The 112,659-nt window shown below is 70.2% G+C and carries 101 protein-coding genes (2 of these 101 cut by a window edge); 37 read left to right on the top strand and 64 right to left on the bottom strand.

Annotated elements, in window-relative coordinates:
• The 4 genes from WAE60_RS09645 to WAE60_RS09660 form a co-directional block, all read left to right on the top strand.
• On the top strand, positions 1-435 hold the 3' portion of the coding sequence (locus tag WAE60_RS09645; RefSeq protein WP_029907584.1) for an RcnB family protein. The gene continues 168 nt to the left of window position 1, outside the view; only the last 435 of its 603 coding nucleotides appear in the window; its start codon lies beyond the left edge, outside the window; its stop codon occupies positions 433-435.
• A gap of 216 nt (positions 436-651) precedes the next feature.
• Positions 652-1,884, top strand: a complete 1,233-nt coding sequence (locus tag WAE60_RS09650) for a dipeptidase (RefSeq protein ID WP_337685971.1) — start codon at positions 652-654, stop codon at positions 1,882-1,884.
• A gap of 66 nt (positions 1,885-1,950) precedes the next feature.
• On the top strand, positions 1,951-2,607 hold the full coding sequence (locus WAE60_RS09655) for a hypothetical protein (protein WP_337685973.1): 657 nt from the start codon (positions 1,951-1,953) through the stop codon (positions 2,605-2,607).
• Positions 2,608-2,613: 6 nt separating this feature from the next.
• On the top strand, positions 2,614-3,297 hold the full coding sequence (locus WAE60_RS09660; RefSeq protein WP_337685974.1) for a hypothetical protein: 684 nt from the start codon (positions 2,614-2,616) through the stop codon (positions 3,295-3,297).
• Between the two features lie 133 nt (positions 3,298-3,430).
• Here the strand turns inward: WAE60_RS09660 and msrQ are convergent, their stop codons facing one another.
• The 3 genes from msrQ to WAE60_RS09675 form a co-directional block, all read right to left on the bottom strand.
• Positions 3,431-4,069 carry a protein-methionine-sulfoxide reductase heme-binding subunit MsrQ gene (gene msrQ, locus WAE60_RS09665; RefSeq protein WP_337685976.1) on the bottom strand — a complete coding sequence of 213 codons (639 nt, stop codon included), beginning with the start codon at positions 4,067-4,069 and terminating at the stop codon, positions 3,431-3,433.
• Positions 4,069-4,989, bottom strand: a complete 921-nt coding sequence (gene msrP, locus WAE60_RS09670; protein WP_337685977.1) for a protein-methionine-sulfoxide reductase catalytic subunit MsrP — start codon at positions 4,987-4,989, stop codon at positions 4,069-4,071. Before msrP ends, msrQ begins: the two co-directional genes overlap by 1 nt.
• Positions 4,990-5,193: 204 nt before the next feature.
• Positions 5,194-8,079, bottom strand: a complete 2,886-nt coding sequence (locus WAE60_RS09675; RefSeq protein ID WP_337685978.1) for a bifunctional [glutamine synthetase] adenylyltransferase/[glutamine synthetase]-adenylyl-L-tyrosine phosphorylase — start codon at positions 8,077-8,079, stop codon at positions 5,194-5,196.
• Positions 8,080-8,206: 127 nt separating this feature from the next.
• On the opposite strand from WAE60_RS09675, the gene WAE60_RS09680 reads away from it, so the two are divergent.
• From WAE60_RS09680 to WAE60_RS09690, 3 genes are all read left to right on the top strand, one after another.
• Positions 8,207-8,575: a BlaI/MecI/CopY family transcriptional regulator gene (locus WAE60_RS09680; RefSeq protein WP_029907597.1), complete on the top strand. Its 369-nt coding sequence runs from the start codon at positions 8,207-8,209 to the stop codon at positions 8,573-8,575.
• Positions 8,565-9,464 (top strand): M56 family metallopeptidase, encoded by a 900-nt coding sequence (locus WAE60_RS09685; protein WP_029907599.1) that lies wholly within the window; start codon positions 8,565-8,567, stop codon positions 9,462-9,464. The genes WAE60_RS09680 and WAE60_RS09685 overlap by 11 nt, the downstream gene beginning before the upstream one ends.
• A gap of 113 nt (positions 9,465-9,577) precedes the next feature.
• On the top strand, positions 9,578-10,126 hold the full coding sequence (locus WAE60_RS09690) for a hypothetical protein (RefSeq protein ID WP_029907601.1): 549 nt from the start codon (positions 9,578-9,580) through the stop codon (positions 10,124-10,126).
• Positions 10,127-10,267: 141 nt separating this feature from the next.
• On the opposite strand, the gene WAE60_RS09695 is transcribed toward WAE60_RS09690, so the two are convergent.
• The 13 genes from WAE60_RS09695 to WAE60_RS09755 form a co-directional block, all read right to left on the bottom strand.
• A complete protein-coding gene (locus WAE60_RS09695; protein ID WP_029907603.1) occupies positions 10,268-11,674 on the bottom strand; it encodes a HAMP domain-containing sensor histidine kinase in 1,407 nt (468 codons plus the stop codon).
• 3 nt (positions 11,675-11,677) lie between these two features.
• A complete protein-coding gene (locus WAE60_RS09700) occupies positions 11,678-11,899 on the bottom strand; it encodes a type II toxin-antitoxin system RelE/ParE family toxin (RefSeq protein WP_337685983.1) in 222 nt (73 codons plus the stop codon).
• Positions 11,900-11,934: 35 nt separating this feature from the next.
• A complete protein-coding gene (locus tag WAE60_RS09705; protein ID WP_337685985.1) occupies positions 11,935-12,147 on the bottom strand; it encodes a hypothetical protein in 213 nt (70 codons plus the stop codon).
• 32 nt (positions 12,148-12,179) lie between these two features.
• The gene (locus WAE60_RS09710; RefSeq protein WP_029907609.1) at positions 12,180-12,851 is read right to left on the bottom strand and encodes a response regulator transcription factor; all 672 of its coding nucleotides are present in this window, start codon (positions 12,849-12,851) and stop codon (positions 12,180-12,182) included.
• Between the two features lie 139 nt (positions 12,852-12,990).
• The gene (locus WAE60_RS09715) at positions 12,991-14,559 is read right to left on the bottom strand and encodes a trypsin-like peptidase domain-containing protein (protein ID WP_029907611.1); all 1,569 of its coding nucleotides are present in this window, start codon (positions 14,557-14,559) and stop codon (positions 12,991-12,993) included.
• A 146-nt stretch (positions 14,560-14,705) separates the two neighbouring features.
• Positions 14,706-15,170: a cytochrome c-type biogenesis protein gene (locus WAE60_RS09720; protein ID WP_337685990.1), complete on the bottom strand. Its 465-nt coding sequence runs from the start codon at positions 15,168-15,170 to the stop codon at positions 14,706-14,708.
• Positions 15,167-17,158, bottom strand: a complete 1,992-nt coding sequence (locus tag WAE60_RS09725) for a heme lyase CcmF/NrfE family subunit (protein ID WP_337685991.1) — start codon at positions 17,156-17,158, stop codon at positions 15,167-15,169. The genes WAE60_RS09720 and WAE60_RS09725 overlap by 4 nt, the downstream gene beginning before the upstream one ends.
• The gene (ccmE, locus tag WAE60_RS09730) at positions 17,155-17,658 is read right to left on the bottom strand and encodes a cytochrome c maturation protein CcmE (protein WP_029907616.1); all 504 of its coding nucleotides are present in this window, start codon (positions 17,656-17,658) and stop codon (positions 17,155-17,157) included. Before ccmE ends, WAE60_RS09725 begins: the two co-directional genes overlap by 4 nt.
• The gene (gene ccmI / locus WAE60_RS09735) at positions 17,655-18,791 is read right to left on the bottom strand and encodes a c-type cytochrome biogenesis protein CcmI (protein WP_337685993.1); all 1,137 of its coding nucleotides are present in this window, start codon (positions 18,789-18,791) and stop codon (positions 17,655-17,657) included. The genes ccmE and ccmI overlap by 4 nt, the downstream gene beginning before the upstream one ends.
• 208 nt (positions 18,792-18,999) lie before the next feature.
• Positions 19,000-20,340, bottom strand: a complete 1,341-nt coding sequence (locus WAE60_RS09740; RefSeq protein WP_029907626.1) for a hypothetical protein — start codon at positions 20,338-20,340, stop codon at positions 19,000-19,002.
• Positions 20,341-20,513: 173 nt separating this feature from the next.
• Complete coding sequence (locus WAE60_RS09745; protein ID WP_156035566.1) at positions 20,514-21,914, bottom strand: ATP-binding protein; 1,401 nt, start codon at positions 21,912-21,914, stop codon at positions 20,514-20,516.
• Between the two features lie 19 nt (positions 21,915-21,933).
• Positions 21,934-22,611 carry a response regulator transcription factor gene (locus tag WAE60_RS09750; protein WP_029907629.1) on the bottom strand — a complete coding sequence of 226 codons (678 nt, stop codon included), beginning with the start codon at positions 22,609-22,611 and terminating at the stop codon, positions 21,934-21,936.
• Between the two features lie 33 nt (positions 22,612-22,644).
• Complete coding sequence (locus WAE60_RS09755) at positions 22,645-22,962, bottom strand: PepSY domain-containing protein (RefSeq protein ID WP_029907631.1); 318 nt, start codon at positions 22,960-22,962, stop codon at positions 22,645-22,647.
• A gap of 292 nt (positions 22,963-23,254) precedes the next feature.
• Between WAE60_RS09755 and WAE60_RS09760 the strand changes: the two genes are divergently transcribed.
• Positions 23,255-24,268: a hypothetical protein gene (locus WAE60_RS09760; protein ID WP_337685996.1), complete on the top strand. Its 1,014-nt coding sequence runs from the start codon at positions 23,255-23,257 to the stop codon at positions 24,266-24,268.
• Between the two features lie 13 nt (positions 24,269-24,281).
• Here WAE60_RS09760 and WAE60_RS09765 read toward each other — a convergent pair whose 3' ends face one another.
• The 6 genes from WAE60_RS09765 to WAE60_RS09790 form a co-directional block, all read right to left on the bottom strand.
• On the bottom strand, positions 24,282-27,011 hold the full coding sequence (locus WAE60_RS09765; RefSeq protein WP_337685997.1) for an ankyrin repeat domain-containing protein: 2,730 nt from the start codon (positions 27,009-27,011) through the stop codon (positions 24,282-24,284).
• A gap of 59 nt (positions 27,012-27,070) precedes the next feature.
• On the bottom strand, positions 27,071-27,997 hold the full coding sequence (locus tag WAE60_RS09770; protein WP_029907634.1) for a DnaJ C-terminal domain-containing protein: 927 nt from the start codon (positions 27,995-27,997) through the stop codon (positions 27,071-27,073).
• Between the two features lie 85 nt (positions 27,998-28,082).
• Entirely contained in the window at positions 28,083-31,856 is a 3,774-nt protein-coding gene (locus tag WAE60_RS09775) for a glycoside hydrolase/phage tail family protein (protein WP_337686001.1), read from the bottom strand.
• 11 nt (positions 31,857-31,867) lie between these two features.
• Positions 31,868-32,443: an NlpC/P60 family protein gene (locus tag WAE60_RS09780; RefSeq protein ID WP_337686004.1), complete on the bottom strand. Its 576-nt coding sequence runs from the start codon at positions 32,441-32,443 to the stop codon at positions 31,868-31,870.
• Positions 32,424-33,074 (bottom strand): DUF2163 domain-containing protein, encoded by a 651-nt coding sequence (locus tag WAE60_RS09785; protein WP_337686006.1) that lies wholly within the window; start codon positions 33,072-33,074, stop codon positions 32,424-32,426. The genes WAE60_RS09780 and WAE60_RS09785 overlap by 20 nt, the downstream gene beginning before the upstream one ends.
• Positions 33,074-33,706: a DUF2460 domain-containing protein gene (locus WAE60_RS09790; protein WP_029907640.1), complete on the bottom strand. Its 633-nt coding sequence runs from the start codon at positions 33,704-33,706 to the stop codon at positions 33,074-33,076. Before WAE60_RS09790 ends, WAE60_RS09785 begins: the two co-directional genes overlap by 1 nt.
• Before the next feature lie 62 nt (positions 33,707-33,768).
• Here WAE60_RS09790 and WAE60_RS09795 point away from each other — a divergent pair, with 62 nt between their 5' ends.
• The 4 genes from WAE60_RS09795 (at position 33,769) to WAE60_RS09810 (ending at position 35,806) form a co-directional block, all read left to right on the top strand.
• Positions 33,769-34,287, top strand: a complete 519-nt coding sequence (locus WAE60_RS09795; protein WP_337686008.1) for a hypothetical protein — start codon at positions 33,769-33,771, stop codon at positions 34,285-34,287.
• A gap of 90 nt (positions 34,288-34,377) precedes the next feature.
• Positions 34,378-34,923, top strand: coding sequence for a hypothetical protein (locus WAE60_RS09800; protein WP_337686009.1), 546 nt, complete (start codon positions 34,378-34,380; stop codon positions 34,921-34,923).
• 65 nt (positions 34,924-34,988) lie between these two features.
• Positions 34,989-35,447 (top strand): DUF805 domain-containing protein, encoded by a 459-nt coding sequence (locus WAE60_RS09805; RefSeq protein WP_029907643.1) that lies wholly within the window; start codon positions 34,989-34,991, stop codon positions 35,445-35,447.
• A 65-nt stretch (positions 35,448-35,512) separates the two neighbouring features.
• Entirely contained in the window at positions 35,513-35,806 is a 294-nt protein-coding gene (locus WAE60_RS09810) for a GIY-YIG nuclease family protein (RefSeq protein WP_337686011.1), read from the top strand.
• 150 nt (positions 35,807-35,956) lie between these two features.
• On the opposite strand, the gene WAE60_RS09815 is transcribed toward WAE60_RS09810, so the two are convergent.
• The 4 genes from WAE60_RS09815 to WAE60_RS09830 form a co-directional block, all read right to left on the bottom strand.
• The gene (locus tag WAE60_RS09815) at positions 35,957-36,499 is read right to left on the bottom strand and encodes a phage tail tape measure protein (RefSeq protein WP_337686012.1); all 543 of its coding nucleotides are present in this window, start codon (positions 36,497-36,499) and stop codon (positions 35,957-35,959) included.
• Positions 36,496-36,681: a phage tail assembly chaperone gene (locus tag WAE60_RS09820; RefSeq protein ID WP_337686014.1), complete on the bottom strand. Its 186-nt coding sequence runs from the start codon at positions 36,679-36,681 to the stop codon at positions 36,496-36,498. Before WAE60_RS09820 ends, WAE60_RS09815 begins: the two co-directional genes overlap by 4 nt.
• The gene (locus tag WAE60_RS09825) at positions 36,678-36,965 is read right to left on the bottom strand and encodes a GTA-gp10 family protein (protein ID WP_337686017.1); all 288 of its coding nucleotides are present in this window, start codon (positions 36,963-36,965) and stop codon (positions 36,678-36,680) included. The genes WAE60_RS09820 and WAE60_RS09825 overlap by 4 nt, the downstream gene beginning before the upstream one ends.
• Before the next feature lie 198 nt (positions 36,966-37,163).
• Entirely contained in the window at positions 37,164-37,556 is a 393-nt protein-coding gene (locus WAE60_RS09830; protein ID WP_337686189.1) for a phage major tail protein, TP901-1 family, read from the bottom strand.
• 321 nt (positions 37,557-37,877) lie between these two features.
• On the opposite strand from WAE60_RS09830, the gene WAE60_RS09835 reads away from it, so the two are divergent.
• From WAE60_RS09835 to WAE60_RS09845, 3 genes are all read left to right on the top strand, one after another.
• Positions 37,878-38,621 (top strand): hypothetical protein, encoded by a 744-nt coding sequence (locus tag WAE60_RS09835; protein WP_337686019.1) that lies wholly within the window; start codon positions 37,878-37,880, stop codon positions 38,619-38,621.
• Between the two features lie 111 nt (positions 38,622-38,732).
• Positions 38,733-38,816 carry a hypothetical protein gene (locus tag WAE60_RS09840; RefSeq protein WP_156035634.1) on the top strand — a complete coding sequence of 28 codons (84 nt, stop codon included), beginning with the start codon at positions 38,733-38,735 and terminating at the stop codon, positions 38,814-38,816.
• Positions 38,817-38,915: 99 nt separating this feature from the next.
• Positions 38,916-40,028, top strand: a complete 1,113-nt coding sequence (locus tag WAE60_RS09845; RefSeq protein ID WP_029907690.1) for a 3-deoxy-7-phosphoheptulonate synthase — start codon at positions 38,916-38,918, stop codon at positions 40,026-40,028.
• On the opposite strand, the gene WAE60_RS09850 is transcribed toward WAE60_RS09845, so the two are convergent.
• Positions 40,025-40,639: a hypothetical protein gene (locus WAE60_RS09850; RefSeq protein WP_029907702.1), complete on the bottom strand. Its 615-nt coding sequence runs from the start codon at positions 40,637-40,639 to the stop codon at positions 40,025-40,027. The genes WAE60_RS09845 and WAE60_RS09850 overlap by 4 nt on opposite strands.
• 293 nt (positions 40,640-40,932) lie before the next feature.
• On the opposite strand from WAE60_RS09850, the gene WAE60_RS09855 reads away from it, so the two are divergent.
• Positions 40,933-41,163, top strand: coding sequence for a DUF4287 domain-containing protein (locus tag WAE60_RS09855; protein ID WP_029907709.1), 231 nt, complete (start codon positions 40,933-40,935; stop codon positions 41,161-41,163).
• Positions 41,164-41,182: 19 nt separating this feature from the next.
• On the opposite strand, the gene WAE60_RS09860 is transcribed toward WAE60_RS09855, so the two are convergent.
• Positions 41,183-41,866, bottom strand: a complete 684-nt coding sequence (locus WAE60_RS09860; RefSeq protein WP_029907711.1) for a DUF3313 family protein — start codon at positions 41,864-41,866, stop codon at positions 41,183-41,185.
• Between the two features lie 170 nt (positions 41,867-42,036).
• Here WAE60_RS09860 and WAE60_RS09865 point away from each other — a divergent pair, with 170 nt between their 5' ends.
• Positions 42,037-42,243: a hypothetical protein gene (locus WAE60_RS09865; protein ID WP_156035569.1), complete on the top strand. Its 207-nt coding sequence runs from the start codon at positions 42,037-42,039 to the stop codon at positions 42,241-42,243.
• Positions 42,244-42,261: 18 nt separating this feature from the next.
• Here WAE60_RS09865 and WAE60_RS09870 read toward each other — a convergent pair whose 3' ends face one another.
• On the bottom strand, positions 42,262-42,747 hold the full coding sequence (locus WAE60_RS09870; RefSeq protein WP_029907716.1) for a YcgN family cysteine cluster protein: 486 nt from the start codon (positions 42,745-42,747) through the stop codon (positions 42,262-42,264).
• A 54-nt stretch (positions 42,748-42,801) separates the two neighbouring features.
• Here WAE60_RS09870 and WAE60_RS09875 point away from each other — a divergent pair, with 54 nt between their 5' ends.
• The 3 genes from WAE60_RS09875 (at position 42,802) to WAE60_RS09885 (ending at position 49,410) form a co-directional block, all read left to right on the top strand.
• Complete coding sequence (locus tag WAE60_RS09875) at positions 42,802-44,940, top strand: PBP1A family penicillin-binding protein (RefSeq protein ID WP_029907719.1); 2,139 nt, start codon at positions 42,802-42,804, stop codon at positions 44,938-44,940.
• Positions 44,941-45,664: 724 nt separating this feature from the next.
• A complete protein-coding gene (locus tag WAE60_RS09880; RefSeq protein ID WP_337686029.1) occupies positions 45,665-48,520 on the top strand; it encodes a TonB-dependent receptor in 2,856 nt (951 codons plus the stop codon).
• Positions 48,521-48,750: 230 nt separating this feature from the next.
• The gene (locus tag WAE60_RS09885; RefSeq protein ID WP_051695140.1) at positions 48,751-49,410 is read left to right on the top strand and encodes a transposase; all 660 of its coding nucleotides are present in this window, start codon (positions 48,751-48,753) and stop codon (positions 49,408-49,410) included.
• Positions 49,411-49,423: 13 nt separating this feature from the next.
• Here WAE60_RS09885 and WAE60_RS09890 read toward each other — a convergent pair whose 3' ends face one another.
• Positions 49,424-50,173 carry a hypothetical protein gene (locus tag WAE60_RS09890; protein WP_337686034.1) on the bottom strand — a complete coding sequence of 250 codons (750 nt, stop codon included), beginning with the start codon at positions 50,171-50,173 and terminating at the stop codon, positions 49,424-49,426.
• 127 nt (positions 50,174-50,300) lie between these two features.
• On the opposite strand from WAE60_RS09890, the gene WAE60_RS09895 reads away from it, so the two are divergent.
• On the top strand, positions 50,301-52,133 hold the full coding sequence (locus WAE60_RS09895) for an ABC-F family ATP-binding cassette domain-containing protein (protein ID WP_337686037.1): 1,833 nt from the start codon (positions 50,301-50,303) through the stop codon (positions 52,131-52,133).
• Here the strand turns inward: WAE60_RS09895 and WAE60_RS09900 are convergent.
• From WAE60_RS09900 to WAE60_RS09910, 3 genes are all read right to left on the bottom strand, one after another.
• Positions 52,130-54,268, bottom strand: a complete 2,139-nt coding sequence (locus WAE60_RS09900) for a tetratricopeptide repeat protein (RefSeq protein WP_337686039.1) — start codon at positions 54,266-54,268, stop codon at positions 52,130-52,132. The genes WAE60_RS09895 and WAE60_RS09900 overlap by 4 nt on opposite strands.
• An 8-nt stretch (positions 54,269-54,276) precedes the next feature.
• Positions 54,277-57,093 (bottom strand): insulinase family protein, encoded by a 2,817-nt coding sequence (locus tag WAE60_RS09905; RefSeq protein WP_337686041.1) that lies wholly within the window; start codon positions 57,091-57,093, stop codon positions 54,277-54,279.
• Positions 57,094-57,192: 99 nt separating this feature from the next.
• The gene (locus tag WAE60_RS09910) at positions 57,193-59,091 is read right to left on the bottom strand and encodes a potassium transporter Kup (protein ID WP_337686043.1); all 1,899 of its coding nucleotides are present in this window, start codon (positions 59,089-59,091) and stop codon (positions 57,193-57,195) included.
• A 224-nt stretch (positions 59,092-59,315) separates the two neighbouring features.
• Here WAE60_RS09910 and WAE60_RS09915 point away from each other — a divergent pair, with 224 nt between their 5' ends.
• Positions 59,316-59,597 carry a hypothetical protein gene (locus tag WAE60_RS09915; protein WP_029907736.1) on the top strand — a complete coding sequence of 94 codons (282 nt, stop codon included), beginning with the start codon at positions 59,316-59,318 and terminating at the stop codon, positions 59,595-59,597.
• Positions 59,598-59,685: 88 nt separating this feature from the next.
• Positions 59,686-60,618, top strand: a complete 933-nt coding sequence (locus tag WAE60_RS09920; protein WP_337686046.1) for an iron-containing redox enzyme family protein — start codon at positions 59,686-59,688, stop codon at positions 60,616-60,618.
• A 90-nt stretch (positions 60,619-60,708) separates the two neighbouring features.
• Here WAE60_RS09920 and WAE60_RS09925 read toward each other — a convergent pair whose 3' ends face one another.
• Positions 60,709-61,602: a DMT family transporter gene (locus tag WAE60_RS09925; RefSeq protein ID WP_337686047.1), complete on the bottom strand. Its 894-nt coding sequence runs from the start codon at positions 61,600-61,602 to the stop codon at positions 60,709-60,711.
• A gap of 180 nt (positions 61,603-61,782) precedes the next feature.
• Here WAE60_RS09925 and WAE60_RS09930 point away from each other — a divergent pair, with 180 nt between their 5' ends.
• Positions 61,783-62,826, top strand: coding sequence for an alpha/beta hydrolase (locus WAE60_RS09930; protein WP_337686048.1), 1,044 nt, complete (start codon positions 61,783-61,785; stop codon positions 62,824-62,826).
• Between the two features lie 157 nt (positions 62,827-62,983).
• Here WAE60_RS09930 and WAE60_RS09935 read toward each other — a convergent pair whose 3' ends face one another.
• Complete coding sequence (locus tag WAE60_RS09935; protein WP_029907746.1) at positions 62,984-63,181, bottom strand: hypothetical protein; 198 nt, start codon at positions 63,179-63,181, stop codon at positions 62,984-62,986.
• Between the two features lie 59 nt (positions 63,182-63,240).
• Positions 63,241-63,876, bottom strand: a complete 636-nt coding sequence (locus tag WAE60_RS09940) for a TetR/AcrR family transcriptional regulator (RefSeq protein ID WP_337686050.1) — start codon at positions 63,874-63,876, stop codon at positions 63,241-63,243.
• A 282-nt stretch (positions 63,877-64,158) separates the two neighbouring features.
• Between WAE60_RS09940 and WAE60_RS09945 the strand changes: the two genes are divergently transcribed.
• A complete protein-coding gene (locus WAE60_RS09945; protein ID WP_337686053.1) occupies positions 64,159-65,241 on the top strand; it encodes an efflux RND transporter periplasmic adaptor subunit in 1,083 nt (360 codons plus the stop codon).
• A 229-nt stretch (positions 65,242-65,470) separates the two neighbouring features.
• A complete protein-coding gene (locus WAE60_RS09950; RefSeq protein ID WP_337686057.1) occupies positions 65,471-68,545 on the top strand; it encodes an efflux RND transporter permease subunit in 3,075 nt (1,024 codons plus the stop codon).
• Positions 68,546-68,575: 30 nt separating this feature from the next.
• Here WAE60_RS09950 and WAE60_RS09955 read toward each other — a convergent pair whose 3' ends face one another.
• Genes WAE60_RS09955 through WAE60_RS09965 form a run of 3 tightly spaced genes read right to left on the bottom strand, consistent with a single transcriptional unit; the run spans position 68,576 to position 70,997 of the window.
• The gene (locus WAE60_RS09955; protein ID WP_156035570.1) at positions 68,576-69,463 is read right to left on the bottom strand and encodes a hypothetical protein; all 888 of its coding nucleotides are present in this window, start codon (positions 69,461-69,463) and stop codon (positions 68,576-68,578) included.
• A gap of 1 nt (position 69,464) precedes the next feature.
• A complete protein-coding gene (locus WAE60_RS09960) occupies positions 69,465-70,487 on the bottom strand; it encodes an AAA family ATPase (protein ID WP_029907754.1) in 1,023 nt (340 codons plus the stop codon).
• Between the two features lie 3 nt (positions 70,488-70,490).
• Positions 70,491-70,997, bottom strand: a complete 507-nt coding sequence (locus WAE60_RS09965; RefSeq protein ID WP_029907755.1) for a hypothetical protein — start codon at positions 70,995-70,997, stop codon at positions 70,491-70,493.
• A 192-nt stretch (positions 70,998-71,189) separates the two neighbouring features.
• On the opposite strand from WAE60_RS09965, the gene WAE60_RS09970 reads away from it, so the two are divergent.
• The 3 genes from WAE60_RS09970 (at position 71,190) to WAE60_RS09980 (ending at position 74,926) form a co-directional block, all read left to right on the top strand.
• Positions 71,190-72,836, top strand: coding sequence for an NAD(P)/FAD-dependent oxidoreductase (locus WAE60_RS09970; protein ID WP_337686061.1), 1,647 nt, complete (start codon positions 71,190-71,192; stop codon positions 72,834-72,836).
• 157 nt (positions 72,837-72,993) lie between these two features.
• Positions 72,994-74,139, top strand: a complete 1,146-nt coding sequence (locus WAE60_RS09975) for an aromatic ring-hydroxylating dioxygenase subunit alpha (protein WP_337686062.1) — start codon at positions 72,994-72,996, stop codon at positions 74,137-74,139.
• Positions 74,140-74,305: 166 nt separating this feature from the next.
• Complete coding sequence (locus WAE60_RS09980; RefSeq protein ID WP_337686064.1) at positions 74,306-74,926, top strand: TetR family transcriptional regulator C-terminal domain-containing protein; 621 nt, start codon at positions 74,306-74,308, stop codon at positions 74,924-74,926.
• On the opposite strand, the gene WAE60_RS09985 is transcribed toward WAE60_RS09980, so the two are convergent.
• Together WAE60_RS09985 and WAE60_RS09990 are read right to left on the bottom strand one after the other, a co-directional pair.
• The gene (locus tag WAE60_RS09985) at positions 74,923-75,162 is read right to left on the bottom strand and encodes a hypothetical protein (RefSeq protein WP_029907761.1); all 240 of its coding nucleotides are present in this window, start codon (positions 75,160-75,162) and stop codon (positions 74,923-74,925) included. The two genes, WAE60_RS09980 and WAE60_RS09985, sit on opposite strands and share 4 nt — an antisense overlap.
• Positions 75,163-75,427: 265 nt before the next feature.
• Entirely contained in the window at positions 75,428-75,613 is a 186-nt protein-coding gene (locus WAE60_RS09990) for a hypothetical protein (RefSeq protein WP_029907763.1), read from the bottom strand.
• A 160-nt stretch (positions 75,614-75,773) separates the two neighbouring features.
• Here WAE60_RS09990 and WAE60_RS09995 point away from each other — a divergent pair, with 160 nt between their 5' ends.
• Positions 75,774-76,085, top strand: a complete 312-nt coding sequence (locus WAE60_RS09995; RefSeq protein ID WP_337686067.1) for a hypothetical protein — start codon at positions 75,774-75,776, stop codon at positions 76,083-76,085.
• Between the two features lie 4 nt (positions 76,086-76,089).
• Here the strand turns inward: WAE60_RS09995 and WAE60_RS10000 are convergent, their stop codons facing one another.
• The 17 genes from WAE60_RS10000 to WAE60_RS10080 form a co-directional block, all read right to left on the bottom strand.
• Positions 76,090-77,376 (bottom strand): amidohydrolase family protein, encoded by a 1,287-nt coding sequence (locus WAE60_RS10000; RefSeq protein ID WP_337686069.1) that lies wholly within the window; start codon positions 77,374-77,376, stop codon positions 76,090-76,092.
• A gap of 70 nt (positions 77,377-77,446) precedes the next feature.
• Complete coding sequence (locus tag WAE60_RS10005) at positions 77,447-78,826, bottom strand: amino acid permease (protein ID WP_337686071.1); 1,380 nt, start codon at positions 78,824-78,826, stop codon at positions 77,447-77,449.
• 228 nt (positions 78,827-79,054) lie between these two features.
• Entirely contained in the window at positions 79,055-81,382 is a 2,328-nt protein-coding gene (locus WAE60_RS10010) for a TonB-dependent receptor (protein WP_035018138.1), read from the bottom strand.
• A 167-nt stretch (positions 81,383-81,549) separates the two neighbouring features.
• Positions 81,550-83,583 carry a sulfotransferase gene (locus WAE60_RS10015; protein WP_337686073.1) on the bottom strand — a complete coding sequence of 678 codons (2,034 nt, stop codon included), beginning with the start codon at positions 83,581-83,583 and terminating at the stop codon, positions 81,550-81,552.
• A 180-nt stretch (positions 83,584-83,763) separates the two neighbouring features.
• Entirely contained in the window at positions 83,764-85,062 is a 1,299-nt protein-coding gene (locus WAE60_RS10020; RefSeq protein ID WP_337686075.1) for an FAD-binding oxidoreductase, read from the bottom strand.
• A gap of 171 nt (positions 85,063-85,233) precedes the next feature.
• On the bottom strand, positions 85,234-86,634 hold the full coding sequence (locus WAE60_RS10025) for a glutamine synthetase family protein (RefSeq protein ID WP_029907778.1): 1,401 nt from the start codon (positions 86,632-86,634) through the stop codon (positions 85,234-85,236).
• Between the two features lie 222 nt (positions 86,635-86,856).
• The gene (locus WAE60_RS10030; protein WP_337686077.1) at positions 86,857-88,260 is read right to left on the bottom strand and encodes an aspartate aminotransferase family protein; all 1,404 of its coding nucleotides are present in this window, start codon (positions 88,258-88,260) and stop codon (positions 86,857-86,859) included.
• Between the two features lie 120 nt (positions 88,261-88,380).
• Positions 88,381-89,166 carry a gamma-glutamyl-gamma-aminobutyrate hydrolase family protein gene (locus WAE60_RS10035; RefSeq protein ID WP_337686080.1) on the bottom strand — a complete coding sequence of 262 codons (786 nt, stop codon included), beginning with the start codon at positions 89,164-89,166 and terminating at the stop codon, positions 88,381-88,383.
• A gap of 154 nt (positions 89,167-89,320) precedes the next feature.
• Positions 89,321-90,445, bottom strand: coding sequence for an ABC transporter ATP-binding protein (locus WAE60_RS10040; RefSeq protein ID WP_029907784.1), 1,125 nt, complete (start codon positions 90,443-90,445; stop codon positions 89,321-89,323).
• 136 nt (positions 90,446-90,581) lie between these two features.
• The gene (locus tag WAE60_RS10045) at positions 90,582-91,436 is read right to left on the bottom strand and encodes an ABC transporter permease (protein ID WP_029907786.1); all 855 of its coding nucleotides are present in this window, start codon (positions 91,434-91,436) and stop codon (positions 90,582-90,584) included.
• Between the two features lie 151 nt (positions 91,437-91,587).
• Entirely contained in the window at positions 91,588-92,481 is an 894-nt protein-coding gene (locus WAE60_RS10050; RefSeq protein ID WP_337686082.1) for an ABC transporter permease, read from the bottom strand.
• A gap of 156 nt (positions 92,482-92,637) precedes the next feature.
• Positions 92,638-93,738, bottom strand: coding sequence for a spermidine/putrescine ABC transporter substrate-binding protein (locus WAE60_RS10055; protein WP_337686084.1), 1,101 nt, complete (start codon positions 93,736-93,738; stop codon positions 92,638-92,640).
• A gap of 95 nt (positions 93,739-93,833) precedes the next feature.
• Entirely contained in the window at positions 93,834-95,219 is a 1,386-nt protein-coding gene (locus WAE60_RS10060; RefSeq protein WP_337686085.1) for a glutamine synthetase family protein, read from the bottom strand.
• Positions 95,220-95,418: 199 nt separating this feature from the next.
• On the bottom strand, positions 95,419-96,807 hold the full coding sequence (locus WAE60_RS10065; RefSeq protein ID WP_337686087.1) for an aspartate aminotransferase family protein: 1,389 nt from the start codon (positions 96,805-96,807) through the stop codon (positions 95,419-95,421).
• Positions 96,808-97,003: 196 nt separating this feature from the next.
• Positions 97,004-98,455 (bottom strand): NAD-dependent succinate-semialdehyde dehydrogenase, encoded by a 1,452-nt coding sequence (locus WAE60_RS10070; RefSeq protein ID WP_337686089.1) that lies wholly within the window; start codon positions 98,453-98,455, stop codon positions 97,004-97,006.
• A gap of 7 nt (positions 98,456-98,462) precedes the next feature.
• Positions 98,463-99,965: an aldehyde dehydrogenase gene (locus WAE60_RS10075; RefSeq protein WP_337686192.1), complete on the bottom strand. Its 1,503-nt coding sequence runs from the start codon at positions 99,963-99,965 to the stop codon at positions 98,463-98,465.
• A 268-nt stretch (positions 99,966-100,233) separates the two neighbouring features.
• Positions 100,234-100,929 carry a GntR family transcriptional regulator gene (locus tag WAE60_RS10080; RefSeq protein WP_337686090.1) on the bottom strand — a complete coding sequence of 232 codons (696 nt, stop codon included), beginning with the start codon at positions 100,927-100,929 and terminating at the stop codon, positions 100,234-100,236.
• Positions 100,930-101,046: 117 nt separating this feature from the next.
• On the opposite strand from WAE60_RS10080, the gene WAE60_RS10085 reads away from it, so the two are divergent.
• Both WAE60_RS10085 and WAE60_RS10090 read left to right on the top strand, forming a co-directional pair.
• Positions 101,047-102,390, top strand: coding sequence for an aspartate aminotransferase family protein (locus WAE60_RS10085; protein ID WP_337686092.1), 1,344 nt, complete (start codon positions 101,047-101,049; stop codon positions 102,388-102,390).
• 149 nt (positions 102,391-102,539) lie between these two features.
• Entirely contained in the window at positions 102,540-103,319 is a 780-nt protein-coding gene (locus WAE60_RS10090; protein WP_337686094.1) for a site-2 protease family protein, read from the top strand.
• Position 103,320: 1 nt separating this feature from the next.
• On the opposite strand, the gene WAE60_RS10095 is transcribed toward WAE60_RS10090, so the two are convergent.
• The gene (locus tag WAE60_RS10095; protein ID WP_337686096.1) at positions 103,321-104,433 is read right to left on the bottom strand and encodes a methyl-accepting chemotaxis protein; all 1,113 of its coding nucleotides are present in this window, start codon (positions 104,431-104,433) and stop codon (positions 103,321-103,323) included.
• Positions 104,434-104,872: 439 nt separating this feature from the next.
• Here WAE60_RS10095 and WAE60_RS10100 point away from each other — a divergent pair, with 439 nt between their 5' ends.
• The 4 genes from WAE60_RS10100 (at position 104,873) to WAE60_RS10115 (ending at position 109,027) form a co-directional block, all read left to right on the top strand.
• Positions 104,873-106,213 (top strand): pectate lyase, encoded by a 1,341-nt coding sequence (locus tag WAE60_RS10100; RefSeq protein WP_337686097.1) that lies wholly within the window; start codon positions 104,873-104,875, stop codon positions 106,211-106,213.
• Positions 106,214-106,397: 184 nt separating this feature from the next.
• On the top strand, positions 106,398-107,522 hold the full coding sequence (gene aroC, locus WAE60_RS10105; RefSeq protein WP_337686098.1) for a chorismate synthase: 1,125 nt from the start codon (positions 106,398-106,400) through the stop codon (positions 107,520-107,522).
• Between the two features lie 520 nt (positions 107,523-108,042).
• Positions 108,043-108,549, top strand: a complete 507-nt coding sequence (locus tag WAE60_RS10110; protein ID WP_029907815.1) for a response regulator — start codon at positions 108,043-108,045, stop codon at positions 108,547-108,549.
• 232 nt (positions 108,550-108,781) lie between these two features.
• The gene (locus tag WAE60_RS10115; RefSeq protein ID WP_337686100.1) at positions 108,782-109,027 is read left to right on the top strand and encodes a hypothetical protein; all 246 of its coding nucleotides are present in this window, start codon (positions 108,782-108,784) and stop codon (positions 109,025-109,027) included.
• A 3-nt stretch (positions 109,028-109,030) separates the two neighbouring features.
• Here WAE60_RS10115 and WAE60_RS10120 read toward each other — a convergent pair whose 3' ends face one another.
• The gene (locus WAE60_RS10120; protein ID WP_337686101.1) at positions 109,031-109,495 is read right to left on the bottom strand and encodes a MarR family transcriptional regulator; all 465 of its coding nucleotides are present in this window, start codon (positions 109,493-109,495) and stop codon (positions 109,031-109,033) included.
• Positions 109,496-109,642: 147 nt separating this feature from the next.
• Between WAE60_RS10120 and WAE60_RS10125 the strand changes: the two genes are divergently transcribed.
• On the top strand, positions 109,643-110,434 hold the full coding sequence (locus WAE60_RS10125; protein WP_029907822.1) for an alpha/beta hydrolase: 792 nt from the start codon (positions 109,643-109,645) through the stop codon (positions 110,432-110,434).
• Between the two features lie 138 nt (positions 110,435-110,572).
• Here WAE60_RS10125 and WAE60_RS10130 read toward each other — a convergent pair whose 3' ends face one another.
• The 4 genes from WAE60_RS10130 to queE form a co-directional block, all read right to left on the bottom strand.
• The gene (locus WAE60_RS10130; protein ID WP_029907824.1) at positions 110,573-110,944 is read right to left on the bottom strand and encodes a YciI family protein; all 372 of its coding nucleotides are present in this window, start codon (positions 110,942-110,944) and stop codon (positions 110,573-110,575) included.
• A 106-nt stretch (positions 110,945-111,050) separates the two neighbouring features.
• Positions 111,051-111,674 carry a hypothetical protein gene (locus WAE60_RS10135; RefSeq protein ID WP_029907827.1) on the bottom strand — a complete coding sequence of 208 codons (624 nt, stop codon included), beginning with the start codon at positions 111,672-111,674 and terminating at the stop codon, positions 111,051-111,053.
• Positions 111,675-111,774: 100 nt separating this feature from the next.
• Positions 111,775-112,140, bottom strand: coding sequence for a 6-carboxytetrahydropterin synthase (locus WAE60_RS10140; RefSeq protein ID WP_029907829.1), 366 nt, complete (start codon positions 112,138-112,140; stop codon positions 111,775-111,777).
• A gap of 71 nt (positions 112,141-112,211) precedes the next feature.
• Positions 112,212-112,659, bottom strand: the 3' portion of a protein-coding gene (gene queE / locus WAE60_RS10145; protein WP_337686106.1) for a 7-carboxy-7-deazaguanine synthase. It continues 185 nt past the right edge of the window; only the last 448 of its 633 coding nucleotides appear in the window; the start codon falls outside the window, past its right edge; the stop codon is at positions 112,212-112,214.

The raw sequence follows: 112,659 nt of genomic DNA on the forward strand, positions 1-112,659 counted from the left end.
CGCCCGCCCGGCGGCGGGAACGGCGGAGGACGACCGCCCGGCCAGGGTCAGGGACCGGGCCCGAGACCGCCCGCGCCCAAGCCCCCGCCCCGCCCGCCGTCGGGCGGTCACCGCCCTCCCCATCCCGGCCCCGGGCCGCGTCCGCCGGGCCCCGTGGGTCCGCACCGCCCCGGCGCGGGCCGTCCGCCCGGCTTCCGTCCGGTCCATGGTCCGCGCTGGCGCTATCCGTCGGGCTATCGCTACCGCCGCTGGAGCATCGGCGTGGTGCTGCCGTCGCTGTTCCTGACCCCGACCTACTATTACGACGACTACTGGCGCATGGGCCTGGAAGGGCCGCCGTGGGGCTATCAATGGGTGCGCTACGGACCCGACCTGCTGCTGGTCGAGACCCGCACCGGCCGGATCGCGGACGTCATCTACGGCGCGTTCTACTAGGGTTAGAGTCCGGCGCGACGAACACTTGCCCCCTACGGACCGCTTCGCGGTCGTCTTCCCCCGCTGGGGGAAGAGCCTCGCGGCGGCGGCTCCGCCCCCTACGGGGGCGGACAGACCGCTTAGCGGTCAGGTGGGGGCAAGTGTTCGCCGCCCCGCCTTGACCGACCGCCCGCAATCCCCGAGCGTGGCCTTAGCAAACGCCATGTCGGAGCCAAGATGTCCCGCCTGCTGACGATCCTCCTCGGCTCCGCCGCCCTCGCCGCCGCCGCCCCCATCACGACCTGGGCGGCCGACGCGCCCATCTCGAAGGCCGATCGCGCGCTGCACGAGAAGGTCCTGACCCTCGACACCCACCTGGACACGCCCGAGCACTTCGCCCGCAAAGGCTGGAGCATGGCCGACCGGCACGACGTGAAGGCCGACGGCACCCAGGTGGACCTGCCGCGCATGGACGCCGGCGGCCTGGATGGCGGGTTCTTCGTGATCTACACCGAGCAGGGAGCCCTGACCGCCGAGGGCTATCGCGCGGCCCGCGACGCGGCCCTGGAGCGCGCCGCCGAAATCCGCGAGATGGTCGCGGCCCATTCCGACAAGTTCGAGCTGGCCTACACCGCCGACGACGCCGAGCGGATCAACAAGGCCGGCAAGAAGTTCGTCTTCCAGAGCATGGAGAACAGCTGGCCGCTGGGTGAGGACCTCACCCTGATGCAGACCTTCTACGCCACCGGCGTGCGGATGGCCGGTCCGGCGCACTTCAAGGCCAACCAGCTGGCCGACAGCTCGACCGACAAGCCGCTCTGGCACGGCTTCTCGCCGCTGGGCCTCCGCTGGCTGGCCGAGGCCAACCGGCTGGGCATCCTGATCGACGTCAGCCACTCGTCCGACGACGTGGTCGACCAGGCCGTGCAGCTGTCGAAGGTCCCGATCATCGCCTCGCACTCGGGCGCCAAGGCCATCTACGACCACCCGCGCAATCTGGACGACGGCCGGCTGAAGAAGATCGCCGACGCCGGCGGGGTGATCTGCATCAACTCGGTCTATCTGAAGAACACCAACGCCAGCCCCGAACGCCTGGCCGCCTTGAAGGCCCTGGGCCCGGCGCCCGACAGCGAGACGGCGAGCGAGGCCGACATCATCGCCTATCTGAAGAAGAAGGCCGAGGTGGACGCCAAGCTGCCGCCGATCCGCGCCAGCTTCGAGGACTTCATGGCCAGCCTGACCCACACCCTGAAGGTCGTGGGTCCCGAGCACGTGGGGATCGGCGCCGACTGGGACGGCGGCGGCGGGGTGGTCGGCTTCGAGGACGTCGCCGACCTGCCCAAGGTCACCGCCCGCCTGAAGGCCGCCGGCTACACCGACGCCGACGTCGCCGCGATCTGGGGCGGCAACGTGCTGCGCGTGGTGCGCCAAGTGCAGGACTACGCAGCCAAGCAGGCCGCCGCGAAGTAGACGCCCGCTTTCGGGTAACGCCGTTCTCGGTTAGCCTCTCCCGGCGTCGCTGGGAGGGGTTTCCGCATGAACCGTGTCGCGTCCTGGGTCGGCTTGGCCGCCCTGCTGTGCCTTGCCGGCCTTCCCGCCGGGGCGCGGGCCGCCAGTTTCGACTGCGCCAAGGCCGGCACGCCCACCGAGAGGGCGATCTGCAAGGACCCGGCGGTGTCGAAGCTGGACGAGCAGGTCGCCGCCGCCTTCAAGGCCGCCCAGGGCCTGTGGCCGGCCGGGAACTGGTCGAGCTACATCCGCACCGAACAGCGCAACTGGCTGGGCGACCGCAACACCATCTGCAAGGCCGACGCCGCCTGCCTGAAGCAGGACTACGAGCGCCGCCTCAGCTTCCTGACCCATCCCAGCCTGAAATGGATGGGCCGCTACGTCGGCGGCAAATGCCCTGCGGACGGGGTCTATCTGGACGTGTCGCAGAGCTATCCCGACGCCGGGATCGGGGTTGAGCTCTACATCTGCCCAAACTCGGCGGGGAACATGCTGATGCAGGCCGAGGGCGCCGTCGACGCCTCGGGCAAGCTGCGCTTCGAGGATGCGGGCTGCCCGCGCACCCTGACCTTCACCCAGGACACCGCCACCCTGTCGTTCCCGAAGACCGAACGCTGCGCCCTGGGGACCGACCAGCGGGTCTTCCGCCGCGATCCGGCCAAGTCGCCCTATCTGAACGAGTAGGCCCTCATGACCCGTCTCCTCGCCATCCTCGCCGGCCTGCTGCTTGTCGCGACCGCCGCGCCGGCCGCCGCCGCCAGCTTCGACTGCGCCAAGGCCCGCACCAAGGTCGAGAAGCTGATCTGCAAGGACCCGCAGCTGTCGCGCCAGGACGAGGACCTGGCCAAGGCCTATGGCGAGGCGCTCAAGCTCTGGGACGGCCAGATCGCCGCCTATGTGAAGCTGAGCCAGCGCGGCTGGGTGGGCTCGCGCGCCCTGGAGCCGCCGGAAGTGAGCGGGGGCGGGATCCTGTGCACCGACGACGAGACCGCCCTGCCCTGCCTGCGGACCATCCACGCCGACCGCATCGCGGTGCTGCGGAACCCGGGCTTCCGGCTGAGCGGCATCTACACGCGCGGCCCGGACATGATCAGCCTCAAGGCCGTGCCAGCCGGCCTGAACCTCGGCTACATGCTGGGCGATCCGAGCGCGACCCAGGGCTTCACCGACGACACCCGGCCCGTGAAGATCGCCGTCGGCCAGACCGTGGTCAGCTTCCCCCTGACCGGGACCGGTCCCGACGCCTGCATCCTGGACGCGGCCTTCGTTGTCGACACCGTGACGATCACCCAGAAGGGCCCGTGCGGCGGCGCGAAGCTGGGCGGCTGGTGGAAGCGGGACCAGACGCGCGATCCCGAGGCGGAGATGTTCTAGGATTCTCACCGGTGTCATCCCGGAAGCCTCGCAGAGGCTGTCCGGGACCCAGGTGACTGGGCACATGCGGTGCGGCTCACCTGGGTCCCGGACAAGCGCTGCGCGCTTTCCGGGATGACAACCGTTTTTGAGTTCAGGAGCGCCGAACTCGCCGCCACGCCTCCCAGACCCGCCACCCCATCAGCACCGCCAAAATCCCCGCATAGACCAGGGGCGGCCGGTGGTCGGCCTTCACCAGCAGGTAGTAGTGGGCCACGCCCAGCGGGACGATCACGTAGATCAGCCAGTGCAGTTTCTGCCAGGTCGCCCGGCCCAGGCGCACGACCCAGCCGTTGGTCGAGGTCACGGCCAGGGGGATCAGCAGGGCGAAGCCCAGCATGCCCAGGGTGATGAAGGGCCGCTTGAGGATGTCCTTCACCAGCTGGCCCCAGTCGAAGAACAGGTCGACGCCGATATAGGTCAGCAGGTGCAGGCAGATATAGGCGAAGGCGAACAGGCCGACCGTGCGGCGGAAACGGACCAGGCGCGGCTTCTTCAGGAGGCGGGCGGCGGGGGTGATCGCCAGGCCGACCAGCAGCAGGCGCAGGCCCCAGACGCCGATCTGGCGGATCAGGGCCTCGATCGGATTGGCCCCCAGGTCGTCGCTGAACACCCGCCAGGCCAGCCAGACCAGCGGCGCGAAACAGGCCAGCCAGACGGCGGCGTAGACCAGGTTGTCCTGGGTTTTCGAAGGGCGCTTGCTCTTGGCCGCCCGCTTCACCGAGGCGTCCATCAGAAGTTCCGCTTCAGGTCCATGCCGCGATAGAGGTCGGCCACCCACTCGCCGTAGCCGTTGAACGGCAGGGTCTCGCGGCGGCGGAACTCGCCGATCCGGCGCTCGGTGGCCTGCGACCAGCGCGGATGGTCCACGGCCGGATTGACGTTGGAATAGAAGCCGTACTCGCGCGGGGCCAGGTCGTTCCAGGCGGTGCGCGGCATCTTCTCGACCAGGCTGATCCGCACGATCGACTTGGCGCCCTTGAAGCCGTACTTCCAGGGCACGACCAGCCGGACCGGCGCGCCGTTCTGGTTGGGCAGGACGTCGCCGTAGAGGCCCACGGCCAGGATGGTCAGCGGATGCACGGCCTCGTCGATCCGCAGGCCTTCGCGATAGGGCCACTGCAGGGTGTCCCAGCGCTGGCCGGGCATTTCGGACGGCCGCATCAGGCTCTCGAAGGCGACGAACTTGGCCTTGGAGGTCGGCTTGACCTTGGCCAGCAGGTCCTTGAGGGGGAAGCCGACCCAGGGGATCACCATCGACCAGCCCTCGACGCAGCGCATGCGGTAGATGCGCTCCTCCAGCTTGTTCCCCTTGATCAGGTCGTCGATGGCGAAGCTGGCCGGGGCCTCGCATTCGCCGTCGACGCGGACCGTCCACGGGCGGGTCTTGAGCGACCCCGCGTTCTCGGACGGGTCCTCCTTGTTGACCCCGAATTCGTAGAAGTTGTTGTAGCCGGTGATGTCCTTCTTCGGCGTCTTGGCCTCGGTCGTCGAGAAGCCGGGACCGTAGGCCAGGTCCCGCGCCTGGGCCACGCCGACCGCCGCCATCAGGCCCAGCCCGGCCGCCCCGCCGATGAACTCACGCCGACGCAGGTAGAGCGCCCGGTCGATGACGTCGTTGTCGGTCAGGTCGGGGGCGTGGCGGATCAGCATGGGCGGGCTCCGGGGAGGCTACCTTGTAGGATACGTGCCGGGAGCCAGAATGGTTACAGGGCGTGTGTTGAATGTGACCACTTGCCCCCTACGGGTCGCTTCGCGACCGTCTTCCCCCCGAGGGGGAAGAGCGCTGAGGCTCCGCCCCCTACGGGGGCGGACAGACCGCGAAGCGGTCAGGTGGGGGCAAGTGGGTGAGCCACCCTACCCCTTCACCACCGCCTCGAACGCGCCCCGCGCCTCGGTCTTCGCCTTGGCCAGCTTGGTCTTCAGCGAGCGGAACTCGCGCACGCCGCCGGCCCGGGCCAGCAAGGCGCGGAAGGCCTTGGGCTCGGTGTCCGGGTCGTGGCCGTCCTCCAGGGCCACCTTCAGCAGCTGGGACAGGTCCTGCTCCAACCGCCAGGCGCTCTCCAGCGCCGTCAGCGCCGCCGGGTCGCCCAGCTTGGCCCGGCCCAGGGCCGCCAGGGCCTCGCCGGTGTTCTGGGCCAACGGACCGCCGCCCGCCGCGTGGACCAGCTGCAGGAACTGGGCGGCGAACTCGATGTCGACCAGGCCGCCCGGCGTCAGCTTCAGGTCCCAGTCGCCCTTGCCCGGCCGCTCGTCCTCCATCAGCTGGCGCATCTCCAGCACGTCGACGGCGGTCTTCCTCGGATCGCGCGCCCGGCGCAGGGCCGCGGCGATCGCGGCCTCGGCCCGCGCCTTGAACGCCGGCGAGCTGGCCCAGATCACCCGCGCGCGGGTCAGGGCCTGCAGCTCCCAGGTCTCGGCCTCGCGCTCGTAATAGTCCTCGAACGCCGCGTAGCTGACCGCCACCGGCCCCTTGGTGCCCGAGGGCCGCAGCTTCAGGTCCACCTCGTACAGCGTGCCCTCGCCGGTCGGGGCCGACAGGGCCGAGGTCAGGCGCTGGGTGAAGCGGGCGTAGAAGCTGTCGGCGCTCCAGCCCTTGATGCCCGACATGCCCGACATGCCCGCCGGATCGTCGGACGCGTACAGCGTCATCAGGTCCAGGTCCGACTTGGCGGTCATCTCGCGCGAGCCGGCCTTGCCCAGGGCCACGACGGCCACCTGCCCCGGGAACTCGCCGCCCAGCCGCTCGACCTCGGCCAGGGCCGCCGGGGCCAGGCCGCCGACGATCAGGTCGGCCAGGTCGGCGAAGGCCGCGCCCGCGTCGCGGGCCCCGGCCGTACCGCTGATCACCCGCACCCCGATCCGGAAGCTCTGGTCACGGAACAGCCGCCGCGCCGCGTCCATCGCCCCCTCGAAATCGGCCGGGTCCCAGGGCGCGTCCTTGGGCATCTCGATGGGCCCGAAGAAGGCCGGGTCCAGCAAGGCGTCCAGGGCGGTGGGGCGCCGCGCCAAGGTGCTGGCCAGGCGCGGCGCGAAGGCCATGACCTCGACGATCAGTTCGAACAGGCGCGGCTGGGCCAGGAAAAGCGACTGGATCTGCACCCCGCTGCTCAAGGACGAGAAGAAGTCGCCGAACCGGTTGAAGGCGTCGTCGGGCGCGCCGGTGGCGTTGGCCGCGTCCAGCAGGCGCGGGGCCAGGCGGGTGAACAGTTCGCGGCCCCGCTCGGTGCGGGTGGCGGCGATGTGGCCGTGGTGCCAGCCGCGGATCGTGGCGGCCACCCGCTCGGGATGGCTGAAACCCATCCGCTTGAGCGTGGCCAGGGTCTCGGGATCGTCCTCGACGCCCGTGAAGACCAGGCTGCCGAACCGCGACGACAGCTCCTCCTCGCCCTTGAACAGCGCGCCGTAGCGGCGGTTCACCCCCTTGAGGATGTTGCCGACCACCGCGTCGAAGCTGCGCAGGGCGGCGTGGCCCCACAGGGCCGCCACCTTCTTGCGGTCGGCGTCGGACTCCGGGAGCTTGTGGGTCTGGTCGTCGGCGATCATCTGGGCCCGGTGCTCCAGGGCGCGCAGGTCGCGATAGGCCTTGATCAGATAGTCGCGGTCCTCGGGCGTGACGTGGCCGGCCTCCGACAGGGCCGCCAGGGCCTCCAGGGTGCGCGGGCTGCGCAGGTCGGGATGGCGGCCGCCCAGGATCAGCTGCTGGGTCTGGACGAAGAACTCGATCTCGCGGATGCCGCCGCGCCCCAGCTTCAGGTCCGCCCCCTTGGCGGTCAGGCGGTCGTCCACCTTGTAGGCGTGGATCTGGCGCTTGATCGAATGGATGTCGGCGATGGCGGCGAAGTCGAGGTTCTTGCGCCAGATGAACGGCTGCAGCTCGGCCAGGAACGCCTGGCCCCGCGCGAAGTCGCCGGCGCAGATGCGCGCCTTGATGTGCGCCGCCCGCTCCCAGTTCTGGCCGACGCTCTCGTAGTAGTCCAAGGCCGCGTCGATCGGCATGGCCGGCGGGGTCGACGAGGGGTCGGGGCGCAGGCGCAGGTCGATGCGGAAGACGTAGCCGTCGGCCGTGCGCTCGGCCAGCAGCCGGCCCAGATGGTTGGCGATGCGCACCGCCACGCCCTGCGGCTCGACGCCGTCGGCCACCGGCAGGGCCTCGGGCGCGTAGAAGATCGAGAAGTCGATGTCGCTGGAATAGTTGAGCTCGAACGCCCCGTGCTTGCCCATGGCGATGCAGAACAGGCCCGGGGCCGGACCTTCCGGACCCTCGCCCACGTGGGTCAGGGCGCCGCGCGCCACCTCCAGCCGCACGGCCTGGGCCAGCGAAGCGTGCAGGACCGCGTCGGCGAAGCGGGTCAGGGCGCCGGTCACCGCGTCCAGGTCCCAGACCCCGCCCAGGTCGCACAGGGCGGTCAGCAGGTGCAGGTCGGCCTTCAGCTCGCGCAGCGCCCGCCGGGCGGTCTCGAAGTCGGGTTCGGCGGCCACGGCCTCGGCCTGGGCCAGGATCTGGGCCAGCCGCGCCTCGGGATCGCCCTCCAGGATCAGCGGCAGCCGCTTGCCGTCGCGCCGCGCCAGGCCGGTCAGATACGGCGAGGCGGCGAACACCGGCGCCAGGGCCGGCCAGGCGGCCTCGACCGACGGCGCGGCCTCGCCGACGCGCCGTGTGATCGTCTCGTGCGCCCGCTCGGCGGCCTTGGGATCGACGACGGGGCCGCAGGGGGTGAGGCGTTCGAGCAGACGAGTCATGGCGGGCACTGTGGCGCGGGAGGGCGGCGAGGTCATCCCGTCTCGTGACGGATCACGCGAGCGCATCGACGTCCGCTTGACACTCGATGTTACAGGCGTAATCGTTCGAGTCTGGAGACCGAACGCCATGAACATCACCCAGGCCGAAAGCCGCATCATGGACGCGCTGTGGATGCGCAATCCGCTGACGGTGGACGAGATCATGGCCGAGGTGGCCGAACCCCAGGGCTGGGGCGAGGCGACGGTCAAGACGCTGATCAATCGCCTGCTGAAGCGCAAGGCGATCCGGTCGGACCGCATCGACGGCCGGGCGCGCTACGCCCCGATCATCCAGCGGGCCGACTACGTGCAGGCCGAGAGCCAGAGCCTCCTGAACCGACTTTTCGACGGCCAGCTGACGCCGCTGGTGGCGCACTTCGCCCAGCATCGCGCCCTGTCGACCGACGAGATCAAGCAGCTGAAGTCCCTGATCGAGGGCCTCGAAAATGATGGCTGAACTGCTGGCCCTGACCCTGTTGCGCACCCAGGCGGCGGCCGCCGCGGCGGTGCTGCTGGTCCTGTTGCTGCGGAGCCCGACACGGGCCGTGTTCGGCCCCGGCCTGGCCTATCGCCTGTGGGCGCTGGTGCCGGTCGCGGCGATCGCCACGGTCTTCCCCAGCCTGTCCGAGACCCTGGGCTCGGGCGCCCCCGCCTCGCTGATGGGCGAGGAGCGCGCCGTGCTGCTGCTGGCCGTCTGGCTGGCCGGCGGCGTCGCCCTGGCCACGGTGATCCTGCTGCAGGAGCGCGCCTTCCGCGCCCGGGCCGAAGCCGGCCGCGCCGGCCCGGCGGTCATGGGGGTCTTCTGGCCCCGCGTCGTCCTGCCCGCCGACTTCGCGACCCGCTTCGACGAGCAGGCGCGCAAGATCGTCGACCTGCACGAGCGCGCCCACATCAAGCGCGGCGACCCGATCGCCAACCTGGCCATCGCCGGCATCCAGGTCCTGGGCTGGTGCAACCCGCTGATCCATGTCGGCGCCCTGTGCGCGCGGCTGGACCAGGAGATGGCCTGCGACGCCACGGTCCTGAGCCTGCGCCCCAACCTGCGCCGCACCTACGCCGAGGCCCTGGTCGAGGCGCACACCCGCCGGACCGGCTCGCCCCTGGCCTGCTTCTTCGCGGCCCATCCGCTGCTGCTGCGGGTCAAGCTGCTGGCCAAGCCCGAGCCCAGCTATCGCCGCCAGACCGCCGGCGCGGCCGCCGTCGCCCTGATGGCCGTGGCCACCGCCCTGGTCGTCTGGACCGTCACGCCGCGCGGCCCCCTGCCCAACCAGGAGATCTCCTGGCCCGGCCGGTTCGTCGGCGACACGCCGGTCGACAGCATCACCCTGCCCAAGCTCAACCACTGATCCCGAAGCCCGCCGCGGTCCCGCGCTCATGGCTTGACGACTCGGATTACGTTTGTAAGTTTTACAAACTACGGACGTAATCCACGCCTCGCGTGGAAGCAGGCGGGGCGGCCATGACCTTCGTTCTCAGGATGCCGGAAACGCGCGGCCCCAAGAGCCGCCGCAAGAGCCTGGCGGTGAAGGCCTTCGACCTGGGCGTCATGGCCCTGGTCGCCTTCGCCGTCGGCCTGATGGTCATGTACACCGTGCAGTACGAGCTGAAGGTCGAGCCCAAGGCGCCGGCCCGGGAGGGCGCCCAGCTGATCAAGGCCAGGTCGATGGCCCGTGTCCGCTGGGCCAGCGTCAAACCGCGGCTGATCGCCCGCCTGGCCCAGCCCCATTCGCTGGAACTGGGCCAGGTGTGGGCGCGGCGCGACGGCCGGGTCTGCGGCCTGGTCAACGGCTGGGGCAGCTTCGGCGGCCTGACCGGCATGACCCGCTTCTACGCCCAGGGCGACGAGCCGGTGTTCAAGCAGGACGGCGGCGGCCAGGCCTTCGAGGAGGAGTGGTGGGCCTGCAAGCGCGACCGCTACGTCGTCATCCGCGAGGGCTCGGACGAACCCGGCTTCTGCGCGACGAAGCTGGGGCAGCAGCGGTGCTACACGGTGGTGTACGGGCGGTGAGTTGAACACTTGCCCCCTACGGACCGCTTCGCGGTCGTTCCGCCCGGAGGGGGAAGAGCCGCGCCAGAAGGCTCCGCCCCCTATGGGGGCGGACAGACCGCGAAGCGGTCAGGTGGGGGCAAGTGCGTGCGCTTCTGACCCCTACTCCACCCGTGGCAAAAGCAGCGCCACTCGCAGGCCCGGCCCGAAGCCGCCGTATTCGCCGGGCCCCTCGGCCAGCTCCAGCCGTCCGCCGTGCGAGGCGGCCACCGCCTGGACCAGCGACAGACCCAGGCCCGCGCCCGGCTCGCTGCGGCTGTTCTCCAGGCGGACGAAGCGCTGGATCACCCGGACGCGGTCGGCCTCGGGCACGCCGGGGCCGGTGTCGGTGACCGAGAACTCCAGCTCGCCGGACGAGGTGCGTCGGGCCCGCAGCATCACCGCCCCGCCCTCCGGCGTGTACTTGATGGCGTTGTCCAGGATGTTGGCCAGGGCCTGGGCGATGAACTCGCGGTTGCCCCGGATGTTGAGCGCCGGGACGATCTCGGCCTTGAAGTCCAGGCCCTTGTCCTCGCAGCTGGCCTCGTAGAGCTCGGCCATGTCCGAGGCCAGCTCGCTGGCGTCGAACACCGTCTGGTTGGGCGCCTCGCCGGCCGCCTGCAGGCGGGCGATGGCCAGCACGGCGTTGAAGGTCTTGAGCACGCCGTCGGCGTCGATCAGGGCGGTCTCCAGGGCGGCCACGGGGTCGCCCTTGCCGTTCTCGACGTCGATCAGGGCCACCTCCATGCGCGCTCTCAGCCGCGTGAGCGGCGAGCGCAGGTCGTGGGCGATGGCGTCGCCGGCGTGGCGCAGGCCGCCCATCAGCCGCTCGATGCGGTCGAGCATGTCGTTCAGCCCCTCGGCCAGCTCGTCGTACTCGTCGCGGGTGCCGCGCACCCGGGCCCGGGCGTGCAGGTCGCCGGCCCGCACCGCGTTCACGACATCGACCAGCCCCTGCATGCTGCGCGAGACGTTGCGGCTGATCAGCACTCCGCCGGCCAGGCCCAGGATGATGACCAGCGCCCCGGCCCCGCGCAGGGCCCGGACGATCTTCATCACATAGCCTTCGGACTCCTGGACGTCGGCGCCGACGAACAGGGCCTCGCCGCCCGACAGGCGCTCCTGCACCCCGCGCGCCGCGCGCTTGACCTCGGCGCCGTCAATGTCGGTCTCGGTGAGCTTGAAGGTCTCCCAGGTGGGGCCCGGGCCCGTGAAGTCGTCGATCGGCGACTCCTCGATCGAGCCGGAGATCCGCTTCCCGTCCTTGTCGAGCAGCAGGTACAGGAACGGCCGCTCGCCGGTGGCGCGCTCGACGATGGTCTGGTTCAGGGCGTTGACCCCGCCCACCCGATAAGCGGCCTCCAGGCTCTCCATCTCGCGGGTGATGTCGGCGTCGGCGCGGCGGTTCACCTCGCCGGCCGTGGCGATGTAGATGTAGCCCAGGAACGCGCTGGCGGCCGCCGCGAACAGGGCCAGGAACAGCAGCGTCAGCCGGAACGGCGTGGATCGGATCAGGCGCGGCAGGCGCATGGTTCAGCGGGGCTCGTCTAGAAGAGCGGACAGGTCGCGGCGGCCATCGACGATACGCAACACTTCGACGTCTCCCTCCACGAGGTCGTAGATGATCACCCACGGCCGAACCGGCAAAGTGAATGTATTTTCACCCAGGTCACGCCGCGCGCGCCCCAGTTGAGGAAACGCCGCGAGCCGGTCCAGGGATTTCCAGGCGTTCGAGCTGCGCGACCGCGACGCCAAGCCCGTTGTCCCCCGCGACCCTCGCCATTCCGACCTTATCGCTTGGCGAGATGCCGGCGCGTTCCTTCGGCGATGATCTCGGCGACCGTGCGCTTGTCCGATCGCCCCTCGGCGAGCTGCCGGCGCGCGACGTCCAGCGACTCCTTCAGCGCGTCCCGATTGCGCTCGAACCAGGCTTCGAGTTCGGCCTCGGACGGTTCAGCGCTGAAGTCCTCGCGCTCGGGAACGGGCTGGGTCAGCTTGTTCATGGCTCCAGCCTATCACGCCCAGGACCAACCGCCTACGGATCGAGCCGGTAGCCGGCCCCGCGCACGGTCTGCAGCATGGGGCGGTCGAAGCCCTTGTCGATCTTGGACCGCAGCCGGGAGATGTGCACGTCGATGACATTGGTCTGGGGATCGAAGTGGTATTCCCACACCTTCTCCAGCAGCATGGTGCGCGTCACCGACTGGCCGGCGTGGCGCATCATGAATTCCAGCAGCTGGAACTCGCGGGGCTGGAGGTCGATCTCCTTGCCCTGGCGATGGACCGTGCGGTTGATCAGGTTCATCTCGAGCTCGCCCACCTTCAGGGTGGTGGCCACCGCGCCCGTCTCGCGGCGGCGCGACAGGGCGTCGACCCGGGCGATCAGCTCGGCGAAGGCGTAGGGCTTGACCAGGTAGTCGTCGGCCCCGGCCCGCAGGCCGGTGACGCGGTCGTTGATCTCGCCCAGGGCCGACAGGAACAGCACCGGCGTCTGGTCGCCCTCGCGGCGCAGGGTCTCGACCACCTCGACGCCGTTCTTCTTGGGCATCATGCGATCGACGATCATCACGTCGAACCCGCCCTTGCCCGCCTCGGTCAGGCCGGCCTCGCCGTCGGGCGCGTGGACGCACTCGTAGCCCGCCTCGGTCAGGCCGTGGCTCATGGCGCCGGCGGCTTCGAGATCGTCCTCGATAATCAGGATACGCATGCAGGTCCCCAGATGCACGAAAGGGCGTCACCGTGCGAATCGATGACGCCCTCTGTCGTGTCGTCGTCACGTCCCCGCAATGGTGACGTGATCCGGGCGCGGGCGAAAGCCCCCGCGTACCGGCGTTAGCCTATGCCGCCTACGGCGCGATCTTCAGCGGCACGATCGTGGGACGACCGGCGCGGATGATCCGCAGGTTGACGCTGGGGCGCTGCAGCTTCTTGGCCGCCTCGACCGCCGCGTTGACCTGCGAGGCCGAGGTGACCGGATCGCCGTTGACGCTGGTCAGCACGTCGCCCTTGCGCAGGCCCTTCTCGCCGGCGTCGGAATTGACCTTCACGCCGTCGATCAGCACGCCGCGGACGGTGGGATCGATGCTGTAGGTGCGGCGGGCCGCATCGTCGATCGGCGCCAGGCTCATGCCCAGGGCTTCCGACTTCTGGACCTGCGGCTTGGTCGGCGCCTCGGCGCCGCCCTCGTCGCTGTCGTCGTCGCTCAGCGCCAGTTCCTTCTCGGTCGGACGCACGCCCGACTTGATGTCGATGGTGCGGGGCTTGCCGCCGCGCAGGATCGACAGCTTCAGGGTGTCGCCGGGACGGCCCTTGGCCACTTCGCGGGTCAGTTCCGAACCGTTCTTGATCGCCACGCCGTTGACGGCGGTGATCACGTCCTCGGGCATCAGGCCGCCCTTCTGGGCGGGACCGCCGGCCACCAGGTCGGCGACGATGGCGCCCTTGACGTCGCCCAGGCCCTGGGCGTCGGCCATTTCCTTGGTGAAGGGCTGGATCTGCGCGCCGATATAGCCGCGCACCACCTTGCCGCCGCTGATCAGCTGCTTGGCGGTGGCTTCGGCCACGTCGGCGGGGATGGCGAAGCCGATGCCCACCGAGCCGCCGGTCGGCGAGAAGATCGCGGTGTTGACCCCGATCACCCGGCCGTAGATGTCGAACGACGGACCGCCCGAGTTGCCCCGGTTGATCGGCGCGTCGATCTGGATGTAGTCGACGAAGGTCGACGAGCTGTCGCCCAGGTCGCGGTTGTAGGCCGAGATGATGCCGGCCGTGGCGGTGCCGCCCAGGCCGAACGGGTTGCCGATGGTGATCACCCAGTCGCCGACCCGCGGCTTGGCCTGGTTCTCGAAGTTCACATACGGGAACGCCGCGCCCTTGGCCTTGGGGTCGACCACCTTCAGCACGGCCAGGTCGGTGCCTTCGTCCCGACCGACGATGGTGGCCTTCAGCTCACGGCCGTCCTTCAGAACCACGTTGATGCCGTCGTCGTCGGCGTCGGCGACCACATGGTTGTTGGTCACCAGATAGCCGTCGGCCGAGATGAAGAAGCCCGAACCCGAGGACTGCTGCTTGGGACCGGGGGCTTCCTCGCCCTCCTCGCCCGGCTTCTGGCCGCGCGGCACGATGTCGAAGCCTTCCAGGCCCGGGATGCGCAGACGCGGGGCCGCGGCGGCCTTGGAGGTCACGTCGATCTGCACCACGGCGGGCGAGACCTGTTCGAAGATGTCGGCGAACGACATCGGCGCGCCGGGCGGCGGGGCGAACATCGGGGCTGGAGCGCCCGAGGTGCGGACCACCTGGGCCGGCTCGGCCGCCCCCGCGGGCGCCATGCGCATGCCGACCCCGGCCAGAGCCGCGCAGGCCACGCCCGCGCCGGCGACCGCACCGACAAAGAAACCAGACTTCCTAGCAGCCATCTTACGTCTTTCCTCACCCACGGCGCGCGGCGCCGGGTCCTTGGCTTGAGAACCTAGTTGCGCTGGCGAAAGGCGCAATGGTCTTCGAAAGAGATCATGCGTCCACGCTCAAGATGGTCTTGGGGCGTCTTCGCGGCGCAATCGTGTCATTCGTCCTTCAACAACACCTGAAGACGCGCTTCTTCCTCCTGGGAAAGTCGCTGCGCGTCTTCACCGTCGACCGCCGAAGCCGACCGCCGACGCAGAAGCAAAATCATCAACACGCCGCCCAAGATCAGCGCAATCCCAGGCGTGGCCCAGAGCAGCGCGTTGCCCAGCGAGAACGGCGGCTTGAGCAGCACGAACTCGCCGTAGCGCTCCACCAGGAACGCGCGGATCTCCTTGTCGCTGCGTCCCTGCTTCACTTGGTCACGGACCACCTGGCGCAGGTCGCCCGCCAGGGACGCCTCGGAGTCGTCGATGGACTCGTTCTGGCAGACCAGGCAGCGCACCTCGCGGAAGATCTCGCGGGCCCGGGCTTCCTGGACCGGATCGGGCAGGCGCTCGGCCGGATCGGCCGCGGCGCCGGCCATGCAGGCGACGGCCGCCAGGGCGATCAGGAGGCGCTTCACGCCGCCTTCTCCGCTTTGCGCGCGCTCGCCTTGTTCCCAATGCCGAACCGCAGACGGCGGTCCGACAGCGAGACCAGGCCGCCGATGGCCATGATCAGCGGGCCCAGGAAGATCAGCCGCACCCACGGATTGACGAAGGCCCGCACCAGCCAGGCCGGCTGGCCGTTGTCGCCCGCGCGGCGCTCGCCCAGCACCACGTAGAGGTCGTCCAGCACCTTGGGGCAGATCGCCACTTCCGAGGTGGTCTGCTTGCCGGTCGGATAGAAGCGGCGCTCGGGTTTGGCCTCGCAGACCGGCGCCCCGGCCTTGGTGATCGTCACGATGCCGCGCTCGGCGATGTAGTTGCCGCCCTCGGCCGTGCCGACGTCGGTCAGGGTCAGTTCGTAGGCGCCCAGCTTCAGCTGGCCGCCGACGCTCAGGGCCTGGGCCGCCTCGACCCGCCAGGTGGTCTCGAACGACGCGCCCAGCACGAAGACGCCGAGGCCCGCATGGGCCAGGGTCGTGCCCCAGGCGCCGCGCGGCAGGCCGGTGGCCCGGCGGCGCACCTCGGCCCAGGGGGCGCGGAAGGCCTTGACCCGCTCGACGAGCTCCAGCACGGCCCCGCCGATCAGCCAGAAGCCCACCACCAGGCCGGCGCTGGCCAGGGCGCTGCGGGGCGAGACCAAGGCGAAGGCGACCAGGCCCAGGATGGCGGCGACCGCCAGGGCCAGCCACAGGCGGCGGACCACCAGGCGCGCGTCGCCGCGCTTCCAGGCCAGCAGCGGTCCGGCCGGCAGCACGGCCATGGCCAGCACCATCAGCGGCACGAAGGTCATGTTGAAGAACGGCGCGCCCACCGACACGGCCTCGCCGTCGGTCGCCTCGCGGATCAGCGGGAACAGGGTGCCGACCAGCACCACCGCCGTCGCCGTCGACAGGATGATGTTGTTCAGGACGATGGCGCTCTCGCGGCTGACCGGGGCGAACAGGCCTCCGCTGTTCAGGCTGGGGGCGCGCAGGGCGAACATCGCGAAGCCGGCGCCGGCCGCTATGCCCATGATGGTCAGCAGCAGGACGCCGCGCGTCGGATCGACGGCGAAGGCGTGGACGCTGGTCAGCACGCCCGAGCGCACCAGGAAGGCGCCCAGCATCGAGAAGGTGAAGGCCGCCAGCCCCAGGAACACGGTCCAGCCCGGCAGGGCCCCGCGCTTCTCCAGCACCAAGGCCGAGTGCAGCAGGGCCGAGCCGATCAGCCAGGGCATGAAGCTGGCGTTCTCGACCGGGTCCCAGAACCACCAGCCGCCCCAGCCCAGCTCGTAATAGGCCCAGAAGGCGCCCAGGGTGATGCCGACGGTCAGGAAGCTCCAGGCCGCCAGGGTCCAGGGCCGCACCCAGCGGGCCCAGGCCGCGTCGACCCGGCCCTCGATCAGGGCGGCCATGGCGAACGAGAACACCACCGAGAAACCGACATAGCCGCAGTAGAGGAACGGCGGGTGGAAGGCCAGCGCCGGGTCCTGCAGCAGCGGGTTCAGCGACGCGCCCTCGACCGGGACGTCGTAGAGCCGCGCCATCGGGTTGGAGGCGAAGACCGTATAGGCCAGGAACAGCACGCCCAGCGCCCCCTGGGTGGCGACCGCATAGGCCCGCAGGCGCGGCGGCAGGGCCTCGCCGAAGCTGGCCACGGCCGCGCCGTAGCCGGTCAGCACCAGGCACCACAGCAGCATCGAGCCCTCGTGGCTGCCCCAGGCGCCGGCCACCTTGTAGAGCATCGGCTTGGCGGTGTGGGAGTTGGCCGCGACGTTGGCCACCGAGAAGTCCGACATCACGAAGGCGTGGATCAGGGCCAGGAAGGTCAGGGCCGTGCAGAGGAAGGCGCCCAGCGCCGCCCCCCGTCCGGCCCCGGCCAGCAGCGCCGACCGCCGCGCGCCGCCGACCGCCGACAGGATCAGCTGCAGCGCCGACAGGATCAGGGCCAGGACGAGGGCGTAGGCGCCGAATTCGGTGATCATGATTTCGGCTTCTGACCGTAGGGGGTCGCGTCATAGGCGGGCTTGGCGCCGTCGCCGCGCCACTCGCCCTGTTCCTTCAGGGCCTTGGAGACCTCGCGCGGCATGTAGCGCTCGTCGTGCTTGGCCAGCACCTGCTTGGCGACGAAAGTCCCGGACTCATCGAAGGCGCCCGAGGCGACGATGCCCTGGCCCTCGCGGAACAGGTCCGGCAGGTCGCCCTTGAAGCGGACCAGGGCGGTGGAGCGCTGGTCGGCCACGACGAACTCGACCAGGCCGTCCGGGTGCTTGACCACGCTGCCGGCCTTGACCAGCCCGCCCAGTTGCACCTTGCGGCCGGCCGGCACGTGGGCGGCGGCGGCCTGGGCCGGGGTGTAGAACAGCGAGATGGCGTCGCGCATGCCCCACAGGGCCAGGCCCACGGCCAGGGCCACGACGGGGGCGGCCACGGCCAGGACGGTCAGGCGGCGGCGCGCCTTGCGGGATTTGGGCAGGAAGCTCATGGCTGGCCGGTATTCTGGGGCGTCTTCTGGGAAGGGGTTTGGGCCGCCTGGTTGAGGGCGGCCAGCACCTTGGGCTGATCCTTGTAGCGCGCCTGGGCCGAGGCCAGGGCGGCGTCGCGGCGGGCGGTGTCGCCCAGAACCGAATAGGCGCGCACCAGCTTGACCCAGCCGTCGGGATCGTCGGGATTGGCTTCCAGCCGGGCGGCGAGGCCCGCGACCATGCCCTGGATCATGCCCTGGACGTCGCCGTCGCGCGCGCTCTCGGCCGGCTGGCCGGTCGGGGCGGCCGAGGGGCGCAGGCCGCCGTCGGCCTGGACCTGGGCGATCTGGTGGCCGAAGCCCATGCGGCGCGGATCGTCCGCCGGCAGGTCGGCCAACAGGGCCTTCCAGTCGGCCAGGCCGCCCTGGACGTCGCCGTCGCTGATCCGGGCCAGGCCCAGGTGGTAGCGGGCGCTGGTGTTCTTGGGGGCGCGCTTCAGGGCTTCGGCGAAGGCCTTGCGGGCGTCGGCCCCGATCTCGCCCTGGGCCTCGGCCACGAAGGTCTCGCCCAGTCCGGCCCACAGGTCGGCGCGGGCGGGGGCGATGATCACCGCGCGGCGCAGGGCCTGGGCCGCGCCCGTGGCGTCGCCGGCGGCCATCCGGGCCAGCGCCAGGTTCTTCAGCGGCTCGGGGTCCTTGGGACGCTGGACGGCGATCTGCTCCAGCACGGCGGCGATCTTCTCGGGCTCCAGCCGGCTGGGGTCGCTGTTGCGCCACTCGGCCACGCGCTTGATGTAGGGCTGGTCGGGCACGCCCATCCCGCCGATCATGCCGTAGACGCCCAGCGCCACCAGCGGCGCGGCGGCGGCCAGGACCAGCACCAGCGGCCGCAGCCGCGGATTGGCCGGCGGCCACGGCGCCTGGCCGTCGGCGGCGGCGATCAGCCGGCGACCGGCCTCGGCCCGCGCGCCCTTCAGCTCGGCGTCGGCCAGCAGGCCGCGCTCGGCCAGGTCGTCGATCTCGGACAGTTGGCGGCGATGCACGGCCAGGCTGGCGTCGTCGCCCACGCCCGCGGACGCCTGCGCGGCTCCGCGCAGCATCAGGGCGGCGACGACGGCCGACAATCCCGCCGCGGCGATCCAGAAAGCGATCATGAGGGCGTGTTAGCCGGGAAAATGGCGGCGCCGTTAGCGAAAAAATTCCGTAAGGGGAGGCCATACACCCTGATCCGCTCATCCCGGCGAATGCCGGGACCCAGATGGAATAGCGGCGTGGTGGGGTCCATGAGCTCAGCGCTCATCCAGCCAGCCCAAACGACATGGGATCTGGGTCCCGGCATTCGCCGGGATGAGCGGGATGGAGTTAGGCCGCCGCCGCCATCGCCGCGGCCGCGCGGCGGCGGACGATCTCGGCGGTCTTCTCGTCGCGGCTGTAGGCGATGTAGCCGGCGGCCAGGTCCAGGTACTGGCGGGCCAGGCCCTGGTCGCCGCCGTCGCCGGTGCGGACGATGTGCAGGATGTCCTCGATGTACTGGTCCAGGCGGCCGTTCAGCTTCTCCAGCACCTTGGTCCGGCTGGAGCCGTAGCCGCTCTGCTGGGCGCAGCCGCGGATCTCGGCGATGAACACCAGCACCGCGGTCAGGCGGCGGCCCAGCGTCTCGTCGGGCTCGGACGTGAGCAGGGGCACGCCCTTGCCGTTCTTGCCGCTCAGGAACGAGATCGGCCGCAGCGGCAGGGCCGCCAGCAGCTCGCGCTCGGCCGCGCCCATCCGCGCCTCGACCGCCTCGGCGACGGCCGTCTTGTGCTTGGCGATCCGCCGGCCCCAGGGGCCGTCCTTGGCCAGGTTCACCGACCGCTCGACCTCGGTGATCTCGGCCGCGGCCTTCTGGGCGGCCAGGGCGGCCTTGCGGCCCTCGGCCTCGCCCTTGGCGGGATCGAAGCCCTCGATGAATTCGATGTTGCGGGCGATGTCGGCCAGCACCCGCTCGCCGAACACGCTGACCTCCGACGAGGCCCAGAACTTGTCGCCCGGCCGGTCCATGACCGCCGAGATCACCCGCAGGATCCGCCAGTCGTCGGGCAGGTGGGCGGCCAGGATCTCGAACAGCAGCGGCCCGGCGTCGGCGCGGATGTCGCAGGCGTCCTTGTAGGCCAGGCGGGCGGCCGAGGCGCGCTCGTCGCTCATCTTGCTGACCCATTCCGACAGCCTGGGCAGGGCGGCGCGGACGATGTGCGACAGCTCCAGGCACGAGGCCAGCTCGTCGATGTCGCAGATCGGGTCCAGGGCCTGGAAGCCCGGCTCGGCCTGGGCGCGCAGTCCCTTGGCGGCCAGCTTGCACAGGTCGTTGAAGACTTCCGGCGGCCCCTCGTCCAGGTCCCACGGATTGCAGCGCGCCGCGGCCTCCTCGACCTGCTTGGGCGCGACGTCCTTCAGGGCGCTCCACAACAGGGCCAGGGTGCGGGGCGGGAAAGAGGTCTGCTCGGTGTCGCGGTTGGCGCACAGCGGCGCGATCGGGGCCAGCACGCTGTTGCGGACGTAGCGGGCGGCGGTCTCGTCCTCGACCAGGCCGCGCACGGCCGCCAGCGCGCCCTGCCCGCCGGCCGGTCCGGCCAGGGCGAGCTCCAGGCTGCGCAGGGCGGCGTCGGGCGCGGCTTCCACCAGCTTCCGAACCATCAGCAACTTGTTGGCGGCGATGCCTGCCATAATCCCCCACCGGACGAGCCCGAACCAGGCCGCGTCAACCATGTCTCCAACGAGGTTAAGACTTTCCGAAACCATAAGTTTTCGCGACGCGAAGACCGGCGTCGAAACGTCGCTGCCGCAAGCCGCCGGCGTCTGTCGAAAACCGACGAAATTTCAGGTTGCAGGCGCCCGCCTCACCCCTCCGAGCGCGGCAGCACCAGGGTCACCCTCAGACCGCCCAGCGGCGAGGCGCCCAGGGTCACCGAACCGCCGTAGGCGCGGGCCAGTTCGTCGACGATCGACAGGCCCAGGCCCGAGCCCGGCGTGTGCTCGTCCATCCGCTGGCCGCGCTTGAGGGCGTCGCTCCAGCGGTCGGGCGGCAGGCCGGGGCCGTCGTCGTCGACCGTCAGGGTCATCTGCTCGGGCGAGCTGGCCACGGCCTCGGCGCGGACCTTGCCCTTGCACCACTTGCCGGCGTTCTCCATCACGTTGCCGGCCAGTTCCATGAAGTCCTGGCGCTCGCCCTGGAAGCACAGGTCCTCGGGGCAGCGCCAGTCGATCTCGATGCCCCGCCCTTCCGACTTGTCCTGGAAGATCCGCTCCAGGGTGACGGCCAGCTCGTCCAGGATCGGCTCGACCGGCGTGCGCTCGCCCGAGGTCTGGGAGCGTGCGGCCGCGCGGGCCCGGCGCAGGTGGTGGTCGACCTGCTCGCGCATGGTCTGGGCCTGGCGCTCGACGACGTCGGCCAGCCCGCCCGGCTGCTGGCTGGCCTCGGTCAGCATCACCGACAGCGGGGTCTTCAGGGCGTGGGCCAGGTTGCCGACGTGGGTGCGCTGGCGCTCGACCACCTCCTGGTTATGGCTGAGCAGGGCGTTCAGCTCGACGGCCAGGGGCTCCAGCTCCTCCGGATAGGCGCCCTCCAGCTTCTCGGCCTTGCCGCGCCGCACCGAGGCCACCTCGCGGCGCAGGCGGAACAGCGGCAGCAGGCCCACCCGCACCTGCACCACGACGGCGGCGATCAGGCCTGCGCCCAGGATCACCAGGGCCACGGTGGTGATGCGCCCGAAGCGGTCGGCGTCGGCGTCGATGGGCGAGCGGTCCTCGGCGGCGATGAACACCACCGGCCGCGGATAGCCGGGCAGGCGCGCCAGCAGGGCCGCCGCGCGCAGCGGCCGGTTCTGCGGCCCCTTGAGGTCGAAATAGAGGGTCTTGCCCGACTCCGACATCAGCCGCTCGGACTGCTCCATCGGGATCATCAGGTCGCTGTCGAACAGCGAGCGCGACCGCTCGATGACGTTCAGCCCCCCGCCGCCGGCCGGCTGGTCGAAGATCGTCCAGTAGCGGCCCGAATAGGCCCGGGTGGCGCGGATGTCGGTCAGCACCGGGGCCTTCAGCACCCCGTCCTCGACCGTGGAGCCGGCGTAGAGGTCGTCGGTCAGCACGGCCAGCGACTGGTCGAACCGCCGGATCGCCGCGTCGCGGAACTGGGCGGTCAGGAACACGCCCGCCACCAGCAGCACCACCAGGTTCCAGATCCCGGCCAGCAGCACCAGCCGACGGACCAGCGAGCGCTTGCTGAGGTCCCACATGGTCAGCTGGCCTGGCGGGAAGGCGTCACTCGGTCGTCTCGCCTTCCAGCGGCGTCAGGCGGTAGCCCAGGCCGCGCACGGTCTCGATGCGGTCGCTGCCCAGCTTCTTGCGCAGACGGCCGATGAACACCTCGATGGTGTTGGAGTCACGGTCGAAGTCCTGGTCGTACAGGTGCTCGACCAGCTCGGTGCGGCCGATCACCCGGCCCTGGTGCATCATCATGTAGTGCAGCAGGCGGTATTCCAGCGAGGTCAGGCGCAGGGGCTCGCCGTTGACGCTGGCCCGGGCGGCGCGCGGGTCCAGGCGCAGGCCGCCGCACGACAGCGTCGGCGACGCGTGGCCGGACGAGCGGCGCAGCAGGGCGCGCAGGCGGGCCAGCAGCTCCTCGGTGTGGAACGGCTTGGTCAGGTAGTCGTCGGCCCCGGCGTCGAAGCCGGCGACCTTCTCGTTCCACGAGCCGCGCGCGGTCAGGATCAGCACGGGCGTGGCGACGTTGCCGCGCCGCCAGCGCTCCAGCACCGACACCCCGTCCACCTTGGGCAGGCCCAGGTCCAGGACGACGGCGTCGTAGGGTTCGGTCTCGCCCAGGAACTGGGCTTCCTCGCCGTCGGCGGCGTGGTCGACGGCGTAGCCGGCGTCGCCCAGGGCCAGCTTCAGCTGGCGCGACAGGTCCGGATCGTCTTCGACAAGCAGGATACGCATGAAAAGCCTCTGTCTCGTGACGCGGTTGGCGGCTTAGTTGGCGCTGAGGATCTGGCCGGTCCGGGCGTCGACGATGAAGTCGATGCGGCGGCCGTCGGTGGTGGCCCAGCGGACCCGGTAGTTGGGACCTTCCAGGCCGGCGTCAAGCACGCGGCCGGGCGTGCGCCGGCCGATCTGTTCGATCACCCGGCCCAGCGGCACCAGTTGGCCCGATTGCACGCCGCCCCGCGCCTGGTCCTGCCGGGCGCGCCAGTCGGCGCCCAGCGAGTCCGGGCCGCGCTGCGCCGACGCCACGCCCGGGAGGGTCGAGGCGGCCAGGACGGCGGCGAAGAGGAAGTGAATAGGCTTCATGGGCTAGGGTTTAGAGCGCTGCGGCTGAATAGAGGCTGAACACGGCCGTTATGGACGGGTAGCGACGTTCTGTCACGGATTCGGCGTGGGAAAAGCCGGCGCCCGCCCGGCGGCCCGTTCCTTGGCCGGAAAAGGTCGTGGTCGGAGCATCGGGCGCGCTCGTGCGGGCTCGTCGCGCGTCGGCCGACAGCCTTGCCAGTCGGATAACGCGGTTCTAGCGTGCAATCTTCGCGTGCAGGGCGGCGGATCGCATCCTTCTAGCCCTGCATCACCGTCCTTGGGGGGACCAGGCATGCGACCGTTCGGAAATCCGCGGGGATGGGCCCTGGCCCTCGTGTTGGCCCTTGGCCTGGTCGCCGCCGGCGGGGCGGTCTCGACGGCCCGGGCCGACGGGCAGCCGCCCAGCGCCACGCCCGCCACCGACGACGGCGTGATCCAGTCCGTCGGGCTGCCGGGCTCCAGGCTGGGCGCCAATTCCGACCAGATCACCTTCCTGCCCACCGGCGCGGCCCAGCCGGTGACCCTGACCGTGGACCGCATGGCCGACAAGCTGACCCTGGACCAGGGCGCGCGGCCGGGCGACCGCATCTGGCTGACGGTCGACGACCCGCTGAACCCGCGGCACGTGGTGCAGATCACCCGCCTGGCCCGGCCCGCGCCGGTCCTGCAGCGGCTGATCGCCCTGGGCGCGGCCTTTGCGATCATCGCCGCCCTCGCCGCCCTGGCCACCGCAGGCCGGCCCTGGAAGTTCCTGGTCGGCGACGACAACCGGATGAGCAATTCCCAGGTGCAGCTGGTGCTGTGGTTCGGCGTCGTGGCCGTGGTCTACGGCGCGGACCTGATCCTGCGCGCCTGGTTCCTGGGCTGGGACTTCATCGGCGGCATCTCGATGACCACCAACGTCCTGGCCATGACCGGCCTGTCGGGCCTGTCGTTCGGCGCCGCCAAGGTGGTGGCCGTGCAGAAGAGCGCCGGCGCCTCGGCCCTCGCCGTAACGCCCCCGGCGCCCGGCGCGTCCGCGACGCCCGCCGCCCCGGCCCCGCCCGCCGTCGCCGCGAAGCCGAAGTTCACCGACCTGGTGCTGAACGACTACGGCGACGCCGACCTGGGCGACTTCCAGATGATCCTGATCAGCAGCGCCGCCACCGTGATCTTCGCCTGCGCCAGCTGGGAATTCCTGACCCTGATCGACATCGCCAAGACCACCACCCTCCCCGACGTCGACACCGCCCTGCTGGGCAGCTTCGGCATCGGGCAAGGAGCCTATCTGATCAAGAAGGCGGCGCTGCCGAACGGGGTGGGCTGAGGGCGACCTCGCTTCAGTCCTCCACGGCCTGCGACAGGTCCATGTCCGTCACCGCCGCCGTCTCGGCCTTGCGCCGTTGCACGCGCGCCGGATCAAGTTCCTTGCTCGACTTCCCGCCCCGGGCGCGCAAGGCCGCCTCCAGGTAGGACCGCCGGTAGAGCCTGGCCTGGTCCACCGCCGTGCGCCCGTTCTCGTCCACGGCGTTGACGTCGATCCTGGCGTTGTCGAGCAGCGCGGCCACGCTGTCGGCGTTGAAGCAGCCCGCCGCCAGGGTGTGCAGCGCCGGCCAGCGGCTGAACTCGCTGGGCGGATAGACCACCGGCAGACCCGATCGCGCCAGCAGACGGCCGGTCGACGGCTTGCACGGATTGCCCAGTCCCGACCAGTTGAACCAGATCACCTCCGGCTCCTTGGCCTTGGACGGATCGAAGCCCTTGGCCAGGAACAGCGCCAGCACGTCGTCGTAGCCGCTGTAGGTCGCCGAGGCGAACGACGGCTCCAGCGCTTGCGGCCCTTGGGTGCGCGCCAGCTCGGTCGCCACCAGGTCCATGGCCTTCAGCTTGTCGGCCCCCGGACCCGATGGCAGGCCGGAGGTGTCGGTGCTGGTCTGGCCCAGCGAGAACGACGGCAAGCCCGGCGGGGGATTGCCCAGATTGCCCAGGTTCTGCAGCGCCGACGGCAGGCCTTTGGCCCCCGCATCGACCAGCATCCGCAGGCCGCGGGCGTCGCCGCGCATCGCCACGGCGACGACGGGCATGAGGTTGGAGGGCTCGGACAGATAGCCGGAACCCGGCGCGCCCAGCGCCGGATCGGGCTTCAACGCGCCCTTGTAGACCGGCGTCGCCGAGCGTTCGTACCCGCCCTCGACCCCGGCGCCCCGGGCGATCAGCGCCTCCAGCATCTCGGGCGAGCCCTTGATCGCCGTCGCCGACAGCAGGGTCGCCTTGCCTCGTTCGCGCAGGTCGGCCGCCTCGGCGACCAAGCCGTTGAAGGCGGCGGTGTCGCCGGCTTCGAGGGCCGCGCGGATCCGCAGGCGGCGTTGGCCGGCCTCCTGCACGCAGGCCAGCAGGGCGGCCTCGTCGCCCTGGCGGGCCGAGGCCTCGCACTGGGTCAGGCGCGCGGCCGGCAGCAGGTTCAGGTCGGCGCCGTAGTCCTGCAGGAAGTCCAGCGCCGCGTCGCGCCGCGCCTCGGCCGCCGCCCGCCAGATCCGCGCCTCGGCGGGCGAGCGGGCCGCTTCCGCGCCGGGCCCGGCGACGTACAGGCGGACGAGGTCTTCGCGCCCCAGGCCCCGCAGCCAGGCCAGCGCCGAGGCCGCGCCGTCGGGCGTGGCGCCCAGATAGGCCAGCAGGCGCCGGCTTCTGGCCTTGTCGTTCGCCTGGATCGCCGCCAGCAGCGACGCCCGGATCTCGTTCCCGGCGTCGAAGCCGCCCTTGTCCACCCCGGCCGCGAGCGGGGCGTCCAGCACGTCGAAGCGGTCGCGGTCCACCAGCAGACCCGGCCAACTGCAGTGGCGATTCTCAGGCGGCGCGTCCGGCCCCTGGAAGAACAAGCGGCCGCGGAAATCGCACAGTCCGGTCATGCCGGACGGCCGCGCGCCCTTGGCCAGCATCAGGTCGGCCAGGGCGGTCTGCCTGTTCTCCAGCGCCAGGGCCAGGGGACCGGCGTCGCCCGGGTCATGGAGATTGGGATCGGCGCCCCGCATCAGCAGGGCCTTGGTCATGGGCTCGTCCTGGCGCTCCGTCGCCCAGTTCAGCGCCGTCTTGCCCAGGGGATCGACGGCGTTGACGTCGACGGCCGGGTCCAGCGCCGCCAGCTTGGCCAGGTCGCCCGACCGCGCCGCCTCGCCCGCCGTGCGCACCGGCCCCTCGTAGCGCGCGGCCCGGGGCAGACCGATGGGCGTGCAGACGTCGCGATAGGGAAAGGCCGGATCGGCGACCAGGGCGCCGTTGTAGATCCTCATGAAGGCCAGCGACGCGGCCGTGTGCTCGCCGTCGCCGCCGCGGATCACGTCCTGGTTCACGTGCCACTTGCCGATCAGGTCCAGCTTCCAGGCCGTGCAGGACACGCCCGGCAGGCTCCAGCCGCTGGGCTCGGGGCCGATGAAGTTGGTCGCGGCCAGCCTGAAGTCGCCCCTGGCCGCGGCGGCCAGGGCCTCGGCGCGCGGACTGCGGGCGTTCAGATTGGCCACCCGCTGGCGCAGGACCCGGCAGCGCGGGTCGTCGCTGTCGCAGCTGGGCAAGGGTTGGGGCTTCCAGGGCTGGGCCTGCGCCCAGAGCGCCGCCAGGGTCTCGAAGCGTTCGCCGCCGCAGCCGGCCGCGTTGCTGGCCCCGTCGGGCGCGCCGCGCTCCAGCGCCGCCACGCAGGCGTCCGTCTGCCGCGCCACGAACGCCGGCAGCCCGCCCTGCGGGATGATCATCGGCACGACGCGGCCGGGCGCGCCGTTCAGGCCGGCCATGTAGGTGGTGATGTGCAGCGGCGCGCGCGCCGCCAGGGCCTGGGCCTTCAGCGTCCTGGCCTCGGCCTCGTCGCGCGGCGTGTCGCGCAGGCCGTGGGCCCTGACGATCGCCAGGGCGTACTGGGCGTCGTCCTTGCCCTGGGCGGCCTCGGCCGCCAGGACGTCGACGGGCGTCGTCAGCACCTTGATCAGCGGCCCGGGCGGAGGCGGGGGCTTCTTGTCCGCGGCCTGGGCCGCGCCCGCGACCGAAAGGACGGCGACCGCCGTCGCGAACACTGCTGCGCGCATACCCGAGCCCCCACGGATGACGGATGTAATCTGTCAGGCCGCGACTAGGACGGCAAGACCTACCGCCGCTTCGGCGCGTACGGCCGCTTCTCGCGCCACGTCTCCGCGAACTTCTCCAGCTCGGCGTCCGGCGCGTCCGGCAGGGTCACCACCAGGCGGGCGAACAGGTCGCCCCGATGGCCCTTGGCGTCGGCCAGGCCCCGGCCCTTCAGCCGCAGCTTGGCGCCGCTGTTGGAGCCCTTGGGGACGGTCAGGGTCACCGGGCCGTCGGGCGTGGGGGCCTCGACCTTGCCGCCCAGCACCGCGTCGGGGACGGTGATCGGCAGGTCCATGACCAGGGCGCCGTTCTCGGGCCGGTAGATCGGGTGCGGCTTGATGGCCAGCTCGATCAGGGCGTCGCCCTGCCCGCCCCGGCCCGGGCTGCCCTGCCCCTTCAGGCGCAGGGTCTGACCTTCCTGGGCGCCGGCCGGGATGGTGACGTCGATGGTGCGGCCGTCCGAGAAGGCCACGCGCTTCTTGCCGCCCTTGATCGCCTCTTCCAGGTCGATGTCGAGGCGGGCGCGCACGTCGGCGCCCTTGGGCGAGAAGCCGCCGCGCTCGCCGCCGCCGAAACCGCCGCGGTTGCGGCCCAGGATGTCGCCGAACAGGTCGTTGAGGTCGATCTCCGGCCCCTCGCCGCCGCCCATGCCGCCCCGGCGTCCGCCGAAGCCGGCGCCGAACGGATTGCCGCCGCCCCCGCCGAAGCCGCCGCGCATGGTCTCGCGGCCGTCGGCGTCGATCTCGCCGGCGTCGAACTTCTTGCGCTTGTCGGCGTCGCCCAGGATGTCGAAGGCGGCGCTGACCTGCTTGAACTTCTCCTCCGACTTCTTGTCGCCCTTGTTGGCGTCGGGGTGATGCTGCTTGGCGAGCTTGTGGAACGCCTTGCGGATTTCCGCCGCGCTCGCGGTGCGGGAAACGCCAAGCTCCAGATAGGGGTCGCGCGCCAAGGAGGCTCCTCACGTCAGTTCGAAAAGGCGGAACGTCTCAATTAGGCCGTTCGGCGCGGCGCGCAAGCATTATGTTGCATTAATATCACAGCAAGGTTCGCGATCGAGCGCCCCAGCCGAACAGCGCCGAGCCCTGGGCGATCCTGACAGCCAGGGTCCCGGCCGGTCCAGAGGGGAAATCGGCGGCGCGCTGGGCGGCGGTGTAGGTGAAGGCCGGCGTCGTGGTTTCGACCGCCCGGACCACGGTCTCGCCGTCCAGGACCTCGACGCGATAGACCTCGCGCTCCTCGCCCAGCGGGACCTCGGCGTCCCAGCCGTCGCCGGCCAGGCGGGCGCGGCGGATCCAGGTGACCACGGCGTCGCCGCCCTGGGCGCGGACCTTCAGGCGGGCCGGCGACCAGGGACGGGCCGACAGGCCGCGCCAGGTCTCGACAGCCTCGCTCATCGACGGCCCCGAGGCCGGACCGCCGGCCGGAGCGGCGCGCCAGGTCAGGGGCAGGCCGCGCTCGGCGGGCGTCAGCTCGGCGCGGACCAGGGCCTCGTCCAGCATCACCACGCCCGCGCCCGCCGGGGTCAGGGCGGCCATGGCCGGATCGCTGCCGGCCTGGCCGCGCAGCAGGCCCGACAGGGTCCAGACGTCCTCGGCGACCGGTTCGGCGGTCAGGAACTGGACGACCTCCCATTCGCCGTTCGCGCTGCGCACGGCCACGGCGTTGGCGCCGGCCAGCACGGCCGAGCGGTCGCGGCTGATCGGGGCCGCGCCCTCCAGCCGCACGGTCAGGCGCGTGGCGCGGTCGAAGCGATGCAGCGGTCCGGCCGGCAGGTCCGACAGGGTGACGCCCACCGTGGCCGGAACGGCGGCGGTGGCCCGGACGCCCAGGGCCTCGAGCCCGACGCCGGCGTGGACGTCGAACGACCGCCAGGGCGAGGCGGCCACGGCGACCAGCGGCCGCTCGTCCGCCTGGCCCGGCAGGTCCAGGACATGCAGCACCGGTGGTCCGGCGATCTCGCGCGGCGCGGCGGGCGACCAGTCGAGGTCGCCGCCCACGCGGACGGGCTCGACCACCGGCGCCAGCCGGGCGCGAGGATGTTCGTCCAGGTCGATCCGCGTCACCCGCCAGGTCGCGCCGTCCAGATCGAGGCGGTCGCCGGGCTCCAGGCGCAGGGCGGCCAGAGGCGACAGATGGGCCGTGACCTCGCGCGGATCGGCGGCGGCCAGCAGGCGCTCGGCCACGGCGCGGGCGTCGGCGGCGGCCAGGACCAGCGGGGCGTCGAGATCGGCGCTCCCCTCGCCGTCGTCGCGGCGGACCAAGACCGAACCGGTCTGGTAGTCGCGGGCGGCGTCGACGAAGCGCAGGCGCAGGGCCTGGACCGGGGCGGTCATGGTCCGGACGGCCTGCACCGGCGCCTCGCGGTCCTCGGGCCAGGCCAGGTCGTCGTCGCCGAAATCCAGGGCCGCGACGCCCGAGCGTCCCGCCAGCACGACGCTGTCGCCGCGCTCGACCGGATCGAGGGCGAAGGCCTCCAGCAGCGGCGCCAGGGCGTCGCGCAGCCGCATCGGCCGGTCCACCACATAGCCGACGATCGACCCGCCGGCCTCGCCGGGATCGACCGCCACGCCGGCCCGGTCGGCCAGGGCCGCGATCAGCTCCGGCAGCGGCGCGATCCCCGAACGGCCGTTCAGCCAGTGGCCTAGGGTCCAGTTCGGCCCGTCGGCCCAGACGGCGGCGCGGGCCGGGAAGTCGGGGAACGGCCGGGCGTCCCAGCACCAGGCGGCCGCGTCCTGGATCATCGGCCCGCCATAGACCGGCGAGAGCGGATTGGCGGCGGGGTCGGCCAGCCAGGCCAGCACCGCCTCCAAGGCCCGCCGCTGGCCCAGTTCGTCGCGGGTCCCGTCCGAGAACGGCGGCAGGGCGCTCTCGGCGCTCTTCGCATCGACGAACAGGTTCGGGGCGTTGGCGCCCTTGTCGACCGCGCCGCAGCCGAATTCGACCAGCCGCAGCGGCTTGGACTTCGGGACCCAGGCCGTCGGCGTCGTAGAACGCACGCCGCCCGGGCGGTTGAAGTGCTGGCGGCTCCACCACGAGGCCAGGTCCTTGGGCCGGAACACCCAGGGCTCGGCATGGGCGCCGTCGGTGATCGGCGTGCGGACCTGGGCCGTCCGCGCGGCGTCCGAGACGTAGAACCAGTCGAAGCCCTCGCCGCCCGCGAGGTTGGCGCGCAGGTAGGCCTGGTCGTGCGGCCCGCCCTGCCCCGCGTCCAGATGCGTGTCGCCGTCGCGCCAGTCGGCCATCGGCGGATAGAAGTCGACGCCGACGAAATCGATGTCGGCGTCGGCCCACAGCGGGTCGAGATGAAAGTGGACGTCGCCCGTCCCATCGCCGGGCTGGTGCCCGAAATACTCGCTCCAGTCGGCGGCGTAGCCCAGCTGCGTCGCCGGCCCGAGCAAGCCGCGGACCTCGGCCGCCAGGCTCCTGAGCGCCGTCACGGCCGGATAGGACGAGGCCCCGTCGCGCACCGTGGTCAGGCCGCGCAGCTCCGAGCCCAGGATGAAGCCGTCCACCCCGCCCGCCAGCTGGGCCAGCTTGGCGTAGTGCAGCAGCATGCGGCGCAGGCCCCAGTCGCCGGCCGGACCGCCATAGGTCGGCAGGCCGTCGGCGGCCCCGAACTGCGCCGCCGTGGCCGCGCCGAAGAAGGCGGCGACCTGGGCGCCGGCGGCGGCGGTCTTGTCCGGCGATCCCGCACGGCCGGCGGCCGGGTGGCAGGTGATCCGGCCGCGCCACGGATAGGCCCCCTGGGCCGCGCCGCCGTAGGGGTCGGGCAGCGCATTGCCGGCCGGCACGTCCATCAGCACGAACGGATACAGCGTCACCCGCAGCCCGCGCCGCTTCAGCTCGGCGATGGCCTGCAGCACCGCCCGGTCGGCCGGCGTGCCGCCATAGGCCGGGCCGCCGCCACTGAACGAGACCACGGCGGCGGAGGCGCGGTCGACGCCGTTCACCCGCCACTCGAACGGGATCGTCGCCTTGGCGGCCGTCTCGACCTTGGGCCGGATCGCGCACGAGCCGCAGCGCAGGTCGTCGCCGAACCAAGCGACCACCAAGGTCACCTCCTCGACGTCCGGCAGCTGGGCCTGCAACTGGTCCAGCGACACCATCAGGTCCGGCCGGCCCTCGCCGTTGTTCACGGTCTCGGCCGTGGTCCGGGTCAGGCCGTCGCGGCGCAGGACCGTGTCGGTGGCGTAGACGAACTCGCCCGCGCCGGGGATCAGGCACACGCCCTTCAGGCGCTCTTCAAGGCCCGGTGTCGCGCCGCTGGCGCGTGGCCGGTGGAAGACCTCGAACGACAGCTGCGGCGGGCGATTGCCGTAGGGGCCCAGGGCCAAGTCCTCGAACACCACATAGGCCGTGCCGCGATAGGCCGGGGCCTCGCCCTCGACGGCGGCGATCAGGGGGTCGGGCAGCTGATCCTCGCCGCCCGTGTGGACGCGCAGGACCACGCCGGCCATATCCATCGGCTTGCCGTCGGCCCAGACCCGGCCGATCCCGTCGATCGGGCCTTCGCAGACGGCGACGGCGAACGACAGGCTGTAGGCGGCGCTGGTGGTCCGGGCGCCCTTGCCGCCGCCGACCCGGCCCTCGACCCAGCGCTCCTTGAAGCGCGCCGCCCAGATCACCTGGCCGGCCACGCGGGCCCGGCCGAACACCGCCGCCATCGGCGCCCCCTCGGCGGCGCCCGACAGCCGCAGCTCCGGGATGCGCGGCCCGACCTGGCGGGCGGGCGCCAGGCCGTTGAGCGCCGCGCCGGCGACCAGTCCGACGGCGGCCTGGCCGGCGGCGGTGAGGATGACCTGGGCCATGGGGTTCTCCTTCAGGATTCGGGATAGCGGAACGCCGCGACCAGCCGCTCGCGCCACCAGCGGCCCAGCCAGCTCTCGACGCAGGCGCGGCCCCAATAGGCGTGAATCATGCGGTCGTCGGCCGAGCGGATCGCGCAGTGCTTGGCGGGGGCGCCGGGGGCCATGCGGAACAGCAGCACGTCGCCGGGGCGGGCGGCGGCGGGGTCCAGCGGGATCAGGCGGCGCTCCAGGGCCTCGCGCAGCAGCTCGCGCCCGCCCAGCTCGGCCCAGTCCGGGCGGTAGGGCGGCGGGACCTCGGGCTCGGCCCCGTGCAGGGCCCGCCAGACGCCGCGCACCAGGCCCAGGCAGTCGCAGCCGACGCCGCGCAGCGAGGCCTGGTGCTGGTAGGGGGTGCCGAGCCATCGGCGGGCTTCTTGGAGGGCGCGCTGACTTACCGAGTCAGGAACGGCGAACGCTTGCCCCCTACGGACCGCTTCGCGGTCGTCTTCCCCCGGAGGGGGAAGAGCGCTCCGCCCCCGTAGGGGGCGGACAGGCGGCGAAGCCGCCAGGTGGGGGCAAGTGATCATCTCACCGCCGCCCGCCGTCATTCCGCTCCCCCTCGTTGGGATACAGCGTCAGGAAGTCCTCGCCCGGCGCCGTCGGGAATCCGCGGAAGTTCGGGCCGTTGCCGAACACGCCCCGGCACGTCGCCCAGCGCTTGTCGCAGGTCGCGCCCGGGAAGGCCGAGACATCCACCCCGCAGCGCGCGTCGCCGAACGCCGCGTCGCAGGAGCGGCCGAAGGTGCGCCCGGCCACGCGGTCCAGGGCCGCCAGCGGTCCTTCCAGGCTCAGGGTGAAGGCTCCGCCCTCGGCCTTGGCCGCCGCCACGCGGGCCGACCACAGCGAAACCGACAGGGCCGGGGCGGACCAGTCCACGACCCGGCAGTCCACCCGCGCCCCGTCATAGAGCCCGGCCAGCAGGTCGGCCTCGGTCAGAACCGCGTCGTCGAAGCCGCCGACCGCCGCGGCCTGGCCGGGCGCGAAGCCGGCCGCCGTCTCGGACGCCCCGGCGGTCCAGCCGCTGGCCGCGCGGCACGTCACACCGTCGACCACGAGATCGCGGTCGTGGTCGGTGAAGCCCAGCGTCGCGCCGTCGGCCCGGGTCAGGATCCAGGCATGGCAGAGCGACGCCGCGCCGCCCTCCAGGCGCGCGGCCAGGTCGGAAGGGACCGCCCGCATCAGACCCGCACCTCGACCAAGGCCACGGCGCCCACCCGGGCGGCGTTGAAGCTTTCCAGGGTCACGTCGATGCGGTCGCCGTCGAAGCGCACGGGCACGTCGAACTCGAAGCCGGCGGTGACCGTCGCCCCCGCCGCCGGGGCGGTCGTCAGGGTCACCAGGCCCGTGGTCGCGTCGACCGCGAAGGCCCCGGCCCCCAGGGCCACGCCCGCCACCGCGACCTTGACCGTGCCGGCCACGGGCTTGGCGATCATGCGGACCGCCGCCGTCTCGCCGGTCCCGTAGGTCTTGCACAGCGGGAAGGTCCTGCGCGTCCCGTCGCCGATCCCGATCGCCTGGTCGGTCGCCGCCGGCGTCGCCGAGGGCGCGCACGACTTGCCGTCGGCCGGGTCGCGGAAGCGGAAGCCGTGCAGCCGCCCGCGCCGCGCCTCGAAGAAGGCGACCAGCTCGGCCGCATCGTCCAGCGGCCGCGTCGCCGTGCCGATCAGGTAGCGCCGCCGCCCCTGGGCCCAGGGGCTGGAGCGCCGCTCGAAGCCCGAGGCCAGGGTCGTCACCTGGGTGCGCCGCTCGACGCCGCCGGTGCAGCCGAAAGCCAGGCGCGCGGGCAGGCGCGCCTCGTGGAACGCGGTCATGGCGCCGCCTCCTTGCATGTGAGTGAACATTCACTTATGGTCACCGCATCGGAGGCGCGACCATGAATTTCGCGAAGCTGTTGCTGGACCCGCGTGGCGTGATCGGACGACAGGCGTTCGCCGACGGGCTGCTGGCCCTGGCGGCGATCATCGCCCTCGCCCTTGTCACTCTCGGGGTGCTGGCGCAGGCCCTGTCCTGGTCGGTCGGCGACCTGGCGATGGCCCTGACGCCGCTGCTCGGCACGTCGTTGCTGGTGACCAAGATCGTCGCGGCGAACATCGAGAATAGAGCCGCGCCCGACCTGATCGCGCCCGCCCTGCTGATGGGCGCCCGCCTGTACGTTCTAGCGTGCCTGTGCCTGAAGCGCCTGAGGGACGCCGGGCGGGGCCCGAGCGGGCTGATCATCGCCGGCGCCATGAGCCTGGGCTTCCACGTGCTGATGGGCCAGTGGGCCCAAACGCTGCTGACCTCGGAGATGGGCGAGCTCTTCCCGCCCCTGATCGACGTCACGTTCAACCTGCTGCTCTGGGGCGTCTTCCTGCTCTCGCTCCTCGTCAACCGCTCGCGACGCAACGCCTGAAGAAAGGTCCGCCCGACGCTGCGGCCTTAGCGCCCCTGCATGTGAGTGAATATTCACCTATTGAGCCGAAAACCTTGGAGGAACTCGTCGATGCGTGCGTTGTCCCTGCTGTTCGATCCCCGCGGCGCGATTGACCGCCGCACGTTCTGGAGCGGCCTGCTGCAGCTGGCGGTGCTGGGCCTGGCGATCGATCTGGGCCTGGCGCGTCTGGGCGTGGACCCGGCCCTGGCCGCCCTGCCGGTGGTCGGCGACGCCTTCGTGATCGGCGGACTGGCCGGCCAGGTCTACGGAGGAACCGCGCCCGACGTCGCCCTGACCTCGGCGCTGCTGATCGTCGCCGCCCGCTACTACGTCGTGGCGTGCCTGATGTTGAAGCGCTCGCGCCACGCCGGCCAGGGCCTTCGCCCGACGATCGCCTTCGGCCTGGTCAACCTGGCGGTCCACGGACTGATGGGCCTGTGGGCCTGGGGCCTGTACGGCGAGGACATGGCGGTGCTGGTCCCGATGTTCGCCGACATGGCGGCGGGCGCGCTGGTCTGGGCGATCTTCCTGGGCTGGCTCGGCTCGCGCCGCGCGTGGAACCCGCTGCCCGGGACGCGGGTGTTCAGGTCCGCCCAGGTTAAACCCGCGTCATGACTTGCAATTCACTTAAACCGCGAGCCTGCCGCCCCTAATCTCGCTTCAGGATTTGGGAGCTGGAAATGGACTGGAAATCGCTGTTCTTCTCCGCCGAGGGCCGCATCGGCCGGCAGGCGTTCTGGATCGGCTGGCTGGTGCTGCTGGGGGTTCAGATGTTGGCCGGGTGGATCCCGGTGGTCGGTCACGCGCTGGGCCTGATCGCCCTGTTCGCCTGGGTGTGCCTGTGCACCAAGCGCCTGCACGACATGGGCCGCAGCGGCTGGTGGCAGGCGCCGGCCCTGGCCCTGGGCCCGGTGCTGGTCGTCGGCTCGGCCCTGTGGATCGGCTTCGGCGCGGCCGTCGCCGCCCTCACCGGCGGCGAGCCCGAGCTGGCCGCCCTGGCCGGGGTTGGCGTCCTGCTCGTCAGCATCGCCGTCGCCTTCATCTCGATGATCGCCTTCACCCTGTGGGTGGGCGTCGTCGAGGGCGAACCGGGCGACAACCGCTACGGCCACCCGCCGCTGACGGCGGTGGTGGTCTAGGACGAAAAACCGAAACCCCGATTTTTCAAGCTTTCCCCATCGTTTCGGCGGTGGGGAAATGCCGTATGGCCTTCTACTGCTACATCGTCGCCAGCCAACGGAACGGTACGCTCTACGTCGGCTCCACCGACGATCTGCCGCGCCGGATCGAAGAGCATCGCGAACACATTCGCGACGGCTTCACGGCGAAATATCACTGCACGATCCTGGTCTGGTACGAGGTCTTCGAGACCCGTGACGGCGCGTTTCAGCGCGAGCGGCGGATCAAGGAATGGCGCCGCTCCTGGAAGCTGATGCTGATCGAAGCCGACAATCCGACCTGGCGGGACTTGTCCCCCGATCTGAACCCCAACGCCTGAATAAGATCCCCATGATCCGCTCATCCCGGCGAATGCCGGGACCCAGATCCTAAAGCTGAGAGGCTGATTGGAAGGGCTCAGCGCTCTTGGCGTCAGCCACACCGCCATTCCATCTGGGTCCCGGCGTTCGCCGGGATGAGCGGACCATAATTACAGCCGCCTCGCCCCAAGGCTGACCGCCCGGGCCAGGGCCTGGGCCAGCTGGGCGTCGGAGCGGGCCAGGGACGCGACGTCGCCGCCCTGGACGTTGACGGTGACATTCACGCCGCCGGTCCCGGCCGGCGCGATCGTCCCGCCGCTGGTCGGCCGGAACAGCTCGGGCCCGCGCTCGCCCACCAGATAGGCCCCGCCGGCCGCCACAGGGCCGCCGTCGGCCCTCGCTCCGGAGAATGGGGCGCCGGAAAACGCCGAGCCCAAGGCGCCGGCCAAAGCCTGGACCAGGCCGCCGCCGCCGCCCGAGGTCCCGGCCGACATCGCGTCGATCACCGCCCGCGCCAGCTCGGCCAGGCTGACCTTGCCGTCGGCGGCCGCGTGGGCCAGCGAGCGGACCAGGCCGGCGCCGGCCTTGGCGAAGGCCTCGTCGATGCTGCGCGCCGCCTGCTCGGCCGGGGCGCGCAGGGCGGCCAGGGCCGCGGCGGCCTCGGCGGCGCGGGCGGGGACGGCGTCCAGGCCATCCGGATCGAAGTCGCTCATGGGGTCTCCTCGTCGGGGAAGCGGGCGATCAGGGCGTCCAGGGCCGCGCGGTCCAGGACCGGGGCGGCGGGGGCCTCGGTCAGGGCGCGCCACTCGGCCAGGGACAGCCGCCAGAACGCCTCGGGCGGGATGGCCAGCCGCAGCGCGGCCAGGCGCAGGGCGTCTCTCCAACGCGGCGTCATGCGCAGGCCGCCAGGGCGGCGGCCACGGCCGCGACCGCTTCGGGGATCGAAACCCCGGCCGGCACGGCCGGATCCTCGCCGCCGCCTTCCAGCAGCGCCGCCAGCACGGCCAGCAGTTCGCCCGCCGACAGCCGCGCGAACCGTTCGGGCAAGGCGCTCCAGTCCTGCAGGCCCAGGGCCGCCTCGATGCGGGCCAGGGCGCCCAGGGTCAGGCACAGCCGGCGCGGCGTCCCGGCCAGGGGGACGACGACCTCGCCCCGGGCGGGGTTGGGGGTGTGGGGCATGGACTGTTCTTCTTCGAAGCCATCCCCTCTTGCACCGTCATCCCGGGCCTCGTGCCCGGGACCCCTGGTTCAGCTCGCACGTGAAGCGCAAGCGGTTCGCCAGCGAACCGCCCCTCCGCACCTGCGGCGGACAGAGGGGTCCCGGGCACAAGGCCCGGGATGACGGTGGTTTGTAGGGATGGATGTTGTGATCGGACGCTAGATCGCCGTGAACGTCACCGCCCCGGCCGAGGCCAGGGACAGGGCGAAGGCCGCCTCGCCGTCGTGGTCGCCGGCGTATTCCAGGGCCGCCACCAGGAACGGCCCCTCCAGCTGGACGAAGTCGGGGATCACCAGCCGCCACGTCCGCGCCGTCTGGGCGAAGAAGCTGTCGCGGACCAGGGCGTCGGACGCCGTGTCGCGGAACACGCCGGCGCCCGAGACGGCGACCGAGCGCACGCCGGCCCCGGCCAGCAGCTCGCGCCAGCGGCCGGCGCTGTCGCCGTCGGTGGCGTCGATGGTCTGGGCGTTGAGGCTGATCGTCCGGGCCCGCAGGCCGGCCACGGTGGTGAAGGCCGGCGTCGGGGCGCCGTCGCTGATCTTCAGCAGGATGCGCCTCGTCGCTGCGCTGGTCGGCGCTGGCGTCGATCTTCAGGACCAGATCGGTATAGCGTTCGGCGATCAGGTGGGCGGTCTTCGCCAACACCGCTTCGAGCTTCATCTCGCTTCTCCCGGCCATGACACAAAGGTACGGGAGCAGCGAGCGCCGCTGATAACTTAGGTTGAAAAAGTTCAAGGCCTTGATTTCGCTTAAGATCGATCGCTATCCGCCGAGCATCGACGACGCTCCATCCCCGTCAGGCCGGCCCCGGAACGCCATCCGCCGCGGTCGGCGCGCTTTCCCGGCCGTCCGCGAGGCGGTAGCTAGGCCGTATGACCGAACCCCAAGTCGATGAAGGCGACCTGATCTTCCAGAAGATCGCGGGCGTCGTCCTGGCCGCGATCCTGACCGTCGGCGGCATCGCCGCGATCGGGTGGGCCGACGCCTCCGTCGAGCCGCGCATGGAAGCCTTCGCCCGGGCGGCGCCCGGGATGATCTTCTGGTGGCGGGAAGACGTGGGCTGGCCCCTGGTGCTGGGCATGGCGCTGCTGCTCACGCCCCTCGTCGTGGTGCCCGGCGCCTTCGGCGTCCGGTTCCGCCAGTTCCTGCCGACCTTGCGCCCCCGCTGGCGCGTCGCCCTGGTGCTGGGGCTCGCCGTCCTGATCGGCGGCGACGCCGCGGTCTATCGCTGGCTCGGCGGGCGCGACGTCGGCGTGGCGACGATCGACGGCGTCCAGTGGCTTCGCGACGGCGCGCCCCGCGATCAATGGCGCTGGGAGCAGGCGGTCGAGATCACCGGCGGGTGCTCGACCTCCCGCCGCAACGCCGGATCCGAGCCCCACTACGGCGTGGCGTATCTCGTCGCCTTTCCGGGAAAGCGGGAAGCCCGGCTGTCGTTCAGGATGGCGGACCCCGCGACCTGGACCGCGGCCCTGCGGCCCATCGACGACAAGCTGACCGCCGCCGGCGTGAAGCGGTCAATGGACGGCGACGCCGAATGCCTCGCGCACTACCAGGCGGGGATGCTCGAGGACGATGGGCGGGCCTTCCAGCATGTCCTGAGGCCGGCCGACTGACGGCCCGACCGCCGGTCCTGGGCCGCGCACGACGGGACTTTGGAAGCCCCCGCAGAATTTCAATCACCGCCCGGGGGTGACATCCGCCGAACTTGCCCCTACCTTGGCCCCATGATCCTCGCCGCCCAGCAACAGCTGTTTTGGTATTTTAGCTATCCGACGCCTCTGGCGCCGGGAGGGGATCGTTCGGCCTGAGATCAGGCTCTTTAGAACACCTTTCACCAGCCGCCAGGGGTTCCCCGGGCGGCTTTTTTGATGGCCGCCGGACCTCCCAGACTTCCAGGAGTTACCGCCGTGCCTTCCTCGACCGCCGCCGCCAATATCGCCCAAAATCTCGCAGCACTCCCCGTCCCCACCGACGACCTGCGGATCAAACAGCTCCAGACCCTCAGTCCGCCCGCCCAGGTGATCGGCGAGGCCCCCGCCAGCTCGTCGGTGGCCGAGGTGGTGGGCGACGCCCGCGCCGCCGTCCACCGCATCCTGCACGGCCAGGACGACCGGCTGGTGGTGGTGATCGGGCCGTGCTCGATCCACGACCCCAAGGCCGCCCTCGACTATGCCCAGCGCCTGGCGGCCGAGCGCGAGCGCCACGCCGGCGAGCTGGAGGTGATCATGCGGGTCTATTTCGAGAAGCCCCGCACCACGGTCGGCTGGAAGGGCCTGATCAACGACCCGGGCCTGGACGGCGGCTTCCGGATCAACGAGGGCCTGCGGCTGGCGCGGCGGGTGCTGCTGGACGTCAGCGCCCAGGGCCTGCCGGCGGCCTGCGAATTCCTGGACGTGACCACCCCGCAGTACATCGCCGACCTGGTGGCCTGGGGCGCGATCGGGGCCCGCACCACCGAGAGCCAGATCCACCGCGAGATGGCCTCGGGCCTGTCGTGCCCGGTGGGCTTCAAGAACGGCACCAACGGCGACGTGAAGGTGGCCGTGGACGCGGTGACGGCGGCGGCCCAGCCGCACCATTTCCTGGCCGTGACCAAGGAGGGCCGCGCGGCCATCGCCACCACCACCGGCAACGAGGACGGCCACGTGGTGCTGCGCGGCGGCAAGGCCCCCAACTACGACGCCGCCAGCGTCGCGGCGGCGGCTGAAGCGCTGACCAAGGCGGGCCTGCCGGCGCGTCTGATGGTCGACGCCAGCCACGCCAACAGCGGCAAGAACCACGAGAACCAGCCGGCCGTGGTGGCCGACATCGCCGCCCAGGTGGCGACCGGCGCCGCGCCGATCATGGGCGTGATGATCGAGAGCAACCTGGTCGCCGGCCGCCAGGACATCGTCCCCGGCCAGCCGCTGGTCTACGGCCAGTCGGTCACCGACGCCTGCGTCGATTGGGAGACCTCGGTGCGGATGCTGGACGCCCTGGCCGCGGCGGTGAAGGCGGGCCGGGCGGGGCGGGCCGGCTAGAACGGCTTCACGCAGGTGATCCCGGCGCGGGCGTTCATGTCGTTGCCCATGCCGTCCACGTCGCCGGCCAGGCGGGCCCGGCAGCCCTTGCTGGGCCGGCGCGACAGGAACGGCTCAGGGTTCTTGGCGTAGCGGCCGGTCAGGTCCAGGTTCAGGCGCGGGTTGGCCGGGGCGGCGTCCGCCCAGCGCCGGGCCTCGCAGTCCTCGCGCTCGCGGCGGGTCAGGTCGGCCCGCGCGCAGCCGCCCAGGCCTCGCAGGACCGGCGCCGGCCCCTGCGCTGGCGCGGGCTCCGGCCGGGAGTCGCCCATCGTGAAGGGCGCCACGTCGCCGGGCGGCGGGGACGCCGCCGCCTGGACCTCCGGCTCGGGCCTGGTCCGGGCCCGGGCGGCGCGATCCTCCGGCGCCGACGGACGGGCCCGGTCGCGGCGGGGCGTGCCCGGAGAGGCGGGCGGGACCAGCGAGGCCTGGATGACGGGGGGTTCGACAAGCGCCGGCTCGGTTCGCGACGCGTAGCGCACCAGCAGGACGAGCAGGACCCCATGGAAGACGGCCGACACGGCGATCGCGGCCGTGCGCACGCCGCCGGCCCGTGTCTTCCCCCGTCCGGCCATGCCGCCCCGTCCTCCCAAGACGGCGGGTACTGCGCCCTGGATTGCGGACTGAAGTGTGGCCGAGCTTGGACCTCTTCGAGGCCTCGAACGCCGTCGTCATCCCGGAAAGCGCGCAGCGCTTGTCCGGGACCCAGGTGAACCGCACCGCGCCAGCCCAGTCCCCTGGGTCCCGGACAGCCCCTGCGGGGCTTCCGGGATGACAACGTGAGGGGAGGCGGCGGAAAATCCGCTCCCTCTGTCGGCTCCGACCGACCTGCCCCGTCCTAGCTCCGAACACCGAAACGGAGCCCGCCATGTCGTTCCAAGGCTATCTCGACACCATCCAGGCCAAGACCGGCCTCGACGCCGACGGGCTGAAGACGGCGGCCGACGCCGCGGGGCTGTCGACCGACGGGGCGCTGAAGCCGGGGGTCAAGGCCGGCCAGGTCGTGGCCTGGGGCAAGGGTGAACTGGACCTGGGCCACGGCCATGCGATGGCGATCTACGCCCTGCTGTCGGGCAAGCGGGCGGAGGGGGACGCCTAGCGCCCTTCCCCCCGCGCCCCTACCCCGCGATCGGCGACAGCGACTTCAGCTCGTTCAGGCCCTTGACGCTGTTCTTGGCCCAGGTCTCGACCTGGCGGCCGAAGTCCTGGCGGTTGCTGACGCGGTTGCGCCATTCCATCGAGAAGTCGTCGATCGTCCGGCTGTCGACCGCCCGGCCCAGCAGCGAGCCGGTCAGGGAATCCCGGGCTTCCACCACCAGGGTGGCCCCGCCCGCGTCGCGGCTGTAGCTGCGGACGATCCCGGGGGTGTCGATGTCCGGCGCGGTGACGGTGATGTCGATCAGGGCGGTGCGCACCCGCAGGACGTCGGACGCCGCCTCGGTGACCACCGGATAGCCGCCGTCCGTATAGGCCTTCTCGAGGATCTTGGTGGCGCCCTTGCGGCCCTCCTCGGCGATGCGCGCGATGTCCCGGTCGGTGATCTCCATCGAGGGCGACCGCTGGTCCCTGTTGAAGTCGCGCTGCCAGTTCTTCTCGAACGCGATCTCCGTGGGGTCGATGATCACCTTGGCGTAGCCGCGGAAGTCGGCGCCGGGCCGCAGATAGACCAGCTCGAACCGCTTGGCCTTGACCTTGACCAGCCCGTCCCACTCGGCCGGCGGCTTGGCCGCCAGGGCGGGTCGGGCGACGGCGGTGAAGACGAGACCGCCCAGGGCGAGGGTGGTGAAACGGCGTCTGTCCATGATGGCGCTCCGGATGCCTGATCCGTGGCGACGATCCGGCGGAGGCCCCAGGGTGTCTATCGGTGCAAACCCTTGCCGGGCCCGGGAACATACCGATGCGAGGGGTTGCGGGCGTCTCCCGAAACGTCGCAAGCTCGACCATTGCTTTTGGGGAGCCCGCGATGGGAAGCATGTCCTGGATACACTGGCTGGTCTTTCTGGGCGCCACGGCCGTGTTGTGCGCCGCCCTGTATCCCGGCGCGCGAATTCTCCAGCGGGCCGGCTTCTCGCCCTGGTGGGTGGCGCTATGCCTGATCCCGGGCGGCGTCTTCGTCTGCTATCTGCTGCTGGCCTTTGTCCCGTGGCCGGCGCTGGACGAGCGGCGGACGGAGGCCTGAGGCCCCCGTTCAGAACCCTCAGTCCTCGGGGTCGTAGATCACGTCGCTCTTGTCGTACATCAGGTCGGTCGCCACGAAGTCCAGGGCGTCCTCCGGGTCCTCGAAGCACAGCTCGCTGACCGTCTGGTCGCGCACCGAGATGCCCGCCTTGTGGGTGCTTTCCGGGTCGCCGGTGATCAGCGGGTGCCACAGCGGCAGGCTCTTGCCCTCGTGCAGCCGGCGGTAGGCGCAGGACGGCGGCATCCACTCCAGCCCCTCGATGTTGTGGGGCGTCAGCTTGATGCAGTCGGGCACGGTCTTCCTGCGGTTGGGATAGTCCTTGCAGGTGCAGCGGTGCTCGTCGAACAGCTGGCAGTGCACCCGCGTGGGGATGATCTCGCCGGTGTCTTCGTCTTCGAAGCGAACCAGGCAGCAAAGGCCGCAGCCGTCGCATAGACTCTCCCACTCGGGGACGGTCATCTGGTTTAGGGACTTCGTCTCCCAGAAAGGTTTGCGCGCCATCATCGCGGCGTCCTAAACCCAAATGACGCTGAGACCAAACGGGACCGTGGGGCCGACTTGAACGACTGGACGCTGCCGCCCTATCGCTTCGACGACAAGCCGGCGGGCCAGGAGCCCGCGCGGCCGCCGGAATTCGGCGCTTCCCCGCCCCCGCCGCCGCCTCCCGAGCCGCCGCCGGAAGAGCCCTACCGCGCGGATTTGAAGCACGCCAAGGCCAAGGCGAAGGCCCGCAAGGCGCGGTGGATCTGGATCCCGCTGCTGGTCGTGCTGGTCCTGGGCCTGCTGGCCGCCGGGGCCGGCGGGACCTATGTCTGGCTCAAGTACCTGAAGGACGCCCCGCCCCTGCCCTCGCGCGAGGCCCTGTTCGCCGTGAACCGGGCGCCGGGCATCCGCTTCGAGGACCGCAACGGCCAGGTGATCGCCACCCGCGGCCCGCGGTACGGCCAGCGCATCACCCTGGCGGGCGTGCCCAACTACGTGCCCCTGGCCTTCCTGGCCGCCGAGGACCGCCGGTTCTACAAGCACGGGGCCATCGACCTCTACGGCATCGCCCGCGCCGCCTGGGCCAACCACAAGGCGGGCCGCACCGTGCAGGGCGGCTCGACCCTCAGCCAGCAGCTGGCCAAGGGCCTGTTCCTGACCCCCGACCGCATCACCAGGCGCAAGGTCCAGGAGATGTACCTGGCCTGGAAGCTGGAGCGGGTGCTGACCAAGGACGAGATCCTCGAGCTCTATCTGAACCGGGTCTATTTCGGGGCCGGCACCTACGGCGTCGACGGCGCGGCCCAGACCTATTTCAACAAGCCCGCCAGCCAGCTGACCCTGTCGGAATCGGCCCTGCTGGCCAGCCTGATGAAGGCCCCCTCGCGCCTGGCCCTGACCCGCGACATGTCCGGCGCCCTGGCCCGCTCGCGCCTGATCCTGGCCAATATGCGCAAGGAGGGCTGGATCACCGCCGAGCAGGAGAGCCGGGCCCTGGACGACACCCCGCGCCTCTCGCCCCTGGCCGCCCAGGACGAGGGCGACTTCGGCTGGGTGCTGGACTACGCCACCTCGGAAGCCGTCCGCATCGCCGGCCAGAACGCCCCCGACCTGGTGGTGCGCCTGACCATCGACCCGCGCCTGCAGCACGCCGGGGCCCAGACGGTCCGCGAGGCCATCCGCGTGGCCGGCGAGGGCGCCGGAGCCCGCCAGGCGGCCCTGCTGTCGCTGTCGGGCGACGGCGCCATCCGCGCCATGGTCGGCGGGACCGACTATAGCGAAAGCCCGTTCAACCGCGCCGTCCAGGCCCGCCGCCAGCCGGGCTCGACCTTCAAGCCGTTCGTCTACGCCGCCGCCCTGGAGAAGGGGGTGCTGCCCACCGACATCCGCGTGGACGGCCCCGTCCAGTTCGGCGACTGGAAGCCCGAGAACTACGCCGGCGGCTATCGCGGCCCGATGACCGTGCAGGACGCCCTGGTCAATTCGATCAACACCATCGCCGTCAAGCTGGCCCAGGAGGCCGGGGGTCCCGCGATCGGCGACCTGGCCCGGCGGTTCGGGATCACCAGCCTGCCCTCCAACCCCGACCTGTCGGTGGCGCTGGGGGCCTACGAGGTCAACCTGCTGCAGCTGACCTCGGGCTTCCAGGTGTTCCAGCAGGGGGGCCTGCGCGTACAGCCCTACGTGATCGAGAGCATCGCCACCCAGGGCGGCGAGCCGATCTTCAACCACACCGCCCCCGCGACGCCCTCCAGCGTCTACGACATCAGCAAGGCCAGCATGATGGTCAAGATGATGAAGAAGGTGGTCGAGGTGGGCACAGCAAAGCGGGCCGCGTTCGGCTGGCCGGCGGCGGGCAAGACCGGCACCAGCCAGAACTGGCGCGACGCCTGGTTCGTGGGCTTCACCCCCGACTACGTCACCGGCGTCTGGGTGGGCAACGACGACGACCGGCCGATGAACAAGGTGGTCGGCGGCGACATCCCGGCCAGCATCTGGCGGCGCTACATGCTGGTGGCCCACGAGGGCGTGGCGGTGCGCGACTTCCCGTGGCTGCTGCCCGATCCCGAGCCCCAGTCCTCGCCCGATCCCCGCAACGGCTTCTACGAGACCCTGTCGGCCGAATTCGCCCGCTCGGCCTCGGAGCTGGAGCCCCCGGCCACGCCGGACAGCGCGCCGACGCCGGGCCAGGCGCCGGAGCAGCTGCCTTACTAGGCAACCTGAATCCCTCTCTCTTTGAGAGAGGGAGGGGCCCGCCGCGAAGCGGTGGGAGGGTGAGTGGTTTCACCGCCGACCGGAAACCTCCATCCGTTCCGCCACGCTTGTACCGTGGGAAGAAGAGCAAGACGGCCGGCCGAACGGCCGACGCCCCTTTCGGTGAGGGTGTAACCACTCACCCTCCCATGGCTTCGCCATGGGCCCCTCCCTCTCTCCAAGAGAGAGGGTGTCGCGCGCCCTCCATCCCCGTTCCATCCCCCAAATGCCTGCCGCCCCGCAACCTCTTACGGCGCGCATCAAACCGTCTGAAATCAACCATTTGTGCGGTTACACATATCGATAATCGATCTGAAGATATCGACCGTCGATGAGCAACGTTACAGTACTTACAACCTCGCAAGGATACACACTCAGATCACAGAGCTATTTGAGGACTCATCTGAATAGTGAGGCTTAGATATCGGCGTTTTCTCTACGCCCCATTGCACCGCTGACACCCAAAAGTCCCATTCCCGCCGCAATTGGGTATCAGCCGTTGCTTGGATGTGACAGGTCCTAGACATATTCATTACATAACGGCGTCCACGATTGACGGTCGTCTCGGGCCGCTCCTATCCCAACGTCAACCGGGGACGGAGGTCCTCCGGGAAACCTGAAACTGACAGGGCGACGGGACGAGCGGGTCGATAGGGCCAGGCTCCGAGCGCCCGGAGGGACCGACATGAAATTGCAGACCAACCGCGGGCGCCTGCTCGCGACGACGATGATCGCGGGGGTCGCCACCTTCGCCGCCTTCGCCGCGAACGCCCAGGACGCCGCCCCCACGGCCGCCCCCACGGCCGCCCAGGCCGCCGCGCCGGCCGACAACGAAGTCGAAGCCGTCGTCGTCACCGGCTCGCTGCTGCGCCGCACCGACACCGCGACCCCGTCGCCGGTCACCGTGCAGACCACCGAGCAGCTGAAGGCCCAGGGCATCACCACGATCTCCGACGCCATCCGCAGCCTGTCGGCCGACAACTCCGGTTCGATCCCCGCCGCCTTCGGCAGCGGCTTCGCCGCCGGCTCGACCGGCGTGTCGCTGCGCGGCCTGTCGGTCAACTCGACCCTGGTCATGATCGACGGCCTGCGGAACGCCAACTACCCGCTGGCCGACGACGGCCAAAAGGCGTTCGTCGACCTGAACTCGATCCCGTTCAACGCCGTTGAGCGCATCGAGACCCTGAAGGACGGCGCCTCGTCGCTGTACGGCGCCGACGCCATCGGCGGCGTCGTCAACATCATCATGAAGTCCAACTACCAGGGCATGAGCGCCGACGCCTCGTACGGCACCAGCCAGCACGGCGGCGGCGACCAGTTCCGCTTCACCGGCGACGTCGGCTACGGCGACCTGGATACCGACAAGTACAACGTCTACCTCGACGTCGAGTACCAGCTGGACAAGCGCATCAAGGGCGACCAGCGCGGCTTCCCGTACAACACCAACGACCTGACCTCGATCCCCGGCGGCCAGAACAACAACCCGCAGACCGGCGGCAGCACCTTCTACGGCAACGTCAAGCCGGCCACGATCACCGGCAACGACCTGACCACCGGCCTGGCCGTCGACGGCTCGGTGTGGCAACCGCTGCGCACCTGCGCCAGCAACGCCCCGCTGACCGAGCAGTTCGACGAGGACGGCGTCTCGATGGGCACCTACTGCGCCCAGAACGTCGCCAACTTCGCCGACATCCAGCCCAAGCAGGAACGCGCCGCGATCTACGGCCGCTTCACGATCAAGCCGACCGACAACCTCGAAGCCTACATGTCGGGCAGCTTCGTCCAGTCGAAGACCTCGGTGAACGGCACCCCGACGACGCTCACCTCGAGCACGCCGAACAACCTGTCGAACCTGGTCCTGCCGGTGTGGATCTGCTCGGCCGGCGCCGACTGCGCCACCGCCGCCGACCGTCAGCTGAACCCGAACAACCCGTTCGCGGCCAGCGGCCAGTACGCCCTGACCAAGTACCGCTGGAGCGACATCCCGGCCACGTCGGACTACACCAACCGCATGCTGCGCCTGGTGGGCGGCGTGAAGGGCGCCGCCGCGGACTGGAACTACCAGGCCAACCTGGTGATCGCGCATGACTCGCTGGAAAGCACCCTGACCGGCTTCATCAGCTACAAGCAGCTGATGAGCGACATCCAGACGGGCGCTTACAACTTCATCGACCCGACCAAGAACAGCCAAGCCGTGCGCAGCGCGCTGTCGCCCGACCTGGCCAAGACCTCGACCACGGACCTGGACTCGATCAACTTCCAGGCCTCGCGTCCGGTCTTCAGCCTGCCGGGCGGCGACGCCCAGCTGGGCCTGGGCGGCGAGTTCCGCTACGAAGCCACCAACGACCCGGCCCTGAACCCGGTGAACGACGCTCAAGGCCTGGGCAACGCCCGCACCGAGGGCAACCGCACCGTGGCCTCGGCCTTCGCCGAACTGGGCATGCCGATCACCGACAAGATCGAAGTGAACGCCTCGGGCCGCTACGACCACTATTCGGACTTCGGCGGCAACTTCTCGCCGAAGATCGGCGTGAAGTTCACCCCCATCAAGACGGTCGCCCTGCGCGGCACGATCTCGAAGGGCTTCCGCGCGCCGTCGTTCTCGGAAGCCGGCAACTCGGCCAGCCAGGGCTTCACGACGTTCTCGTTCAAGGCGGACAAGTACGCGGCCTTCCGCGACTCGCACGGCAACAACGAGTACATCAAGGACTACTCGCTCTCGTCGATCACCACGGCCAACCCGGACTTGGATCCGGAAAAGTCGACCAGCTACACCCTGGGCGCCGTGTGGGCTCCGACCCGCAGCTTCAGCATCTCGCTGGACTACTACCACATCAAGAAGACCGACGTGATCGCCCAGGCCAGCGCCGGCGTCGCCCTGGCCGCGTACTACGCGGGCGAGGCCATCCCGGCCGGCTACATCGTCACGCCGGACGCGATCGACCCGGAACACCCGACGGCCCTGCCGCGCGTGCTGTCGGTCAGCTCGCCCTACATCAACGCCGACTCGCTGGTGACCAGCGGCCTGGACCTGAACGTCCAAGCCACGTTCTACCTGCCGGCCGACGTGAAGTGGACCAGCAACCTCGATGCCACGACCATCTTCGACTACAAGTACACGCAGGACGGCACGACGTATAACTACGTCGGCAAGGAAGCGCCGTACGTGCTGTCGTCGGGCGCCGGCACCCCCAAGAACCGCCTGTCGTGGACCAACACCTTCGAGCGTGGCCCGATCCACGTGACGGGCGTGATGAGCTACGTCAGCGGCATGCGCGAGGAAGACGACAGCTACACCGAGGGCTGCCTCTACGGCGACGCCGCCTTCAACTGCCGCGTCAAGTCGTTCACGACCGTCGACCTGACGGGCGCCTACGACGTGAACGAGAAGGCCACCGTCTACGCCGACGTGATGAACCTGTTCGACACCGGCCCGATGTTCAACCCGGCCAACTACGCCGGCGTGAACTGGAACCCGACCTACTCGCAGTCGGGCATCGTGGGCCGCTACTTCCGGGTGGGCGTCCGCCTGAAGTACTAGGATCTCGCGTACGGGGGCATCAGTTCGCCCCCGATGAGAGGAGGGGCCGCCCGCGAGGGCGGCCCCTTTTTCGTTGGGGACGACACAGGGGACACACACTCACTCTCAAGTCTCTGCCGGACTGGCTGAGGCCGTGCCGTGAGTGTGTGTCCCCACCTTCGCCCACCGCCTCACTTGACAATAGAACAAATAGAGAACATAATTTATCATCTTCGGGGGAGATCGCATCGATGCCCAGAACGGCGCGCGTGGTGTTCCCGGGCGTTCCGCATCATGTGACCCAGCGCGGCAATCGACGGCAGTCGACCTTCTTCAGCGTAGACGACTACGCGACCTATCTACGCATCGCAGCCGGCGTCTTCGCCGAGGCCGGGGTCCAGGTCTGGGCCTATTGCCTGATGCCCAACCACGTCCACCTGATCGCGACGCCTCCCGACGAGGCGAGCCTGGCGCGCGCGATCGGCGCGGCTCACGTCCGCTACGCGCGTCATATCAATCGCCGCGAAGGTTGGTCGGGCTACCTCTGGCAAGGCCGGTTCGCCTCGTTTCCGATGGACGAGCCATACCTTCGGCTTTGCGCTCGCTATGTAGGCCTCAACCCCGTGCGCGCGGGCTTGACCAAACGGGCCGCCGACTGGCCCTGGTCCAGCGTGCGGGCGCACCTGACCGGCGAGGCCGATCCCCTGCTGACGCCCGAACCGCTGGCCGAACTCCTGGGCGCGGAGATGGCGACCTTCTTCGATCTCGACGCTCCCGAAGAAGGATACGATCTGGTGCGCGGCGCCACGCGGACAGGCCGCCCCTTGGGATCAGCGGCCTGGCAGCGGGCGACACAGGGGACACACACTCACTCCACGGCCCCAGCCAGACCGGCCAAGGCCTTGCCGTGAGTGTGCGTCCCCGTCAGACCCTGTAGGCCCTGTTGATCCGGTAGTAGGCCAGCAGCACCGCGCCGACGATCAGGGGCGGGAGGAGCGCGAACAGCCAGCCGCCGAGGTCGATCCCGGACGGGGCGGCGCCCGCGGCCAGGCCGGTCATGATCCCGATCCAGGCCAGGGAAACCACCGTCCAGCAGGCGAAGGTGCGGGCCCAGCCCTCCAGCCGCCAGAGGGCCAGGACCAGGCCGCCGGCCATGGCCAGGAACAGGGTGGTCAGGCCGATCCGCGCGCCCGCGCCGACGCCTGGGTCGACCGCGCCGATCACGGTCCAGACCAGGCCGCCGCCCAGGACCAGCAGCACGCAGGAGCCGACGCCGTAGGTGATCCGCGAGGCCGCCATCCGGGCGCGCCAGGCCCGCGGCGCCCGGTCCCAGATCGCGTTGGCGGCGATCACCGCCAGGATGCAGCCCCCGCCCAGCAGGATCAGGTTGCGCGCCCCGCTGCTCTCGGCGGCCCGCGCGCTGAGCCCTTCGCCGACGATCCAGAAGAACGCGCCGTAGAGCAGCACGGCCACGACCCGCCCCAGCCGCGACTTCGAGAGCCAGGCGTTCGGCACGAGCTGCAGCAGGAGGAACAGCCAGAAGAAGCCGCCCAGGCGGTCCACGACCGAGGGCCACAACCGTCCGTCGGCGAGCCAGAGCAGACCGGCCACCGCGACGGCGGCGACCATGTGGACGCGATAGGGTTTGGCGATGGGTTCGGCGGTGTCGGTCATGCTCGCCAAGGTAGCGCTAGTTTCGCCCGCCGGGGCAAGCCCCAATAAATCCCACCGCCCCCTCGCCCCGCCTGCTATACGCCCCCATCTCCTCCCCTTCCCGTCCGACAGTTAGACCCTCTCGATCATGGCTTCCCCGACTCGCGCCCCTGTCCTGGCCCTCAAGGACGTCCGCCTCGCCGATGGGGCCAAGCCGCTGTTCGACGGGGTGGACCTGGCGCTGGAGCCGCGGGTGCGCGCCTGCCTGGTCGGGCGCAACGGGGCGGGCAAGTCGACCCTGCTGAAGATCCTGGCCGCCCAGGGCATCGAGGCCGACAGCGGCGAGCGCGCGGCCCAGCCCGGCGCCAAGATCGTCTATGTCAGCCAGGAACCGGACATCACCGGCGAGACCCTGCTGGACTACTGCACGGCCGGCGGCGCCGAGGACTACGAGGCCCACGCCACCCTGGCCGACTTCGGCCTGGACTACGCCAAGAGCACGGTGGGCCTGTCGGGCGGCGAGCGTCGCCGCGCCGCCCTTGCCCGCGCCTTCGCCGAGCAGCCCGACGTGCTGCTGCTGGACGAGCCGACCAACCACCTGGACATCTTCGCCATCCAGACGCTGGAAGAGGAGCTGGCCAATTCCAAGTGCGCGGCCCTGATCGTCAGCCACGACCGCGCCTTCCTGAACCGGGTCACCCAGCGCACCTTCTGGCTGGAGCACCGCAAGGTGCGCCGCCTGGACAAGGGCTTCCACGAGTTCGAGGTCTGGAGCGAGCAGGTGCTGGCCGCCGAGGCCGACGAGGAGCGGCGCCTGAACAAGCAGCTGGAGCGCGAGAACGCTTGGCTGGCGCGCGGCGTCCAGGGCCGCCGGGCCCGCAACGAGGGCCGCCGCCGGGCGCTGATGGACCTGCGCGCCCAGAAGCGCGACCTGCAGGCCGACAAGCGCGGCAGCATGACCCTGGCCGTCGAGAGCTCGGGCACGTCCGGCAAGAAGGTGGTCGAGGCCAAGCACGTCACCAAGACCTTCGGCGAACGGGTGATCGTCCAGGACTTCTCGACCCGCATCCTGCGCGGCGACCGCGTGGCCCTGGTCGGTCCCAACGGGGCGGGCAAGACCACCCTGGTGCGCATGCTGCTGGGCGAGATCCCGATCGACAGCGGGACCATCACCCTGGGCACCAATCTCGAGATCTCCTACGTCGACCAGAACCGCATGGCGCTGTCGGAGAAGATGACGCTGTGGGACTTCCTGACCCCCGGCGGCGGCGACTCGATCCTGGTGCGCGGCCAGCCCAAGCACGTGGCCGGCTACGCCAAGGAGTTCCTGTTCACCGAGGCCCAGCTGCGCCAGCCGGTCACCAGCCTGTCGGGGGGGGAACGCAACCGCCTGCTGCTGGCTCGGGCCCTGGCCACCCCGACCAACCTGATGGTCCTGGACGAGCCGACCAACGACCTGGACATGGACACCCTGGACCTGCTGGAAGAGGTGCTGGCCGACTTCGAGGGAACCCTCATCCTGGTCAGCCACGACCGCGACTTCATCGACCGCCTGGCCACCTCGACCATCGCCATGAACGGCCACGGCAAGGTGCTGGAGACGCCCGGCGGCTGGAGCGACCTGATCGACCAGGCCCCGGACTTCTTCAAGGGCGCGCGCGGCGCGGCCGGCGACTTCGCCACGGGCACGGGCTCGCACAAGGCCATCGTCACCCCGTCGGCCCCGCCGCCGCCGAAGAAGACCGTCAAGCTGTCCTACAAGGACCAGCGGCGCCTCGAGGAATGCGAGGCCCTGATCGCCGCCTCGCCCACGATCATCGGCGACCTGGAAGCCAAGCTCCACGACCCCGACCTCTACGCCAAGGACCCCGCGGGCTTCGACAAGCTGATGAAGGCCCTCGACAAGGCCCGCGCCGACCTGGCCACGGCCGAGGAGGACTGGCTGGCCCTGGAGGAGAAGAAGGAAGCGCTGGCGGGCTAGCTGGCCTTGTCCAGGCGGTCGGCCGTCTCCCGGTCCGACTTGGCGCCGGGGCCCTCGTCCTTGACGTCCGCGCGCCAGCGCAGGGCGTCGGCGTATTCCGGATCGGCCGCCAGGGCCGCGTCCAGCTCCTCGAGCGCGCGGCGGTAGTCCTTCACCAGCCAGTAGACCCGGCCCTTGCGGGCCAGGGTCATGCTGTCGTTCGGCGACAGGCGCAGCGAGGCGTTCAGGTCGCGGATGGCCCGGTCGTAGCGGCTCTGATCGATGAACACGTCGGCGCGGTTGTAGTAGGCCGGCTCGTAGTCGGGCTGGACGACGATCGCCTGGTCGTAGTCGGCCAGGGCGGCGGCGTAGCGTTCGGCCCGGGCGTGGGCAAGGGCGCGGTTGTTCAGGACGAAGGCCGACTTGGGGGCCAGCTTCACCGCCGCGTCCAGGTCGGCCATGCCGGCGGCCTCCTGGTCGTCGAGGGACAGCACCTGGGCCCGGGCGACCAGCAGGTCGGCGTCGTCCGGCGCCAGGGCCACGGCGCGGCCGTAGTCGGCGATGGACTCCCGCAGGCGGCCCATTCGGCGCAGCAACCGGGCGCGGGAGCGCCAGGCACCGGCGTCCTTGGCGTCCAGCTTCACGGCCTGGTCGTAGGCGCGCTTGGCCTCGTCGTACTGGCCCTGGTTCACCAGGGCGTCGCCCAACGAGATCTGCAGGTCCGCGCGTTTCGGCGCCGCCTGGGTCGCCAGGCGGTAGGCCGCGACCGCCGCCGGCCAGTCCTCGCGATCGGCGTAGACGATGGCCTTGTTGACCTTGGCGGCGATGTTGGCGGGATCGATGGCCAGGACCTGGTCGTAGGTCTTCAGCTCCGCATCGCCCTGGTTCAGGTTGCCCAGCTCGATGCCGATATTGATCAGGGCGTCCAGGTCTTTGGGGTCCAGCTCGGCGGCCTTGCGAAAATCCGCGAGGGCCGCCTCGTGCTCGCTCTTCTTGGACAGCTGCTGGCCGCGATTGTAGTAGGCCGCGGCGCTCTTCGGCAGGGCGGCGATGACGACGCCGTAGGCCTCTATGGCCCGGGTCGTTTCGTCCCGGGCGCCCAGGATCATGGCGCGCTCGAACAGCAGGTCGGTGTTCTTCGACGCACGCTTGAGGCCGGCGTCGGCCGCCGCCAGGGCCGCGTCGTAGCGTTCGGCCTTGCGCTCGAGGAACGCCACGGCGACCCAGGCGTCCAGATAGTCCTCGTCCAGCTTCACCGTCTCGCGGTAGGCGGCGAGGGCCTCGTCGGGCCGCTCCAGCGCTTCCAGGGCCCGGCCCTGGACGTAGCGGGCCCGCGCCAGCTTGGGCTCCACCCGGATGGCCGCCTCCGCGTCGCGCAGGGCCGCGGCCTTGTCCGAGCCCAGCTCGAGCAGCGACCGGTAGGTCAGGGCCCGGGCGTCGGCCGGGTCGGCCGCCGCCGCCACGCCGTAGGCCTTCAGCGCCTCCGCCGTGCGCTTCTGGTATTCGATCGCCAGGCCCAGCGGCAGCAGGATGTCCACGTCGCCGGGCGACAAGGCCAGGGCCGACCGCAGGTCGCGCTCCGAGGCCGCCGGATCGTCGTCCATCGTCAGGTCGGCGCGCTGCACATAGGTGCGGACCGACTTGGGATCGACCGCCAGGGCCGCGTCGTAGTCGGCCTTGGCGCCGGCGCGGTCGTCCTTGAACCACTGGCGCACGCGGCCCCGGTACAGCAGGGCCGCGGCGTTGCGGGGCTGGACCTTGAGGGCGGCGTCGAAGTCGGCGATCGCCTCGTCGGCCCGGTCCTGGTCCATGCGGGCCGCGCCGCGCGCGACCAGGGCCCCGGCGTCGCCGGGCGCCAGCTTGAGGGCGGCCTCGGCGTCCTTCTCGGCCTCGGCGTTGAGGTCCAGCCGCCACTTGGCCTGGCTGCGGATGGTCAGGACCTTGGCGCGCTGCGCCGGATCGGCCACGCCCGCCTCGATCGCCTTGTCGCAATCGTCGACGACCTTCTTGCGGTCGCCCTTGTGCGGGAAGGCCTCGCCGGCCAGGCACGCGGCCAGGGGGTCGGAAGCCGGCGCCGTGGCGGCCAGGCTGGGGACCGAGGCGGCCGTCGCCAGCAGGGCGAGGACCAGGGACGGCAGGCGGACGGGACGGTTCATGGTTCTGCTCACTTCGTCCAGCCCGCGGGATAGGCCACGCCGACGATCGGGTCGCGGGCCAGCCATTTGGCCGCCGCCGCCCGCACGTCCTGCAGGCTCACCGCCGACATCAGCGGCTCGTAGCTCAGCGCCTCCTCGAGGATCGCCGGATCCTGGTTCGAGCCGGCCATCGCCCCGGCCCACCAGGCGTTGGTGTCGCGCCGGGCGCGGGCGGCGGCCATGATCGGCTGGCGCGCGTCCTCCAGCATCTGGGGCGTGATCTCGCCGGCCCGGAGTTGGGCGGCGACCTTGCCGGCCTCCTCCACCAGCGCGTCGATGTCCTTGGGGGCGGCGTCGATATTGACCTGCAGCACGCCCTGGTCGCCGAAATCGGGACCCAGGGTGAAGACCTGGGGCGCGTAGGTCTTGCCCAGCTCCTCGCGGATGCGCCGGCGCAGCGCCGTGTCGAACACCGCCGCCAGCAGCTTGAGCGAATACTCCTCGGGCCGGCGCTCCGGCGTCGAGACGTAGAGCGGCCAGAGCAACTGGGCGGCGGCCTTGTCCCGCTGGCCTTCGTGCGTGACGTGGATCGGCGGGACCGGCGCGTCGGGGTAGCGCATGAACTGGGGCTGGACCCGGTCGCGCGGCGCGGGCGACCGCGCCGGCAGGGCGCCGAAGGTGGTCGAGACCGCCGCGATCGCCGTGGCCTCGTCGATGTCGCCGACGATCGTCAGTTCGACCGGCGCGGTCGTCAGGATCGGCTTGAACACGCGCTCGAAGTCGGCCGACCGGATCCGCGCCATCTCCTCGCGCGACGGGGCGTTGCCGGGCCAGTCCGGCGCGATCTTGCGCGCGACCGCCATGTTCACCGCGGCCTCCGGCTGGGTCAGGTAGGTCCGGTACATCATGTCGATGGCCGTCGGCAGCCGCGCGTCCAGCGACGGCCGGAACCCGGGGTCCGACATGTAGGCGGCCATGACCTGCAGCTGGTCGTCGACCCCGCTGGTGAAGGTCGTGTTGCGCATCGAGAAGCCCTTGGGACCCATGCCCAGCTGGAAGGCCCAGGCGGCCCGGGTCTCGAACATCGTCTGGATGTCCTCGAAGCTGTGCTTGCCCAGTCCGCCGGCGATCACCACCGCCGAGCCCAGTTCGGCGGCGGCATACTGGCTGTCGTCGACCTCGCGCCGGCCGGCGCCGAAGTTGAGGCGGACCTCGACCTTGTTGGGCTCCAGCTTGGTCTGCTTGAAATCCAGGACCAGCCCGTTGGCGAAGCGCAGGCGGGTGAAGCCGGGATCGGCCACCGCCTCCCGCTTGATCACCTTCCCCGGCTTGCCGAAGCTCGTATAGCCCCAGGTCAGGGCGGCGCGGTCGGCGTAGCGCGCCTGCGGCGTCTCGCCGGCGCCGCGGGTCCAGGCGGCCAACAGCGCCTCGCGCGAGGCCGGCTTGGCGCCCGTCATGAACAGCAGGGGCTCCGAGCCCGTCCAGTCGGCCGCGAAGCTGGCCTTGACCTCGTCGGGCGTCATGTCCTCCACCGCCAGGTCGTAGGCGTAGATGGCGTCGGCGGGGCTGGTCGCCACGTCGCCGACCAGGGCCTTGGCGACGATGTCGTCGGCCAGGTTGGACGACTTGCGCGACCCCACGCCCACCACGCCGCCGCGCAGGCGGGCGCGGGCGATCTCGACCGCTTTCTCCACCTCCAGCTCGGTGGGGCCGTCCTTGGCGAACCGGTTGATCTCGGCTTCCCCGGCCCGCAGGGCCTCGGCCCAGCCGTCGCCCGTGGGCATGACGATCAGGCAGGCGATCCCCATGTCCCGCACCTCGGTCGACAGGGCCATGGCGCCCAGCAGGTGGTCCTCGTTGGCCGCGGCCTTCTGGGCCAGCCTCTGGTTCAGGATCGCCTGCCAGACCTGGCTGCGCGTCCGGACGCGCAGGCGCGCGACGTCGTCCTTGGCGACGGGGTCGCCGGGGCGCACCCGGCAGGCGCTGAGCACGGTGGGCAGGCTCTCGCCGGCCACGGACAGCGCGTCCTGGACCCGGCCGGGCGGCGGCTGCACGATCTTGGCCCGCACCGGCTTGGGGCCGCGCCCCGTCCAGCTGGAGAAGGCGCTCTCGACCATCGACCGCATGTCCTCGACCGGCATGTCGCCGACCACGGTCACCACGGCGTGCTCGGGGCGGTACCAGGTGTCGTAGAAGCGCTTGAGGTCGGCCGCTCGGGCGGCCTGGACCGTCTCCAGCGTGCCGATCGGCGAGCGTTCGGCCGACCGCTGGCCGGCGCCCTGGAACTTGGCGGCGGTCTCCTGGGCGGTCAGCAGCGGATTGCTGCGGGACTCCATCTCGGCGATCACCACGCCGCGCTCGAGGTTCACCGCCTCGTCGGAGAAGATCACGCCGTCGGCCACGTCGCGCAGCCAGCCGAAGCCGGTCTTCAACTGCGCCGGGTCGGGCGCGGGCATGTCCAGCTGGTAAGTCGTCGAGAAGATCGTCGTGGCGGCGTTCTGGTCGCGCCCGAACGCCACGCCCCAGGGCGCGAAGACCTTGTCGGTCGCGCCGTTCGGGAAGCCGCGCGTCGAGCGGAAGGCCATGTGCTCGATGAAGTGGGCCAGGCCGCGCTCGGGATCGGCCTCCTCGTAGCTGCCCACGTCGATCGCGAACCGCAGCGAGACCGCGCCCTTGGGCGCGGCGTTGCGCATGATCAGGTAGCGCACGCCGTTCGGCAGGGTCCCGCGCGTGATGCTGGGGTCGGGCGTCAGGGACGCGTGATCGACCTTGGGGGCCGCCCGAACGGCCTCCTCCGCCCGGGCGCCGCCCGTGGCGATGACGGCGAACGCCAACGCGCCCGCCATGCCCGCGATTTTCCTCAAGACGCCCCCGGAACGCTGAACTCAACCCCAGGGAAGGCCTAGCCGTTATGGCGACGCTTCGCCAGAGGGTTCGAACACGCCCTACACCACCACCTGCGAGCCCATCTCCACCACCCGGCCCGCCGGGATGTGGAAGAAGTCGACCGGGTCGGCGGCGTTCTTGACCATCCAGATGAACAGCTTGTCGCGCCACAGCGGCATGCCCTCGTGCGGCGAGGCGATCACCGTGCGGCGGCCCACGAAGAACGAGGTCGACATCAGGTCGAAGGCCAGGCCCCGGCGGCGGCAGCTGCCCAGGGCGCGGGGGATGTGCGGGGTCTCCATGAAGCCGTAGCGCACGGTCACCCGCTTGAAGCCGGGGCCGAGCGGCGCGATCTCGATCCGGTCCTTCTCGTCCACGCGCGGCCGGTCGGCGGTGACCACGCTCATGACGATGTTGTCGGCGTGCAGGATCTTGTTGTGCTTGAGATTGTGCAGCAGGGCCGTGGGCGCGACCTCGGCGTCGGCGGTCAGGAAGATCGCCGTGCCCGGCACGCGGTGCGGCGGCCGCGCCTCCAGGGTGGAGATCAGGTCGGCCAGGGGGATGTTGTCGCGGTGGGCCTTGGCGTGGACGATGTCGGCGCCCTCGCGCCAGGTCCACATGACCACGACGATGGCGGCGGCCACCACCAGCGGCACCCAGCCGCCGTCGGCGATCTTCAGGACGTTGGCGCCCATGAACACCAGGTCCAGGGCCAGGAACGGGGCCAGCAGCAGGGCGCAGGCCCACAGCGGCCACTTCCAGTAGCCGCGCATCACCACCGCCAGCAGGACCACGGTCACCACCATGGTCGTGGTCACCGCCACCCCGTAGGCCGAGGCCATGTTCGACGAGGTGCGGAACATGAACAGCAGGAACAGCACCCCGGCGGCCAGGGCGACGTTGATCGGCGGCACGAAGATCTGGCCGGCCACCGTCTCGCTGGTCCGCTTGATGTTGATCCGCGGCAGCAGGCCCAGCTGCACCGCCTGCTGGGTGACCGAGAAGGCGCCGGTGATCACCGCCTGGCTGGCGATGATGGTGGCCAGGGTCGTGAGGATGATGACCGGCCAGTAGAAGGCGTCGGGGATCAGGCCGAAGAACGGGTTGGCCATGGCCTTGGGGTCGGCCAGGCACAGGGCGCCCTGGCCCAGATAGTTCAGCATCAGGCACGGCAGGGCCACGGTCAGCCAGCCCAGGCGGATGGGGGCTTTGCCGAAGTGGCCCATGTCGGCGTACAGCGCCTCGGCCCCGGTCACGCACAGGAAGACGCTGCCCAGGATGGTCACGCCCAGAGGGCCGTCGGCGACCAGCAGGCGGACGGCGTGCATCGGGTTCAGGGCGGCCAGGATCTCGGGGCGGGCCAGCACGTGCGGCAGGCCCAGGGCGGCCAGGGTCAGGAACCAGACCAGCATGATCGGCCCGAAGAACTTGCCCATGGTCTCGGTGCCGCGCATCTGCACGGCGAACAGGCCCAGCAGGATGGCGGCGGCCAGGGGCAGGACGAACGGGGCGAAGTGCGGGCCGATCACCGGGGCGGTCGTCAGGCCCTCCACCGCCGACAGCACCGAGATCGCCGGGGTGATCAGGCCGTCGCCGTAGAACAGGGCCGCCCCCGCCACGCCCAGCAGCATCAGCCAGGCCGAGCGCTTCTTCAGGGCCCGTTGGGCCAGGGCCATCAGGGCCAGGGTGCCGCCCTCGCCGCCGTTGTCGGCCCGCATGACGATGACGACGTATTTGAGCGTGACCACCAGGGTCAGGGCCCAGAACACCAGCGAGACCACGCCGAACACCGCCAGGCGCGGGTCGACCGCCCCGGCGTGGGCCAGGGCCTCGCGCATCGAATAGAGCGGGCTGGTGCCGATGTCGCCGAACACCACCCCCAGGGCGCCGAGCCACAGGGCGCCGAACCGGGCCGCGCGGGCGACCGGCTCGGCCGGTTCGGGGGATGTATGGGCCATCGGCTCCGGAGTCCGTCGAAAGGAGCGACGGCCTACGCCCACGGGGCATAAGGGCTCCATGCGGATTCCCGGGCCGGGCATAAGGGAGTTATAAAGATCAGCATACGGATCGAATAAGCGCCGATGCACGGCTTTTCGTCGATTTCTCGACTTAGGAACACCCGCCGCCGGGCCCCGTTGATCTCCCCGCCGGAAGCCTCCGGCGCGATCAGGGAACCACGACCATGGGCGAGCAAGACAACCGCGAGAACCTGCAGCAGCAACCGTCCGACGACCAACGCCGGCAGGCCGACCAGCAGAACCAGCAGGGCGAGACCCGTACCCCGCAGCAGCAGCAGGACGACGCCGCGCGCAACGCGCCGGGCCAGCAGAACCAGCAGGGCCAGCGCCGTGACGACGGCCTGAACGAAGGCGTCGAGGGCACGCGCGTCGAAGGCCTGGACGAAGGCCTGGAAGGCGGCGTCGACACCGGCGCCATCGAGCCGGGCAACACCGGCCAACGCTGATCCCGCGATCAAACGACGAGGCCGCCCCCTTCCCGGGGCGGCCTTTTCCGTCCGCGATTTCCGTAAAGAGACCCCACAGGAGCACGCCGTGTTTGGTGGCGAACGACTGGCGCGCATCGGCGCCTTCACCCCGGAATTCCCCGACGCCGAAGCCCTGCACCGGGGTCTGGCCCACTGGAACCACCGCCGCCTGGCGGTCGGCACGCCCGATCCCGACTGGCGGGCCGAGCTGTCCGACGACGCCCGGATGAAGCGGATCGAGGGCGAGTATGTCGAGCAGTTCCGCGACCACATCCTGCCGCTGGTCAGCGGCGTGCCGACCAACGCCGACGACTTCGTGGCCTGGTTCGAACAGCTGCAGGAGACCGGGCCCGGCCAGGACGACCCGCTGTTCGACTGGCTCGAAGGCGCGGCCAGCCTTCCGGACCTGCAGTGGTTCCTGACCCAGGAGGCGGCCGGCGAGGCCGGCTTCGACGACCTGGTGGCCATGACCCAGGTCAAGGTCAGCGACCGCGCCAAGCTGGAGCTGGCCCGCAACTACTGGGACGAGATGGGCCGCGGCGCGGCCGCCGGCATGCACGGCCCGATGCTGACCCGCACGACGCAGGTCTTGGGCCTGACCCCGACCATCGATTCCACCCTGTGGCAGTCGCTGGCCCTGGCCAACACCATGACCGCCTTCGCCACGACGCGGCGCTACACCTACCAATCGATCGGCGCCCTGGGCGTGGTCGAGCTGACGGCGCCCGGCCGCGTGGCCTGCGTCGACGCCGGCCTCAAGCGCCTGGGCGTCTCGCCCTCGGCCCGCAAGTATTTCGCCCTGCACGCCCAGCTGGACATCGAGCATTCCAAGGCCTGGAACGCCGAGGCCCTGCATCCCCTGGTCAGCGAATTCCCCGACTGCGCCCGCTTCATCGCCGAGGGCGCGGTCATGCGCCTGATCTGCGGCGAGCAGTGCTTCGACACCTATCGCGCGCACCTTTGGGCGCACGTGCACCCGGTGGTCTACGCGGCGGAATGACAGACCGGGGACATGCCCTTGCGGCGTGTCCCCAACCGCAAGCGCCGCGCCAAGACTTGGGGACACGCCGCGAGGGCATGTCCCCGGTTGCTAATCGTGCAGCGGCGCCTCGGCCTGCTTGCGCGACGGGTCCGTCACCACCGTCCCCACCGAGGCGGCGATGACGAAGGCGATGGCCAGCCATTGGCGGCCGACCAGGTGCTCGCCCAGCACCAGCAGGCCCGCCAGGGCGCCCACCGCCGGCTCCAGGCTCAGCATCACCCCGAAGCTGCGCTTGGAGATGCCGCGCAGGGCGACCATCTCCAGCGAATAGGGGATGGCGCTGGACACCACCGCCACCACCAGGCCCAGGCCCAGGGCGAGCGGGCTGAGCAGGGCCGCCCCGGCCGCGACCAGGCCGAACGGCGCCACCACCAGGGCGGCCGTGGCCATCCCCAGGGCCACCGAGCGGCCGCCGTGCAGGTGCCCGGTCCGCTGGCCGGCCACGATGTACAGCGCCCAGCACACCCCCGCCGCCGCCGCGAAGCCCACCCCGACCAGGTCGAGGTTCAGGCTGACGTCGCCCAGCGGCAGCAGCAGGCCCAGGCCCGCGACGGCCAGGGCGATCCACAGGAAATGGATCGGCTTGCGCGCGTGGATCATCGCCAGGCTGAGCGGTCCGGTGAACTCGATAGCGATGGCCAGGCCCAGCGGGATGGTGCGGATGGCCATGTAGAAGCACAGGTTCATCACGCCCATCACCGCCCCGTAGCGGACGACGGCCAGCAGGTCCCCGCGGGTCATCGGCATGCGCCAGGGCCGCCAGATCAGGCACAGGATCAGGGCCGAGAAACCCACGCGATAGGCGCTGGTCCCCTGAGCGCCGACCAGCGGGAACAGCGTCTTGGCGAACGAGGTGCCCGCGCACAGCGACACCATCGCGCCGACCAGGCACAGATAGGGCAAGGCGGCGCGCAGGCCGGCGGACGCGGTGAAGCGGGACATGGGGCGGTGTCTAGCAGGGAACGAGCGCTGTCTGCGACGATCAAAACCCTATTAGCACCGTCATCCCGGGCGGTTTGATAATGCGCGACTCACCCCGATCCCCGTCCAGCGTCGGTAGATCGCCTGATTTACGGTCCAGCGGACTTTGCCACGATGCGCCTTCCGCTTGGGAGCCCGCCCGTGGCCGTCCGCCGCCTCACCGCCGCACTGGCCGCCGCGTTCGTCCTGGCCGCCTGCGGAAGCACGCCCAAGGGTTTCCTGCTGCCGACCGCCGCGCCCGCGGCGCCCGGCGCGCGCCATATCGACATGCTGGTGGTCACCACCCGCGCGGCCTCGCCCGCGCCCGGGGTGATCTACGGCGGCGAGCGCGACACCAGCGCCTCGGCCGCCGAGATCGTGGTCTCCGTGCCGCCCAGCCACAGGATCGGGGCCGTCGAGTGGCCCAAGCACGAGCCGCCCGACCCGGCCACCGAGTTCACCACCGTCAGCCTGGCCCCGTCCGACAAGGCCAACACCCTGGCCTGGTTCAACCGCATGGGCGGCGAGCACGCGCGGCTGTTGGTGTTCGTGCACGGCTTCAACACGCGGTTCGAGAGCGCCGTCTACCGCTACGCCCAGTTCGTGGCCGACTCCCAGGCCGACGCCGCGCCGCTGCTGTTCACCTGGCCCTCGCGCGGCAAGCTGCTGGACTACCAGTACGACCGCGACAGCGCGATCTATTCGCGCGACGCCCTGGAGGAGGCCCTGACCAAGGCGGCCGACGCCCCGGCGGTCAAGGAGATGACCGTGGTGGCCCACTCTATGGGCACCTACCTGACCATGGAGGCCCTGCGCCAGCTGGCCATCCGCCGCGGCGGCCTGCCGGCCAAGATCAACAACGTGGTGCTCGCCTCGCCCGACATCGACCCGCAGGTGTTCGCCCACCAGGTGCAGGCCCTGGGCCCGAACCCGCCGCACATCACCATCTTCGTCTCGCGCGACGACCGGGCCCTGATGGTCTCGCGCCTGCTGTCGGGCAACCTGCTGCGCCTGGGCGCCATCGACCCCAGCCGCGAGCCCTTCCGCTCGAAGCTGGAGGCCAACGGCAACATCACCGTCATCGACCTGACCAAGCTGAAGGCCGGCGACAGCCTCAACCACGGCAAGTTCGCCCAGAGCCCCGAGGTGGTGAAGATGCTGGGCCAGCAGCTGATCAACGGCCAGGTGCTGACGCAGGGGGAGTGAGGGGGCGGAGCGCTCTTCCCCCTGCGGGGGAAGACGGTCGCGAAGCGACCCGTAGGGGGCAAGTGTTCGCCGCCGCGGCGACGGACGGGGATCGTGGCTCACCCACTTGCCCCCACCTGGCGACTTCGTCGCCTGTCCGCCCCCGTAGGGGGCGGAGCTAGAACGCCTCGTCTTCCTCGGCGCCCTCTTCCTCTTCCCCGCCCATGGCCGCTTCCAGGCTCTCGATGATGTCGTCCATCTGGTCGGGCGTGATCGAGACGTAGAGCGCCTCGCCGCCGACGGCCGAGACCAGCAGGCGGTAGCCGTCCTCGGTTTCCTGCAGGCTGAAGGTTTCGAGGGGCTGCAGCTTGGCCATGGGGGTGTTCCGGCGTTCGGGATGGGGAACGGCGGATATAAGGGGTGTGCCCCCGGAAATCACCCCTTCAGCGCCCCGCGCCGCAGCATGGCGATGTGGCCGGCGATCAGGGCCTCGCGCTCGACCCACGGGAACTCGGAGCGGGCGATCAGCAGCGAGACCAGGCCGTGCAGGCCGGCCCACAGGGTCTGGGTCAGGCGCAGGGGGTCGTCGTCGCGGGTCAGGCCGGCGGCGTGCAGGTCGGCGATCATGGCCACGAAGCCCTGGAAGGCCTCCATGCCCGCCGCCATCGGCCGCCCGCCGGTGCGGGCGTGGAACGCGCCCTCGGGGCCCTTCTCGACCATGAAGGCCACGCGGTAGGCGTCGGGCTCGCTGAGGGCGAAGTCGATATAGGTCATCATCGCCCGGTCGAACATTTCGGGCGTCGGCGTCCAGCGCGACCTGCCGTCGTCCATCCGCGCCTTGAGCTTGGCGAAGGCCCGCACGCACAGCTCGGCGATCAGGTCGTCCTTGGTGGCGAAATAGGCGTAGAGCGCCGGCTGGCTGATCCCCGCCGCCTCGGCGATCTGCCGGGTCGAGACCGCGTGCACGTCCTTGGCGCTGAACAGCCGCAGGGCCGCGTCGAGGATCTCCTCGCGGCGCTCGGCCCCCTGGCCCTTGGGTTTACGCGGCGATCGGACCTGGGGCGACTTCATCGTGTTTCAGCCTTTCCCAGGCCCGAGGCGGCTTGACAAGAAGCGATAATCTATCACTGATAACTTATCGCTGATCGATAGTCGAGGGGTTGGGCTGTGCGTGGACGGATGGAAAGACGCGCGAACGCCAAGACCGCGAAACCCGCCCCCTCTCAGCCGTCATCCCGGGCCTTGTGCCCGGGCCCCCTGATTCAGCTCGCACGTGAAGCGCCCATGGCGCGCCAGCGAACCGCCCCTCCCGCACCTGCGGCGGATAGAGGGGTCCCGGGCACAAGGCCCGGGATGACGGCGGAAGGGTTGGGGTCGGGCGTCACGATCATCCTCCTCGCAAGCGCCCTCCTCGCCGCCTGCGGTCCCGCCAAGACCCCCGCCGCCCCGCCGCCGCCCCAGGCGGTGGAGGCCGTCGCCGTCGGCGCCCCGCGCGCCAGCGGCGGGGTCACCGCCACCGGGACCCTGGAGCGCCGCCGCGAGATGGCGCTGTCGTTCCGCATCGCCGGGGTGCTGACCAAGGTCGGGGTCGAGGCCGGCGACCCGGTCCGGGCCGGCCAGGTGCTGGCCAGCATCGACCCCGCCGCCGTCGACGCCCGCCAGCAGGCCTCGTCGTCCGACCTCGACAAGGCCCGTCGCGATCTGGAGCGCGCCAAGACCCTCTACGCCAAGGGTTACGTGGCCAAGGTGCGGGTCGACGACGCCGAGAGCGCCGTGCGCTCGGCCGCCGCCGCCTACAATTCCGCCGCCTTCGACCGGCGCTGGGCCCAGCTGGTCTCGCCGGCGTCCGGCGTGGTGCTGGAGCGCAAGGCCCAGGCCGGCGAGGTGGTCCAGCCCGGCCAGGCCGTGGTCACCGTCGCCGACCTCAACAGCCCGCTGGTGCTGCGCGTGCCCCTGCCCGACCGCGAGGTGGCGGGGGTGAGCGTCGGGACGCCGGTCGAGGTGACGGTGGACGCCCTGCCCGGCCAGGTCCTGGCCGGACGCGTCACCCGCGTGGGCCAGTCGGCCGACGCCCGCACCGGGGCGGTGACCGTCGAGATCGAGGTCGCCGCCCGACCCGACCTGCGCAGCGGCCAGATCGCCACCGCGCGCCTGGCCAGCCGCGCGCCCGCCACGACGGGTCCGACCTTCGCCCGCATCCCCGCCGAGGCGGTGCTCGAGGCGTCGGGCGGCAAGGCGGCCGTGCTGCGCCTGGATGGAGGCCGCGCCCGTCGCACGCCGGTCCAGTTCGGCGGCTTCGACGGCGACGACGCCCTGGTCGCCGGCCTGCCCGACGGGACGCGGGTGATCACCGCCGGCGCGGGTTTCGTCTCCGACGGGGATAGGGTGACGGTGACGGACCCGAAGGCGCTGGGCGCGGCGAAGGCGGGCAAGTGATGCCGGTGGCCTCCATCATGCGTGACGAACGCAAGCATCTCGCGCGCCCCTCCCCCGTCATCCTCGGACTTGTTCCGAGGACCCCTCGCGCCGCCGCGCTGTCGGGGGCGGGCCAGCGCTCGTCGACGCCGCGCGCGCCTTGGAGCGGCAACTTGGTTGAAGCAGGGGGCCTCGGAACAAGTCCGAGGATGACGGGGGCTGAGGGTGTGACGGGCGTTGGGGGCTTCGCATGAAGTTCGACCTCGCCGGGTTCGCCGTCCGCCGCTGGCAGTTCACCCTGGTCGCCTTCGGCCTGCTGGTGATGCTGGGCCTGAACGCCTTCATGAACGTGCCCCGGTCCGAGGACCCGCACTTCCCCGTGCCCATCGTGGTGATCCGCGCCGTCCTGCCCGGGGCCGAGCCGTCGGAGATGGAGCAGCTGGTCGCCGACCCCATTGAGGACGCGGTCGACGGCCTGGACAACATCGACAAGGTCGAGTCCACCAGCCTGGACGGGGCGGCGGTGATCCGCGTCCACTTCACCTGGGACGTCGATCCCGAGCGCAAGTACGACCAGGTGGTGCGCGAGGTGAACGCCATCCGGGGCAACCTGCCCGCCGGCCTGGCCCGCCTCGACATCGACCGCGTGCGCACCACCGAGGTGTCGATCGTCCAGGTGGCCCTGACCTCCGACGTCCTGCCCATGCGCCGCCTGGAGAAGGTGGCCGATCGCCTCCGCGAACGCCTCGACCGCGTGCCCGGCGTGCGCCAGTCGCTGTACTACGGCGCGCCGCCGTCGGAGGTGCGGGTGTCGCTGGACCTGGCGCGGCTGTCGGCCCTGAAGCTGCCCGCCACCGCCGTCTCCGACGCCCTGAAGGGCGCCGGGGCCGAGGCCCCGATCGGGGCCGTCCAGGCCGGCGACCGGCGGTTCAACGTCAAGGCCGGTGGGGCCTTCCGCTCGCTGGACGCGGTCAAGGACACGCCGGTGCGCTCGATCGGCGGCCAGGTGGTGCGGGTGCGCGACGTGGCCCAGGTGGCCTGGGCCCAGGACGAGCCCACCCACCTGGCGCGCTTCAACGGCAAGCGCGCGGTGTTCGTCACCGTCACCCAGAAGGACGGCCAGGACGTCGCCAAGATCACCGCCAGCGTCGACAAGGTGCTGGACGACTACGAGAAGACCCTGCCGGCCGGGGTGAAGCTGGAACGCGGCTTCGTCCAGGCCCGCAATGTCGAGCATCGCCTGAACAACCTGTTCCGCGACTTCGGCATCGCCCTGGCCCTGGTGCTGATCACCCTGCTGCCGCTGGGGCCGCGCGCCGGCCTGGTGGTGATGGTGTCGATCCCGCTCTCCCTGCTGATCGGCCTGGTGCTGCTGCAGGCCTTCGGCTTCACCCTGAACCAGCTGTCGATCGCCGGCTTCGTGCTGGCCCTGGGCCTGCTGGTCGACGACAGCATCGTCATCACCGAGAACATCGCCCGCCGCATCCGCGAGGGCGAGGAGCGCACGGCCGCGGCCGTCAACGGCGCCAACCAGATCGCCCTGGCGGTGCTGGGCTGCACGGCCTGCCTGATGCTGGCCTTCCTGCCGCTGATGGCCCTGCCGGCGGGGTCCGGCGCCTACATCAAGTCGCTGCCGGTGACGGTGCTGTGCACCGTGGGCGCCTCGCTGCTGGTGTCGATGACCATCATCCCGTTCCTGGCCAGCCGGGTGCTGGACAAGCACTCCGACCCGGAGGGCAACCCGCTGCTGCGCGGGGTGAACGGCGCGATCCACCGCTTCTACCGGCCGGTGCTGCACTTCGCCCTGGCGCGGCCGTGGCTGAGCCTGGCGATCATGCTGGCGATCTGCGCCACCACCGTGCCCATGCTGAAGATCGTCGGCTCGTCCCTGTTCCCGGCCGCCGAGACGCCGCAGTTCCTGGTCCGGGTCGAGACCCCCGACGGCAGCCCCCTGGCCCGCACCGACCGCGCCCTGCGCTTCGTCGAGGCCCGGCTGAAGCAGGAGCCCAAGATCGTCTGGCAGGCCGACAACCTGGGCCGCGGCAATCCGCAGATCTTCTACAACATCACCCAGCGCGAGAGCGCCACCACCTATGCCGAGGTGTTCGCCAGCCTGGAGCGCTGGGAGCCGGGCCAGAGCGAGAAGGTGCTGGACCGCCTGCGCGAGGATTTCGCCCGCTTCCCCGGGGCGCGGATCAGCGTCGTCACCTTCGAGAACGGCCCGCCGATCGACGCCCCGGTGGTGATCCGCCTGACCGGCCAGAACCTGGAGGTGCTCAAGGCCCTGGCCGCCCGCGCCGAGCAGGTCCTGAAGGCCACGCCCGGCACGCGCGACGTCAACAACCCCGTGCGGCTGGACCGCACCGACCTGGACCTGGGCGTCGACGAGGGCAAGGCCGCCGCTCTGGGCGTGCCGGCCGGGGCCCCGCGCCGCGCCGCCCGCCTGGCGCTGTCGGGCGAGGAGACCGGCCGCTTCCGCGATCCCGACGGCGACGACTATGCGGTGAAAGTCCGGCTGCCCATGAGCGTGGGCCCCAATCCGCTGGGCAGCCGCAACGCCCTGGCCGACCTGTCCAAGATCTACGTCCCCACCGCCGACGGCGAGGCCGCGCCCCTGGGCTCGATCGCCACCCCGACCCTGCGCTCCAGCCCCGCCCGCATCGACCGCTTCGACCGCGAGCGCACGGTGGCCGTCAGCGCCTATGTCCAGACCGGCTACCTGACCGCCAAGGTCACCCAGGACGTGGTCGCGCGCCTGGACCGCGAGCTGCCCATGCCGCCCGGCTACCGCCTGACCCTGGGCGGCCAGGCCGAGGCCCAGTCGGAGAGCTTCGCCGGCCTGGGCGCGGCGGTGATGGTGGCGGTGTTCGGCATCCTGGCGGTGCTGGTCCTGGAGTTCCAGAAGTTCAAGACCGCCCTGGTGGTGGCCGGCATCATCCCGTTCGGCCTGTTCGGGGCCGTGGCGGCCCTGTGGATCACCGGCTATTCGCTGAGCTTCACCGCGACCATCGGGCTGATCGCGCTGATCGGGATCGAGATCAAGAACTCGATCCTGCTGGTCGACTTCACCGAACAGCTGCGCAAGGGCGGCATGGGCCTGCACGACGCCATCGAGCGCGCCGGCGAGGTGCGGTTCCTGCCGGTGCTGCTGACCAGCGTGACGGCCATCGGCGGGCTGCTGCCGCTGGCGATGGAGGGGTCGGGGCTCTACTCCCCGCTGGCCATCGTGATCATCGGCGGGCTGATCACCAGCACGGTGCTGTCGCGGGTGGCGACGCCGGTGATGTACTGGCTGACGGCCCGGGGGAAGGCGGAGCGGGCCTGACGCACCGCTTCCGCCCCGGGCGCGCCGGCTTCAGGGGATGTAGCTGGCCGTCGTCTTGAACTCCAGGTGGCCCAGCAGCGACCGCATGAAGCCGCCCAGGCCCTTGGCCCACATGAAGTCGTAGACGCGACTGTACTCTTCGAGCAGCACGCCCGGGTTCGACCATTCCCGGGTCTGGGTGTCCGGATCGGTATAGGTTTCGCTGCCATAGGACAGCTCGAACCAGAGCCCGGCATAGGTCCTGTTCGACGGGGCCTTCACCGCATAGGTGAAGCGCCTTCTGCGGTCGCCGACCCCATCCCAGGTGTTGACCTTGTAGTCCAACCTGCTGACGCTGTGCTTTCCGGCCTCGATATTGACGATTTCGCCGGATTCTTCGGGAACCTGGGTTATCAGCTTCCCGAGAACATAATAGTTGTGCAGCTTCTTGCCGAGCTGCACGAAGTCATAAGCCACGAAATCGAAATTATACTGCACGCTGGTGACGCTGTGCACCATTCCGCGTTCCTTATCCAGGACGCTCAGAATGGAGTCGAATATCTGCTTAAACCCAGGCACCGCGGCATGGTACCAGTGATGGAAGGTGGGCAGCTGGACGCCGGCCTTGCGGACGACAATCCTGTCCTGGTAGACGGCGACCTGGAAGTCGTAGATGTCGTCCTTGAATTCGACCGCGAAATAGTCCGCCCCCTTTCTATTCTCCAGGGAGCTTTCGTTGAAGAACTCCGCCGTTCTCAGAAGGCTCGCGACATCCTCGCGCAACCGTTCCTGAAGTCGCGCCCGCAGCGCGCCATCTTCCCAGTCGGCGATCGCCGGGAAATAGGCGGTCAGGGTGAACCCGTTTATATCCCCGACCTTGTATTGGAACGCGTTTACCGGAGCTAGATTTTGCCAATCCGGTATAACCAGATTTCCCATACTATATCTCCAGAATCTCTTCAGTTATATTGATCACCTTCTCGGTATTGCCTTCGAAGGCGTAGGCCCGCTTGGCCAAGGCCGGGAAGACGATCTGCTGCAGGCCGCGCGCGCCCATGGACAGGGCGGCCGCCCGCTTGGCGACGGCCCGCATGAAGCCGTCCGAGAACTTCAACGTCTTCCCAATTCTTCGAAAATGCTGTCGCCACACCAGTAGAGGCGAGGTGCGCCCGTGCCTCAGTATCTGCAGAAGGGCGTCTTCCGGCAGGGACTCGTACTGGATGATGGCCGGGAGCCGCGCGACCAGCTCCGGCATGAAGCCGAAATTGACGAGATCATCCGAGACGATCGTGCCCTTGGGCGCCTCTCTCAGCAGCCTGGCCACCTCCGGACGCCGCTTTCGGGTGTTTTCGGTGCCGTCGATATCGACGAACGCCCCGCCCGCCAGCACCATCGCGCTCGACCCCGTCCCGCCCTCGGCGACCTTCGCCTGGCCCTCTATGAACTTCAGGAGGGATCTCTGGATGTCGACTTTCCATTCGCGGTTGTTGTCGTGGGACTTCGCCGCGATCTTGTCGAACTCGTCCAGGAACACGACGATCTTGCCGCGATCGCCGATGAGATTGTTGATCCTGTATTCGATCTCCTCGACCGCCGACCCGCCCCTGGCGCCCGACGGAACCAGGGTCGTGCTGTCCACGATCAGGAACGGAATGCCGAGATAGGCGCACGCGATCTGGATGGAAAAGGTCTTGCCCGATCCGGTCGGCCCCAGGACGAGACCGTTGGGTGGCGGGTGCAGCACGTTCTTCTTGGAGTCCCAGGACAGGTACATGGAGAGGATGAGGCTCAACCGCTCCTTCGCCTCCTCCTGGCCGACGACGAAGGAATCCAGATGAGCTCGGATGTCGGAGGCCCGGCGTTCGCGGCCCTTCGACTTGTCCTTTTCGACGTTCAGGCGAAGCGCCCTGCCGGAAGCCGACCTTCTGCGCCGCGGGGGGATCAGCTCGCCGTCCGCCTCCATCGCTCAGCTCTCCGCCTGACGATTGACGAGCCCCTGCATCGCCGCGCGTATGTCCCGGACCTCGCTGCTGGCGGCGATCAGCTCGTCGATCAGCGCGATGACTTCCGACGTCCCCTCGCGAACCAGGGAGCTGGTGCGCTCGTCGCTCTGGATGCGGGACTTCAGATCGATCAACATCAGCACCGAAGCGGGAACCTCCTTCAGCTCCGGCCGCAGCTCCAGGATCGATTTTCTGTTTTCGCTGACGATCGTCGTGATGATCTGCAGTCGGGTCGAGAGTATCAGCTGGTCCAGGCTGCTTCTCGAAGAAGCCTGGTCCTCGAGGAACTGCTCGTCGCGCTTCATGGCGTCGCGGTGTTGCTGATGAAGCGTGTAGAGGACGCCCAGCAAAGCGATCCCCGAAAACAGCGAGTTCACCAGACCGAAGGAGTCGCCAATGACCCCGGCGTCGGACCAGGACTTCACCCCTGCATGCAGCAGCAGAACGGGCGCGATCCATAGAGCCAACATGGCGGCTCCGACCGCAACATACGGTATCTTTCGCACGACGACTCCCCCTAAGGGCGATCTAGAAGCATGGTCCCCGCTCTAGTCAAGATTGCTCGACGCGCCAGCTCAACTATTCTTCGCCCATCGCGGCCCCTTGCCTATTTTACACTCGTATAGCAACCTCCTCCCCACACCCTGGGGAGAGGAACGAGCATGGCCGTCCAGCAGCGCGACGCCGTCATCATCGGCGGGGGCCACAACGGGCTGGTCTGCGCCTTCTACCTGGCCAGCGCCGGGCTGAAGGTCACGGTCTGCGAGGCCCGCGACGTGGTCGGCGGGGCGGCGGTGACCGAGGAGTTCCACCCCGGCTTCCGCAACTCGGTGGCCAGCTACACGGTCAGCCTGCTGAGCCCCAAGGTCATCGCCGACATGGACCTGCACGGCCACGGCCTGCGGATCCTGGAGCGGCCGATCTCCAACTTCCTGCCGATCGACGACAAGACCTACATGAAGCTGGGCGGCGGGCTGGAGCGCACCCAGGCCGAGTTCCGCAAGTTCTCCGAGAAGGACGCCGAGCGCCTCCCCGCCTACTACGACATGCTGGACGAAATCGGCGACGTGCTGCGCGACCTGGCCGCCGAGACCCCGCCGAACCTGGGCGACGGCCTGCCCGGCCTGCTGCGCGGGCTGAAGCAGGGCGGCCGGCTGGCGGGCCTGTCCCGCGAGCGCAAGCGCGACCTGCTGGACCTGTTCACCAAGAGCGCCCGCGACTTCCTGGACGGCTGGTTCGAGAGCGACGCGGTCAAGGCCAGCTTCGGCTTCGACGCCGTGGTCGGCAACTTCGCCAGCCCCGACACGCCAGGCTCCGCCTACGTCCTGCTGCACCACACCTTCGGCGAGGTGAACGGCAAGAAGGGCGCCTGGGGCCACGCCGTGGGCGGCATGGGCGCGATCACCCAGGCCATGGCCAAGGCCTGCCGCGCCAAGGGCGTGGACATCCTGCTGAACGCCAAGGTCGAGGGCGTGCACGTCGAGGACATGCCTAAAGGCGCCGGCAAGCGGGCGGTGGGCGTGCAGCTGGTCGATGGGACCCAGATCATGGCCCCTATCGTCAGCTCCAACCTCAACCCGGCCCTGCTGTACGGGTCGCTGGTCCCGCCCTCGGCCCTGCCCGCCCCGTTCAAGAAGGCGATCAAGGGCTACAAGAACGGCTCGGGCACCTTCCGGATGAACGTGGCCCTGTCGGAGCTGCCCGACTTCACCTGCCTGCCCGGCAAGGCCGTGGCCGAGCACCACCAGTGCGGCATCGTGCTGTCGCCGACCCTGGACTACATGGACGAGGCCTATCGCGACGCCAAGGCGACCGGGATTTCCAAGCGGCCGATCGTCGAGATCCTGATCCCCTCGACCCTGGACGACAGCCTGGCCCCTCCGGGCCAGCACGTGGCCAGCCTGTTCTGCCAGCAGTTCGCCTGGGACCTGCCGGACGGCCGCAGCTGGGACGACGAGCGCGAGGCGGCGGCCGACCTGATCATCGACACGGTCAACCAGTGGGCCCCGAACTTCAAGGCGTCGGTCCTGGGCCGGATGATCCTGTCGCCGGTCGACCTGGAGCGGAAGTTCGGCCTGGTCAACGGCGACATCATGCACGGCCACATGTCGCTGGACCAGCTGTGGGCGGCCCGGCCGCTGCTGGGTCACGCCAGCCACCGCGCGCCGATCAAGGGGCTCTACATGTGCGGCGCCGGGTGCCACCCGGGCGGCGGCGTCTCGGGCAATCCGGGACGCAACGCGGCGCGGGAGATCCTGCGCGACCGGGACTTCACGACGGCGGTGAAGCTGAGTCTGGTGGGGCGGTGATGTCTCAAGAATCCGCTCATCCCGGCGAATGCCGGGACCCAGATGGAATGGCTTTGAGGCTGACGCCAAGAGCTCTGAGCTCCTCCAATCAGCCACCCCGCTATGGGATCTGGGTCCCGGCATTCGCCGGGATGAGCGGATTTAGGGAGATCTGGTGATGGATATGGCCCAACTCCCCGACCAGGACCCCGACGCCGACTACGGCCTGCCCGGCTGGATCTACGGCAGCGAGCGGTTCTTCCGCGAGGAGCAGGACAAGGTCCTGCGCCCCTCCTGGCAGATCGTCTGCCATCTGAACGACATCCCCCGCAGCGGCGACTTCCACACCTTCGAGTTCCTGGGCGAGAGCGTGGTGGTGGTGCGCGGCAAGGACGGCGGGGTCCGGGCCTTCGCCAATGTCTGCCGCCACCGCGCCGCCCGGCTGCTGGACGGCCCCGTCGGCCACTGCGCCCGGATCGTCTGCCCCTACCACGCCTGGACCTACGCCCTGGACGGCCGGCTGATCGCCGCGCCCTATCCCGAGACCTACCCGGCCCTCGACGTCGACAAGCACGGCCTGGCCCCGTTCCAGGCCGAGGTCTATCGCGGCTTCGTCTTCGTGCGGCTGGAGGGAGACGGCCCTTCCGTGGCCGAGATGATGGCCCCCTACGACCACGAGCTGGAGCCCTACCGGTTCGAGGAGATGGTCCCGTTCGGCCGCGTCACCCTGCGGCCGCGCGAGGTGAACTGGAAGAACATCAGCGACAACTATTCCGACGGCCTGCACATCCCCGTGGCCCATCCGGGCCTGACGCGGCTGTTCGGCAAGGGCTACGGCGTCGAAGCGCAGACCTGGGTCGACAAGATGTGGGGCCAGCTGATCGACGAGCCGTCGCGCAACCCGTCCGAGCGCCTCTACCAGCGCATCCTGCCCGACGCCGACCACCTGCCGCCCGAGCGCAAGCGGCTGTGGACCTATTTCAAGCTCTGGCCCAACCAGGCCTTCGACATCTATCCGGACCAGGTGGACTTCATGCAGTTCATCCCGGTCTCGGCCACCCGGACCATGATCCGCGAGATCGCCTACGCCCTGCCGGACGAGCGGCGCGAGATGCGGGCGGCGCGGTATCTCAACTGGCGCATCAACCGCCAGGTCAACGCCGAGGACACCGAGCTGGTGGCCCGCGTGCAGCAGGGCATGGCCTCGCGGACCTTCACGGCCGGACCGCTGGCGGAGACCGAGGTGTCGTTGCGGAGCTTCGGCCGGAAGATGCGGGCGCTGATCCCGCAGGCAAGGCTGCCGCGGCCGCCGGAGGGGTGGTGATCCACCGCCCCATCACGACAACAAAGGTTGTCATCCCGGAAAGCGCGCAGCGCTTGTCCGGGACCCAGGGGCGGCTGCACGGCTTTCGCCCGGTCCCCTGGGTCCCGGACAACCCCTGCGGGGCTTCCGGGATGACAACTGTTTTGGATGCTCTGGGCCTTCAACCATGACCCCCCGCGCCGCCTTCACCCGCGAGGCCCCCGACGTCCGCCGCACGGCGCTGATCGAGGCCGCCGCCCGGGTGCTGGCGGCCAAGGGCGTGGCCGGCGCCTCCGTGCGGACGATCTGCGCCGAGGCGGGGGTCAGCGCCGGCCTGCTGCGGCACTATTTCGACGGCGTCGACGCCCTGATCGCCGCGACCTACGAGGCGACCGGGGCGCGGATCGACGCGGCGCTGGAGGCGGCGGTCGAGGCGGCGGGCGGCGATCCCCGCGCGCGCTTGTCGGCCTATCTGACCGCCAGCTTCGCCCCGCCGGTGCTGGACCCGGACCTGCTGGCCACCTGGCTGGCCTTCTGGAGCCTGGTGAAGGTGGACGCCGGCGTCGCGGCGATCCACCGGCGCACCTATGCCGGCTATCGCGCGCGGCTGGAAGAGCTGCTGGCGGCCTGCGATCCGTCGGTGGACGCAAGGCTGGCCGCCATCGGCCTGACGGCCGTCGTGGACGGGCTGTGGCTGGAGCTGTGCCTGGACGAGACCGTGTTCACCCCGGCCGAGGCGGGAGCGATCGCCGAGCGGCTGGCGGCCTCTTACCTGACCCCTCTCCCAGAGGGAGAAGGTGAGTTTTAAGCCGCCGCCTGGGCGCCGAGGCTCGCGCGGCCCCAGCTGGCGCGGCGGACTTCCGGTTCGGAGACCGACACCCGGGCGGTCTTGCCCTGGGTGCGCATGTGGCGGGCCAGCATCTCGGCCACGCCGACGGCTTCGGGCTGGGCGGGATAGGAGCCGATCAGGTCGGGGGCGTCGTTCCAGGTCACGTGCCAGACGCCGGAGACGGGTCGAACGAAGTAGGTGTGTTCGTCGGCCATGGGGATCACTCCTTTATGCTCACTCAGCGTCGGTCTTACCGCGCGTGCATGACAGCTGTTTCAATGCTGCACAGCAACATCGTGTTGCATTGCACACTGCAGGAGCCACGCCAAGCGGACTTTTGGTGAATCCCCAGGCAAGATTGCGGCGGCTCGAGTGATAAAAGGAAATGCGCGGACGACACGGGGGACACACACTCGCGGTGCGGCCTCGAAAATCGTCACGGCGCGAGGGGCGAGTGTGTGTCCCCTCCTTCGGCCGTTCCTAGTGCTTCCAGACGAACAGCGAGACCACGGCGAGGATCAGGCTGACATAGAAGCCCAGTCCCCACATCAGGTGCTCGCCCTCGTCGTCGCTGTAGCGGGAGTCGAGCAGGCGATCGCCGAGCGGCAGGGCCGCCCCGAAGGAGACGACCAGCTGACCGGTGGCGATGAGGAGGCGAGTGATCATGGTACGGACGGTGCGCCTCAAAGGTTAACGGGACGCTTAAGTTGTAGGTTGCGATTCGCTCAACGACGTTGCGGCAATTGCGCCTGGAAGACCTTTTCCCGAACGGAGCTTTCAAACCGATCGCCCCGCCCTATGCTGTGGTCACGCTTCGAGCCGTGACATGAGCCTGACCGACGCCCTTCTCCTCCTGGCCTTCATTCTCGCCAACATGGCGGCCGGCGCGATCTCGATGTTCCGCTACGCCCAGGTTAGCAGCATCCTGGCCCAGCGGCATCCGGACCTCTGGCGGACCTTCCAGGGCTATTCCTTCGCCGCCCGCGACGCCGCGGGCCGCTTCTACTGCAGCCGCGCGCCCTTCCGCCTGAACGACCCCGAACTGTCGCGCGCCGTCATCCGGTCGTGGATCGCCACGGGCGTCTGGATCGCCGTGATCCTGGCCGCCTTCGCGACCGCCGTCGCGCGCGGCGGCTAGGCGCTCAGTCCTTCACCACCACCCCGCCCTTCATCACCGCGCTGACGTGCTCCAGCACCGAGACGTCGGCCATGGCGTCGCCGTCGACGGCGATCAGGTCGGCGTAGCGGCCGGGGGCGACGGCGCCGACGTCGGTCTTGCCCATCAGCTCGGCCGCCACGGTGGTGGCCGACTGGACGGCCTGCATCGGGGTCATGCCCCACTGCACCATGTACTTCATCTGCCGGGCGTTCAGGCCGTGCGGATAGACGCCGGCGTCGGTGCCGTAGGCGATCTTGACCCCGGCCTTCACCGCCTTGCGGAAGCCTTCGCGCTGGGCCTGGGTGGTCTCGTAGTTCTTGCGCAGGGTCTCGGCCGGCCAGCCGTGGGCCTTGCCGTAGGCGTCGATCCAGTCGCCGTCATAGATGTCGGCCACCAGGAACACGCCCTTGGCCTTCATCATGGCGATGGCCTCGTCGTCCATCAGCGAGCCGTGCTCGATCGAGCGCACGCCCGCCCGCATGGCCGACTTCATGCCCTCGGCCCCATGGGCGTGGGCGGTGGCGTAGGTCCCGCGGCGGGCGGCCTCCTGGATGGCCGCGCGCATCTCGTCCTCGGTCAGCTCCTGCTGGCCGGGCTCGGTGCCGACGGTCAGGACCGCGCCGGTGGCGATCAGTTTCAAGAAGTCGGCGTGGTGGGCCAGGATGTTGGCGGCCTTGCGCCGGGCGTCGGCGGCGTCGGTGACCACGCCCACCCGCATCTCGTCGGGCAGCTTCACGTCGTCGGCGATGCCGGTGATCTCGCCCCCGCCGCCGGGGATGGTGATGTAGGCGCCGGCCACCGACATGCGCGGGCCAGGCACCAGGCCGTTGTCGATCGCGTCGCGCAGGGCCACGTCGCCGAACGCCCGCCAGGTGCCGACGTCGCGCACGCTGGTGAAGCCGGCCTCCAGGGTCTTCCGCGCGTGGTCGGCGCCGATATAGGCCTGGTAGGCGGCCGTGGTCAGCAGGGGCTCGGCGATGTTCTCGGTCTGCTCCTGGTCGACCAGGTGGGTGTGCATGTCGATCAGGCCGGGCAGCACCATGCGCTTGGACCAGTCGACGACCTTGCCGTCGGCGGGGGCGGCCTTCCACGGCCCGACCGCCACGATCCGCTCGCCGTCGATGGTGATCATCTGGTCGGTCAGCACCTTGCCCTGCAGGGTGTCGACCAGCTTGCCGGCGTGGACGTAGACGGGGGCGGCCCAAGACACCGAGGGGGTGGCGAGCGGCGCGAGCACAAGGGCGGCGGCCAGTACGGCGGTGCGGATCATGGTGTTCGTCCTGAGGGGCCGGGGGTTGAGAGGGGGACACACACTCACCCCGCGACCTGTGTGAAATCGGCTAGGCGGCGGGGTGAGTGTGTGTCCCCTCCTTCGCCCCGGAGCCCCTGCCCCGGGTCAGCCAGTAGAACGGCGCCCCCACGGCCAGCAGGGCTATGCCCCAGAGGACGGCCTCCTTGCCGGCCCCCACCAGGGTGAAGACCGCGTAGAGCCCGGCCAGGACGGCGATGACGGTCAGGGCCAGGGTCGGGGTGATCCGCCGGGCCGCCTGCAGCTTCAGCGCCGCCAGGGCGCAGGCCAGGTAGGTGAACAGCGAGGCCGTGGTGGCCAGCAGGGCGATGAAGGTGAAGACCTCGGCCATCGACTTGGCGTAGTTCATCGCCACCAGCACGGTCAGGAAGCCGGCCGACATCAGGTGGGCGCGGGCGGGCGTGCCGCGTTTCGACTCCTTGGCCAGGAAGGCCGGGAACACCCCGCCCCTCGCCATGGCGTAGGGCATCTCGCCCTGCAGCAGCACCCAGCCGTTCAGGGCCCCGAAGGCGCTGATCGCCGCGAACAGGGCCAGCAGCTGGCCGGCCGCCGGCCCCCACCAGCGGCCGACGAAGTCCGACAGCGGGGCGTTGGACGTCTTCAGCGCGTCGACCGGGGTCAGCAGCACCACCGCCGAGCAGACCAGCAGGTAGATCAGGCCGGTGAACACCGTCCCGGCCAGGGTGGCGCGCGGGATGGTGCGGGTGGGGTCGACCACCTTGCCGGCCGGGACCGTGGCCGACTCCAGGCCCAGCAGCGCCCACAGGGTCAGGGTGGCGGCGGCGGTGATCGCGCCGGGATGGATGTCGGCGGGGCGGAACGGGGTCAGGCTGACGCCCCCGGGAGCGCTTGGGCCGCGGCCGATGATCCAGAAGGCTAGGCCCGCCACGGCCACCAGCGGCAGCAGCTTCAGCACCGTCGTCACCACCTGCACCCCGCCGGCCAGGCGGGCGCCGGCGATGTTGATTCCGACCATCGTCCAGACCGCGCCCAGGGTGACCAGCAGGTGCATGCCCGGCACCTTGGCGATGGCCGGGAAGATCACCGACAGGTAGCTGACCGCCCCCGTGGCGATGGCGGCGTTGCCGACCCACAGCGAGATCCAGTAGCTCCACGCCACCATGAACCCGACCAGCGGCCCGAAGGCCTCCTGGGTGTAGGCGTAGGGCCCGCCGGCCTTGGGGAACTCGCGCGACAGCCCCGCGAACACGAAGGCCAGGGCGAGGCCGCCGGCGATCGTCACCAGCCAGCCGAACACCGCGTTCCAGCCGTAGGGGGCCAGGGAGGCGGGCAGCATGAACACGCCCGAGCCGATCATGTTGCCGACGACCAGCGCCGTGCACATCCAGAAGCCCAGGGCCTTGGGGCCCGTGGCTTGAGGAATGGGGACCTTCTCTTGGGTCTCTGTCATGCGGTTACGCTTTCACGGGAACAGAGGTTCGTCCATGCCCTCCAAACACCGCTCATCCCGGCGAATGCCGGGACCCAGATCCTGGAACTGAGAGGCTGATTGGAAGAGCTCGGCGCTCTTGGCGTCAGCCACACCGCCCTTCCATCTGGGTCCCGGCATTCGCCGGGATGAGCGGGTGATTGGAATGGGGACAGGCGCATGCGCCTGTCCCCAACCAAGGCGCCGTCCCTAGAACTTCTGCCCGAACTTCACCCCGAAGGTCCGCGGCTGGTTGGGCACGATGTAGACCTGGGTTCCGCAGACGGTCTCGGCGCATTCGGCGTAGCGGTTCAGGCTGGCGCGCTTGTCGAAGGCGTTTTCGAGGAAGGCCTGGAAGGTCCAGTTGTCGCGCCCGACCCCGGCCGAGAAGTCGGCGGTGGCGTAGCCCGACTGCTTGCCGATGATGCCGCGCTCCAGGATCCGCAGGTCGGTCCAGTTGCTGGTCTGGCCGGCCGCCGAGCCCTGGACGAAGGCGTCGTAGCCGTTCAGGTCGAACTCGTAGCGGGCGGTGATGTTGGCCTTGAACTTCGGCGTCACCGGCAGGGCCGTGCCGTCCGGGGCCTCGGGATCGGGGCAGTCGGTTTCCGGATTGCCCGAGGCGTCGACGAAGCCGCAGTAGTTCTTGGTCAGGGCCGCGTCGGTGTAGGCCGCCGAGCCGTTGATCGTGAAGCCGTGGCTGACCGCGAAGGTGAAGTCGGTCTCCACGCCCTTGATCTCGGCGGCGCCGGCGTTCTTGATCTCGGTCAGGCCGTTGGCGCCCAAGAGGGCGAACTGGAAGCCGTTCCACTTCTCGAGGAAGACCGCGCCGTTCCAGCGGAAGCGGTTGTCGGCCCAGGTGGTCTTCCAGCCGAACTCGTAGTTCTTCAGGTAGTCGGAGCTGTAGGGCGGCAGGGTGCCGCGCCGGTTGATGCCGCCCGGCCGGAAGCCTTCCGAATAGGTGACGTAGACCAGCTTGTCCTCGTCGACCTTGTAGGTGAGGTTCACCTTCGGCGTGTTGCCCTTCTCCTTGGTCCGCTTGTCGAGGTTCGTACAGGGCGAGCCCTCGATCTCGGGGCCGGTGAAGCAGGCGCCCTCGCCCGTGCCCGAGCTGTAGCCCAGGCCGTAGCCGTAGAAGCCCTTCAGGCTGTTGTCGGCCTTGAAGAAGCGGATGCCGGCCGTCACGGTCAGCTTGTCGGTGATGTCGAACGCCGCCTCGCCGAACGCGGCGCTGTCGCGGTCGACCCGCTTCTGCTGGGTCAGCCAGATGGTGTGCGGATAGCCCGGCACCGACAGGTCGGTGCCCAGCGCGTCGATCTGGTAGTTCTGATAGATGCCGTGGGTCTGGCGCTGGTAGAACAGCCCGCCCACCACGCGGAAGCGCTTGTCCTGCGGGGTCGAGACCCGGATTTCGTGGCTGACCTTGCTGTAGGCGTCGTGGCCCGTGATGTACTGCGACGGGTCCACCGGGTTGCCGGCGTTGTCGGTCCAGTAGGCGCCGTAGCCGGCCAGGGTGTCGTAGAAGTACGAGTAGTCGGTGTAGTCCTGGTGGGTGTCGACGTCGCGGTCGAGATACGAGCCGGCATAGACCACGTCGAGGTTGGCGATCTGGCCCTCGACCGTCATGGCCGCCTGCCACCACTTGTCGTTCGAGCTTTCCGGATAGTAGTGCGCGACCTTCAGGTCGCCGACCGACGGGTCGTACGAGAACAGGCCGCCGACCTTTTCCTGCTGGGCCATGATCGAGGGCGTGATCACCCAGTTGTCGCCGGCCTCGACCCGCAGGGCCGCGCGGCCGCCGTAGACGTCGACGTCGTTGTAGTTGTCCTTGATCCGGTAGCCGTTGCTGACCGTCACGCCCGAGGTCGGGTAGGTGCGCGACCCGGCGACGTTGTCGATGAAGCCGCCCTGGTGCTCGGCCCAGCCCACCAGGCGCACGGCGACCTTGTCGCTGAGCGGCTGGTTGACGAAGCCCTCCAGCACGTAGCCCGGGTCGCCGTGGTCGATGACGTTGCCCTCGATGTCGTAGCCGGCGCTGAAGCCGGCGGTCGTGGGCTTGTTGGTGATGATCCGCAGGGTGCCGGCTTGCGAGCTGGCGCCGTACAGCGTGCCCTGCGGCCCGGCCAGGGCCTCGACCCGGGCGATGTCGTAGATGTGGATGTCCAGCGCGCCCTGGATCGTGGTGATCGGCTGTTCGTCCAGATAGATGCCGACGCTGGGCAGCGGGCCCGAGTGGTTGCCGTCGCCGCCGCTGGCCACGCCGCGCATGTAGACGTTGGAGAAGCCCGGCGAGGTGGTCTGGAACGACACGCTGGGCAGGTACTTCACATAGTCGGTGAAGTTCTGGACCTGCAGCTGCTCCAGCTTGGCCTCGCCCAGGGCCTGGATGCTGACCGGCACGTCCTGCAGGTTCTCGGAACGCTTCTGGGCGGTGACGACCACCTCTTCCAGCGCCACCGAGCCCCCCGATTGCGCCTGCGCGTGGGCGGTGACCGCCGTCAGCATGGATGAAGCCAGAAGGGCCGTGGTCCAGACCGCCATCTTGGACGATCCGTGCGCACTACGCTTAGTCAACGGCATTATCGCTCCCCCGGAACACGTTAGGTGAACGATGGTCATCCCGTGGTTACGGACCCGCAAGGATCAAAATTCAAACGAACGTCAATTCCGCCGACTGTTGCAGAAATGGCAGGGTCCGGAGCGAGTGATCAAAATTCAGGCGCGGCGGGGTAACAGGTCAGGACGGGTCCCAGGGCGGACTTCAGGGGGTCCAGCCACGATTCGTAGTTCTGCCAATGCTCGACCGCGTCCTTGAAGATCGGGCGGCGCACCTGCTCTGAGCTTGCGGTGCGCACGGCGCGGTCGTTTTCGTGGAAGTTCAGACAGCTTTCCTCGAACGGCAGGCCGCAATAGTCCAGCAGCGCGCGGATCTGGGCTTCCGGGTCGACGACCATCTCTTCGTAGATCACGCGGTGCGCGCGGCCCGGCAGCACGGCGTCGAAATGGGCCATCAGCTCCACGTAGTCGGCGTAGTAGCGGCCGATGTCGTCCAGGCCGTAGCTGAAGGCCTGGCCGCGGGCGAAGTGCTGCTTGAAGCCGGAGAAGCAGCAGCCCATCGGGTGGCGGCGGGCGTCGATGATCTTGGCGTTCGGCAGGGTCAGGGCGATCAGGCCGACGTGGGCCCAGTTGTTGGGCATCTTGTCGATGAACAGCGGCCGGCCGGTCTTGCGCTGCACCCGGGTGCGGTCGAGGAACTCCTGCCCCAGGGCCGCCAGCTGGTCGGGGTCCAGGTCGGCCAGGATCTCGGGATAGGCCGAGGGCTCGCGCGAGCTCTTGGCCCCGCCCAGCCGCTTGGCGATCGCGCCGATGTCGGGCAGCTCCATGGTGCCCTCGACGGCCGAGTGGCTGGCCAGGATCTGCTCCACCAGGGTCGAGCCCGAGCGCGGCAGGCCCAGGACGAAGATCGGGTCCGGCGCCGGGCAGCCCTGCCCGGCCCGCTCGGCGAACAGGTCGGCGGTCAGCACCGCCTTGGACCGCGCCACGTGCCGGCGGTTGCGCTCGGGATCGTAGGCCAGCTGGGCCCGGCGCAGGGCCGCGCCGCGCGCGTAGTGCTCGAACGACCGCGCCCAGCGGCCGGCGTCCTCGTGGGCCTTGCCCAGGGCGTAGTCCAGGTGCAGGCGGTCGTCGTCGGACAGGTCGGCCCGCGCCAGCTGCGCCTCCATCGCCGCCAGGTCGGCCTCGTCGAAGCGCCAGGTCTTCATGTTGGCCAGGCTCCACCAGGCCTCGCCCAGCGAGGGGGCCTGGTCGACGGCCTTGCGGTAGGCGGCCGCGCAGTCGGCGGCGCGGCCGACGGTCTTCAGGGCGTGGCCGTAGCTCATCCAGCCCTTGGGCTGCTGCGGATGGCGGGCCAGCACGTCCTCGTAGATGGCGATGGACTGGGCGTATTCGCCGATCCGCGCCAGGGCGGCGGCCTTGAGGTTCAGGTGGGCGGGGTTGCGCGGCTCGTCGGCCAGCAGGCGCTCCAGCTGGACCAGGGCGTCCTCGGACCGGCCCAGCCGGTAGAGGACCGTGGCCAGGTTCTGGCGGGCGGCGGTGAAGCCCGGCGCGATCTCCAGGCAGCGGACCAGCAGGGTCTCGGCCTCTTCCTGCCGACCCAGCCGGGCCACGGCCTCGGCCAGCATGCGCAGCGCCGCCGGGTCGTCGGGGCGGGTGTCCAGCAGCGCGCGCAGAGCCTTCTCGGCCTCGCCGGGCTTGCCGTCGACCAGGGCGCCGGCGGCGGCCATCAGGGCCGGGTCACGGACCCCGCCCTTGATCTGCAGGACCGTCTGCCGGGCCCGGGCGACCTGGGCGCCGGCCTCGTCGCCGACCAGCTCCAGGGCCTCGGCCAGGCCGCGCCAGGCCTCGGCCAGGTCCGGCTCGGCGGCGACGGCGCGGCGGAACGCGGCGACGGCGCCCTGCGTCTGGCCGGCGGCGGCCAGGCTCCAGCCGTGCTCCAGCTGGACCGGCGGCGACTGGAGGAAGGCGCGCGACAGGGGGTCGAGGGTCCGCAAGGCCTGCGGGAGGTCGCCCGCCAGCCGCAGGGCCGTGGCCAGGATCAGCGTCGCCTCGGCATGGCGCGGCACGGCCTCCAGGATCGCCCCGGCCTGCTCGGCGGCCAACCGCGGGTCGACGCCCAACAGCCGCCGGGCATGGGCCAGGGCGGTGGCGACGGTTCCGGCGGGCTCGGTGGTCGTGGTGGACATGGGAGGATGGGAGGATGGGGCGGTGGGGATGTCAATCGGCGGCGCCCTGCCGGCGACCACTTGCCCCCTACGGGTCGCTTCGCGACCGTCTTCCCCCGGAGGGGGAAGAGCGCTCCGCCCCCTACGGGGGCGGACAGACCGCGAAGCGGTCAGGTGGGGGCAAGTGAGTGAGCCTCTGACTCACAACCGATCCCGCATCGCATACCAACTGAGCCCCGCCACCGTCAGCGGCCACCGCAGCAACCGCCCTCCGGGGAACGGCGGCGTCGGCAGCCGCGACAGCAGCGCCATCCCCTCCCCCTCGCCCAGGGCCGCGTCGGCCAGCAGCTTGCCGAACCACGGCGCCAGCATCACCCCTTGCCCCGAATAGCCCGCCGCGATCCGCACGCCGGGCGCCAGGTCGCGGACGAAGGGCGCGCGGTGGACGGTGATGCCCAGGGTCCCGCCCCAGGCGTGGGTGACCTCGACGTCGGCCAGGCCCGGATAGACCTTCAGCATGTGCCGCCGCACGAAGGTCTTCAGGTCGGGCGGGAAGCCGGGGCGGTAGTTCTCGCCGCCGCCGAAGATCAGCCGGCCGTCGGGGCTCTTGCGGAAATAGTTGATCACGAACCGGCTGTCGGCGACGGCGGCGTTGGAGCGGATGATCGTCTCGGCCCGCTCGCCCAAGGGCTCGGTGGCCAGGATGAAGTTGTTGATCGGCATCACACGGGCCCGCGCGGCGCCGCCGACCAGGTCGTCCAGATAGCCGTCGCCGGTCAGGATCAACTGGTCGCAGGTCACGGTTCCACCCCCACCTTCCTTGGAAGAGGCCTCCACCCGGATCGTCGTCCCTTCGCGCCGCCAGGTCGTGGCGCGGGTCTGCTCGAAGATCACAGCCCCCGCCGCCATGGCCGCCCGGGCCAGGCCCAGGGCCAGGTTCAGCGGATGCAGGTGGCCGCCGCCCCGGTCGACCATGCCGCCGTGATAGACGTCGGTCCCCAGCTCGTGGGCCAGGGCGTCGTCGTCGATCAGGGCCAGCTGGTCGTAGCCGTAGCGCGCGGCCATGTGCGCGATGTGGGCCGCGTCCTCGGCCTCGCCGCCGCGCTTGTGGCGGGCGTGGATCATGCCGGGGCGGAAGTCGCAGGCGATGGCGTGCTCGGCGATCAGGGCCAGCAGGTGGGCGCGGGCGTCCTGGGCCATCGTCCAGAGCGCCAGGGCGTCGTCGCGGCCGACCGTCTTCTCCAGCCAGGCCTGGTCGTTGCGCTGGCCGGCGTGGACCTGGCCGCCGTTGCGCCCCGACCCGCCGCTGCCGACCTGGGCGGCCTCGAGCACGACGACGGAGACGCCACGCTGGGCCAGCTCAAGCGCCGCGCCCAGGCCGGTATAGCCGGCGCCGACGACGCAGACGTCGGCGCGGGTGTCGTGTTGCAGCCCAGGGAGCGCGGGGAACGACGTCGCCGTGGCGGCATACCAGGAACTGGCGGGATGGCCGGTGTTCAACGCCCCCTCTCCCAGAGGGAGAGGGAGGGGCCCAAGCAAAGCTTGGGAGGGTGAGGGGTTACGGAGGCTGACGGCGTGCCGGCACGCCGGCCAGCAACATAACCCCTCATCCTCCCACCGCTGCGCGGCGGGCCCCTCCTTCTCCCTCTGGGAGAAGGTGTATTCAGCGCCCTAGACATTCAGCAACAGGAACTCCCGCTCCCACGGGCTGATCGTGCGCATGAAGGTCTCGTACTCGGCCTGCTTCACCGTGGCGTAGGCGTTGCAGAAGGTGGTCCCCAGGATCTCGACCAGGGGCTTGGCCTCCTCGAACAGGGTCACCGATTCCAGCAGGGAGCGGGGCAGCTCGATGCCGCGCACGCTGGCGTCGGTGTCGACCGGGGCGGTGGGCGACAGGTTGTGGATCATGCCCAGGTAGCCGGCCGCCAGCACCGCCGCCATGGCCAGGTACGGATTGGCGTCCGACGAGGGGATGCGGTTCTCGACGCGGCGATTGGCCGGGTCGGACGGCGGCACGCGCAGGCCGCAGGTGCGGTTGTCGTAGCCCCACTGGGTGTTGACCGGGGCCCCGCTGTCGCGCGCGATCCGGCGGTAGCTGTTCACGTAGGGCGCCAGGATGGCCATGATCGCCGGCAGGTAGCGCTGCTGCCCGGCGATGAAGGCGTAGAACAGCGGCGTGGCGTCGCCGCTGTCGGCGTTCGAGAACAGGTTCTGGCCGTCCTTGTCGAGGATCGACTGGTGGATGTGCATGGCGCTGCCGGGCTCGGCGGCCATCGGCTTGGCCATGAAGGTGGCGTAGATGTCGTGCTCCAGCGCCACCTCGCGGATGGTGCGCTTCATCATGAACACCTGGTCGGCCAGCTCCAGCGGATTGCCGTGGCGGAGGTTGATCTCCATCTGGGCCACGCCGCTCTCGTGGATCAGGGTGTCGATCTCCAGGCCCTGGCGCTCGGAGTACTCGTACATGTCCTCGAACAGGGCGTCGAACTCGTTGACCGCGGCGATGGAGTAGCCCTGGCGGCCGGTCTCGGGCCGGCCCGAACGCCCGATCGGCGGCTTCAGCGGGTAGTCGGGGTCGGTGTTCTTGTCGACCAGGTAGAACTCGATCTCGGGGGCCACGATCGGCTCCCAGCCCTTCTCGCGGTACAGCGACAACACCCGGCGCAGCACCTGGCGCGGGCTCTCCTCCACCGGCCGGCCGTCGGGGTGGAAGGCGTCGTGGATCACCTGGGCGGTCGGGTCCTGGGCCCAGGGCACCACGGCCAGGGTGGCCAGGTCCGGGGTCAGGAAGATGTCGGTGTCGGACTGCACCGCGTTCACCGCCCCCTCGAACTCGGGGAAGTCGCCGGTGATGGTCTGGTAGAACACCGCCAGCGGCAGGTTCATCGACGGCGCGCCCAGGAACTTGCGCACCGGCATGATCTTGCCCCGCGCCACGCCCGCCAGGTCGGGCACGACGCACTCGATCTCCTCGATGTTCTGGCGGGAGAACCAGTCGCGCGCATCGTCGAGGGTGGGCACCCCGCGCGTGGTCTTGGGGCCGGGCTTGGACTTCTTTTCTTTGTACTTCATGGGGCGCTCCTCGCGCTTTCGAAGTCTAGTCTCTTGAGTTTTGGCGACAATCTCACCGTCGTCCCATGACGACGGACGGGCGTCAGGAGGTGTTCTCACGTCCTGTCCCGTTGTCATCCCGGAAGCGCGAAGCGCTGTCCGGGACCCAAGGGCGGTGCGCACGGCCCCTGGGCCCCGGCTCTTCGCTGCGCTTCGGCCGGGATGACAACGGTGGGGTGCGGATCAAGACACGGGCTCTGCCTTCAGCGCCCGCAGCACCGGCTCGGCCTCGTCCAGCGACTTCCTGATGATCGCCACCAGGTCGTCGATCTGGGCGTGGGTGATGATCAGGGGCGGGCAGCAGACGATGCTGTCGCGGATGGCGCGGACCATCAGGCCGTTGGCGATGCACAGGTCGCGCACGATCGGCCCGGCCTCGCCCTCCTTGTCGAGGAAGCGGTGATTGGTCCCCTTCTCGCGCACGATCTCGACCGCGCCGATCAGGCCCAGCGAGCGGGTCTCGCCGACCAGCGGGTGGTCGTTCAGCGTGGCCAGGGCCTTGGCCAGGTAGGGGCCGGTGTCGTCGCGGGTGCGCTCGACCAGGCCCTCGCGCTCCATGATCTCGATGTTCTTCAGGGCCACGGCCGCCGCGGTCGGGTGGCCCGAATAGGTGAAGCCGTGGATGAAGTCGCCGCCCTTCTCGCGCAGCTCGGCGACGATGTGGTCGGCCACGCCCACGGCGCTGATCGGCAGGTAGCCGGACGACAGGCCCTTGGCCATGGCGATCATGTCGGGCTTCACGCCGTAGTGCTGGTGGCCGAACCATTGGCCCAGGCGCCCGAAACCGCAGATCACCTCGTCGCAGACCAGCAGGATCCCGTACTTGCGGCACACGGCCTCGACCGCCGGCCAGTAGCCGTCCGGCGGGATGATCACCCCGCCCGCCCCCTGCACCGGCTCGCCGATGAAGGCCGCGACGTTCTCGGGGCCGACCTCCAGGATCTTGTCCTCGATCGCCTGCACCGCCCGGTCGCGGAAGGCGGCCGGATCCTCGCCGAAGCCCTCGCCGAAGTGATAGGGCTGCATCACGTGCTCGACGCCCTCGATGGGCAGGTCGCCCTGCGCATGCATGTGCTTCATGCCGCCCAGCGAGACGCCGGCCACGGTCGAGCCGTGATAGGCGTTCCAGCGGCTGATGAAGACCTTGCGCTGCGGCTGGCCCTTCAGTTTCCAGTAGTGGCGGGCCAGGCGGAAGACCGTGTCGTTGGCCTCCGACCCCGACGAATTGTAGAAGACGTGGGTCAGATGGCCGCCCATCTTCTCGGCGATCTTGGCCGCCAGCTTCACCGGCGGCGGCGTCGCGGTCTTGAAGAAGGTGTTGTAGTACGGCAGCTCCAGCATCTGGTCGTAGGCCGCCTTGGCCAGTTCGTCGCGGCCGTAGCCGACATTGACGCACCACAGGCCGGCCATGCCGTCCAGGATCTGGTGGCCCTCCCCGTCATGGATGTAGACGCCGTCGGCCCGGGTGATGATCCGGCTGCCGCCCAGCTGGGCGATGACCTTGTGGTCGGCCTGGGCCGGCAGGTGATGGGCCAGGTCCAGGCGCTTGAGCTCGGCGATGTCGTAGTTGCGGATCGGGACGGTCATCGGGGGTGCTCTCCTGGACGTTTCTTGTTCTCTAAAATCCGCTCATCCCGGCGAATGCCGGGACCCAGATCCTATGGCGCTGGGTCGGGCTGGACGGACGCTGCGCTCAAGGACCCCACCTCAACGCCCCGCCATCTGGGTCCCGGCATGCGCCGGGATGAGCGGAACGAGGGGTTCGCCCCGCAGCGCGCGGCCGAACACTTCGAAGAACGCCTGGCTCTGCGGGTTGCGCTCAGGCTTCCATTCCGGATGCCATTGCACGGCCAGGACCGGCGCGCCGTTGACCTTGGCCGACACCGCCTCGACCACGCCATCGGGCGCCCGGGCCTCGACCAACAGGCCCTCGCCCAGCCGGTCGACGCCCTGGTAGTGGACCGAGTTGACGATGGCGGTCTCGGCGCCGAACGCCGTGGCCAGCACGCCGCGCGGGGTCAGGTCGACGCGGTGCTCGTGGTCGAACATGGCGTCGAAGCCGGCCTCGTCGGGGGCGTGGTGGGCCAGGGGCGCGCCGTCGGCCGACATGTCGCGTCGCAGGGTGCCGCCGAACGCGACATTGATCTCCTGGAAGCCCCGGCACACGCCGAACACCGGCCGGCCCAGGTCGAGCATGGCCTTGATCAGGTCGGCGGTCATGGTGTCGCGCCCGGCGTCGAACGGGCCCGGGGCGTCGGGGACGTCCTGGCCGTAGAGGGCCGGGTCCATGTTCGACGGGCTGCCGGTCAGCATCAGGCCGTCCAGGCGGGCGGCGACCTCGGAGGCCTTCATCAGCTCGGGCATCGACGGCACCAGCAGGGCCGCGGCGTCGGCGTACTTCATCGCGCCGGCGACATAGCGGTTCATCACCGCCTGGGCCGGTTCGATCCCGACGGTGCGGGTGCAGCAGATGATCCCGGCGACGGGTCTCATGCCGTGCCTCCCTGCTTGCCCCCTACGGACCGGTTCGCGGTCGTCTTCCCCCATAGGGGGAAGAGCCTCGCGGCGCAGGCTCCGCCCCCTATGGGGGCGGACAGGCGACGAAGTCGCCAGGTGGGGGCAAGTATGGACGCAGGGCCTGTCATGATCAGCTCAACAACACCGCCGGCGAGCACGCGTGCCAACCCAGCCACACGGCCTCGCCCAGCTTGAAGTCCTCCTGGTCCCAGCGGGTCAGGTTCTGGCGCGCCACCTTGATGCGGCGGCCGCTCTTGATCTCGACCTCGTAGAGGCTCTGGCCGCCCAGATAGGCCTCGTGCTTGATCACCCCGGCCACGGCGTTCTGGCCGACCGGGCAGTCGCCCATGTTCGGCGGCGGCGCGCCGTCGGGGCGCTTGTGCAGCTCGATCTTCTCGGGCCGCAGCGCCGCCCAGACCGTGCCGCCGCGCGCGCCGGTGACGCCGTGGTCCAGGAAGATGTCGCAGTCCAGGTCCGGCGATTTGACCACCGCGTGGCTGGGCTCGTCGACGGCCAGCACGCCCTCGAACAGGTTCACGCTGCCGATGAAGTCGGCCACGAAGCGGCTGTTGGGGAACTCGTAGAGGTCGCTGGGACCGGCCACCTGCTGCAGCACGCCGCGGTTCATGACCGCGCAGCGCGACGCCAGGGCCAGGGCCTCGTCCTGGTCGTGGGTGACCATGATGAAGGTGATGCCCACCTTCTCCTGCAGGGTGCACAGCTCGGTGCGCATCTGCTCGCGCAGCTTGGCGTCCAGGGCCGACAGCGGCTCGTCCAGCAGCAGCACGCGGGGCCGCTTGACCAGGGCCCGGGCCAGGGCCACGCGTTGCCTCTGTCCGCCCGACAGCTGGTCGGGCTTGCGGCCGGCCAGGCCGTGCAGCTGGACCAGGTCCAGCGCCTCCTCCACCCGCCGGTCGCGCTCGGCCTTGCCGACCCGGTCCACCTTCAGGCCATAGGCGACGTTGTCGGCCACGCTCATGTGCGGGAACACGGCGTAGGACTGGAACACCATGTTCACCGGCCGCTTGTTGGGCGGGATGGTCGAGACGTCCTGGCCGTCGATCAGGATGCGGCCCTCCGTGGGCGTCTCGAACCCGGCCAGCATCCGCAGCAGGGTGGTCTTGCCGCAGCCCGACGGCCCCAGCAGGGCGAAGAACTCGCCCTCGGTGACCGTCAGCGACACGTCGTCCACCGCCGCCAGCTTGCCGAAGCGCTTGGTGACGTTCTCGAAGGTGATGATGGGTTGGCTGGTCACCCTCGGCTCCCCCTACTTCCGCTCATCCCCGCGAAAGCGGGGATCCAAGCGGCCTTGGCTTGCTGTGCGCTGAGCGAAATCACCAGCTCGGCTTGGGTCCCCGCTTTCGCGGGGATGATCGGCGTGAAGGCGGCGTTCATTTGCCGTCCCCGTGCGCGCCCGCCGTCGCCGCCGGGTCGCCCTGCAGCTTCAGCGCCACGGCCGTCAGGATCACGGTCAGCACGATCAGGATGGTCGAGGCGGCGTTGACCTCGGGCGTCACCGAGAACCGGACCATCGAATAGACCTTCACCGGGAAGGTCACGGTGTCCGGGCCGGCCGTGAAGAAGGTGATGACGAAGTCGTCCAGGCTGAGCGTGAAGGCCAGCAGGGCGCCGGCCACCAGCGACGGGGCCATGTGCGGCAGGATCACGTCCTTGATCGTGCGCCACTCGCCGGCCCCCAGGTCGCGGGCGGCCTCCTCCATCTCGCGGTTGAAGCTGGCCATGCGGGCGCGGACCACCACCGCCACGAACGGGAACGAGAACGAGACGTGGGCGATGGTGATGGCCCCCAGGTTCAGCGGCCAGGGCAGGCCCACGGGCCAGGGCAGGACCTTGGCGAAGAACACCAGCATGGCCACGCCCATGCAGATCTCGGGCACCACGATCGGCAGGGCCAGGGCCCCGTCCAGCACGGTCTTGCCCGGGAAGCGGAACCGCCACAGCACCAGGGCGACCATGGCCCCCAGGGCCACGCTCAGCACCGTGCACAGGGCCGCGATGGTCAGGCTGTTGGCGAAGGCCTCGATCAGCGACGAGTTGTTGAAGGCCTTGTCGTAGTATTTGAGCGTGAAGCCCTTCCAGACGATGTTGCGCCGGCTGTCGTTGAAGCTGAAGGCCATCAGGGCGATCAGCGGCGCGTAGAGGAACACCCCCACGGCGGCCAGCCAGGCCTGCATCTGCCAGCGGCGGAGGTATTCGAGGGGGCCGGGGGGTGATCTCTTCGGCATCAGAAGTCCCCCAAACGGTTGTCATCCCGGAAGCCCCGCAGGGGCTGTCCGGGACCCAGGTGACCGGGCTGATGCGGTGCGGCTGCCCTGGGTCCCGGACAAGCGCTCCGCGCTTTCCGGGATGACAACAGGAGGTGCGGAAGTGAGGTGCTCATGCCCGTTCCCCCCCCTTCTTGCCGCGCGCCAGCAGCGCCTGCACCGCGATCGCGACAAACGTCAGGTACATCAGCAGGAACGACAGGGCCGCGCCGAAGGGCCAATCGTTGGCGCGCTTGAACTGGCGCTCGATGACGTTGGCGATCATCTGGCTGTCGGGGCCGCCCAGCAGGTCGGGCGTCAGATAGGCCCCGAGCGCCGGGATGAAGGTGATCAGCACGCCCGAGGCGATGCCCGGCAGGGCCAGGGGGACCACCACCTTGAACAGGGTGCGCATGTGGCCCGCGCCCAGGTCGAGGCTGGCCTCCAGCAGCGACTTGTCCAGGCGGTCCAGTGCCGAGTACAGCGGCAGCACCATGAACGGCAGGTGGACATAGACCAGGCCCACCACCACCGCGAAATTGGTGTGCATCATCTCCAGCGGCTGGAATGGCTGGAGCGGCATGATCTTGGCCGCCAGGGTCCAGATCGCCTCCAGCCCCTTGTTGATGTAGCCCTCGTTGCGCAGCACGGCGATCAGGGCGTAGGTGCGGATCAAGAGGTTCGTCCAGAACGGCAGCATGATCAGCAGCAGCAGCCAGGTCTTGGCCTTCTGCGAGGCGAAGGTGATGGCCAGGGCGACCGGGAAGCCGATCACCAGGCACAGGAAGGTGGTCAGGGCCGCCATCCAGGCCGACTTCAGGAAGATCTTCAGGTACAGCGGCTCGATCGCCCGGGCGTAGTTCTTGAACGTGCCGGTGATGGCGATCTGGGTCAGGCCCTCGTTGTGGCCGAAGCTGTAGGCCCAGACGATGGCCAGCGGGACCAGGAAGAACAGCACCAGCCACACCAGCGGCGCGCTGAGCGCCGCGGCGAAGACGGATTTGGCCTGTTTCCAGGATTGCTCCATGGTCCCTCTATTCCAGCTCTAAGGTTGTCATCCCGGAAGCCTCGCAGAGGCTGTCCGGGACCCAGGGGACCGGGCGGAGGCGGTGCGGTTCGCCTGGGTCCCGGCTCTACGCTTCGCTTCGGCCGGGATGACAACGGTTTGAGTCAAGTGATCCGATCAGGCCGCCCGCACGCGGGTGATGACTTCCTCGTACAGGCTGGCCTTTTCCGGCCCCTCGAACGCGCCGTACTCGCACTTGGCCAGGGCCGCGGCGGACGGGAAGATCACGGGGTTGTCCTTGTAGTCCGGCGGCATCAGCGCCTTCGCGGCGGCGTTGGGCGTCGGGTAGAGGATCGTCTTGGAGATCTCGGCCCCGGCCTGGGCGTCCAGCAGGTAGTTGATGAACTTGTGGGCGTTGTCCGGACGCGGCGCGCCCTTGGGGATGCACAGGGTGTCGGAGTTCAGCAGGCTGCCCTCCTTGGGGATCACGAAGTCGATGTCCGGATCGTCCTTCATCACCTGGGCGATGTCGCCGTTGTACTCCAGCACCAGGTCCACATCGCCGGCCACCAGCATGTCCTGGCCGTTGTCGTCGTGGAACGCCTTCACATAGGGCTTCTGGCGGATCAGCATATTCTCGATCTGCTGCACCATCTCGGGCGGGATGTTGTTGACGCTGTGGCCTAGGTACTTGGCGCACAGCCGCACCAGGTCGGCGCTCTCCGACAGCAGGGCGATGCGGCCGTTGTACTGGGCGCTGTCGAACAGGTACTTCCAGCTGTCGGGCACGCCTTTCACCTTGGACTTGCGATAGCCGATGCCCAGCACCAGCCAGGTATAGGGCAGCGAGTACTTGCGGCCCGGGTCGTAGTCCGGGTTCAGGAAGGCCGGGTCGACGTTCTTGATGTTGGGGATCTTGGCGTGGTCCAGCACCTCCAGCATGCCCGCCTGGCTCATGCGGGTGACGAACTCGTTGGACGGCACGATCACGTCGTAGCCGGCGTTGCCCGCCTTCAGCTTGGCGAACAGCTCGTCGTTGGTGGCGAACAGGCTCATGTTCACATCGACGCCCGTGGCCTTCTTGAAGTCGCCCAGCGTGGTCTCGCCGATGTAGGTGTCCCAGTTGTAGAAGTTCAGCTTGGGCTCTTCGCCGTTGGCCGACTTGGCGGCCTCGCCCTGGGGCTTCTGGCCGCAGGCGGTGAAGCTGATGCCGATGGCGGCCGCGCCCATGGCGGTCAGCAGCGAGCGGCGGGTGCCGAGAATGCGGTTGGTGCTCATGCCCTTACAGACTCCCCAGAGGTTGTTTCCCTTGCGCGATCAGGAACCCTCCCGACCCCGCGTTCAACTCAAGCCGTACTCCCAGCGTCCCGCCGTCAGGCGTTGCGCAGATACCAGTCATAATCCAGCTGCCCGACCACCTCGGCGAAGCGCGCCTGTTCGGTGCGCTTGACCGAGACGAACATCTCCACGAACCGCTCGCCCAGATAGTCGCGCAGCACCTCGCTGGCCTCGAACAGGTTCACCGCCGCGTACCAGTCGGTGGGCAGGCGCACCTTCTCCTTGGCCGCGGCCGCGTAGCCGTCGCCGACCACCGCCGGGCCCGGATCGATCTTGTTGCTGATCCCGTGGTGGGCGCAGGCCAGCAGGACAGCCAGCACCAGATACGGGTTGCCGTCGGCCCCGGCCACGCGGTGCTCCACATGGCGGGTCGGCGGCGGGCCGGCCGGCACGCGCAGACTGACCGTGCGGTTGTTGACGCCCCAGGTCGGGGCGACAGGCGCATAGCTGTTGGTCTTGAAGCGGCGATAGCTGTTGGCGTTGGGCGCCAGGATCGCCATGCAGTCGGCCATCAGCGCCTTCATGCCGCCGATCGCGTGCTTGAGCAGGGGCGAGCCTTCCGGGTCGTCGGCGGCGCAGAGGTTCTTGCCCTCGGCGTCGTTGAAGCTGACATGCACGTGGAAGCCGTTGCCGGCCTGGTCGGCCCAGGGCTTGGCCATGAAGGTGGCCTCGCAAGCGTGCTTCAGCGCCACGCCCTTGGCGGCCCGCTTGTAGCGGAGGGCGTCGTCGGCGGCCTGCAGGGCGTCGGGTTTGTGCTTGAGGGTCAGCTCCACCTGGCCCGGGGCGAATTCCGAGATCGCGCCTTCCAGCGGCACGCCCAGCACGTCGCACACCTCCCACAGCTCGCGCAGGAACGGGGCGTAGGCCTCCAGCTCGGGCAGGCCGTAGACCTGGATGCCCTGCGGCCTTTCGCCGGTCTGCAGCGACCGGGCCGGCAGCAGCTCGCCGGCCGGGCCGCGATGCTGTTCGACCAGGTAGTATTCCAGTTCGCACGCCACCACCGGGGTCAGGCCGTCGGCGGCGAAGCGGTCCAGCACCCGCCGCAGCACGTGGCGGGGGTCCAGGTCGTTGGCCGCGCCGTCCAGCTCGTACAGCGACAGCATCACCTGGGCCATGTCCGGACCCAGCCACGGCGCCAGGGTCAGGGTCCCGGGCACGGGCCGCGCCCGGCGGTCGGCGTCGCCGTCCTCCCAGACCAGGCCCGTGTCCTCGCAGTCGGCACCCTGGGTGTCGACCACCAGGATCGAGCCGGGCAGGAAGCGCCCGTACTCGTAGATCGCCTGCAGCTCGTGGACCCGCAGCCGCTTGCCGCGCGGCACGCCGGTCATGCTGGTGAAGAACACGTCGACGTACTTCACCTGCGGATGGGCGGCGAGGAAGTCGAGGCATTCCTGCGGGTCGGCGACCAAGGGGAGCGTCATGGGCGTTTCTCGACACCCTCTCCCATGGGGAGAGGGAGGGACCCACGCGAAGCGTGGGAGGGTGAGGGGGTAAGGTGTCGGACGGGGTGCCGGAAAAGGGTCGAACGAGGACGGCGAAGGCGTAACCCCTCTCCCTCCCACCGCTTCGCGGCGGGCCCCACCCTCTCCCTCTGGGAGAGGGTGTCGAAACGCGAACCCGTCATGTCCCTAGCCCTTCAAGCGCCCCAGCAAACCCATCCACCGCCTCGACCAAACGATCGATCGCCGCGTCCTCGGTGACCGGCGACACCAGCATCATCGTATGGAAGGGCGCGATCAGCACCCCTCGGTTGATCAGCCACAGATGAAGCGCGTGCAGCAGGTCCGGGTCCAGCGTCTCGCGCATGGCGGCGGCGTTTTTCGGCGGGCTGGCGGCGAGGACCAGCTCGACCCGCGCGCCCACGTGGACCACCGACCAGGCCAGGCCGCGCGCCGCGATCACCCCGCGCAGCCCCTCGACCAGCCGGCCGGCCCCGGCCAGCATCTTGGCGTAGGCGGCGTCGGTCATCACCTCGGACAGCATGGCCCGCATGGCGGCGATCGCCAGGGCGTTGCCGGACAGCGTGGTGCCGACGCCCGACTGGCCCGGGCCGATCCGGGCGGCGGCGCGGTCCATGCATTCGGAGAGCTCGGCCGTCACGCCCCAGACCGCGGCCGGCACGCCGCCGGCGATGGCCTTGCCGACCACCAGCATGTCGGGCTCCAGCCCATGGGCGCGGGCGTAGCCGCCGGGCGCGGTCGAGATCGTGTGGGTCTCGTCGATGACCAGCAGGGTCCCCGCCTGGCGGGTCAGGTCGCGCATCACCGACAGGAAGCCCGGCTGCGGCAGGATCATCCCGCAATTGGTCATGGCCGGCTCGGCCAGGACGGCGGCGACGTCGCCCGGCGCCAGGGCCTGGGCCAGGGCCTCGGGATCGTTGAACGGCACGACGCGGGTGGTGGCCGTCAGGTCGTGCACCTGGCCCAGCAGGCCCGGCTTCATGACCGGCCGGCTTTCACCGGAAGGATTGGCCTCGAGGACCACGAAGGCGTCGTCGACCATGCCGTGGTAGCAGCCGTCGAACACCACGATCACCGGCCGCTGGGTCACCGCCCGCGCCCAGCGGATCGCGGCGCGGTTGGCGTCGCTGGCCGTGGTCGCCATCTGCCACAGCGGCAGGCCGAAGCGCTCGGCCAGCAGCCGGCCGACGATCACAGCCGAGGCCGTGGGCAGCATGAAGCCGGTCCCGCGCTTGGCCTGGTCGGCGATGGCGCGGGCCACCGCCTCCTGGCCGTGGCCGAACATGGCCGGCGTGTCGGCCAGGCAGAAGTCGTCATACAGCTTGCCGTCGACGTCGGTGACCTGGGCGCCCACGCCCTGGGCCGCGAAGATCGGGCACGGGCTGGCCCAGTCGGTCATCCAGTGCATCGGCGCCCCGCCGCGCCAGACGTCGGCCGACTGCCGCGACATCGCGCACGACCGCGGATGCTCGGCGACGAACCGCCGGGCCTCGTCCTGGATCAGGTCGGCGAGGATCGGGGCGTTGGCGGGTTTGGGGGCGCCGCTCATACCACCCCCGGCCTTTCAACCATAACCACCGTCATCCTCGGACTTGTTCCGAGGACCCCTGCCTCAGCCGCGAAGAACGAAGATCCGTGGAGCGGTGAGGTCGCGACCCGACCACCCGACGGCAAACCCGCCGACAGAGGGGTCCTCGGAACAAGTCCGAGGATGACGGGTGTGAGGGTAATGGAAGGGTTTTGGCTCATACCACCCCGCCGAAGCACAGGTATTTCGTCTCCAGATACTCGTCCAAGCCCTCGGAAGACCCCTCGCGGCCCAGGCCCGAGTCCTTGACCCCGCCGAACGGCGCGACCTCGGTGGAGATGATGCCCTCGTTGATCCCGACCATCCCCGCCTCGATGGCCTCGGCCACGCGCCAGCAGCGGGCGACGTCCTTGCTGTAGAAATACGAGGCCAGGCCGAAGGGCGTGGCGTTGGCCAGTTCGACGGCCTGCTCCTCGGTCTCGAACCTCACGATCGGGGCGACCGGGCCGAAGATCTCCTCCTGGAACAGCCGCATCTCGGGCGTCGCGTCGACCAGCACCGTCGGCTGCCAGAACAGGCCGCCCAGGTCGTGGCGCGCGCCGCCGACCGTGGCCCGGGCGCCCTGCTCCACCGCCTCGCGCACCAGGCCCTCGACCTTGGCGATGGCCTTGTCGTTGATCAGCGGGCCGATGGTCACGCCGTCCTGCGTACCCGGCCCCACCTTCATCGCCCCGACCTTCTCGGTCAGCCGCGCGACGAAGGCGTCGTGGATGCCCGACTGCACGATCAGCCGGTTGGCGCAGACGCAGGTCTGGCCGGTGTTGCGGTACTTGCTGGCGATCGCCCCGTCGACGGCCGCCTCCAGGTCGGCGTCGTCGAAGACGATGAAGGGCGCGTTGCCGCCCAGCTCGAGGGAGAGCTTCTTCATCGTGCCGGCGCACTGGGCGTAGAGGGTCTTGCCGACGGGCGTCGAGCCGGTGAACGACAGCTTGCGCACCCGGGCGTCCTCGCACAGGGCCTTGCCGATGCCGGCGCTGTCCTTGCCGGTGACGACGTTCAGCACGCCGGCCGGTACGCCCGCCTCGACCGCCAGCCGGGCGATGGCCAGGGCGCACAGCGGCGTCTCGGCCGCCGGCTTGACCACCACGGTGCAACCCGAGGCCAGGGCAGGGCCGACCTTGCGGGTGATCATGGCGATCGGGAAGTTCCACGGCGCGATGGCGGCGCAGACCCCGACCGGCTGCTTGATCGAGGCCAGGCGCTTGCCCGGCATCGGGGTGGGGATGGTGTGGCCGTAGGCCCGCTTGGCCTCGTCGGCGAACCAGTCGATGAACGCCGCGCCATAGGCCACCTCGCCGCGCGACTCCGCCAGCGGCTTGCCCTGCTCGGCGGTCATCAGCCGGGCCAGGGCCTCGGTGTGGGCCAGCATCAGGTCGGACCATTTGCGCAGGATCGCCCCGCGCTCCTTGGCGGTCCTCGCCGCCCAGGTTGGGAAGGCGCGATGGGCGGCCTCGATGGCCACCTTGGTCTCGGACGGCCCCAGGTCGGCGACCTCGGCGATCACCGACCCGTCGGCCGGGTTCAGCACCTGGAAGGTGGTTTCGCTCTCGATCCAGAGGCCGTCGATGAAGGCGGCGGTTTCGACGAGTTCCAGGGTCTTGAAGGTCATTGGGTCATCACCTCAGCGTCACGGACACCGACTTCAGGTCGGCGTACTTGTGCAACGCATGTAGGCTCCGATCGCGACCGAATCCCGACTGCTTGAAACCGCCGAACGGCATGGTGATGTCGCAGGCGTCCCAGCCGTTGACCCAGACCAGCCCCGCCTTCAGCCGCCGAGCGGACGTGAGGGCACGGTCAATGTTCGATGTCCACAGGCCGGCGGCCAGGCCGTAGACGGTGTCGTTGGCCAGGGCGATCGCCTCGTCGGCGTCCTTGAAGGTCTGCACCCCCAGCACCGGGCCGAACACCTCCTCCCGCGCCAGGGTGTGGTCGGGCTGGAGGCCGTCGAAGATGGTCGGCTCCACATAGAAGCCGCCGGTGTCCTGGCGCACGCGCTGGCCGCCCAGAAGCCGGCGGGCGCCCTGGCTTTCGGCGGTGGCGATGTAGTCGAGGGCGGTGTTCATCTGCCGCTCGCTGACCATGGCCCCGAACACGGTGTCGGGGTCCAGCGGGTCGCCGGGGACCATGGCCTTGGCCACCGCGATCACCTTCTCGACGAAGGCGTCCTTGATCGACTCCTCGACCAGCAGGCGCGAGGCCGCGGTGCAGACCTCGCCCTGGTTATAGAACACGCCCCAGGCGGCGGCCTCGGCGGCGGCGTCCAGATGCCTGCAGTCGGCGAAGACGATCTGCGGCGACTTGCCGCCCAGCTCCAGCGACACGCGCTTGAGGTTCGACCGCCCCGAATACTCCATCAGCCGACGGCCCACCGGGCCCGAGCCGGTGAAGGCGATCATGTCGACGTCCATCGACAGGGCCAGCGCCTCGCCCGCGACGCCGCCCAGGCCGGGGATCACATTTAGGACCCCTGCCGGGAGTCCGGCCTCAAGGGCCAGTTCGCCCAGCTTCAGCGCCGTCAGCGGCGACTGTTCGGCGGGTTTCAGGACCACGCTGTTGCCCATGGCCAGGGCGGGGGCGACCTTCCACATCGCCATGTGCAGCGGGAAGTTCCACGGCACGATGGCCCCGATCACGCCCAGCGGCTCGTGCACCGCCCAGCTCAGCCGATCGACCGGCGCGGCGCCGACCTCGCCATAGACCTTGTCCAGCGCCTCGGCGTACCAGCGGCACGTACCGATCGACAGCGGCACATCGACGGCGCGGGCGTCGCGGATCGGCTTGCCGGTGTCCAGGCTCTCCAGCAGGGCCAGGTCCTCGGCGTCGCGCTCCATCAGCTCGGCCAGGCGGAACAGCACCGCCTTCTTGGCCCGCGGACCCTGGTCGCGCCAGCGGCCGTCCTCGAAGGCCTTGCGGGCCGAGGCGACGGCGCGGTCGACGTCGACGGCCTGGCAGGCGGCGACCTTGTTGATCAGGGTCCCGTCGCGCGGCGAGACGTTGTCGAACGTCTGGCCCGACGCCGCCTTGACCAGGCCGCCGTCGATCACCGCCCGGTCGGGCAGGGACAGGGCCTTCAGGGCGTCGAAGATGGACGGGGCGGTCACGCGGGGTTGCTCCAGAAACTGTGATCACAGTTTGCGTCGGGTGGACGACTGTCAAGGTGGGGACGCGGGGAAACGGCCGGGTTTGCGTCCCCTGCCCGATCCCTACCCACCGTCATCCTCGGACTTGTTCCGAGGACCCCTGGTTCAGCCGTGTTGACGTTCGCAGGACGGACACGGCGATCGCGGCGCTCCAATCTCGAAGGACAGCGAAGCGGCACGAGGGGTCCTCGGAACAAGTCCGAGGATGACGGAGCTAAAAATTGCACATGCCGTGGCGCCGCCCTCACCCCCGCACCTCAACCGCCGCGCGCATCTTGTCCATGCCCTCCGACAGGTCGGCGGCGATGGCCCGCCTCGCGGCTTCGGCGTCGTGGGCCTTCAGGGCCTCGGTGGCCTCGACGTGGCGGTCGGCGGCCAGGCCGTCGGCGCCGACGCGGCCGAACACCACGCGCATGAACGGACCGATCTGCAGCCACAGGCCGTTGGCCATGGCCAGCAGCACTTCGGCCTCGGCCCGCTCGTAGATGGCGAAGTGGAAGTCGTGGTTGGCGGTCATGTAGGCGTCGACGTCGCCCAGCTTCAGGGCCTCGTCGACGGCGGCGTCCAGCTCGCGCAGGCGCTTGACCAGGGCGGCGTCCACATGGGGCGCGGCGCGGGCCGCCAGCTCGGGCTCGACCCACAGCCGGGCCTGGGACAGCTGCTCCAGCCGGCTCGCCGTCAGCGAGGGCACGGACAGCCGCTTGTTGGCCGGGTTGATCGCCAGGGCCCGCTCGGCCGCCAGCCGCCGCACGGCGTCGCGCACCGGCATCGGCGACACCCCCAGCTCGGCCGCCAGGCTGCGCAAGCTGACCCCGACGCCCGGCGCGATGCGGCCGGTGATCAGGGCCAGCCGGATGGCGTCGTAGACCTGGTCGTGGACGGCCACGCTGTCGGCGAGGGGTTTCCTTCGCGGCGAGGCGGGAGGCGAAACGGGGGACACACACTCACTCCTCTGCCTGCGCCCCGATCACACCAAGCCCGAGGGTGAGTGTGTGTCCCCACCTCCGGCCGCGGCGTCCGGTTTGGTCTTGCCAGCAGACCTCCAATCGCGATCACAATGCAAGACCTTGGAGCGCGCCCCATGCCCGATTTCGGTCCGAACGACCTCGACGCCTTCTGGATGCCGTTCACGTCCAACCGGCGGTTCAAGGCCAACCCGCGCATGCTCTCGTCGGCCGAGGGCATGTGGTACCGCACGCCCGACGGCCGGCCGGTGCTGGACGCCACCTCGGGCCTGTGGTGCGTCAACGCCGGGCATAATCGCCCGAAGATCGTCGAGGCGATCCGCCGTCAGGCCGGCGAGATGGACTACGCGCCCAGCTTCAACATGGGCCACCCGGCGGCGTTCGCCTTCGCGAGCAGGATCGCCCAGATCACCCCGCCGGGCCTGGACCGCATCTTCTTCACCGGCTCGGGTTCGGAGTCGGTCGACACCGCCCTGAAGATCGCCCTGGCCTACCACCGGGCGCGCGGCAAGGGGACCAAGACCCGGCTGATCGGCCGCGAGCGCGGCTATCACGGCGTGGGTTTCGGCGGCATCTCGGTGGGCGGCATCCCCAAGAACCGGATGTATTTCGGCAGCCTGCTGACCGGCGTCGACCACCTGCCCCACACCCACGGCGTGGCCGGGAACCTGTTCAGCCAGGGCCAGCCGAAGAACGGCGTCGAGCTGGCTGACGCCCTGGAGGCCATCGTCGCCCTGCACGACGCCAGCAACATCGCCGCGGTGATCGTCGAGCCGGTGGCCGGCTCGACCGGCGTGCTGGTGCCGCCCGAGGGCTACCTCCAGCGCCTGCGGGCGATCTGCGACAAGCACGACATCCTGCTGATCTTCGACGAGGTGATCACCGGCTTCGGCCGGGTGGGCGCGCCGTTCGCGGCCGAGCGGTTCGGGGTGATCCCGGACATGATCTGCATGGCCAAGGGCCTGACCAACGCCGCCGTCCCGGCCGGCGCCGTGGCCGCCTCGGACGCCATCTACCAGGCGATGATGGACGGCGCGGACGCGGCCATCGAGCTGTTCCACGGCTACACCTATTCGGCCCATCCCCTGGCCTGCGCGGCGGGCATGGCGGCGCTGGAGGTCTATCAGGAGGAGGGCCTGTTCCAGCGGGCCCTGGGAATGGAGCCCTACTGGCGCGCGGCCGTGCACTCGCTGAAGGACGCCCGCCACGTGATCGACATCCGCGACTTCGGCCTGATCGCCGGGATCGAACTGGAGCCGAGGCCCGGCGCGCCCACCGCCCGGGCGATGGCCGCCTTCGAGACCGCCTTCGACCAGGGCCTGCTGATCCGCGTCACCGGCGACATCATCGCCCTGTCGCCCCCGCTGATCATCGAGAAGGCGCAGGTCGATCGGGTGGTGGAGACGATCAGAGGGGTGCTGGCGGGGGTGGACTGAGACGCCGCGCCCGGCTCGGGGGACACACACTCACGGCAAGGCCGCGCCGATCCGCCATGCCGTCGGGTGTGAGTGTGTGTCCCCAAAGTCGTCCGCCCAAGCTTGACTTGAACCCCTCCCCCTCTCGACCTGAGAGGGTATAAGAGACCATGACCGTCGCCGACATCCGTCCCGCCAAGCCAGCCCCGATCAGCGGCAACGCCCTGATCCTGATCGCCGCCTTCACCGCCCTGACCTTCGCCCTGGCGTGGATGGACGAGCCGCCCGGCGTGCTGACCTTCGCCTTCGTGGCGGTGGGCTGGATCCTCAGCGTGGTGGTCCACGAGTTCGCCCACGCCTATGTGGCCCACAAGGCCGGCGACCATACGATCGTCGAGAAGGGCTACCTGACCCTGGACCCGCTGAAATACACCGACCTGACGACCAGCATCCTGCTGCCGCTGATCGTGCTGGCGGTGGGCGGCATCGGCTTCCCCGGCGGGGCGGTCTATCTGCGCGAGGACCTGATGCGCAGCCGGCTGGGCCGGTCCATGGCCTCGCTGGCCGGGCCGCTGGGCACGCTGGCGGTGCTGGTCGCGCTCTCGGCCTGCCTGGCCGCCGACCGGGCGTTCGGCGTCGACGACAGCGCCCTGGCGCGCGCCGCCTCGTTCCTGGCCTTCCTGCAGGGCTTCGCCCTGGTGCTGAACCTGCTGCCCCTGCCCGGCCTGGACGGCTTCGGCGTGATCCGCCCCTACCTGCCGCCCGCGATCCAGCAGGGCGCCCTGCGCCTGGGCAACCTGGTGTTCATCGGCCTGTTCCTGGCGATCTTCTTCGTCCCGGCGGTCAACGACGCCCTGTTCCGGACGGTGCTGGCGATCACCGACCTGTTCGGCGTGGCGCGGCCGGAGATCGGCGCGGGGCTGCGGGCGTTCCGGTTCTGGGAGGCCTAGCCTAGGCCGCGCTCAGCTTCGCCGCCGGGGTCGCCGTCACGGCCGGGCGAAAGGTCGCCGCCGGCTTTTCCACCCCCGCCGTCTGGACCAGGCAGCCGTACCAGCCCAGGCCCTCGTAGGTCTCGTAGCCCGGGGTCAGGGCGTAGCCGACGGTCCGGTCGCCCTCGGCGTAGCTGCCCATGTCGCCGCCCGAGGTGTCCAGCTTGAAGGTCTCCTCCAGCACGCCCCTGCCGTCCGAGCTGGCCAGCACCCGGTGGTTCTGGTCCAGCAGCAGCACGCGCGAGCGGGCCTTCTCCTCGTCGGTCAGGCGCACGCCGTCGACCACCGCCTGGGCCTGGGGCTTCCAGTCGAAATGGACGCCCAGCACGCCGATCACCCGGCCGTCGGCCTGGCCGCCCTCGCGGATGGCCGTGGCGTAGGTGGCGACCGGGGCGTCGTTCAGCGCCCGCACCCGCTCGATGTCGCAGACGGTGAAGTCGTCGCCCGACTTCGTGCGCATGGCGTTCTTGAACCAGTCGGTCTCGGCCACCGAGGCGCTGCGGGCGGCCGGATACTTGTCGGGCCGGCCGCTGGCGATCACCCGGCCGGACGGGTCGGCGATCCAGAGGTCCAGATAGACGGTGTAGGCGTCGAGGATCACCTTCAGCCGGCGGCTGGCGTGGTCGCAGGCCTCGCGCGACGGGGCCGCCACGCAGTCGACCACGGCGCTGTCGGTGGCCCACCAGCGTACGTCGCAGGTGCGCTCATAGAGGTTGCGGTCGATGATCTCGATGGCGTTCAGGGCCAGGTCGGCCAGGCGCTGGCCGCGCAGGTGGCCCAGGATCGCCCCGCCGATGGCGGTCAGCTCGTTGAGGTCGGCGCGCACCTGGCTCTCCAGGGCGGCGGCCACCACGTCGATCTGGGTGGAGATGGTCTTGAACTCTTCCGCCACGATGGCGAAGCCGCGCCCCGCCTCGCCCGCGCGGGCGGCGACGATCAGGGCGTTGATGGCCAGCATCTTGGCCGAACGGTTGACGTAGGCGATCTCGCCGATCTTCTCGCCGGCGACGTGGCTCAGGCGTTCGCTGAGCTCCAGGATGCGCTCTGGGCGGAGGCTGGCGTCTTCCGTCGACATGGTTTCCCCCGAAACCGGGCGGCGACGCTCCGAACAGCCGAATCGCTCGCCAGACAAGCGAGAATGACACCCGTGTCAGCTTTCGGGGATGGGGGAAGGACAATTCGTCGCGCATTTTCACAGGTTTAGCGGCAAGCGGCCTGTGGAAATGTTCAGTTTCGCGGCAATCTATGCCTCATTAATCATCAACGCCCGACAGCGGTGTCATAGCGACGTCGCAGCGAAGCCTTGCCGCACAAGAAATGACACCGGTGGACAGGATTTAGGGAACACGAGACAGTCCACCGATAATCCGCTCATCCCGGCGAATGCCGGGACCCAGATGGAATGGCTTTGAGGCTGACGCCATGAGCGCTGAGCCTGTCCAGTCAGCCTCCCAGCCATGGGATCTGGGTCCCGGCATTCGCCGGGATGAGCGGTCCAAGAGGGGAAACGACAGATGATCCGAACCGCCCTGGCCCTGACCCTGGCCCTGTCCGCCACCGCCACCCAAGCCGCGCCGCGCGAGGTCCTGGCCTTCCCCGGGGCCGAGGGCGCGGGACGGCTGTCGCTGGGCGGCCGCGGCGGGGCGGTGATCAAGGTGACCAACCTCGAGGATTCCGGCCCGGGCAGCCTGCGCGCCGCCGTCGAGGCCCAGGGCCCGCGCACCGTGGTGTTCGAGGTGGCCGGCACGATCCCGCTGAAGAGCGAGCTGAAGATCGCCAACGGCCGGATCACCCTCGCCGGCCAGACCGCCCCGGGCGGCGGGATCACCCTGCGCGACCACACCCTGGTGGTGGCCGCCGACGACGTGGTCATCCGCTTCATCCGCTCGCGCCTGGGCGACGAGAGCAAGACCGAGGGCGACGCGATCTGGATCAATTCCGGCCGGCGGATCATCCTGGACCACGTCTCGGCCAGCTGGTCGGTGGACGAGACCCTGTCGGCCAGCGCCCGCTACGACAATCCGGGCCAGGGGTTCTATGACCTGACCGTCCAATGGTCGATCATCGCCGAGAGCCTGCGCCACTCGATCCACGCCAAGGGCGACCACGGCTACGGCAGCCTGATCCGCGGCGGCCAGGGTTCGAAGATCAGCTTCCACCACAATCTGTGGGCCAACCACCTGGCCCGCATGCCGCGCCCGGGCAACTACGACGGGCCCGACAAGGACCCGGTCGGGGCGTTCTTCGAGTTCCGCTCCAACGTCTTCTACAACTGGGGCAAGGGCCACGCCGGCTACGACGCCGACAAGGCGGCCCTGGCGGCCTACAGCTTCATCGACAACGCCTATGTGATGGGCCCCGACAGCGAAAAGCCCATCGCCTTCAACGAGAGCAACAGCCTGGCCAAGGCCTGGTTCGCCGGCAACAGCATGAACGGCCAGGTCCCGGCCGATCCGTGGAGCCTGGTCAGCGGCCTGCAGGCCGACGGCTGGCGCCAGGCGGGGCCGATCGAGGTGGCGCCGGTGGCGGCCGACCCGGCGGCCTCGGCCTACGAGCGCGTGCTGAAGGACGCCGGGGCCAGCGTGTTCCGCGACAGCGTCGACGCCCGCGTGGTGGCCGGGGTGCGCGACAAGACCGGCAAGCAGATCGACAGCCAGAAGGAGGTCGGCGGCTGGCCCGTACTGCCGGCGGGCAAGGCGGCGGTCGACACCGACGGCGACGGCATGCCCGACGCCTGGGAGAAGGCGCACGGCTTCGATCCGAGGAAAGCCGACGGGGCCGCCCTCGCCAAGGACGGTTCGGGCTACACCAACCTGGAGCTCTACCTGGCGGACGCGGCGAAGCGGCGGGGCTAGCGGCTCACCCACTTGCCCCCACCTGACCGCTTCGCGGTCTGTCCGCCCCCATAGGGGGCGGAGGACCTAAGCGCGCGCCCTCTTCCCCCTGTGGGGGAAGACGATCGCGAAGCGATCCGTAGGGGGCAAGTGATCGCCGCGCCGACCTTTGCCCCTGTTCAAGCTTTCCGCTAAACCCGCCCCCATGTCGCACAACACCTTCGGCCACCTGTTCCGCGTCACCACCTGGGGCGAAAGCCATGGGCCCGCCCTGGGCTGCGTGGTCGACGGCGTTCCGCCCGGGATCGCCATCAGCGCCGAGGCCATCCAGGCCTTCCTCGACAAGCGTCGTCCCGGCCAGGGCAAGTTCGTCACCCAACGCCAGGAGCCGGACGCCGTGCGCATCCTGTCGGGCGTGTTCGAGGACGAGCGGACCGACGGCCTGCGCACCACCGGCACGCCGATCAGCCTGATGATCGAGAACACCGACCAGCGGTCCAAGGACTATGGCGAGATCGCCCAGGCCTTCCGCCCCGGCCACGCCGACTACCCCTATTTCGCCAAGTACGGCGTGCGCGACTATCGCGGCGGCGGACGCAGCTCGGCGCGCGAGACCGCGGCGCGGGTGGCGGCCGGCGCCGTGGCGCGGCTGGTGATCCCGGGCGTCACCCTGCGCGCGGCCCTGGTGCAGATCGGCCCGCACAAGATCGATCGGGGCAACTGGGACTGGGACCAGGTCGAGCAGAACCCCTACTGGTCGCCCGACGCCGCGATCATCCCGGTCTGGGAAGAGCACCTGGAGACGATCCGCAAGGGCGGCTCGTCGACCGGCGCCGTGGTCGAGGTGGAAGCTGTGGGCGTGCCGGCCGGCTGGGGCGCGCCGCTCTACGGCAAGCTGGACGCCGAGCTGGCCGCGGCCCTGATGTCGATCAACGCCGCCAAGGGCGTGGAGATCGGCGAGGGCTTCGACAGCGCCGCCCTTACCGGCGAGGAGAACGCCGACCAGATGCGGATGGGCAATGACGGCCCGGTGTTCCTGAGCAACCACGCCGGCGGCGTGCTGGGCGGCCTGTCCACCGGCCAGCCGGTGGTGGCGCGCGTGGCCTTCAAGCCGACGTCGTCGATCCTGATCCCGCGCGAGACCGTCAACGAGGCGGGCGACGAGATCGACCTGCGCACCAAGGGCCGCCACGACCCCTGCGTGGGCATCCGCGGCGTGCCGGTGGTCGAGGCCATGACCGCCTGCGTCCTGGCCGACGCCTTCCTGCGCCACCGCGGCCAGACCGGCGGCGGGGCGTTCGTTCCGGGCGTGGACGGGCGGCGGGGTTAACCCTTGCGCGCCTCCGGCCACTCTTCGGGCCGCAGGATCATCGTGGGACGGAGGAAGGGCGATCGGACCCGATCGTAGTCCTGCACGTCAAGATCTCGACAGATGATCTCAAGCAACTCGCCACCCCCGACTTCGGGCGGGGGGCCCTCGTGCGTCTGGCGCCAGAGCTCCAAGGCTTCGCGCTTGATGAGTTCGTCGCGAGACGGCATGGGAAACAATATCCTCCGCCCCTGAGAACTCTTCGCACTGCGACTCGTTCAATTTTTTTTCGTTGACAAAGGGTAATCAAGCACGACCTGGCGTTAATAATATTCTGAATATCGGTCGTGAAGACTCGCCCCCGGACGCCGTGTCGCGATGGGCAAGAACTTAGCCAGCCCCGCATTTCGGAAACCAACGTTTTCCGGAAAAGCTTGAGCATTCAGGTAAATCACCCATTGACCGATTATTTCGGGCTCGTAACGTTCATCCCACAACGACGCGTCGGGGGACGCGTCATTTCGAGCGAGCCGGGGGGCGCGTGCGCTTCGATCTGCTGAAGATCCTTCTGGTCGACGACAATCAGCACATGCGCATGCTGCTGACCGAGATCCTGCGGGCGCTGGGCGTGCGGCAGATCTTCGAGGCGCTGGACGGGGCCGAGGCCCTGCAGCTGATGCGCGACATCGAGATGGACCTGGTCATGACCGACCTGACCATGGGACCGCTGGACGGCATCGACTTCGTCAACCTGCTGCGCAACTCGCCCGACAGCCCGGCCCCGTTCTGCCCGGTCATCATGATCACCGGCCATTCCACCCTGCGCCGGGTCGCCGAGGCCCGCGACGCCGGGGTCAACGAGTTCCTGGCCAAGCCGGTCACGGCCCGCGGGGTGATCCACCGCATCAACCTGCTGATCGAGCATCCCCGCCAATTCATCCGCTGCGCCGACTATTTCGGCCCCGACCGCCGGCGCCGCCCGGACCCGGCCTTCACGGGCCCCTATCGCCGCCAGGGCGATCCGGGGGTGGAGCTCCAGCTGTACTAGCTATTCTTATTCCGCTCATCCCGGCGAATGCCGGGACCCAGATGGAATGGCGGTGTGGCTGACGCCATGAACGCTGAGCGCCTCCAATCATCCGCGCCGCCATGGGATCTGGGTCCCGGCATTCGCCGGGATGAGCGGAGCATGGATAGGCCACACAGCGGCCATCGGACGCGGCGACCCTCGCCTCGCCCCGGGCTAGAAAGCTCGCCCAGTCTCCAGTGAGCTTGCCCCCATGCCGCGTTCCATGTCCCCGCGTCGCCTGCCCCTCCTCCTGACCCTGCTGGCCGTCGCGGCCACGAGCCAGGGCTGCCTGGCCGTCGCGGCCGGCGGCGCCGTGGTCGGCGCGACCGGGGCCGTGGTCGGGACCACCGCCAAGGTCGCGGTCGGGGCCGGCAAGGCGGTGATCCCCGGCGAAAGCAAGAAGGACCGCGAGAAGCGCGAGTTCAAGGAATGGAAGAAGGCCCAGCGGGACGGCTAGGCGTCAGCGGTCTTCCGGCGCCGAGTCGACCAGGGCGCCGCGCAGCGCCTGGACCTGGTGGTTGAGCGCGACCAGCTGGTCGACCGTCATGCCCGAGCGCCGCAGCAGGGTCCCGGTCAGGCAGCCCGACCGGGCGTAGAGATCGCGCCCCTTCTCCGTCAGGCTGACATTGACCTGCCGCTCGTCGGCCGGATTGCGCAGCCGCCCGACGAAGCCGGCCTGCTCCAGGCGCTTGACCAGCGGGGTGATCGTGCTGGGCTCCAGGGCCAGTCGGTCGGCGATGGCCCCGATCGTCAGGCCGTCGGCCTCCGCCAGGGCGGTCAGCACCAGGTACTGCGGATAGGTGACGCCCAGCGCGTCCAGCAGCGGCTTGTAGGTGCGGTTGATCGCGATCGTCGTGCTGTACAGCGAAAAGCACAGCTGGGCGTCCAGCGGGATCAGGTGGTCGGCCAAGGCGGGTCTCTCCATGCAGGGCGCCCCGAAGCGCCCATTCATCTTTTATCACAAAAAAGCATATCGCGATAAGAAATATCTGGACAAGCGATCCGCGGCGCCTTAGCCATATCGTTATCGCGATAAACATTATCGCATTGAGACAACCAAGGGAGATCCGACATGACCTCGTTCCGCAACCTGATCGCTTCCGCCGCCGCCCTGACCCTGGCCGCCGGCGTCGCCGCCACCGCCGCCCCGGCCTCGGCCGCCCCCGCCTCGGCCAAGGCCGTGAAGAACATCGTCCTGGTCCACGGCGCCTTCGCCGACGGCTCGGGCTGGGCGGGCGTCCACAAGATCCTGGTCAAGGACGGCTACACGGTCAGCATCGTCCAGAACCCGACCCTGTCGCTGACCGGCGACGTGGCGGCGACCAAGCGCGTGATCGCCTCGACCAACGGCCCGGTGATCCTGGTCGGCCACTCCTACGGCGGCGCGGTGATCTCCGAGGCCGGCACGGACGCCAAGGTCGCCGGCCTGGTCTATGTGGCCGCCTTCGCGCCCGAGACCGGCGAGTCGGTGCAGTCGCTGATCGCCACCCCCGTCCCCGGCGCGCCGGTCCCGCCGATCCTGCCGCCCAAGGACGGCTTCCTGTCGCTGGACCGCGCCAAGTTCGCCCACGCCTTCGCCGCCGACGTGGACCCGGACGTCGCCGCCGTCATGGCCGACTCGCAAGTGCCGTGGGGCGTCGAGGCCCTGGGCGGCAAGATCACCGTCCCGGCCTGGAAGACCAAGAAGAGCTGGTACCTGGTGGCCGCCGACGACCTGATGATCCCGCCCGTCGCCCAGCGCGCCATGGCCAAGCGGGCCGGCGCGACCGTGGTCGAGACCGCCGGCAGCCACGCGGTCTTCGTCGCCAACCCGGCGGTCGTGGCCAAGCTGATCGAGGACGCCGCCGAAGGCGTCGGCAAGTAGTCGCCGGACGCCCCGCTTCCCTCTCCCCTGGCCTCCGAAGGCGGTCGGGCGAGGGGCGAAGAACAGAAACGCCGCGAACAGCCCTTCAGCTGTCGCGGCGTTTTTCGTCTATGCGACCCGTCAGCCTCCGGCCGACACCTACGCCGCCGCGATCGCGCCCGGCAGGTACAGCCGCATCGGGCGCACCTCGTAGGCCCCGCCGGGATTGGCCACGGCCAGTTCGCGGGCGATGGCCAGGGCCTCGTCGATGTCGGCGACGTCCAGGGTGTAGAAGCCCAGAAACTGCTCCTTGGTCTCGGCATAGGGGCCGTCGACCACGAAGGCGGGCTCGGTCTTGACCAGGGTCTTGGCGCTGGTGGTGCCGTTCAGCCGGCCCGACGGGCCCATCTTGCCCTCGGCCAGCAGACGGTCGTGGATGACGCCGAGACGGCCCATGACGGCGTCGTCCTGTTCCTTGGTCCAGCCCAGGACCTCGGTCTCGTTGTTGTAGCAGAGCAGCATGTAGAGCATCGGCGGCCTTCCCCGGCGTCATCGGCGAGGCAGAGATAGGGCACGGGGACGCGGGTTGGAAGAGCGGCGTTTTCCGACACGTGGGCGGATCGCCGGGATCGCGGCGTCAGGCCGGATACGAAACGCTCTGCTCGACCTTGTAGCGCAGCAGCCTCAGCTCGCGCCGGGCCTCGTCGACCGCCATGCGGATGGTGGTCACCGCCGAGCTGTTGGCCGGCGCCCGGTCCAGGACCTGGGCCGCCAGGGTGATGGCGGCCAGGCTCTGCCCCACCTCCTCGTAGAGACCGGCGACGCCCTCGGCGTGCTCCCGCCGGACGGTCGCCAACCGGACGCGGGCCCGGTTGCGCTCGCGCCGCGCCACCAGCAGGGGGGTCAGGTCCTCGTGGGCGATCAGGACCCGCGCCGCCGGATGGATGATCGTCCTGGCCCGCAGGCGGAAGGTCCGCGCGGCGCAGTGATAGGCCAGGCTGAACCGCTCGGCGCGACCGCCCAGCAGGGCGGCCAGCCCCCGCTCCGCGCGCCCGGCCGTCCGGTCGCCCTGGGCCGCGGCCTTGCGGCAGACCTCCAGGTAGTTGCAGCCGACATAGTCCGAGGTCGCGTCGTTCTGGCGGCCGAACCGCCGCCAGCTGCTGTTGACCTCGATCACCCGCCCGGTCGCGTCCAGCACGGCGACGTGCGCGTTGAGCACGTCGATCCCGTCCCAGGCGCCGGCGGCGTCCCGCCCGTCCATGCCGAAACGCTCCGTTCAAGCCTTGATCGGCTTCAACAGATCATGTCGCGGACGGTCTGCGAATTCGGCCGTTTACGCGGAAGGCCGGGGGGCGAAACCCCTATAGATTCAACGCGCAGCTTTCGCCGATGGTCGGGCGCGACAGCACCACGCGCGACAGGCCCGGGAACTGCGGCTTCAGGCGCTCGGCGAAATAGAGGCAGATGCGCTCCAGGGTCGGGCTTTCCAGGCCGGGGCGGTCGTTGAGCAGGCCGTGGTCCAGCTCGGAGGCGACGGCCTTCAGGGCGACGTCCAGGCTCTCCAGATCGGCCACCCAGCCGGCGTCCTGCATCTCGCCCTTCACGCTGGCCTCCACCCGGAACGAGTGGCCGTGCAACTTGCGATAGCGATGGTCCGTCGGACCTTGCTCGATGTAATGGGCCGCGTCGAAGAACGCAGCCTTCGTGATCTCGAAGACGGGCTTCATCTGTACTTCTTTTGACAGGCCTGGGAGGCTCTAGCGCGTCGACCCTGTCACCAAGTCGAGCGCCTTATCCGTCAGGGCAGGCCGAGATATTTGTGCGTCTGGACGCTTAAACGCCATTGTGGGTGCGAAAGGCAATAGGCGACGGCCAATTGCGTGTTCCTGTCGCGGTCCGGGCCGTCCATCGGCTGCAGGTAGAAGCGCTCGAAATCCAGGCCCTCGAAGCGTTCGGGAAGCGCCTTGTCCTGCGGGAAGACCAGCTTGATCTCCTGGCCCCTGGTCTGCACGACGGGGGCGTCGGCCTTGGGGCTGACGCAGACCCAGTCGATGCCCTCGGGGGCCTCGACCGTGCCGTTGGTCTCGACCGCGATCATGAAGCCGCGGGCGTGCAGGGCGGCGATCAGGGCTTGGTCCAGCTGCAGCAGCGGCTCGCCGCCGGTGCAGACCACCAGGCGGTCGTCCGGCCCGCCGGTCCACTGGGCCTCGATCACGTCGACCAGGGCGTCGGGCGTGGCGAACTTG

Source organism: Caulobacter sp. CCG-8 (assembly GCF_037402475.1).
GTDB lineage: Bacteria > Pseudomonadota > Alphaproteobacteria > Caulobacterales > Caulobacteraceae > Caulobacter.

Coding starts and splice junctions, on each gene's coding strand:
- WAE60_RS09810 (WP_337686011.1), top strand. CDS start 35,513: ATGGCCTTCTACTGCTACATCGTCGCCAGCCAACGGAACGGTACGCTC.
- WAE60_RS09835 (WP_337686019.1), top strand. CDS start 37,878: ATGACCGAACCCCAAGTCGATGAAGGCGACCTGATCTTCCAGAAGATC.
- WAE60_RS09900 (WP_337686039.1), bottom strand. CDS start 54,268: ATGAACCGTCCCGTCCGCCTGCCGTCCCTGGTCCTCGCCCTGCTGGCG.
- WAE60_RS09675 (WP_337685978.1), bottom strand. CDS start 8,079: ATGACTCGTCTGCTCGAACGCCTCACCCCCTGCGGCCCCGTCGTCGAT.
- WAE60_RS09925 (WP_337686047.1), bottom strand. CDS start 61,602: ATGTCCCGCTTCACCGCGTCCGCCGGCCTGCGCGCCGCCTTGCCCTAT.
- WAE60_RS10025 (WP_029907778.1), bottom strand. CDS start 86,634: ATGAAGTACAAAGAAAAGAAGTCCAAGCCCGGCCCCAAGACCACGCGC.
- WAE60_RS09910 (WP_337686043.1), bottom strand. CDS start 59,091: ATGGCCCATACATCCCCCGAACCGGCCGAGCCGGTCGCCCGCGCGGCC.
- WAE60_RS09690 (WP_029907601.1), top strand. CDS start 9,578: ATGACCTTCGTTCTCAGGATGCCGGAAACGCGCGGCCCCAAGAGCCGC.
- WAE60_RS09880 (WP_337686029.1), top strand. CDS start 45,665: ATGAAATTGCAGACCAACCGCGGGCGCCTGCTCGCGACGACGATGATC.
- ccmE (WP_029907616.1), bottom strand. CDS start 17,658: ATGAGCTTCCTGCCCAAATCCCGCAAGGCGCGCCGCCGCCTGACCGTC.
- WAE60_RS10005 (WP_337686071.1), bottom strand. CDS start 78,826: ATGACAGAGACCCAAGAGAAGGTCCCCATTCCTCAAGCCACGGGCCCC.
- WAE60_RS10060 (WP_337686085.1), bottom strand. CDS start 95,219: ATGACGCTCCCCTTGGTCGCCGACCCGCAGGAATGCCTCGACTTCCTC.
- WAE60_RS09945 (WP_337686053.1), top strand. CDS start 64,159: ATGACGGCGGAAGGGTTGGGGTCGGGCGTCACGATCATCCTCCTCGCA.
- WAE60_RS09885 (WP_051695140.1), top strand. CDS start 48,751: ATGCCCAGAACGGCGCGCGTGGTGTTCCCGGGCGTTCCGCATCATGTG.
- WAE60_RS09815 (WP_337686012.1), bottom strand. CDS start 36,499: ATGAGCGACTTCGATCCGGATGGCCTGGACGCCGTCCCCGCCCGCGCC.
- WAE60_RS10055 (WP_337686084.1), bottom strand. CDS start 93,738: ATGAGCACCAACCGCATTCTCGGCACCCGCCGCTCGCTGCTGACCGCC.
- WAE60_RS10070 (WP_337686089.1), bottom strand. CDS start 98,455: ATGACCTTCAAGACCCTGGAACTCGTCGAAACCGCCGCCTTCATCGAC.
- WAE60_RS09855 (WP_029907709.1), top strand. CDS start 40,933: ATGTCGTTCCAAGGCTATCTCGACACCATCCAGGCCAAGACCGGCCTC.
- WAE60_RS09740 (WP_029907626.1), bottom strand. CDS start 20,340: ATGGCAGGCATCGCCGCCAACAAGTTGCTGATGGTTCGGAAGCTGGTG.
- WAE60_RS09955 (WP_156035570.1), bottom strand. CDS start 69,463: ATGGGAAATCTGGTTATACCGGATTGGCAAAATCTAGCTCCGGTAAAC.
- WAE60_RS09990 (WP_029907763.1), bottom strand. CDS start 75,613: ATGATCACTCGCCTCCTCATCGCCACCGGTCAGCTGGTCGTCTCCTTC.
- WAE60_RS10100 (WP_337686097.1), top strand. CDS start 104,873: ATGATCCGAACCGCCCTGGCCCTGACCCTGGCCCTGTCCGCCACCGCC.
- WAE60_RS09865 (WP_156035569.1), top strand. CDS start 42,037: ATGTCCTGGATACACTGGCTGGTCTTTCTGGGCGCCACGGCCGTGTTG.
- WAE60_RS09965 (WP_029907755.1), bottom strand. CDS start 70,997: ATGTTGGCTCTATGGATCGCGCCCGTTCTGCTGCTGCATGCAGGGGTG.
- WAE60_RS09790 (WP_029907640.1), bottom strand. CDS start 33,706: ATGACCGCGTTCCACGAGGCGCGCCTGCCCGCGCGCCTGGCTTTCGGC.
- WAE60_RS09715 (WP_029907611.1), bottom strand. CDS start 14,559: ATGGCTGCTAGGAAGTCTGGTTTCTTTGTCGGTGCGGTCGCCGGCGCG.
- WAE60_RS10090 (WP_337686094.1), top strand. CDS start 102,540: ATGACCGTCGCCGACATCCGTCCCGCCAAGCCAGCCCCGATCAGCGGC.
- WAE60_RS09860 (WP_029907711.1), bottom strand. CDS start 41,866: ATGGACAGACGCCGTTTCACCACCCTCGCCCTGGGCGGTCTCGTCTTC.
- WAE60_RS09995 (WP_337686067.1), top strand. CDS start 75,774: ATGAGCCTGACCGACGCCCTTCTCCTCCTGGCCTTCATTCTCGCCAAC.
- WAE60_RS10035 (WP_337686080.1), bottom strand. CDS start 89,166: ATGAGACCCGTCGCCGGGATCATCTGCTGCACCCGCACCGTCGGGATC.
- WAE60_RS10140 (WP_029907829.1), bottom strand. CDS start 112,140: ATGAAGCCCGTCTTCGAGATCACGAAGGCTGCGTTCTTCGACGCGGCC.
- WAE60_RS09660 (WP_337685974.1), top strand. CDS start 2,614: ATGACCCGTCTCCTCGCCATCCTCGCCGGCCTGCTGCTTGTCGCGACC.
- WAE60_RS10030 (WP_337686077.1), bottom strand. CDS start 88,260: ATGACCGTCCCGATCCGCAACTACGACATCGCCGAGCTCAAGCGCCTG.
- WAE60_RS09800 (WP_337686009.1), top strand. CDS start 34,378: ATGCGTGCGTTGTCCCTGCTGTTCGATCCCCGCGGCGCGATTGACCGC.
- WAE60_RS09655 (WP_337685973.1), top strand. CDS start 1,951: ATGAACCGTGTCGCGTCCTGGGTCGGCTTGGCCGCCCTGCTGTGCCTT.
- WAE60_RS10045 (WP_029907786.1), bottom strand. CDS start 91,436: ATGCCGAAGAGATCACCCCCCGGCCCCCTCGAATACCTCCGCCGCTGG.
- WAE60_RS10135 (WP_029907827.1), bottom strand. CDS start 111,674: ATGGACGGGCGGGACGCCGCCGGCGCCTGGGACGGGATCGACGTGCTC.
- WAE60_RS10000 (WP_337686069.1), bottom strand. CDS start 77,376: ATGATCCGCACCGCCGTACTGGCCGCCGCCCTTGTGCTCGCGCCGCTC.
- WAE60_RS09840 (WP_156035634.1), top strand. CDS start 38,733: ATGATCCTCGCCGCCCAGCAACAGCTGTTTTGGTATTTTAGCTATCCG.
- WAE60_RS10010 (WP_035018138.1), bottom strand. CDS start 81,382: ATGGCGGTCTGGACCACGGCCCTTCTGGCTTCATCCATGCTGACGGCG.
- WAE60_RS09980 (WP_337686064.1), top strand. CDS start 74,306: ATGACCCCCCGCGCCGCCTTCACCCGCGAGGCCCCCGACGTCCGCCGC.
- ccmI (WP_337685993.1), bottom strand. CDS start 18,791: ATGATCGCTTTCTGGATCGCCGCGGCGGGATTGTCGGCCGTCGTCGCC.
- WAE60_RS09775 (WP_337686001.1), bottom strand. CDS start 31,856: ATGGCCCAGGTCATCCTCACCGCCGCCGGCCAGGCCGCCGTCGGACTG.
- WAE60_RS09650 (WP_337685971.1), top strand. CDS start 652: ATGTCCCGCCTGCTGACGATCCTCCTCGGCTCCGCCGCCCTCGCCGCC.
- WAE60_RS10085 (WP_337686092.1), top strand. CDS start 101,047: ATGCAAGACCTTGGAGCGCGCCCCATGCCCGATTTCGGTCCGAACGAC.
- WAE60_RS10095 (WP_337686096.1), bottom strand. CDS start 104,433: ATGTCGACGGAAGACGCCAGCCTCCGCCCAGAGCGCATCCTGGAGCTC.
- msrP (WP_337685977.1), bottom strand. CDS start 4,989: ATGCTGATCCGCCACGCCCCCGACCTGACCGACAACGACGTCATCGAC.
- WAE60_RS09685 (WP_029907599.1), top strand. CDS start 8,565: ATGATGGCTGAACTGCTGGCCCTGACCCTGTTGCGCACCCAGGCGGCG.
- WAE60_RS09780 (WP_337686004.1), bottom strand. CDS start 32,443: ATGACGGCGGGCGGCGGTGAGATGATCACTTGCCCCCACCTGGCGGCT.
- WAE60_RS10115 (WP_337686100.1), top strand. CDS start 108,782: ATGCCGCGTTCCATGTCCCCGCGTCGCCTGCCCCTCCTCCTGACCCTG.
- WAE60_RS09820 (WP_337686014.1), bottom strand. CDS start 36,681: ATGACGCCGCGTTGGAGAGACGCCCTGCGCCTGGCCGCGCTGCGGCTG.
- WAE60_RS10130 (WP_029907824.1), bottom strand. CDS start 110,944: ATGCTCTACATGCTGCTCTGCTACAACAACGAGACCGAGGTCCTGGGC.
- WAE60_RS09905 (WP_337686041.1), bottom strand. CDS start 57,093: ATGGCGGGCGCGTTGGCGTTCGCCGTCATCGCCACGGGCGGCGCCCGG.
- WAE60_RS09725 (WP_337685991.1), bottom strand. CDS start 17,158: ATGATCACCGAATTCGGCGCCTACGCCCTCGTCCTGGCCCTGATCCTG.
- WAE60_RS09975 (WP_337686062.1), top strand. CDS start 72,994: ATGGATATGGCCCAACTCCCCGACCAGGACCCCGACGCCGACTACGGC.
- WAE60_RS09825 (WP_337686017.1), bottom strand. CDS start 36,965: ATGCCCCACACCCCCAACCCCGCCCGGGGCGAGGTCGTCGTCCCCCTG.
- WAE60_RS09710 (WP_029907609.1), bottom strand. CDS start 12,851: ATGCGTATCCTGATTATCGAGGACGATCTCGAAGCCGCCGGCGCCATG.
- WAE60_RS10065 (WP_337686087.1), bottom strand. CDS start 96,807: ATGAGCGGCGCCCCCAAACCCGCCAACGCCCCGATCCTCGCCGACCTG.
- WAE60_RS09785 (WP_337686006.1), bottom strand. CDS start 33,074: ATGCGGGCGGTCCCTTCCGACCTGGCCGCGCGCCTGGAGGGCGGCGCG.
- WAE60_RS10015 (WP_337686073.1), bottom strand. CDS start 83,583: ATGTCCACCACGACCACCGAGCCCGCCGGAACCGTCGCCACCGCCCTG.
- WAE60_RS09985 (WP_029907761.1), bottom strand. CDS start 75,162: ATGGCCGACGAACACACCTACTTCGTTCGACCCGTCTCCGGCGTCTGG.
- WAE60_RS09890 (WP_337686034.1), bottom strand. CDS start 50,173: ATGACCGACACCGCCGAACCCATCGCCAAACCCTATCGCGTCCACATG.
- WAE60_RS09680 (WP_029907597.1), top strand. CDS start 8,207: ATGAACATCACCCAGGCCGAAAGCCGCATCATGGACGCGCTGTGGATG.
- WAE60_RS10120 (WP_337686101.1), bottom strand. CDS start 109,495: ATGGAGAGACCCGCCTTGGCCGACCACCTGATCCCGCTGGACGCCCAG.
- WAE60_RS09950 (WP_337686057.1), top strand. CDS start 65,471: ATGAAGTTCGACCTCGCCGGGTTCGCCGTCCGCCGCTGGCAGTTCACC.
- WAE60_RS09760 (WP_337685996.1), top strand. CDS start 23,255: ATGCGACCGTTCGGAAATCCGCGGGGATGGGCCCTGGCCCTCGTGTTG.
- WAE60_RS10125 (WP_029907822.1), top strand. CDS start 109,643: ATGACCTCGTTCCGCAACCTGATCGCTTCCGCCGCCGCCCTGACCCTG.
- WAE60_RS09850 (WP_029907702.1), bottom strand. CDS start 40,639: ATGGCCGGACGGGGGAAGACACGGGCCGGCGGCGTGCGCACGGCCGCG.
- aroC (WP_337686098.1), top strand. CDS start 106,398: ATGTCGCACAACACCTTCGGCCACCTGTTCCGCGTCACCACCTGGGGC.
- WAE60_RS09970 (WP_337686061.1), top strand. CDS start 71,190: ATGGCCGTCCAGCAGCGCGACGCCGTCATCATCGGCGGGGGCCACAAC.
- WAE60_RS09935 (WP_029907746.1), bottom strand. CDS start 63,181: ATGGCCAAGCTGCAGCCCCTCGAAACCTTCAGCCTGCAGGAAACCGAG.
- WAE60_RS10050 (WP_337686082.1), bottom strand. CDS start 92,481: ATGGAGCAATCCTGGAAACAGGCCAAATCCGTCTTCGCCGCGGCGCTC.
- msrQ (WP_337685976.1), bottom strand. CDS start 4,069: ATGGACGCCTCGGTGAAGCGGGCGGCCAAGAGCAAGCGCCCTTCGAAA.
- WAE60_RS09960 (WP_029907754.1), bottom strand. CDS start 70,487: ATGGAGGCGGACGGCGAGCTGATCCCCCCGCGGCGCAGAAGGTCGGCT.
- WAE60_RS09750 (WP_029907629.1), bottom strand. CDS start 22,611: ATGCGTATCCTGCTTGTCGAAGACGATCCGGACCTGTCGCGCCAGCTG.
- WAE60_RS09870 (WP_029907716.1), bottom strand. CDS start 42,747: ATGATGGCGCGCAAACCTTTCTGGGAGACGAAGTCCCTAAACCAGATG.
- WAE60_RS09805 (WP_029907643.1), top strand. CDS start 34,989: ATGGACTGGAAATCGCTGTTCTTCTCCGCCGAGGGCCGCATCGGCCGG.
- WAE60_RS09895 (WP_337686037.1), top strand. CDS start 50,301: ATGGCTTCCCCGACTCGCGCCCCTGTCCTGGCCCTCAAGGACGTCCGC.
- WAE60_RS09940 (WP_337686050.1), bottom strand. CDS start 63,876: ATGAAGTCGCCCCAGGTCCGATCGCCGCGTAAACCCAAGGGCCAGGGG.
- WAE60_RS09755 (WP_029907631.1), bottom strand. CDS start 22,962: ATGAAGCCTATTCACTTCCTCTTCGCCGCCGTCCTGGCCGCCTCGACC.
- WAE60_RS09915 (WP_029907736.1), top strand. CDS start 59,316: ATGGGCGAGCAAGACAACCGCGAGAACCTGCAGCAGCAACCGTCCGAC.
- WAE60_RS09705 (WP_337685985.1), bottom strand. CDS start 12,147: ATGAACAAGCTGACCCAGCCCGTTCCCGAGCGCGAGGACTTCAGCGCT.
- WAE60_RS09795 (WP_337686008.1), top strand. CDS start 33,769: ATGAATTTCGCGAAGCTGTTGCTGGACCCGCGTGGCGTGATCGGACGA.
- WAE60_RS09695 (WP_029907603.1), bottom strand. CDS start 11,674: ATGCGCCTGCCGCGCCTGATCCGATCCACGCCGTTCCGGCTGACGCTG.
- WAE60_RS09765 (WP_337685997.1), bottom strand. CDS start 27,011: ATGCGCGCAGCAGTGTTCGCGACGGCGGTCGCCGTCCTTTCGGTCGCG.